We start from the raw sequence: 114676 nt of genomic DNA, 5'->3' as shown, positions 1-114676 counted from the left end.
GAAGGCGCGCCTCAGGCGGGCGCGCAGGTCCTTGATGCGCAGGTGGGAGGTGTCAATCACAAGGTCCGAGGCTGTGCGCACGGCCGCGAGGAGGGTGCGCTCGCGCGCGATGGTGTGGGCGAGGGACTCCCCCGGGGCGGCCAGGGGGTGGCGGCGGCGGTTCTCGTCGTAGCGACGCATGAGGACCTCGTCGGAGGTGTCGAGAAACACCACCGTGCAGGTGAACTCGTGGGCGCGGAGCTGGTCGATCGATTCGGCGAACTCGGTGAAGAGGCCCTGGCTGCGCAGGTCGCAGGTCACGGCGAGGTGGCGGCCCACGCCGGTGTTGATGCCCACGAGGTCGGCGAGGGTGAGGATCAGGCGCGGGGGCAGGTTGTCGATGCAGAAGTAGCCCATGTCCTCGAAGACGTGCAGGGCCTGCGTGCGGCCCGAGCCGCTCATGCCCGTGATCACGACGACGTCGGGCACGCGCTCGCGGTCCTCGGCGGCGCGCATCCGCTGGGTGTTCTGCGTGTTCTGGGTATTCGTCTGCATGGCCCCCCTCTCGTCCGCCTCTTATCAGGATAGCGCGAGACGGAGGCGGCGTAGGGCCGCACCCCGCGCTCACAACCAGATTTTTGAGTGCGCGAAAGTCGGGCACCCCTGCCGAGCAGCCCGTACTTCTCCGCAGCGTCTACGCAGGTCGCGAGAGGTCTCTTAAGGATGTCTCGAGAGGTCTCTTAAGGATGTCTCCCGTGACTTTCGCGCACCCGACGCACGTGACGCATGCAGAGGGTGCCTTGGACTACGCCCGCACGACCGAGATGCGCTTGCCCACGTGTGACCCGTCGGTGCGCTCGGCCTCGTCGACCATCGCAATCGCGAAGTCGGCATAGCTGATGACGGACTCGCCGCGCTCGTTGTTGGCGAGCTCCTCGCCGGCGAGCACGTACGAACCCGTGCGCTCCCCCTCTGCCTGGAAGTCGGCGGCCGGAGAAAGGTAGGTCCAGCGAACGTCAGAGCGCTTGCGCAGCTCGTCCAGGGACTTGCCCATGGCAGACGCAAGCGGCAGGAAGGACGCCGGGAAGTCCGCATTGTCCATCAGATGCCGGGTGTGCGCACGGTCGGTGTAGAGGCTCCCTGCGCCACCGACCACGAGCAGGCGGACGGGGGTGCCGGAGAGCACGTCGCACAGGTGCGCGAGCGAGGCGGAGTGCTGGGACAGCGTCTCCTCCTGCCAAGCGCCGAACGCGTCTACGACCACGTCGAAGTCGGCAAGGTCGGACGCCTCGAGATCAAAGAGGTCTTTTTGGATGACGGCGGTCGCCTCGGTCTTGCTCTCGGCTCGCACAACGGCGGTGACCTCGTGGCCGCGCGCCACCGCCTCGTGGACAACGAGCCGGCCGACCCTTCCGTTGGCGCTTACGACTGCAATCCTCATGTGCTTCTCCCCTCGCCGGGGGCTCCGAGCGGAGAGCCCCTTGCGTACTTGTCACGCTCATTCTCGTGCGTTAGCATTCCTTTTGAAAGTAAGCACTTTTAAGTACTGTAGATACTGTTTTGAAACCAAGGAGGTCACATGGCTGACAAGACCGAGCTGCCCGCCTGTCCCGTCGAGGTGACTCTCGCCTTGATATCGAATCGCTGGAAGGTCCTCATCCTGCGCGAGCTGCTCGGGGGAACCCTAAGGTTCAGCGAGCTCAAGCGCGGCGTGGGGAGCATCTCGCAGAAGGTGCTCACCCAGAACCTACGCTCCATGGAGTCCGACGGCCTGCTCACCCGCACCGTCTATCCGGAGGTTCCCCCACACGTGGAGTACGCGCTCACCGAGCGAGGACGCAGCCTCAAAGGCGTCCTCGACGCGCTGAGAGCGTGGGGCGAGAGCTACCAGCACGAGGTTGCGGGGGTATAGGGGCCAAGCACACACCGGGCGCAAAGATCCGAGAGTCGCGCCGCGGCGCCTTCCCTCTCCGCTTGCACGAGAGCGGGGCGCGGCGGCGCGCGCACGGCCCGCCGTCAGCCCTCGATCGCCGCCTTGAACCAGCTCGTGATGCTTGTCGGATGCGTGATGCCCGTGCCGGCGACCACGGCCCAGGCGCGCGCGTCAATCGCGAGCCGGGCGTCGACCGGAGTGTGGACGTGACCCTCGCAGACGATCGGGAAGTCGGGGAACTCCGACGCGGCGGCGCGCAGAATTGCCAGGTCGGGACCATCGTCAAGAGTGGTGTCAATCGCAGCTTTGTTGTGAGAGAGCGTCGTGGAGACCACATCGCAGCCGGCGGACACGCCGCGACGGATATCTTCGATCGTCATGCAGTCTGCCATGAGGAGGGCATCGGTCGAAGAGCGAAAGTCCACGACGGTCTCCTCGAAGGTACGGCCGTCGGGGCGGGCCCGGTCGGTGGCGTCAAGTGCCACCACATCGGCACCGGCGCTCGCACACGCGAGCGCATGGCGCAGGGTCGGCGTGATGTAGACGCCCTCATGCCCCTCCTTCCATAGCCCGATGACGGGGACCTCGACGCACCCCTTGATGGCCGCGATGTCGGCGAGGCCCTGACAGCGAATCGCCGCAGCGCCCCCCAACTCGCAGGCCCGCGCCATCTGGGCCATAGTCTCGGGGTGGCGCAGGGGCTCGCCCGGATACGCCTGGACGCTGACGATGAGCTTGCCCCTAAGAGACTCTACAAGCGGGCTGACGCGCATGTGATCACTCCTTCGACAACAGGGAGATCCCTGCTACAGGACATAGGCCGAGCGTGCGAAGTTCTCGGCAGCGCCGATAAGGGGCGCGGCGCCCGCAAGGGTGCCGCCCATAAGGGGGGTTTTGGCGACGGGGGGCATGGCCTGATCGACGAAGGAGGCGTGCAGGGCGTCCGACCAGTCCGATCCGCATTGGGCCACGGAGCCCGAGAGAATCACGCACGCCGGATCGAGCATGTTGCACATGCTGCCAAGAACCTCGCCGAGGGCATGGCCCGCGCGGGCCTGTGCGGCACGGGCGGCCTCGTCACCAGCGGCGGCGCGGCGATCGATCTCAGCCCCGTCTACTGGCGTGCCGTCCGGCAAGGTCTTCGTCCCGCCCCGTCGCACGTATTCGGAGACGATCCCGGGACCCGCGGCAACGGGTTCGAGATGACCCACGGCTCCGCAGGAGCACGGCACGCCAGACGCGGCCGGACAGCAGACGTGGCCGATGTGTCCGGCCTCGTCGTGCGCGCCAAGCATGACGTGGCCTCTCTCGACGAAGGCCCCGCCGACGCCGGTGCCCACGGCGACCACCAGGCAGCTCTGCGCATCTCGGCCCGCGCCCCAGCGCGCCTCGCCGAGCGCGTGGGCGTGAACGTCGTTGAGCACGCGACAGGGAAAGCCCGTCGCTGTCGTGACCTCGGAGGAGAGCGACGTGCCTCCCCAGCCGGGCATGAGGTCGTTCGCGAAGGTGATGTCTCCCGTGCGCGGGTTCACCACGCCGGCTGACGAGATGCCCACGCCCACGGGCCTCGCGCCCGCGTGACGGATGGCCGAGGCGACCCGCTCGATGACGACGGAGAGGACGTGCGCCCCTCCCCTCTCGGCCTCGGTCGGGACCTTCTCGACGCTCGAGATTCGAGGGGTGCCGTCTCCCAGGGTCACGATGCCGCAGGCGACCTTGGTACCGCCGATGTCGACGGCGACGATGGTCTGGCTCATGGCTTCCTCCTCACTCTTCCATGAGACCGCGGCCGTTGAAGTCCGCCAAGTCAACGTCTGACGAGAGGGCTCGCGCGCAGGCGCGGCCTGCGGAGTCACCCATATCAATGACGGTCTGCTGGATGCGCACGCTGGCCTGGACGAGAAAACTCGTGGAGATGCAGCGGCCCACCGTCAAAATATTGCGTATAACCTTATTGGTAAGGCAGCGATACGGGATTTCATAGTATTCACCTCGAGCGTACTTCTCCATATGAACAAGGCCCTTGGTCGCAGAGTGGACATCAATGTACCAAGTTCCTCGCGCCACCGCATCATCAAAACGAGCGCGGCCCACGTAATCGCTAACGTCGAGTATGTAGCTGCCTTGGATGCGCCAGCTCTCACGCACTCCTAGCATATTAGCCTCGCGTACCAAAAATGCGTGCTCAAAGCCCGGCATATAATGAACGAGAAACGCGGTCAGCCTGCGTATGCGACGTCGGCCCTCGGTGAGCGCCTCAGAGCGGGCGAGCGCAGACGTATTACGGTGCAGTTCCGGCAAATGGGGGCAATTGAACGCCATCACTCCCGGCTCTCCTGGCAGGGAGAAGCACTGATAGTAGACCAGGTCAGATTCTTCCAGCATCCCGTCGGCGACCCCCCTTCTGAACAGAGGCTCGAGTACAAAGCCCCTGCCCGCCACCATGGCAGACTCCCAGAAGTGACCATCCACGAGCGGAGAAAAGTCATCTCCTAGGGAGAGACAGTACGCACGGTAGGCATCAACGTCAATTCCCCCCATTTCGAAGCGCAGAGAGCAGATTTGGTTGTTGCCGGCATCGTCACCAGCCACGCAGGGAACTCCGGACATGCGAGAGAGAACTGCATCCCCGGTAGCATCTACAAACTGATGCGCCAGAATCGCACAGGGGCCCTCCACGGTCATGACCTCGACGGCCCTGATGCGACCTTCGCTTACATCGGCCCTAACAAGTGTGGCGTCGTAGAGAACCCGGCCACCGGCGTCGAGCAGCATGTCTTCCAGCGAGTCCGAGAGCGCTTCGGGCGTAAACCAAACATAACCCATGCGGTCTTTGCCTTCGCGCGTGATAAGACCATGCGTCTGAAGATGGCGTTCTAGCTCATCCAGATTGCGTAGATGCGGGCAACGCGAATCCATCATCGGAGAGACGAGGGCATGAGCAGGTGTACCGCCTAAGGAGCCGTAGCGTTCCACCACAAGCGTTTTGTTGCCTTCGCGCGCAGCACTGATGGCGACCGAAGAACCCGCCGTACCACCCCCTACAACCACGGTGTCCCAGGTCCCCAAAATCCGTACGCTGTTATGCGCAAATGTGTAGGTCTCCATACATCCCCTCTTCCTTCCTCGACACGTCACATGCCCAGAATTTCCCAGGCCCTTCTGACGCGGCCTTCGAAGTCATCGCGCATTGGTCTACTCCAGGTCATCTGGACTATGACATCCAAAAGAATCGGATGCAGCGCGCTACCCGTCCATTCCTTGGCGAATGCATGAGCCCCCACCTCACCCGCATGCTTCAGTCGGTGATGGCGCGCGGCCCATCGACCACGCATACGCACCTCAGGCACCATCTCTTCGGTTCTTCGATTGTGGGAGAACTCCACGAAGTGATAGAACTCATGCGCTAGATGAATCTCTACGAGTTCATCCAAGCTCATCTCAATCCCACAGGTAGCGAGAGCCTCCTGCTTGCGGGCTATCTCATCCAAGAAGAGATCCACATAACGCTCTTTTCCAGGACTTTTGCCAAAGACTGTAAGAGCTGCCAGGCGGACAGGAGAGCCCCCTCCGCTTGGCGATGATTTCACGTGTCGTACCTCCATGCCCGCACGTTGAAGCTCCACCGTAAGATTAAAGCCCCTCCAACGCATGGCCTCATTGCGACCAAGTGACAAGGCAGCACGAGCTACTGTCGCTATGTCAGACGGCTCGGCAGACGTCGTCGAGCGATCATTCAGCAGCTCGAGTACGCTGAGTGTTTCGTCAGTCGCATACGGAATACTGCGTATGTCAACGTTGCGCATGACTAGTCTCTAGCTGCAACGGCCACGATAGGCTGATTTTCTCCGGCAAATTCGAGCTCTAGCTCAGCAAGGCTCATGAGCTGCTCCTTATTAAGCACCCCTGAGAGATCGGAAAGTTTCTGCCCAAAGAAGAGGTATGTCTTGGGAAGCGTGGCCCCCGCATCGCTGTAGCGCGTCATGGAGTCTACGAATGACGAGAAGCCCTCAGAGAGCTCTTCCCTTGTGAAGACGCACACGCGAGCATCGTCCTTTTGCAGTCGGATAACACCCTCCTCGTCCACCACGCGAATGAGCTTCTTCTTGGATCGGACCAGACCAAAGAGGGCCTTTTTTTGAGCGGTGACCTGAAAAACGTGCCAGCGGCCCTCGGAAGCTACGCAGCTCACGGCCGAAACGTCCACTTCAGCCGCCTCGGCCACCAGGGCTGCAAGCTCAGTCTCAGAGCGTTTCTCTCCCACACGATCCTTGGTGCGCAACTCCGTGGCTCCCGTTGCTGTAGCGCGCAAAATACTTCTCTGCGCATCGATTTCCACGGTAATGTCTACGGTCTCAGCAGCAGCACCGGCACGTACTATAACCTCCGTGACGTCATGGCGAATCTTGCGAATGTCCGCGTCGGTGGGGTTGGAAACGTTTCGCTCGATTTGCTCACGCACTAGAGCCAGAGAGACGCCGATCGTGGATATATAAGGAGCATTGGCAGCAATACGATGCCGGATACCCATTTTGTCTCCGAGCGCCGGGGCCACCACGGAAGCCGACCCGCCACCGCCTATGAGATAGATGAGATTGGGATTGAGGTCGTAGTCGATAGTGAGGCTCCGTACGACCTCTGCCACCTTGCCCATGGCAATGTCCATAGCCTGCCGACAGAGGTCCTCGACAGAGCTGCCCAGAGACGAGGCTAAGGCCTGCCATGCCAACCGTGCCGCCTCTATATTTCCAGATGCATAGTCTCCTGACGGCACATAGCCCAAGATATTGGCAGCTCCCGCCAGCGTGAGGGCGTAAGACTCGCCGTTTCTGCAGGCTATCGCAGCATAGCTGGGTCTGTCCTCCTTGCGTGGAGCGATAAGCTTCACCCGAGGATCCACGATTTTCTCGACGGGGGTGAATACCTCATAATCCAGGTCGGCGATATGGGCTGAACGTGGCCCCACATCGCTCAGATGACCACCCTCAACCACGATCATGGATCCGCCCGCAACACCCAGCGTACGTACGTCAAGCGAAGTAAGGTAGAGCTTATGTCCACCTACCTCGGCGTTCTTAATCATGACCTTACCGTCCTTGATGGCCGAGATATCGGTGGATGTACCACCTGCCTCGAGGAAGATGCCGTCAGTTATCTTTTCGTACATGAGCGCGCCCGCCACGCCAGCGGCAAGACCTGAGAGCATGGTGAGAATGGGGCGTTTGCGAACTTCATCGATGGACATGACCCCGCCGTCGCAGCGCATAATCATGAGCGGCTTAGAGATGCCTGAGCCGCGCACAGCCGCCTCGGTCATGTCGGCCGTTTCCATCATCTTAGGGATGAGTGCCGCGTTAACGGCGGCCGTACGCGTACGGGAAGATAGCCCATAAAGTTGCGAAATCTCGTAACCGCCTGTGGCAATCATCCCACAGTCGTTGGCAACCTTGATAACCCGCAGTTCGTTGGTAGGATCGTCCACCGAGTAGCTCTCCGAGGCCACAATGACCTCGCAGCCGCGGGAGCGCAAGGTCTCGACCGCATGGTGAATGGCAGCGTCACTCATAGACGAGCTGTCAAGAAACTCGTGTTCTGTAGCAAGGTACTTCCCAGGCGCAAGCTCAATATTCCCCACCGTAGTTTCCCTACGGGAGCGTCCGGCCTCGGCGCCATGCCCCATGCCGATGATACCAACCTTGGCTACATCACCCTCAAGCAGGGCATTGGTGGCCTGAGTCGTGCCATGCGCAATGAAGATGACGTCATCGGGAGAGATACGATTTTTGGTGAGCACCTTCTCGATAGCTGTCACGATACCTGCGGCCACACCTTGCTCGGCATGGTGGGTAGTGGGTACCTTCTCTTTGGCAATGACCTCATAAGTCTCGTTGTCGACCACGACGGCGTCGGTGAAAGTTCCTCCAACATCTATACCAATTCTGACAGTTCTCTTACTCATGAATTGCCTTTCTGGGTTCTGAGCAAATGGGAACGGGGCACTAAAGCGCCCCGTTCCTCAACCGTTGACAACAAGACCTAGAACAGGGTGACGGCAGTGTATGCGAGGATACAAAACGCCATGACCATGGTATACGGCAGCGTGGACTTCAGGATGTCGTTTACGTCCACATTGGCATAGTCGGCCACAATAACGTTTTGTGTGTTAGTTGGATCAGCGACGCACTGGACAACGCTCGTGGAGCGCAGCGCCATGCCCACCGCAGCCGGAGACAACGTACCAGCAGCCACAAAGATGTTAGCAAGACCAGACCCTAGACCATACATGTTGAGGGGGCCACGATAGAGTGCCAAAGGCGAGAGAATCGTAAACAGCGCCACATAAACAAGGGGATTAGACGGAAGGATCAGAGAAATGATGGGCTGCATGAGCGCAGAGGTCTGCGGGGCGGCCACGCCGTTGAGTAGAATTCCTATGCCGACCATGAGACCTACGACTCCAGCGACGTCCTTGATGCCCTCAACCACCGAGCTCGAGAGTACCTGCATAGCCTGCTTCGGTTTTGTGATGAGAGCGGTAATCACGATGGTTGCGATGAGGGCGGTTTCAGCGTTCCACTTAAGGAAGAAGACGAGCACGATAGGGATAATGGGCATGATGAGCGCCACGGGGTTAACGCCTTTTGTGGTGGTGTCGTCAGATTTCATGGCCCAAGCGGCCGAGGTCGACTTGCCGCGCGTGTGGACCACAACGTAGACGACGGTCACCACGGCACAGACAATGCCCATGATTACCGATGTCGAGGTGATGACCCCCATGTCCATACCGATAGTATCAACATAAAGCTGATACTGCGACACGTTGAAGAGCAAGCCGATGTTGAGGCCAAACAAGATTAGACTTGCAGCGACTACAGGAGAGATGCCGGCGGAAAGAAACAGGGGTATAGCAATCTGGGAAACCATAATCACAGGGCCAGCCCCGCTCATGGCCGTGAAGATAAGTGCGATGGCCGCCGTGAGCACAAGCGCGATTGCCAAGGGTTTATCACCAGCAAGCTCTGCTGCCTTTCGAATGATGGCGTCTGAAATTCCCTCTTTCTGAACCACTTTGGCAAAGATGGCCCCGAAAATCGTGACCGTAATGGTGGTCGCAAGCTTGGCTGCGCCGGCGCTGATCACAAAGCCCATGATGGTTTTGGCGTCAGCGTCACTTGACGTGAACGGGACTCCGGCTACGACCGCAATCAGAATACCCATGACGGGCAACGCGAGAATTGCGGGCATCTTCTTGGTCATCATGAGCGCAACGCCCGCAATGAACACAGCGAGAATCAGGGCTACCTGCACAGTGGCCATGTCCCCTCCTTTACTGACAGGGTCCAATAGACTGCGGGACCCACCTAAACGACGCGGCCCAATCTAGCACCCATTCACCACTCTCCCTGTCCGCTTTGTCGTAAGCGGCATGGGGTGATACGGGATGACAATGAGCTACGCCACCCAGTGGCTTTTGCGTACCACTTGGTTGAATCTGCACAAAGCATGCCTTAGTATCTCTGTAGAGATAGTCCCTTTCTGAGAGATTGACTCTGCTATTTATCTGCATACTCTCTGAGTTAACGTGAGGATATACTCCGGTGAACGGTAGGAGAAGTGGTTATTAATACACAATTTATCCATATAATTACACGGTGGTGAAGAATTGCACCCATACGACGAACAGTATCTAAAAACAGCCGCAAACACGCTTGGGAAGGCTTTTGACTTTGCTGAAAAGCATCTTCCCGGGGGCGTGGCTCACTTCTACGACCTCTTCTGCACCTCAACCATCTCACGGACCTTTGATGGGCCCGATGCTTGCCCGCAGGTAAGCGACTCGGGCATCGAACTCGTACTTGCAGTCTGCGAGGGAGACGGCATCGAATCGCTTGAAACCATGCTCTCCTCGGAGAAACGCCTTCCCAAGGGCGTACGCGACCGAGCTCGATGGTGCGGGGAGGTTCTCGCTTTTCACCAGTGGATGACAGGAGCAAGCTTTCGAGCCATCTCGCTGTACCTGTCCGCAGACGATTTAATCAATCTATACACTCAAAATCAAACGGCTACTCCACGTGCGGCGTCACTTGCCCTAGAGGAGATCTATCTACACACGGTGGTGCCTACGCGCCTGAGCACTTTTCGTTCAGTGTCCGGACTCACCCAGGCGGCGCTTTCAGAGGCCTCGGGCGTCTCGCTACGCGCAATCCAGCAGTATGAGCAGCGCAAAAAAGACATCAACCGCGCCCATGCCCTCTCCGTCTGGCACTTGGCTCAAACGCTCGACTGCAAGGTCGAGGATCTGCTTGAGCCCTAGAGCCCATCACGCTCAGGCCTACTCCTGCGCACGGGAAGGCTACCAGGTATACTTTGATAAATTTGGCACTCACGAATGCGGGGCCGGGGCAGGCCCCGGCGACAGACGCTCATGAGCTCGGGGGCAGGGCACGGGCGAGGCGGCCGGAGCCCGCCACGGGGACCGGATTCGCGAGCGCCTCGCGCACCCACACGCCTACGACGCGCTCGGCTCTCCCGTCTCGGCCTCGCCCACGCGCAGCGCCTGCCAGACGGTGCTGGCCACCTCGGCGGGAATGCCGGGGGTGGCCGCGATCTGCTCCTCGCTCGCGGCGCGCAGGCGCTTGAGCGAGCCGAAGCGCCGCATGAGGGCGCGCTTGCGCTTGGGTCCCACGCCCTCCACCTCGTCGAGCACCGAGACCGTCATGGCCTTGTCGCGCAGCTCGCGGTGGAAGGTGATCGCGAAGCGGTGGGACTCGTCGCGGACCTGCTTGATGAGGTAGAGCGAGGGCGAGCCGGAGGGCAGCACGACCGGGGTCTCGTCCCAGGGAACGAAGACCTCCTCGTCTGCCTTGGCCAGGCCGCAGACGGGGATGTCCAGCCCCAGGGCGTCGAGCTGCTCGATCGCGGCCGTGAGCTGGGGCTTGCCGCCGTCCACGACGAGAAGGTCGGGCCTCGAGCCAAAGCGCTCGTCGGCCATGCGCTCGGGGGCGTAGCGCCGGCCCAGCACCTCGGACATGGAGACGAAGTCGTTGGCCTCGTCGAGCTCGGCGCGGATCTTGAAGCGGCGGTACTGGGACTTGTCCGGCCGCCCGTTGGTGAAGACGACCATGGAGGCCACCGTGAAGTGACCGTGCAAAGTCGAGATGTCGAAGCACTCGATGCGCATCGGGGGCGCGTCCAGGGCCAGCGCGCTCTCGAGCTGGAGCAGGGCCTTGTTGGTGCGCTCGTCCGCGTAGCCGGTGCGCACCATGTAGCGCATGAGGGCGTGGCGCGCATTGGTGGCGGCCATGTCGAGCAGGTGGCGCTTCTCGCCGCGCTGAGGTCGGTGCAGGCGCACGTTGTGGCCGCGCTTCTCGGCGAGCCAGGCGGCGATGACGTCGGCGTCGGCGAGCTCGACGTCCAGGTCCACCTCGGCCGGGACGTCGGCGGTCTCGTCGTAGTAGCGCTTGACGAAGCCGCCCGCGAGCTCCTCGGCCGAGACGTCGAGGCCCTTGTCGAGGATGAACTCAACGGAGCGCACCGTGCGGCCCTCGCGCACCACGAAGACGCAAGCCGCGCTGATGGTCTCCTCTCGGTAGAAGCCCACGAGGTCCAGGCTCACGTCCGAGGAGAACATGACCTCCTGCCTGTCGTCGAGGGCGGAGAGGCTGTCGAGGCGCGCCTTGAGCCGTCCCGCGCGCTCGAAGTCAAGCTCGGAGGCGGCGTCGTGCATCTGGTCGGCGAGCTCGCCCACAATGTCCGCGCGCTGCCCCTGGAGGAACCGCTCGACCTGGCGGACATGGCTCGCGTACTCGACCGTGTCGATCATGCCCGCGCAGACGCCAGGCCCGCGCCCCACGTGGTAGTCGAAGCACGGCCGGCAGCGCTCGGCGAGCACGATGTTGGCCACGGAGGCCTCACCGGGGTCCTTCTCGAGGATGCGGCGGGCGCGCTTCCACTCCGCGCAGGTGGAGATGCAGACGGGCACGACCTTGCGCAGGGTGTCGATGGTCTCGCGGGCGGCCTTGGCGTCGGTGTAGGGCCCGAAGTAGCGCGTGCCCTTGCGATGGCGCTCGCGCGTGTACTTGATGGCCGGGAAGACGTCGGACTCCGTGATGGCGATGTAGGGGTAGCTCTTGTCGTCCTTGAAGTCGACGTTGAAGTAGGGGTGGTACTGGGCGATGAGGTTGCGCTCCAGGACGAGCGCCTCGTGCTCGGAGCCCACGACCACGTAGTCGAAGGACGTGATCACCTGCATCATGAGCGGAATCTTCTCGCGGTCGTCCTGCAGGGTCACGTACTGGCGCATGCGGGAGCGCAGGTTCTTGGCCTTGCCCACGTAGACGACCTCGCCCTTGGCATCCTTCCAGAGGTAGCAGCCGGGGCTGGTGGGGACGAGGGCGACCTGGTCGGAGAGGGAGGGCTCCCCGCCTTGGGGCGCGGGGCCCTGGGGCACCTCGCTCACGGGCGATCGCCCTCGGGCAGGTAGCGCTTGAACTTGGAGACCTGGTGCAGGTAGTTCACGCGCGCCCAGAGGCGCTGGGAGATCGAGTCGGCATCCCAGCCCAGGGCGAAGCGCGCCGACCCGTTGGCGTAGGCGGCCAGGATGCGGTCCCTGAGCGCGCCGGCGGGCATGCAGCGGGCGATGACGCGCCGAGGGACCGCCACGTAGACCCAGTCGTCAGCGGGACGGGCGGGGGCGGGCCGGCGGCCGAGCACGACCTCCTCCACCTGCATGCGCGCGTAGTTGATCCCCGCGAGCAGCACGAGCCACGAGCTCCGACCGGGCCTCGTGTTCATCTCCAGGAAGCGAAAGCTCCCGTCGCGCTCGTCGTATTTGGCGTCGAAGCAGCCCATGCCGTGGTAGCCGACCTTCTTCATGAAGCGCGCCACGGCGGCGCAGACCTCGTCGTTGTGCTCGGGGACGATGGCCACGGCGTTTCCGATCGCCTCGGGGTGGTGGTCCTCCAGGCCCACGTGGCCGCAGACCATGAACACGGGGTCGGAGTCCCCGTCCGCGTAGGCGTAGACGGCGTACATGTGGGAGTCGCCGCCGGGGACGAACTCCTGGACGATGAGGCTCTCGTCGTAGCATGAGGCCCTGAGGGCGGCGTAGATGCGGCGGAGCTCCTCGGGCGTCCGAACGATGAAGACCTTCTTCTTGCCGGGAAACTCCGCGTAGTGGTAGGCCGCCGAGTTGGAGGGCTTGGCCACGAGCGGGTAGCGAAACCCCTCGTCGTCGACCTGAGCGGCAAGATCCGCGCAGTCCAGGTAGCGCGTCTTGGGGTAGGGCATGTCGATCTGGTCGCAGACGCGGTAGAAGTTCTCCTTCTGGGTGACGAAGTCGAGGACATCGAAGTCCACGACGGGCGTGTAGAACCACCGCTCGAGCTCGGGCTTGTGCTGCGAGACGATGCGGGCGTAGAAGTCTCCGCAGGTCACGAGGAAGCAGACGCGCCCGGAGGCGCAGAGCTCCTCGCCCAGCGCCTCGAGCGTGGCGAGAAGGACCTCCTCGCGGTCGATGCCGTCCACCACGCGGTACTCGGCGAAGCGGGTGCGCGAGATGGACTTGACGTCGAAGCTCGCGTAGATGAGGGAGCGGGCCTCGTAGGCCTCCCAGAAGGCGCGCACGTAGGCGTAGGCGGAGTAGTCCGCGCCCAGGATGACGGGCTGGAGCAGCCGGGGAAGCTGCTCGGGGGTGACGTTGTCTGGCCTCGTAGCCATGCTCGTGGGGACCTCTTTCATGACGAATCGCGGGGCCGCCCGCGCGGCGGCTCCTGCGTGCCTACTATAGCGTTTGGCGACGGGAGGGCGTCAGCGGCGGCGGGCCTCGAGCTCGCCGGCGAGCTCGGCGAGCGTGACGCCGTAGCGCTCGAGCGTGACCAGCAGATGGTAGGCCAGGTCGCCCGCCTCGTAGCGGATGTGGTCGTGGTCGTCGTCCTTGCAGGCCATGATGACCTCGCTGGCCTCCTCGGCGAGCTTCTTGAGCAGCTCGTCCTCGTTGCCTGCGAGCAGGCGCGCCGTGTAGGAGGCGTCCACGGGCGCCGTCCGACGGTCGTGGATGGTAGCGGCCAGCCCCTCCAGGGTCTCCCCTATCCTCGCGTCCTTCACGTCTGCGGTGCGCTCGCCCATGGGGCCTCCTCTATCGTGGGTCTACCTTGAAGCCGGACATATCGACGTTCTCGGTGTCCAGCGCGCGGAAGAAGCAGCTGCGATGCCCGGTGTGGCACGCCGGGCCCGGCGAGTCCACCTCCACGAGCAGCGTGTCCGCGTCGCAGTCCACGAGGACGCGGTGCACGTGCTGGACGTTTCCACTCGTGGCCCCCTTGTTCCACAGCTCCCGGCGGCTGCGGCTCCAGAACCACGTGGTTTTTGTGGAGAGGGTGAGCGCGAGAGACTCCTCGCTCATCCACGCGACCATGAGGACCTCGCCGGTCATTGCCTGCTGGACCACGGCGGGGACGAGGCCGCGCTCGTCGAAGCGTATGCGCGCGCCGTCCGGGGTGACGCTCTCGAGCCTCTCGCCCGCATAGGCGCGCGGCGCGTTGGTCTGGGCCATGTGATCCTCCTTGTCCGAGGTCTAGTACTTTACTACACTACAGTGCAACGGGAGCCGAGACGAGCCAACGTGCCGAGAAGGACACCGCGCGGCCGCCGGGAGCCCGGCCGGATGAGACCCACACGTGAGGAGAGCCATGACACCGATCGTCGACTGCCACACGCACACCCATTTCTCGGACGGGACGTCCACCTTCGAGGAGAACGTCCGCGCGGCTGCGGCCGCCGGCTGCGCGGTTCTCGTCTCGACCGACCACCTCACGCTGCCGGCAAGCATGGACCCCACCGGCGAGGCGCAGGTGGTCGAGAGCGACCTGGCCGCGCACCGGGCCGCGTTCGAGGAGGCCCGCGCGCTCGCCGGGCGGCTCGACGACGGCCCGGAGCTCGTCTACGGCTTCGAGTGCGACTGGTACGTCGGCTGCGAGCCCCTCGTCGAGCGCTGGAGCGCGGGAGCCGTCGTGCGCCTGGGGAGCGTCCACTGGATCGGCGACCCCGCGCGCGCCGGCGACGACGTCGGCTGGATCGACTATACGGCCGACCTCCACGTCTGGCGCGCCCTGGGCCCCGACGAGGTCTGGCGGCGCTACGCGGATGCGTGGTGCGCCGCCTGCGAGAGCCCCCTCGCCTTCGACAGCATGGCCCACCCCGATCTCGCGATGCGCTTCGCGCGCGAGGGTCTCACGCCCATGATCGACCTGGCGCCGCTCTGGGACCGGATGGTCTCGTGCGCGCGCGACACGGGCCGGCGCGTGGAGCTCTCCACGGCTGGCCTGCGCAAGAGCGTGGCCGACTACTACCCCACGCGCGGCCTTCTCGAGCGCTTCGCCGCCGCCGGTGTGCCGCTGACCGTAGGCTCCGACGCCCATTGCGCGCCCGACGTCTGCTGGGGCGTCGGCGAGGCCTACGCCCACGCCGCGCGCTGCGGCTATCGCTGCGTCGAGGTCCCCCACGCCGACGGCGACTGGGAGACGGTCGCACTCGCGTAGGGCGGGCGCTGGCGACGGCGGGACCCGTGCGGGGCGCTCGCGGCGCCTCTCGGTGATGCAAGGCCGCAGGGGGCCCGCACAGGATGGGCGACCGCGGCAAGCGGGACGCTCGCGGCGCTCTGACGGCGAGAATCGCGTGAAGCGCCCCGCGGAGGAGACGCGCCAGTACCCGACGGGGCACATGCGGCGCTTCTCGACACCAGAATGCCGCAAGCGCCTCGCGCAAGACACCTGGTCACGGCAGCGCGGGACACATGCGGCGACTCACGGGGGCAGGGGCCCGGGCAAACTGGGGACGAGACGCCGCGCTTACGAATCGGGAGCTGGGGCAGCCGCGAGGGCCCCCTCAGAAGTCCAGGCGCACGGGGATGCCCTGGCTCGCCAGGTACTCCTTGACCTGGCGAATCGTGAAGGTGCCAAAGTGAAAGACGCTCGCGGCCAGCACGGCGTCGGCCTCCCCCTCGCAGATGCCCTCGGCGAAGTGCTCGAGCGTGCCCACGCCGCCCGACGCGATCACGGGAATTGGCACGGCGCGCGCCACCGCGCGGGTGAGCGCGAGGTCGAAGCCGTCCTTGGTGCCGTCGCGGTCCATGCTCGTGAGCAGGATCTCGCCGGCGCCGCGCCGCGCGGCCTTCTGGGCCCAAGCCACGGCGTCCGCGCCCGTGGCCTCTCTTCCCCCTGCGAGATAGACCTCCCAGCGGTCCTGCCGGCCCACGCGCTTGGCGTCGATCGCGCAGACCACGGCCTGCGATCCGAAGGCCGCCGAGGCGCGCGCGAGGATCGAGGGGTCGCGCACGGCCGCCGAGTTGAGGCAGACCTTGTCGGCGCCGGCCGCGATCATCCGGCGGCAGGAAACCACGTCGCGGAAGCCTCCCCCGACCGCGTAGGGGATCCGCAGCTCCTCGGCCGCGTGCGAGGCCAGCCCGATCGTGGTGGCCCGCTCGTCGGAGGTGGCGGTGATGTCGAGAAACACCACCTCGTCGGCTCCCTCGGCATCGTAGCGGCGCGCGAGCTCGACCGGGTCGCCCGCGTCGACGAGGCCCACGAAGTTCACCCCCTTGACCACGCGCCCGTTCTTGACGTCGAGGCAGGGTATGACGCGCTTGGTCAGCATGACGGCTCCTCTCGTGAGCTCCGCGCGGCCGCGAGGGCGTCCCCCAGCGAGAGGGACCCCTCGTAGAGGGCCCGCCCGCAGATGACGCCCTCGATCACGCCCGGGCCGGCCGCGGCGAGGGCGCGGACGTCGCCCGCGTCCGTGACGCCGCCCGAGGCCACCACGGGAAAGCCCGCGACCTCGGCCACGTGGCGGTAGGCGTCGACGTCGACGCCGCAGCGCATGCCGTCGCGGGCGACGTCGGTGAAGACGAGGTGGCGGTAGCCCAGCCCGGCGAGGCGCGCCACGAGCTCGTCGGCGGCGAGGGACGCGTCCTCGCGCCATCCGTTGACCCACACCCGGCCGCCACGGGCGGCCACGTCGGCGACCACGAGGTCGCCGAAGCTGCGGGCCGCCTCAGCCGCGAAGGTCTCGCCGCGCACGAGCGCCGTTCCGATGGCCACGCGCCGCACGCCCAGGTCTGCCAGGCGCTCCACGGCGGCGAGGTCGCGCACCCCGCCTCCTGCGTCCACGGAGAGGCCGCGCACCGCGCAGACGTTGCGGATCGCGGCGGCGTTGGCCGCGCGCGCGGGCCCGTCCTCCTCGAGCGCGGCGGAGAGGTCCACCACGTGCACCCAGGTGGCGCCGCGCCGCGCGAAGTCGGCCGCCACGGCGGCCGGGTCGTCGGAGTAGACGTCCATCCTCGAGCGGTCGCCGCGCGCGAGGCGCACCACGCGGCCGCCCACGAGGTCTATGGCCGGGAAGACGATCATGGCCGCACCTCCCGCTCGCGCACGATGCCCGCGAAGTTGGAGAGGATCTTGAGACCCGCCGCCGAGGACTTCTCGGGGTGGAACTGGACGCCGTAGACGTTGTCTTCCCACACGGCCGAGGCAAAGCTCCGCGCGTAGTGGGTGCGCGCGGTCACGACGGCCGCACCCACGTCTCCCGCGAGCGCGAAGGAGTGGGTGAAGTAGACGTTGGCGCCCTCGGGCACGCCTTCGAAGAGCGGGCAGGCGCGCCCGTGCTCGGTGAGGTGAATCTGGTCCCAGCCCACGTGAGGGACCTTGAGGCGACCCGCGTCCAGGCGCGTGACGCTGCCCGGGAGGAGCCCCAGGCCACGGACCCACTCGGTGCCGGGGGAGCACTCGCTCCCCCGCTCGAAGATGAGGTGCAGCCCCAGGCAGATGCCCAGGAAGGGGACGCCCGCCCGCATGACGTCGAGAAGGGCCTCGTCCTGCCCCGAGGCGCGCACGTAGCCCATGGCGTCCTCGAAGCTGCCCACCCCCGGTAGGACCACGCCCGCGGCGGCGCGAATCCGTGCCGTGTCGTCCGTGACCTCGGCGGTGGCGCCGGCCTCGGCGAGGCCTCGGGCGACCGACAGGAGGTTGCCCTTGTGGTAGTCGACGACGACGATGCGACCGCCGTCCGCCATCACAGGCTCCCCTTGGTCGAGGGGACGTCGTCGACGCGCGGGTCGCTCTCGACGGCGACGCGCAGCGCACGGGCCGCGGCCTTGAAGGTGGCCTCGAGGATGTGATGTGCGTTCTTGCCGCAGACGAGCCGCAGGTGCAAGGTGATGCCAGCGTCACGTGCGAGCCCCACAAAGAACTCGTGGCCGAGCTCGGTGTCAAAGGTGCCGACCTTGGCGGGGCCTATCGGCACGTCCCAGAAGAGCTCCCCCCTTCCGGAGACGTCCACCGCCGCCAGGACGAGCGCCTCGTCGAGGGGGACCGCGGCGCTGCCAAAGCGGCGGATGCCGCGCTTGTCGCCCAGGGCCTGGGCGAGCGCCTGACCGCAGGCGATGCCCACGTCCTCCACGGTGTGGTGGTCGTCCACCCAGGTGTCGCCCTTCGCGCGCACCGTCAGGTCCACGAGCGAGTGGCGCGCCAGGGCGCTCAGCATGTGGTCGAAGAAGCCGACCCCGGTCGCCACGTCGGCGGTGCCCGTCCCGTCGAGATCAACCTGGACCCCGATGTCGGTCTCCGCGGTCGCGCGGACCACCTGTGCCGTCCTTGTCATGATTCCCCCCTCGTCAGTTCCGCGAGCGCGCCGAGAAGGGCGTCGTCCTCCTCGCGCGCGCCCACGGTCAGTCTCAGACAGTCGTTAAGCCCCGGCGCGTAGCTGAAGTCGCGCACCAGGATCGAGCGCTCGTCGCGCAGACGGCGGCGGATGACGCCCGCGCGGGCCATGCGCACGAGCACGAAGTTTCCCGCGCTCGGCCAGACCTTCACGCCCACCATGCGCGCGAGGCCCGCGGCCAGGCGCGCGCGCTCGGCCACGATGTCGGCGACCAGGCCACGAATCTGGTCGCGGCAGGCGAGGGAGGCCGCGGCCACGGCCTGGGCGAGGACGTCGACCGAGTAGATCTGGCGGATGGACGTGAGCACGTCGACCACGGCCGGGTCGGCCACGAGATAGCCGCAGCGCAGCCCGGCGAGCGCAAACGCCTTGGAGAGCGTGCGCAGAACCATGAGGCGGGGGTCGCCCGCGACCCAGGAGGCGAGGCTCGAGCCCTCGGGCGCAAACTCCACGTAGGCCTCGTCCACGAGCACGAGAGCGCCCGTCTCGTCGAGCAGGCGCCGCACGAGCGCGGGGTCAAAGAGGTCGCCCGTGGGGTTGTTGGGCGAGGTCACGATCACGAGGTCGGCCGCGCGCGCGGCGTCCACGAGCGAGTCCGCGTCCACCGAGAAGTCCTCGGCGTCACGCCAGACGTCCACGCAGGCCGTCTCGGTGATCGCGGCGAAGTTCTCGTACTCGGCGAAGTCCGGCGGGCAGTGGACGAGCGTGCGCCCCGGCCCGCCAAAGGCCAGAAGCAGGTTGTAGAGGATCTCGTCGCCGCCGTTGCCCACGATGAGCGAGGAGCGGCCCACGCCGTGCCAGGCCGCGAGGGCGTCCCTCAGGTCGTTGGCCAGGGGGTCCGGGTAGCGGTTGAGCGGCGTGGCGAGAAGCGCCTCGCGCACGGCGTCGCGCACGGGGGCGGGCACCTCGTGGGTGTTCTCGTTAGCCGAGAGGTTCACGCGGCAGGCCGAGAAGGCCGGGTCGTAGGGCGCCAGGCCCCTGAGCGCGGGGCGCACGCGGCCGCCGACGTCGGAGCGAGGGGCCATCAGGCCCTCCCCTCGCAGCCGGGCAGAGAGGCCTTCCCCGGCGCGTCGAGGTCGTGGGGCCAGGCCACGCGGTAAGCGTCCACGCAGGCGGCCGCGGGGTCGTCGTAGGAGTCCAGGCCCTGCTCGGCAAGCCTGCGGCGCAGCCCGACCGAGAGGGCGTGGGCCCACAGGCCCTCGGACTGGGCGAGCACCTGGACCGCGGGGGCGTCGGCGAGCAGGGCCTCGGGCGTGTAGCTGATCACGCTCGAGCGCTTCTGGAAGTCGGAGACGCCAAGGGGGCTCGAGAAGCGAGCCGTGCCGCCCGTGGGCAGCGTGTGGTTGGGGCCGGCCACGTAGTCGCCCAGGGGCTCGGAGCTCCAGGCGCCCACGAAGATGGCGCCGGCGTTTCTGACCTTGCCGAGGAGCGAGAAGGCGTCTGCGCAGTGGAGCTCGAGGTGCTCGGGGGCGATCTCGTTGACGGCCTCGACGGCGCGGGCGAGGTCGGGCGCGACCACGACGGCGCCGCAGTCCTCCAGGGAGGCGCGGGTGATCCTCTCGCGCGGGCTCTGGGAGACGAGCCAGCTCACGGCCTCCTCCACCAGGTCGCGCAGGTCGGGTGCGCAGGTCACGAGGAAGCAGTGGGCGAGCGGGTCGTGCTCGGCCTGGGCCATGAGGTCGGCGGCCACGACCACGGGGTCGGCCGTGGCGTCGGCGAGCACGCAGACCTCGGAGGGGCCGGCCACCATGTCGATGCCCACGTCGCCCGAGACGCGGCGCTTGGCGGCCGCCACGAAGGCGTTGCCGGGCCCCACGATCTTGTCGACGGGCGCGATCGACTCGGTGCCGTACGCGGCGGCGGCGATGGCCTGCGCGCCCCCCACGGCGTAGACCTCGTCGACGCCCGCGAGGGCCGCGGCGGCGAGCGTGTAGGCCGAGAGGGACCCGTCGGCCTGGGGCGGGGTGAGCATGACCACGCGCCCCACGCCCGCGACCTTGGCGGGCACCGTGTCCATGAGGACCGTCGAGGGGTACTGGGCCCGCCCGCCGGGCACGTAGACGGCCACCGAGGCCACCGGCGTGACCTGCATGCCGAGGATCGTGCCATCCGGTCGTGTGGTGAACCAGGACTGCGTGCGCTCCCGCTCGTGGAAGTCCAGGATCTGGTCGTAGGCGCGGTCGAGCGCGGACAGGAACTCGGGGTCCACCAGGTCCGCCGCGCCGGCGACAAGCTCGTCGGGCACGCGGAAGCTCTTGGGGCAGACACCGTCGAAGCGCAGGCAGAGCTCGCGCACGGCGGCGTCTCCCCGCGCGCGGACGTCGTCCACGATCTTCTCGGCGGCCTGGACGGCCTCGGCGGGCAGGGGCCCCGAGCGATTGAGGTCGGCCGCCGTGAGGCGACGGCCCCCCTCGAGCACGATCTCTCTCATGGTCTCACGCCTTTCTCCCTGACCTCGGCGAGACGCTCCGCGAGGTCGCGAATCCTCCTGTCGCAGCGATATGCCGCGGGCCCGGCGAAGAAGCGCGCCGTGCACTCCATGACGTCGTCCACGACCACGAGGTCGTTCTCGGCGAGCGTCGTGCCCGTGGCCGTGATGTCCACGATGCGGTCGGTCATGCCCACGATGGGGCCGAGCTCGATGTTGCCGTGGAGGTGCACGATGTCGACCTGCTGGCCGATGCCGTCATAGTAGCGCTGGGTGATGCGGGGGTACTTGGTGGCCACGCGCACGGTCCCCCGCCAGCGGTAGGCGTCCTCGGCGGCGCCCGCGCGGCCCGCAGGCTCTGCGACCACGAAGCGACAGCCGCCGTAGCCCAGGTCAACGAGCTGCAGGAGGTCAAGGCCGGCCTCTATGAGCGAGTCGCTCCCGCAGATGCCGCAGTCCGCGCCGCCGTGGCCCACGAAGGCCGGGGCGTCCTGGGCGCGCACGATGACGTACTCGACGTCGCCCGACGCCACGATCAGCTTGCGCCCGGGATGGGCGAGCTCCGCGGCGGGCAGGCCGGTGGCCGCCAGGACCCGCAGGGTGTCCTCGAACAGGGACCCCTTGGGGACCGCGATGCGCAGGGGCCGCTCGGCCAGGCGCACGCCCGGGGTGACCACGCCGGACTCTCCCGGCTCGCCGAGGACCTCCTGGAGCCGCTCGAGCGACAGGGCGAAGCCGCAGGCCGCCAGGCCGGGGCGGCCGAAGTTGCGCAGGACCACGTCGTAGCGGCCGCCCGAGGCGAGGCTCGCGGCGATGCCCTCCGCGTAGCCCTTGAAGATGATGCCCGTGTAGTAGTCGAACGAGTTGATGATCGAGAAGTCAAAGGACACGCGCCCGGCCTCGAAGAGGCCCGCGAGCTTTCCCACGAGGGCGGAGAGCTCGGCGGTGCCGCGGCCGTCCTCGGGGACGCCGGCCGCGGCGAGGAGCTCGTCCACTCGTCCGATGACGTCGACGCCGCCGGCCATGCGGCAGACCTCGGTGAGGGCCCGCGCCACGGCGGGCGCAAGGTCGGGCGTGGCGGCGGCGAGCTCGTCGAGGCCCACGAGGTCCGAGTCGTGCACGAGCGCGAGCGCGGCGTCCAGGAACTCGGACGTGGGGGCGCAGCAGTCGAGCAGCGCGGTCAGCGGCGTGACGGAGCCAAAGACGATCTTCCAGCCCGGCACCGCCAGGGTCTCCAGGACCTCGGCGAGCAGGAGCACGACCTCGACCTCCGAGGCGGTGCCGTCCGTGCCCACGAGCTCGACGCCGAGCTGCGTGAACTGACGGGGCTGGCCGCGCAGCGAGGGCTCCTCCCGCACGACCGGGGCGCTGTAGCGAAAGCGCGCGGGCAGTTCGTTCTCGCCGACGCGGCCGGCCACGAGGCGCGCGACGGGGAGCGTGAGGTCGGGGCGCAGGACGAGCAGACTGTCATCGGCGTCGAAAAGCTGGAACGGAGAGTCCCTGAGGGAGCTCCCGCGCTCCAGCGCCGCGCGGTCCTCGAGCAGCGGCGTCTCCACGGGCAGGTAGCCATGGGACGAGAAGCACGAGCGAACGGCGTCCGAGATGCGCTCGCGCGCGAGCGCCTCCTCGGGAAGGATGTCACGAAAGCCACGGGGCGTCTCTCCACTCACGTCTGGTCCTCTCCGGCCCGAGGGCCGAGCCGTCCTTCTCATGCGAGGTACTTTATCACAGTAAAGTTTATCACAGTAAAGTGCCCGGGGGCGGACAGGGGGCGCGCGTAAAGGAATCGTAACGAAGCGCGGCGGGAAGCGAGGCCGCACAGGTCAGGACTTCTCGACTGACAAAAACCCTCGACCCCTCTACCTGCGAGAATGCGGGACGCAGTTTGTCTGGGGGCGTTCCCGCGACTTTTGCGGCCGCACAAAGGCCGGCAGCGACGAGCGGGGGGCCGTCGACGCGCGGCAGGTGCCCAAAAGAAGCCGAACCGGCGGATGCCCGCGCGGCAGAGCCGTCCGACGCCTCTGGGCGACCGCTCGCCGAAGTCCTCATAAAATCAGAGTTCGAATCATAGGGCTCAAGCTGCCCCGTAAGGGGGTGGTCAGGGCGCGGTAAGAGGGACGTCGGGACCCACCTGCTATGCTCGGCCCCCAACCGACCCCAAGAAGGGAGCACGACATGGCACTGTACTGGCCGCAGGCACGCATGGCGCTCGAGTACGCCGAGTTCGAGAGGAGGGAGCAGGACTACCCCGCCCAGACGCTCGTCATCACGATGCGCGAGGACCAGGCTGACGACCCCGCGTTCGCCGAGGCGATGCGCTGCCTCGTGACGATGCGGGCCCTCTCCGAGACGAATCGCTCTTCCGAGCGCGCGGAGGGGCCAGAGGCAGGCGCGGGTGATAAAGGCTACTACGACCGCGCGGCCGAGGCCGAGTCTCTCTTCGAGAAGCTCTTCTGCGAGCGACAGGAGGACTCACCTCTCGAGGAGGGCATGCTCGAGGACGCTCTTCTGGAGCGGCTCGACTCCTGTGGGCGCATGAGAGCGGAGGGGACGTCGGAAGCGCCACTCGTCGTCAACAGCTTCGGGGAGGTGGTCATCTACCCATAGGGGCGGCAGCAGGAGAAGTGGCGACGGGAGGGGCGGCAATGGGATAGGGCACGCTCGCGAATCCGGGGCCGTGGCACATTTGACCCCCGTGCCAGGTGCCCCACCCCTGGATTCGTGAGCGAAACCGGTCGATACGTGCCATAGCCCCGGATTCGTGAGCACCGTGGGACGCGCCCCGCTCACTTCGGGCATCAGGCGACGCACATGCCGACGCACATGCCCCAAACCACGTGCTAGCGACGGGCAAGCCGGCGTCCCAGGCTGCGAATGAGAGACGCCTCGGGCATCTTGAGCAGCAGGGCTCCCCCGTAGGTCACGACCGCCGCCGGGACCCCCGCCAGACCGCAGTAGAGAATCGAGCGGACGGTGAGGCCCGTGCAGTCGCCCGCGAACGTGTTGAGCGCAAAGAGCGCCGCCGCGCCCACGAGCGCCCCCGCAACGCCCAGCGCCGCGATCTTGGCGACTGAGACGAGCATGGGGCCAAGCCCGAGGCTGCCCAGGTGCGCGCGGAGGCTCACGAACATGACCACGTCGAGGGTCAGGAAGAACAACGTCGACGAGAAGGCCACGAAGTTAAGACCGAAGGTCGTGGTGAGCGTCAGCAGGGCCGCCACCTGCACCACGGCGGCGATGGCGTTGGCCCAGGCGCACAGGGCCATCCGACGCATCGATGAGGCGACCTTCTGCAGGTACATGTAGACGGCGTAGAACGGCAGCGAAAGCGCGTAGACGGCGAGGTAGGACGCCGTCATGGTGAGGGCCTCGGGAGTGAACTTGCCCGCCGCCAGAACCGAGATCAGAGGCGTCGAGAAGACCGCGAGGTACAGCATGAACGGGATCATGAAGAAGAGGATCTGGCTCACGCCCGAGGAGACCCCGCGCCTGAACGCCGGGAGGTCCTCGCGCGCCCAGCTGTCCGAGAGCTCGGTGAACATGGCCGTGGTGATGGGCACCGTGAGGATCGAGTACGGCAGCGTGTACCACAGGCGCGCGTAGTAGGTAATCGAGGCTCCGGTGGCCACGACCGACAAAGACGCCGTGGACTGGACCGACTGGGTCACGAAGGAGGCGACCACGACCGCGAGCGAGGGGATGCCGATCTTGAGGGTCTCCTTGAGCAGAGGGTCGCGCAGGTCGATGTGGAGGCGCAGGCGGATCCCGTGCCGACGCATGGGCCCGATCTGCAGGAGGACCTGGATGGCCACGCCAAGCGGGTTGCCCAGAGCGAGGATGACCAGGGCGAGCTCGGGGCTCGAGGGCGCCAGAAAGGCATAGGCGAAGAAGGAGGCCGTGGTCACGAAGTTGTTGAAGATCGGGGCCGCCTGTCCCCAGAAGTAGTCGCGCTCGGCGTTGAGCACGCCCGAGAAGATCGAGGAGAGGGCGTAGAGCACGACCTCAATCACGAAGAAGCGAAAGAAGTAGACCGTGAGGTCGAAGTCGAAGTCGGAGGTGGCCGTGAACGACTGCGTGTAGACCACCTGGGCCGCGAACACGAAGCCCAGGACCGTCACCGCGCCCATGAACACGAGCACGATCGAGACGAGGTTGGAGGTGTAGGCGCTCGCCCCCTTGGTGCCCGCGCGCTTCCTGACGGACATGTAGACCGGCAGGAAGGCCGTGGTGAGCATGCCGGCCGCGACGAGCTCGTAAAGCTGGTTGGGCAGGTTGTTGGCAATGGAGTAGCAGCTCGCCATGACCGTGACGCCAATGGCGTATGCCTGGCCCCAGGTCCTGAAGAAGCCCGTGAGACGGCTCACGACCACCAGGACGCTCATGAGCGCCGCGCTGCGACCCACCTGCGCCTGGCGCAGGTCGGGGGTGTCCTCGTGAGGCTCGCTCTTCTCGCGCTCGGCCAGGGCGGCGTCGCCGGCAGAACCGGCCTTGCCGCGCATGTGCTTGGGCTGGTAGCTCACCTCGTGGTCTTCCTCTCACTCACAACACAGAGATTGTAATTTTGTCACCGAGGAGACAGAAGGCGCGTGCGCGAGCGCATTCCCCGCCTTTCCTTCACAGGCGGGCGCGCCGCCAGCCCGGATACCGCAACCTTCTCAGCGCCCGTCGCGCACGAGGTCGGAGAAGGAGGCACCGCAGAAGGCAGCGAGGTCGGCGGGGTCGAGCGCGAGCGAGAGCCCCCGTCGGCCCCCCGAGACGTGAATCAAGTCGAAGAGCTGGGCCGTCTCGTCTATGAGCGTGGGAAAGCGCTTCCTCATGCCCACCGGCGAGCAGCCCCCACGCACGTAGCCCGTCGTGGGCTCGAGGTCGCGCACGTGCATGAGCGAGAGGGACTTCTCGCCCGCCGCCACAGCCGCCTTCTTGAGGTCGAGCTCGTCGGCCACCGGGATGCAGCAGACCACGTGGCCCGCTTCCGGCGCCACGCAGACGAGCGTCTTGAACGAGGACGCGGGGTCCTCGCCGAGCGCCTGGGCCACGCGCAGGCCGAGCTCGCTCGAGTCGTCGCCCTCGTCGGCCTCGTAGGTCTCGAACGAGAAGTCCACCCCGGCGGCCTCGAGCTCGCGCATGGCGTTGGTCTTCTGCAGCTTCTCTCGGCGCGCCATCGGACTAGCTCGCCTGCCGCGCCCGGTCGCGCTCGAGGATCTGCGCCAGGAACTGGCCCGTGTAGCTCTGCGGCACCTGGGCGACCTTCTCGGGCGTCCCGTAGGCCACCACCGTGCCGCCGCCGTCGCCGCCCTCCGGGCCCATGTCCAAGATGCGGTCGGCCATCTTGATGACGTCGAGGTTGTGCTCGATCACCAGGACCGTGTTGCCCGCGTCCACGAGCTTCTCGAGAACGTCCACGAGCTGGCGGACGTCCTCGAAGTGCAGGCCCGTCGTGGGCTCGTCCAGGATGTAGAAGGTCTTGCCCGTCTGCTGGCGGTGCAGCTCCTTGGCGAGCTTCACGCGCTGGGCCTCGCCGCCGGACAGCGTGGTGGCCGGCTGGCCCAGGTGGATGTAGCCCAGGCCCACGTCGTAGAGGGTCTGCAGCTTGTTCTTGATGCGCGGGATGTTGGTGAAGAAGGCCAGCGCCTCGCGCACCGTCATGTCGAGCACATCCGAGATGGACTTGCCGTGGTAGAGCACCTCGAGCGTCTCTCGGTTGTAGCGCTTGCCGTGGCAGACCTCGCACGGGACGTAGACGTCCGGCAGGAAGTTCATCTCGATCTTAATCTGGCCGTCGCCCTTGCACGCCTCGCAGCGCCCGCCGGCCACGTTGAAGGAGAAGCGCCCCGGCGAGTAGCCGCGCGCACGGCTCTCGGGAAGTGAGGCGAACAGGGCCCGCAGGTCGTCCCACAGGCCGATGTAGGTGGCCGGGTTGGAGCGCGGCGTGCGGCCGATCGGGGACTGGTCGATGTCTATGACCTTGTCGATGAGGTCAACGCCCTCCAGCTTCTTGTACGGGCCCACGAGGCGCTTGGAGCGGTGCACCGCGTTGGTGAGCGCCGGGGCCAGTGTGTCCGTGACGAGCGAGCTCTTGCCCGATCCCGAGACGCCCGTGACCACCGTGAGGGTCCCCAGCTCGACCTTGGCCGTCACGCCCTTGAGGTTGTTGGCCGTGGCGCCCGTGACCTTGACGCACCCGCGCCGGGGGCGACGCCTTTTGGCGGGCAGCGCAATCTGGCGGCGGCCCGTGAGGTAGGCACCCGTGAGAGAGTCCGGGTCGGCGGCGATCTGGGCGGGCGTGCCCGCGGCGACCACCTTGCCGCCGAGCTCGCCGGCGCCCGGGCCCATGTCGATCACGTAGTCGGCCGCGCGGATGGTGTCCTCGTCGTGCTCGACCACGATGACGGTGTTGCCCTGGTCGCGCAGGTGCTTGAGGGTGTCTATCAGGCGGTTGTTGTCGCGCTGGTGCAGGCCGATCGAGGGCTCGTCCAGGATGTAGAGCACGCCCATGAGCCCGGCGCCGATCTGGGTGGCCAGGCGGATGCGCTGGGCCTCGCCGCCGGACAGCGTGGCCGCGGCGCGCGAGAGGGTGAGATAGTCCAGGCCCACGTTGACCATGAATCGCAGCCGGGCCACGATCTCCTTGACCACGGGGCCGGCGATGAAGCGCTGGCGGTCGGTGAGCTCGAGGGCCTCGAAGAACGCCAGGCAGTCGCGGCACGAGAGCTCGCAGACCTCCCAGATGTTCTTCTTGGCCACCGTGACGGCCAGGATCTCGGGCTTGAGGCGCGCCCCGTGGCAGGTCGAGCACGGGACCTCGCGGATGTACTTCTCCAGGTGGGTGCGCATGGTCTCCGACGTGGTCTCCTGGTACTTGTCGAAGAGGATCTTGCGCACGCCCGAGAACGTGGTGAGCCAGTGGGTGTTGCGCCCGTCGCGCGTGACGTAGTCCACGCGGATCTTGGTGGCGCCCAGGCCGTCGAGCAGGGTGGTCTGGGCCCTCTTGGGCAGGTCCTTCCACGGCGTCTGGTCGGAGACTCCCAGGTGGGCGCAGACGGCCGAGAGGATCTGCGGGTAGTAGTTGGAGTGGCCGAAGAGGCTCCCGAAGACGCCGTCGGCCACGGAGAGCGTCGGGTCCTCGATGAGGGCCTCGGCGTCCACGACCTTGCGAAAGCCCAGGCCGTCGCAGTCCGGGCAGGCACCGTAGGGGGCGTTGAACGAGAAGTCGCGCGGCTGGAGGTCGTCGATCGAGTGGCCGTGGACGGGGCAGGCCAACGCGAGCGAGTACTGGAGCAGCTCGCCGGGCATCCGCTCGGGGTCGTCGCGGTCGGGCAGGAGCCAGAAGCCCACCTTGCCCTGGGCGAGCTTGGTGGCCTGCTCGACGCCCTCGACGATGCGGCCGAGGGAGTTCTCGCGGATCACGATGCGGTCCACGACGACCTCGACCGTGTGCTTGAGCTTCTTCTCGAGCTTGATGTCCTCGTCGAGGTCGCGCACCTCGCCGTCCACGCGGACGCGCGAGAAGCCCTCGTGCCTGAGGTCCTCGAAGAGCTTGGCGTACTCGCCCTTGCGCCCCAGGACCACGGGGGCGAGCACGAGGGCGCGCCGGCCCTGGCCCGCGGCGAGGACCTTGTCGGCCACCTGGTCGGTGGTCTGGCGCTCGATGACGCGCCCGCACTCGGGACAGTGAGGCACGCCGACGCGGGCGTAAAGCAGGCGCAGGTAGTCGTAGATCTCCGTCACGGTGCCCACCGTGGAGCGGGGGTTTCTCGACGTGGTCTTCTGGTCGATCGAGACCGCCGGCGAGAGGCCGTCGATGGAGTCCAGGTCCGGCTTATCCATCTGGCCCAGGAACTGGCGCGCGTAGCTCGAGAGGCTCTCCACGTAGCGACGCTGCCCCTCCGCGTAGATGGTGTCGAACGCGAGGCTCGACTTGCCCGAGCCCGAGAGCCCCGTGATCACGACGAGCTTGTCGCGCGGGATGTCGACGTCTATGTCCTGCAGGTTGTGCTCGCGCGCGCCGCGGATGGCGATTGCGTTTTGAGCCATGTGCTCCTCCGTCTGACCTGAACGATTTTCACCACTCTCTAGTGTAGCCAAGCGGTAGCGATTGGTAGGCGAACGGCGGGCGGTTCACGGAAGGTGCAAACACGTGTACGGGTTTGTTGCGGGGCGGCAAGAGGAGGCTTCTCGGCGCGTCCCCGGCGGTCCCGGCACTTCTCGGTGGTCCCCGACACCTCTGACGCTTCTCGACGCCCCCAGCGCTCATGAATCCCGGGCCGTGGCACGTTGGGCCCCTCCTCCGGCTGCCACGGCCCTCGACTCCTGCGCGTGCAGCGAGAAATCGTGCCCCGGCGCCGCGTTCGTGAGCGAGTCGTGCGTGCGACGCGCGGCACCAGCCGGGACGCGGCCCTAGAGACCCCGAGTCTGCCAGGGCTGGAGTCGCGCCGCGGACGCAACGTTCATGCGCGCCTGCGCCGCCCCGGCGGCCACGTTCGGATCGCGCGCCTCGCAAGCGAGGCGCGCGATCGGACCCACGGCGTCTGCGGACAGACCCCCCAGGTAGTCCACGTCCACCCGCTCGATGGAACCCGAGAGGTAGCCGTATACGTTGACCTGAGCGATCAGGGCGTCGGGACCCACGAGCGCAAAGGCGAGCCAGAGGCCGAGCACCCCCACGAGCGCCGCGCGGAACAGGCGCGTCCGCGGCCGGAGCGCCTTGGCGACCGCGAGCGCGAGCAGAAACGCGATGGCCACCATGCCCCAGATCGTGAGCAGGCGCAGACGGGTGAGACCGTACTCCCCCACGTAGAGGCCCATGCGCCACGCGGCCGAGACGAGCATGACCGCCGTCGACCCCACGAGCGCGAGCTCGAGGGTGCAGATCACCCGTGAGCGCGTCGCATCCGCGCGCAACCAGATGCAGATGAGCACCACGGCGAGGTTTAGCGCGGCCACGCCCACGAGCTCGAAGAAGCCCGAGCGGGCGTACGCCGCGTAGCCTCCGACGAGCCCGAGCGCTCCCGGGCCCCCGAAGAGATACGAGGACTGCACGACAACAAAAGCCAGGTAGACCGCATCGAGAAGGACTAGCATCGTTCCCACGGACGCCACGGACGCCCGAGGTCCCCGCCACGTCGCGCCAGCCTCCGCCGGACGCGGTTGCGCGTGCAGGACCCCGAAGAGCAGCGAGAAGCACATCGGCAGGACGATGGCGAAGCGGCAGACGTCCATGACGCGCCCCGTCGCGTCGGCACCCAGAAGGACGTCGAGCGCGTCACCGACGAGGGCCCCGAAGGCGGCGTCAGCCGAGGCCAGAAGAGGCAGCGCCCAGGCGAGCACGACCAGGGCGCACAGGGCCCCCACGACGACGCTGCCGATCGCGCGCCAGCCTCCCCTTCCCCGCGCGGACACGACTTTTGCAAGGTCTCCCCAATGCGCGAACTGCGCGCGCACGAACGCGGCGACCCCACGCACGGGGCCGGACGCGCCGAGCACCTCACCCTCGGGATGTCCGCTCAGCAGCAGGTAGGTGAGCATGCAGGAGAGCGCGAGCACGGGGGCGTTGAGCGCGCGCACCCACTCGTCCGCCGTAAGCGCCGGCACGCAGGCGAGCCCGAGCGTCAGGGCGACGAGTGCGCGAGACCAGCGCGTCCAGCGCGCCCGCCGCGCCGCGAGCGCGAGGGCGCACCCCAGAAACCCCAGGACGCCTGCGCAGAGGGCGGCCCCGCCCGCAAGGCCGAACAGCGCCGAGAGGGCAAACGGCGAGACGGCCGCGCACCAGAACAGGGCCAGGAGGACGGAGCAGGCCAGGACCGCGACGTCCTGCCTCGTAGGTGCGGTCGCGCTTCGCGTTGGCAGCGGAGCGGGGGTCTTCTCCGTCGCTCCGCCCGCTCTCTTTTGGGCCGAAAAATCGGCAGGGTCGTACCAGGGGGGCGCCGGGCGTCCCCCGTTCGAGATCGAATGTGACATGTGCCTACTCCCCTTCTGACAGCTCGTCTTCGTCGGGCGCGTAGCGCAGGAGGTCGGCCGGCTGGCAGTCGAGCTCCCGGCAGATGGCGGCAAGGGTGGAGAAGCGCACGGCCCGTGCCTTGCCGGTCTTGAGGATGGACAGGTTGGCCACCGTGACCCCCACGCGCTCCGAGAGCTCGGTGAGCGTCATGCGCCTCTCGGCGAGGACGGCGTCAAGGCTGACGACGATCGCGCCCATTCCTACACCACCAGGTCGTTGTCGGACTTGAGGTCGGCCGCGCTGTCGGTGAGCAGGGACAGCGCGGCGGCAACCGTCGCGAGGGCCACACAGAACACGAGGGCGACGGAGAGCGACGCCACGACGGAGAAGCTCGCCTTGACGGCCCCGAGCGCAACGAGCGCGAGGCCCACGACCCACACCACGGCCGACGCGGCCGCGGCAACGCCCATGACGCGCAAGCGCCGGGCGTTCGCGACCACGAACGTCTCTCCCCGTCCAATCGCCGAGAAGAGCGCCCACGCCGCCGCGGCCACCACCATCAGAGGCGCCACGCCGCAGGCGAACAGGACGACGGAGCCCTGCGGCAGCTCGCCGGCCGCCTCCGCAGCGGGCATCACGCCCGCGGTCACCACGAGGCAGCCGGCGACCGAGCAGACGTCTAAGAGCTTGAGCATCCAGGACAGCGCACGATGAGACATGGGGGCTCCTTGGGTCGGGTGACCTTAGGATACCGCTCTTTTATCGTTTTTCAATATGTATCGTATTGTTTTTCGATATGTCCATAGCTGACCGACTTCCCTAGCCGTTCGGCGTAGCCCCCCTCGAGGGTACGTACACCCCTCCCTCACGGTACGTACGAACTTTCTAGATTGATGCGTTTATCAGCAAGCGCTCTACCTGCGGATTCTTCTTGCGCTACAACTTTAAAAATTGCAACTTCGTACGTACCCTGAGGGAAAGCGCACGTACCCTCTTTTGCTGCGAGGGCCTCAGCTCGCGGTCATGCGCTCATCATGAGCGTGCCCAGGCCGCTCCAGCAAGCGAGCGGTACCAGGTCCTGCGGCAGCGCATTTCGCCCGATGGTAGTCGTGCAGCGTCGTGGCATCGTCGGAGACGAGCATGTAGACGCCCGGCCTCCCCACGAAGGCGCGCGCCTCGGGCTCGAAGCTCGCGAAGCCCACGATCTTATCGTCCAGGCAGGCCACGAAGGTGCGCTCGAACCCGCGTCGGAGCTGAAAGGCGCGCATCTTCTCCGACGTGACGTTCTCGCGGCTCCACGCGTCGGGGACGAGCCCCTCGTACGTCTCGAACCAGGTCTGCACGTGCACGTCGACCTTCTCGTCGAGGTCCTCCGCGCGCATCGTGCGAATATCGAGCTGAGCCATGGTGGCCCTCCTCTCGTCGAAGGGGTCCTGTGGGGCCTCGGACAAGTATGCCCGACTCCTCCCTGTGTGCTCGGGTAGAATTGGGCCGTCACACACTCACGCCACCAGGCGTCAACGAGAGGACGGTCATGGACGAGCAAGAGCAGGAGAAGCTGCGCCAGGAGGTCGACGAGGCGCTGCACGGGCCCAAGCAGCCGAGCGCGCCGGTGAAGGAGCCTCAGAACTCCAAGTCGAACGTGCATCACGTCATAGGCGTCGTGTCGGGCAAGGGCGGCGTGGGCAAGTCTCTCGTCTGCGGCCTCCTCGCCGTCGAGCTCGCCCGTCGCGGGGCCAAGGTGGGCATCCTCGACGCCGACATCACCGGCCCCTCCATACCCAAGATGTTCGGCCTGTCCGGCGAGCACGCGCGCGCCATGGGCGAGCTGCTGCTGCCCAACCTGACCGCCGGCGGCCTCAAGATCATGAGCGCCAACCTCGTGCTCGAGCACGAGAGCGACCCGGTGCTCTGGCGCGGGCCCGTCGTGGCCGGCGCGATCAAGCAGTTCTGGGGCGACTGCGCCTGGGGCGAGCTCGACTACCTGCTCATTGACATGCCCCCGGGAACCGGCGACGTGGCGCTCACCGTCTTCCAGTCGCTGCCCGTGGAGGGCGTCGTCATCGTGAGCTCCCCGCAGGACCTCGTGCAGATGGTCGTGGGCAAGGCCGTGAACATGGCGAACATGATGAAGATGCCGGTCGTGGGCCTCGTCGAGAACATGGCCTACGTCACCTGCCCGGACTGCGGCGCGAGGATCGAGCCCTACGGTCCGAGCCGCCTGGCCCAGACCGCCGAGGCCTTCGAGGTGGAGGCCCTGGGCCAGCTACCCATCGACCCCGCTCTGTCCGCCGCCTGCGACGCGGGCACCCTCGAGCGCGATCTGCCCCGCGACCTTCTCCCGGACGCCGTGGACGCGGTCGTGCGCGTAGCCGAGTTCTACGACGCCCTCGGCACGGACCTCGCGTAGCGCGTGGGCGCACGGGCGAGAGGAACGTCGCGCTCGCGGCTGCGCGAGCAAGCGCTCGACACGGCTCTGGCCGTGGCCGTGGACGCCCGCTATGACGTTGCCGTGCTGGGCGCCGGGGCGGCCGGCCTCGCTGCCGCGATCGCGGCCGCCGAGGCCGGCGCCTCGGTCGTGGCGCTCGAGCGCGACTTGGAGTGCGGCCGCACGATCCTGGCCACCGGCAACGGGCGCTGCAACTTCTCCAACGCGGAGCTCTCGCCGGAGCGCTACAACGACCCCGCGTTCGTAAAGGCCGTCTGCGGCGAGCACTTTGGCGAGGACGTGCTCGCGTTCTTCAGGGGCTGCGGGCTGGCCTGGGCACAGGAGGACGAGCGGCTCTACCCCCTCTCGCGGCAGGCCACCTCCGTGCGCGACGTGCTTGTCGGCCGCGCGCGGCATGCGGGGGCCACGCTCGCCTGCGCGCGCGAGGTCACGGGGCTGGAGAAGGGCGACGATGGGAGCGCCTGGCGCGTGAGCTGGCGCGACGCCTCCGCTGGATTTGCGACGGGTACGCTCGATGCCCGCGCGGTCGTGCTCGCCTGCGGCGGCGGCCCCTCGCTCGCAGACGAGCTCGGCCTGGAGCGGGCGCCTTACGAGCCCGTGCTCTGCTCGCTTGCGTGTGACGCGATCGGGAACGCCAATCTGGCCGCCCTCGACGGCCGGCGCGCCCACGTGGTCGCCCGGCTCCTGCGCGACGGTCGCGTTCTGGCCCGCGAGAGGGGCGAGGTCCTCTTTCGCGCCTACGGGATCTCGGGCATCGTGACCTTCGACCTCTCGCGCGCGGCTCGTCCCGGCGACGTCGTCTCGCTCGACCTCACCTGCGGACTGGACGCCACCCGAGCACGCGAGCTCGTGGAGCGGGCCGGAGGCACGTCCGGCCTGCTCGACCCCAGAATCGCTGCCGCCCTGGGAGCCGCACCGTCCGAGCAGCTCGAGCGAGCCCGCGACCTGCGTTTTGTTGTACGCGGCCCGGCCGGACCCGAGCGCGCCCAGCTCACGCGCGGCGGGCTTCTCGTCAGCCAGTTTGATGCGACCACGCTCGAGGGCCACAAGGCACCGGGGCTCTTCGCCTGCGGCGAGTCCCTGAACGTCGACGGAGCCTGCGGCGGGTTCAACCTGGCCTGGGCCTGGAAGAGCGGCCTGGTCGCCGGCAGCGGGGCGGCCGCACGCGCCCAAGGAAAGGAAGGCCCATGCTCGAGGTGACCGGAGTCCGCGTTGCCCTCTCCGAGCTCGACGGAACCGACAAGCACGAGCGGTCAGCGTGCAAGCGCGCCCTGGCCAAGCGCCTGCGCGTGGGAGCAGACGAGCTTGCGGGCGTGGAGAGACGCCGGCGCTCGATCGACGCCCGCAAGCGCGGCAGCGTCCACCTCACCTTCACGCTACGCGCGGGGCTCGTGGGCGGTAAGGCGCACGAGCGAGACCTCCTGGGCAGACTCGCGCGCGCAAAGGCCGACCGCGGCGTCAGCCTGGTGGACGAGGACGAGAAGGCCTTCGACTTTCCCGCCCCCGTGGCCCGCGCGGTTGCGACGCGGCCCGTCGTGGTGGGGGCCGGGTGCGCCGGACTCTTCTGCGCCCTCTCGCTCGCCCGCGCGGGTCTGGCGCCCCTGCTCGTGGAGCGCGGCGACGACGCGGCCCGACGCGCGGAGGTCGTGGGGCAGCACAACCGAACCGGCGCGCTCGACGTGGAGAGCAACATCCAGTTCGGCGTGGGCGGCGCGGGGACCTTCTCGGACGGCAAGCTCCAGACCGGCACCAGGAGCCCCGCCCACCGGCTCATCCTGGAGACCTTCGTGGACGCGGGCGCCCCGTGCGAGATCCTCTGGGACGCCAAGCCCCACATAGGCTCCGACGTGCTGCCGCGCGTGGTGGACGACCTCGTGCGTCAGATCGAGGCGGCGGGCGGAGAGGTGCGCTGCCGCTGCCGCATGGTCGACCTGGACGTCTCGGGGGGTCGCCTGCGCGCGGTGACGCTCGCGCAGGAGGACGCGGGCGGGTGCGTGCGCGAGGAGCGCGTGGAGACTGACTGCGCGGTCCTGGCCTGCGGCCACTCCGCGCGCGACGTCTTCGAGCTCCTGCGCGACCGCAGGGTGGCCCTGGAGCGCAAGACCTTTGCGATGGGCGTGCGCATCGAGCACTCCCAGGCCGCAATCGACCGCGCCCTGTGGGGCCCCGCAGCCGGGAGCCCCGTCCTGGGGGCGGCCCCCTACAAGCTCTCCTGTCACCTGGACTCGGGACGCAGCGCGTTCTCGTTTTGCATGTGCCCCGGCGGCTACGTAGTCAGTGCCGCCAGCGAGGTCGGCGGCGTCTGTACGAACGGCATGAGCCTCTTCGGGCGCGACGGCGCCAACGCCAACGCGGGCCTTCTGGCCAACGTGTTCCCCACCGACCTGCCGGGAGACGACCCGCTTGCGGGAATCGAGCTGCAGCGGCGCTGCGAGCGCGCGGCCTTTGCGGCCGGCGGCGGCGCCTACGTGGCCCCCGCCCAGCTCGTGGGCGACTTCCTGCAGGGCGTGGCCTCAAGCGCGGCAGGGCGCGTGGAGCCCACCTATCCCAGGGGCGTCTCGTGGGGCGCCGTCGACGGGTGCCTGCCGGACTACGTGAGCAATACCCTGCGCGCGGCGATTCCGCAGATGGCCCACCACCTGCGCGGCTTCGACGCGGCAGACGCCGTGCTCACCGGAGTGGAGACGCGCTCGAGCTCGCCGGCGCGCGTGACGCGCGGCGAGGACGGCCAGAGCGTCGCCACGGCCGGGCTGTGGCCCGTGGGCGAGGGCGCGGGCTACGCGGGCGGGATCATGAGCGCCGCCACCGACGGCATCCTATGTGCCGAGAAGATCGTAGAGAGCCTCGCGCGGTAGGAGGGCGGACGTTCTTCTCGGCTGTTGACTCCTGGCTTTGGGTCTTCTCGGCTTCCGACCCTCGGCGGTCCCGTCCCCCTCCTGCCATGCGGCCATTTTTTATGTATGAGCCGAGTCGTACATAAAAAATGGCACGCAGCCTTCTCTTCTCGGCGACCTGCGCATTTGCAATTGATTTTCCTATTTATGTAGAATCCAGACGTACATAAATAGCGGGCGATTGTTGGGGGCTCTCTCATCGCCTCGGCACCGCTACGCGGAATTGGGGAGACACCTTGATGCCCAAGAGGCAAAAGAACCCTCCCCACCACCCGCCAACAGGCAAAACGTTTGGCGCGGAATGCGGGTCACGACCTTCATATCAAGAACTTGCCCCCATCGTAGGAGATGGGGGGCGGGGACCCGCAATCGAGAACCAGAGGGCGGGGCACGAAGCGCGACGGTGGATGCGACCCGCTACTTGTTGCGCACGACCTCCAGCAGGCGAGCCAGCTCCTCCTCCTGGTTCATGCCCGTGAGAAAGGCCACCCCGTTGATAGTGGGCACGTCGTAGGTCGTCTCGGTCCTGACCACGGGGATGTAGGCGTCCGCATCCTTCAGGGCCTCGTCGAGACCGGCGATCTCAACGGCCACGATCTGGGCCTCGACGCCTTCTGCCGCCAGCAGCTTCTCCACCTTGGTCGCGACCATCCCGGACGTCGCGACCCCAGAGCCGCATGCCACCACAATCTTCGCTGCCATCGTTACCTCCTGTACGTTCATTGGTCGAACCCCTACTGTACCCAAAACGCAGCGGACGCGGCCCCGCTCACGCGCCCTCGCCCCCATTGTCCCCTTTCCCTGCCAGAGCGGCCACCGGAGAGAAGCGGGACAGCATCTGGGAGAGGTCCACGTCAGGCAGAAGCGCCCGCACGAGCAGGGAGAGCGCCCCCGTGATGCGCGAGCGCTGCTCGGGCTCGAGGGATCCCAGCTTCTCGAGCATCGCGGGAACCGTGGTCTGCCAGTTCTCGCTGAGGTCCGCGAAGGTATCCTTCCCGCTCGCGTAGAGCACCGAGAAGAGCAGGTTCACGACCTCCTCGCGCTGGTCCGTGGGCATGTTCGAGACCCACTCGTTGAGGCCGCGATCGATGAAGACCGCGCCGCGGCCGAGGCCTTCCTCGCACACGAAGGCGCCCTTCTCCACGATCCACGAGAACGGGTCGTGCTGCATGATGCCCGTCATCGACGAGCCCACCACGGTGTAGCCCCCCTCGTGCTCGAAGAGCATCCCGATGAGCGAGGAGCGTGGGACCGTCTTGGAGACGAGGCGCGCGCGATCCTCCCACGTCGTGCCCGCGAAGGCCTCGTCCATGAAGCCGGGGCCGTCGTGCGAGAAGACGCGCGCGACGTGCGCGGCCAGCTCGTCCGAGCATCGAGACAGCGCGTAGACGGCGAGGTTGCCACCCTTGGAGTGGCCTCCGAGGAAGAGCTCCCCCTCCACGGTGGGCCCCACCTCCTCGAGGTAGGCCAGAGCCGCGCACTGGGAGGGAACCCCCGTCCTGAAGACCATGTTGAAGTCCTCCTTCCAGCCCACGATCGTGTTGTCGGTGCCCCGAAACGAGACGTAGGCGTCACCCGAGGGCAGACGCAGCGTCACGGCGGCGAACTGCTTTTCGGACTCGCCGTCGAAGTCCTCGACGTAGTCGCTGACCCTAAGGTCCCTAAAGCGAGGGCTCGCCACCGCGCAGGCCAGGAGCCGCACGAGTCCCGCGGGATCCCAGAAGCCCCGCGTCATCTGGTCGAACCAATCCGCGCGGAAGAGCTCGTGCAGGGGCATCCCCTCGTGGGTGCGGGCCGCGCGGGCCTCGTCGGGCAGGCGATAGTAGGACAGGCAGGAGAGCACGAGGCTGTCCACGTCCGTCAGGGGGCGCTCGGCGAATCCCTCGAACTCGTGGGCGAGATAGCCGAACAGGTTGTCGGCGCTCTCGTAGTCGGCGCCGGCAAAGTCGCCGAACCCATGCGTGAGATGATCGAGCAGGTTGCCCCGGTCCTTCTCGGTCCTCTTGTCCCTCTTTGTCACGAACCTTCTCCTCTCCCCCGCGCCTGCGGCGCGCCTAGTGCTTCTTTCTTGGTTTGTAGCGCCGACGCGTCGCATGGGCGCTGCCCTTGCGCGCGCCGGTCTTGAGCCGCGCGATGACCTCCTCGGCGCTCCCGCCCTCGACCTGCGTCTTGAGCTCGACGAGCTGGTCGCGGATGCGCGCGGCGGCCTCGTAGTCCATGTTCTCGGACGCAGCGGCCATCTCCTCCTCGAGGGCGTCTATGACCTGGTGCACCTCGTCGGACGGCAGCTTGGCGAGCTCCACGGCCACCTCGCGCGCGTCGGCCGCGACGTCGGTGTCCGACAGGCTCTCGAACGCGCCGTGGCTCCCGGTGCCATGACGGTCGCGCGTCTTACCCTCGAGCGTTCGGTCGGCGTCGGAGATGAACGACGCGACATCCGTGATCGACTTCTTGATGGTCCGCGGCACGATGCCGTGCTCCTGGTTGTAGGCCTCCTGGATCTGGCGGCGGCGCATGGTCTCGTCCATGGCCAGGCGCATGGAGTCGGTCACCGAATCTGCGTACATGATGACCTCGCCCTGGGCGTTTCTGGCCGCGCGCCCCATGGTCTGGATGAGGGAGCGGCGGTTGCGCAGGAACCCCTCCTTGTCCGCGTCCAGGACGGCCACGAGGGAGACCTCGGGGATGTCCAGGCCCTCGCGCAGAAGGTTGATGCCCACGAGCACGTCGATCTTGCCCTCGCGCAGGTCGCGGATGATGTCCACGCGATCGAGCGTGGCCGTGTCCGAGTGCATGTAGTTGACCTTGATGCCCGCGTCGAGCAGGTGGTCGGTGAGGTCCTCGGCCATGCGCTTGGTGAGCGTGGTCACGAGCACGCGCTCGCCTCGAGCCGTGCGCTCCCTGATGCGGTCGATGAGGTCGTCGATCTGCCCCTCGACGGGGCGAATCTCGATCTTGGGGTCGAGAAGCCCCGTGGGGCGGATGATCTGCTCGACCTCTTGCTGGGTGACGGACTCCTCGTAGTCGCCCGGGGTGGCCGAGACGTAGATGAACTGGGGGATGCGCGCCTCGAACTCGTCGTAGCGCAGGGGGCGGTTGTCGAGCGCCGAGGGCAGGCGAAAGCCATGGTCGACGAGGGTCACCTTGCGCGAGCGGTCTCCCTCGTGCATGCCACGGATCTGGGGCACCGTGACGTGGGACTCGTCGATGATGCAGAGCATGTCCTGGGGGAAGTAGTCGATGAGCGTATAGGGGGGCTCACCCGGCTTGCGCCCATCCATGTGGCGCGAGTAGTTCTCGATGCCGTTGCAGTAGCCCATGGTCTCGAGCATCTCGAGGTCGTAGCCCGTGCGCTGGGAGAGGCGCTCGGCCTCCAGGGGCATGTCGTTGGCCTTGAGCTCGGCCACGCGCGCCTCGAGCTCCTCGTTGATGGTGTGGATTGCGTGCGTGATCTTGGGGCGCTCCGTGACGTAGTGCGAGGCCGGCCAGATGGGGATGGCGTCGAACTCGCGTAGGACCTCGCCGGTGAGCGAGTCCACCTCGGCGATGAGCTCGACCTCGTCGCCGAAGAAGGAGATGCGCAGCGGGTTCTCCGCGTACGGGGGAAACACGTCCACGGTATCGCCGCGCACGCGGAAGGTGCCCCGGCCGAGGTCGTAGTCATTGCGGTCGTACTGGATCTCTATGAGGCTGTGGATGAGCTCATCGCGCTCAAGCGGGACCTTCTTGTCCACGCTGGGGGCCAGCCCCGCGTAGTCCTGGGGGCTGCCGATGCCATAGATGCAGCTGACCGACGCCACCACGATGACGTCCCTGCGAGACAGAAGGCTCGAGGTGGCCTGGTGGCGCAGCTTCTCCACCTCCTCGTTGATGGAGGAGTCCTTCTCGATGTAGGTGTCCGTCTGCGGGACGTAGGCCTCAGGCTGGTAGTAGTCGTAGTAGGAGACGAAGTAGACCACGGCGTTTTGGGGGAAGAGCTCGCGCATCTCGGAGGCCACCTGCGCGGCGAGGGTCTTGTTGGGCTCCATGATGAGCGTGGGGCGGTTGAGGCGCTCGATGGTCTTGGCCATGGTGAAGGTCTTGCCCGAGCCGGTGACGCCCATGAGCGTCTGGTAGCGCAGGCCCTCCTCTATGCCGTGGACGAGCTTGTCTATGGCCTGGGGCTGGTCGCCGGCGGGCTCGAAGGGCGAGACGACCCTGAGGGCCTCGGTGCCCTGCTCGACGCCGAAACGCACGAGCTCCGCGCCAAAGCGCTCCTGGTCCTGCGGTTCGGGCGTCGTGTGTGCGACGGGCATGCGCGCTCCTCCCTACGACGATGTGCGTGCCCTACAGTGTACCCCAAGACCTCGATACCAAACAGGTGTTCTATACTTGTTTCCGACGGGCTTCCCCGCGCGTCGACGAACGCCGTGTGTCCGGGACCTGAGATAGAATCAGGCCTGAAAACAAGAAGAGATAGGAGCGCGCGTGGCGCACCGCAAGAAATCGAAGATATCCCCCAGAGACGCCGCGGTCCTGAGCGCGGTCGTGGCCGTCTTCTGCCTGATCGTCACCTTCTCCTCGCGGGGCAACGTCCGCCTGTTCACGCAGGGGCTCGTGGCGTCCATCGCGGCCGGCGGGTGCGCCCTGCACTTTGGCACCCTGTGGCAACGGGAGGAAGGGGGCCGAAAGCAGGCGGCTGGTGCGACCGGAATCGTGACGCAGAAGGCGTCCGCCAGCCTGGACGGCCTCCTGCTGCGCAGCGACGACGTCATCTTGACCCTACGCGACCTCGTCTCGCACGGGCAGGAGGAGCCGAACGCCGACTACGGACTGCTGCCCGCCCTGCTCGTGCGCGCGGGCCTCATGGACTGGGAGGGCGCCCCCGCCGTGGGCACCAGCAGGCTCAGGCGAAACGGGCGCTGGTGGCTCGCCCCGCGCACGGCCACCGAGCTCACAGACGCCGACTACGACCGCCTGATCAGCATAGAGGCAGCCCTCAACGTGTACGAGGACCTCGCCTCGCGGCCCGCCTTGCCCCAGGGGGGCTCCGAGGGGAGCGTGGCCCAGATCCTCTCCACCGTGGCCGACCTCGAGCCCCTCGCCCACCCTGGCGAGCAGGCCCTCGGGTACTTCCCCGACAGCGCCGAGAAGGGCGGCGAGTGGGACTGCCGCGTGCGCTTCTCCAGCTTCGTCGAGAACGTCCCCACGCCGTTTCGCAGCGTCGCGGACTTCAGGGCCAACGTCGCGGCGGGGGCCCTCTACGTCGAGACGCTCGTGCCGCGTCCCTCCTGCCTGGCCCTTGCGGCCGTCCTTGACCCGCGCGGTCAGGCGCGCTTGGCGCGCGCCTACGCGCTGAGGACCGCACTGCTCCTGGGACGCGGAGCCCTCGCGTCCTCGAGCGCGCTCGCGCACGTCGTGGTCAACTGCCGAGAGAAGACCAACGCCGACGTGCTCCTCTCGCTCGACCTCACGCGCGAGGCCCTCGAGCGGCTGCGCGCGGCGTCGCGCGGGCCCCACGCCCTCGACGGGGGACTGCCCGCCGACCCCGCCCTTCGCTGGGCTGCCGCCGAGGACGGCTGGCTCACCGGCGTCGAGCCCTTCTGCCTTCTGGACGACGAGGCCCTCAACCCGCCCGAGCGCCATCGCGAGGTCGAGCTCGATGACTCCCCCTGCCCGGACCCCCTCGCGCGCGCCACAGGCGCGCGCGAGATGAGCGACCTCGGCATCATGGAGAAGGCCGGGCGCGTAAGCTCCTGGAACGCCCTCGTCGTCGAGCTCGGCGACACGACCCAGGGCGCGGTCTCCCGGCTCGTCGGCCTGCGAGACCGCACGGCAGACCTCTCGGTGGCCGAGGCGTGCACGCGCACGAGCCGGGCGCTCGTGGACGGCACCCTCGACGTCACCAACAAGCCGGCGCTCGCCAAGCTCTTCGTGGACGGCGGCACCCTGGGCGCGGCCGCGCGCCACGTCCGAGAGGTACTCGACACGACCCCCGCCCCCGACGAGCTGGAGGCGGCCCTGGGCGCGCTCGACCTTGCCCTCTCCCCCATCACGCAGATGGGCCTCTACCTCGACGACCACGACTCGGTCTACCGCTACTTCAACTCGGTCTCCGAGCGCATCTCCTACAACCGCACCTGCGACGACCAGGGGCGTCGGGTACGACTCGTTCCCGACGAGTACTACGGCGCCCACTCGATCGCGGCGCGCGGCCTCAGCGTGCTCAACCGAGCGGACGAGGCGCTCGCCCACACCGACGAGCTCATGCGCGTGGCGCCCATGACGCCCGACGCCGCGCTTGCCAAGGTGCGCTGCCTTGAGGACCAGTCGCGCATCTTCGAGGCCGTTGACCTGCTCAAGGGGGCCATTGAACGCTCCTCGACGGCGCGCGACATGGCCATCTGCTTCTATCGCCTCGCGTACATGGAGTGGAAGCTCGGCAGGAGCGACCTCGCCGTGGCCTGCTACCAACGCTCGCTCACGCTGCACGCGGAGATGGCGGAGCAGACGCGCCGCGAACTCGCGGACATGCTCGAGGCGGACCGGAACCTCAGGGTCCTCGCCGACGACCAGGTCCTCCCCACCCTCGAGGCGGGGGGCATTCCCACGGGCGACCTCGGCCAGATCAGGCAGCGAACCCTTGACGCGCTCATCGCCTGCACGGACGCCGAGGTCTTCTCGGTGGCGCGGCCCCTCACGGGCGCGCTGCTTGACATCGGTCGCGACGACGTTCTCGTGGACGTCTACCACTCGCTCGCCCGCCCCCAGCGCTAGCTCGGACGCGGGTCCGGGCCGCGGGGCAAAGCCGGCTGGGCCGGCCACGCCGTCAGGCCCTACGCCGTCGCAGCTACCGCGATGCCCGCTGGGTAGCTCCGCTGGTAGCCCTCGTAGGCCAGGCGAACCCGCTCGAGGTAGGCGCGGGTCTCGGCGTACTCGATGCCGTCCGGAATGGAGCCGCCGCTTAAGATCCAGCCCTGGACGGACCCGAGGCCCGCGTTGTAGGCCGCCACGATCTCGTCGAGGGAGGAGAGCTGCCCCTGGAGATAGCCCAGGTAGGCGCAACCGTACTCGATGTTGGTCTCGGCGTTTGTGAGGTCTGCCGGATCGTAGGCCCCCGGATCCACGAGGCCCATCTCGGCGAGGTCGCGCGCGGTCTGGGGCATGAGCTGCATGAGGCCCACGGCGCCCGCCGAGGAGAGCGCCTCCGCGTCCCAGCTGGACTCGCACTTGATGACCGCGCAGGTCAGCGCGGGATCCACGCCATGGCGCTCGGAGGCCGCGACGATTGCCTCGGCATGCTCGACCGGATAGAAGACCGGGCGCAGAAGCGTCGTGGAGAACGTCGCGAGCGTCCCGCACACGGCGAGCGTCAGGACGAGCGCAGCCACGGGCAACACACGAAACCACCGCCAGAGGCGGACGGGGCGCGCGACGCGCCCCCGAGTGCGCCTACGACCAGCCATGCGTGTTCCACCAGCTGCGCACCGCCGTCATGAGGTCCTTCTCGTCCCCCGCGTTCTCAAGCACGCGGTCGGCATGGGCCCGTAGGTAGTCGTCGGTGGGCTGGGAGGCGCGACGCCGGTCGAAGTCGGCCGCGTCCATGCCGCGACCAGAGGCGCGCTCGCGACGCACCTCGACGGGGCAGGTCACGACGAGGATCTCGTCGGCGAGGTCGAACAGGGGCTCCATGCGGTCGAGCAGGGGGACCTCCACGACGCACACGGCCGGCTTGGACAGGGCGCAGCACTCGCCCGCGAGCGTGCGGACGAGCGCGCCCTTGATGTAGGGGAGCTCGATTGCCTCCAGAAGCGCCGTTGACGCAGCGTCGGAGAAGGCCCTGCGGGCGAGAAGCGCGCGGTCGAGCGCCCCGGTCCGCGCGTCCACGAGGTCGTCGCCAAAGGCGGCGGACACCTCGGCGAGACAGGCCGAGCCCGGCTCGAGGACGGCCCGCGAGATCTGGTCGAGGTCGACGCGCCAGGCTCCCAGGCGCTCGAGCTCGCGGGCGACGGTTGACTTGCCCGAGGCGATGCCCCCGGCGAGAAAGACGGTGTACACGGGTTACCCCTTGCTGCGGTTGAGATTCGTTTAGAGGCTTTTCTCATCATCGCACACGCAAGCGCCCGCCCTGCGCGGGGCGGGCGGTAAACGCGCTTTCTCCAGGGAGCCGGCAGACGCCACGCCGTTCGCTACGCGCGCCGAACGAGCCCCTCCTCCACGCGCCAGTCCTCGCAGCCGCTGAGCCAGCGCCGCTCGCGCTCGTCGTGGGTGACCCAGAAGACGCTCCTTCCGGCCAGAAGCGGAGCCACGTACGCCATGGTCCGCTCGACCGTGGCCTCGTCCATTCCCCTGAGGGGCTCGTCGAGGAAGAGCGCGTCCGCGTCCGCGAGCACGCAGCGCAGAAGGGCCACGCGACGACGCTGGCCCCCGGAGAGCTCGCGGACGGGACGCGCGTCCACGGTCAGGCCCACCGACTCCAGCGCCTGACGCTCGCGCGCCAGAAACGAGGCCTTCTGGTCACCGCGCAGGTGGGCGTGGGGCAGGCGCACGTTGGCCGTGGCCGTGAGGTTGTCGCAGAGGCGATCCTCCTGGAAGGTCGCCGCCAGGCGCGCGCCGCGAGGGCGCGCCACCGAGCCCGCGTCGGGTGCCTCGAGCCCCAGGAGCAGGCGCAGGAGCGTGGTCTTGCCCGCGCCCGAGGGGCCGCAGATCACGTGCGCGCGACCTCCCGTAAACGTCGCGGACGCCCCGGCGAGCACGCAGACGCTCCCGTAGGCCTTGCCGACGCCCACGAGCGCGAAGTCCGCGCCCTTGTCGGCGCTCATGGCCGTGCCTCCCAGCGCGCGACGAGCGCGTCGAGCCCGCGGGTCACGAGCGCCTCGATCCCTACCGAGAGGAGCACGACGGCTGCGGTCCACGCGAAGAGGTCCGGCGTGGCCAGGTAGACCTTGGCGTCGTAGAGGTGCTCGCCGATCGAGAGGTCCGGCAGGCCGATGACCTCGGCCGCAATGCCAGACTTCCAGGAGAGGCCCAGGGCGAGCGAGAGCGCCGCGCGCAGGTACGGCAGGACCTGCGCCGCGTACACGAACCTCACGCGCGCTCGTCCGCTCACGCCAAAGACGTCGGCCATCTCCAGGAGCTGGGGGTCGGTCTGGCGGATGCCCTCGAGCACGTTGGTATAGACGATGGGAAACGCCATCAGGAAGGAGATGATGACGGAGAGCTCGCGCGACGAGACCCACAGCAGCACCAGGATCACGAATGAGGCGACGGGGGCCGCCTTCACCGCGCCCACGACCGGAGCCAGAAGGGCCCGCACGGCCCGCACGCGGCTCGCGAGCGCCGCGCATGCCACGCCCGCCGCCACAGCCGCCAGAAACCCCGCGGCGATGCGGAGGAGCGAGAGGGCTACCGAGTCCCAGAACTCGCGAGTCCCCATGAGCTCGACGAGGCGCCCCGCGACCTCGAGGGGTCCCACGAGGATGATGCGCGATCCGATGACCCTGCTCGCGAGCCCCCAGACCACGAGCCAGAAGGCCACGCTCGCAAGCCGCTCGCCCCAGGGTCCCCGGAGAGCGGCCGGATGACGCTTGCCTCTGGCGTCCGTGCCCGGCGTCAAGGCGGGCCCTACGCGCCGTAGTAGAAGTCGTCGCCCGGCAGCGCCCCGCCCACGGCGTCGGCGTTCTGGTCGGACAGGACCGCAAGATAGCCGGAGAGCCGCTCCTTCATGTCGCTCCCGGTGACGCACACGATGTTGCACTCCGGCAGGGCCTTGGCCGCCACGGCCTCCGGCACGATATCGTAGTCGCCCACGAGCTTGGCCGCGTCGGCGACGTTATTGTTCACGAACTCGACCGACTCCGCGTAGTGGCCGAGAAACGCGTCAACCGCCGCGGGGTTCTCGTCGGCAAACGCCGAGCGCACGAGGGCGACGCCCGTGATGAGCGAACTCTGCTCGTCGCCAGACTGGACCGCGTCCCATTCCTTGTTGAGGTCGATGGCCACGCGAATCTGATCGTTTTGCATCTGGGCGGTGGTCACGAAGGGCTGCGGCAGCATCGCGATGCCACTCGGGTCCTCGGCGAGCGCGGCAACGCACTCGGCGTGCTCGCTCTTCCACTCCACCTGGACGTCCGTGCCCAGCTCAAGGCCATTCTTCTTCAGGATGTAGGAGAGCGCGTACTCGGGCGTGGCCCCCTTGCCACTGGCGTAGAGGGTCTTGCCCGCGAGGTCTGCCACCGTGGACACCGCGTCACCCTGCTCGCAGAGGTACAAGACGCCCAGCGTGTTGATCGCGATGACGCGCACGCCACCCTCGGTCTTGTTGTAGAGCACGGAGGCGAGGTTGGCCGGCACGGCCGCAACGTCGACCTCCTCCTTGGCGATGAGGGGGGCGACCTCGTCGACCGAGGACACGATCTGGAAGGTGTAGTCGTTGTCGGCCAGGTTGCCGGCGTCCGCCTCGCTCATGAAGCGCACGAGCCCCATGGCCGTGGGGCCCTTGAGAGCTGAGGTGCGCACCAAGACGGGCGCGGCCTCCTGCGTCGTCGACATCTGGTCGTCAGTCGCGGCCGTCTGGTCGGGCTGCTCGGCGGTGCCGCCGCAGGCCGCGAGCGCCAAGGCGGACGCGCCGGCGCCGACCAGCTTGAGAAACTCTCTTCTTCCGATCAAGGTAAGGTCCCCTCTTCGCTACGTGGACGTGCGACTCACGATACTACTAGAGTCGCACGTCCAACGCGAAGGGAGTCTGCGGAAGGGCTGGGGCTACGACTTGACCTCGAACTTGGTGTGGCACTTCGGGCAGCTCACACGCAGCGTCCCCTTGCCACGTGGCACGCGAACGCGTTGCCCGCACGAGGAGCACTTTGCGTGCTTGTAGCCCTTAACCTCGGCAAAGGCCGCCTTGGGGTTCTGGACCCACGGACGCACGGGTCCGAGCAGCCTGAGAAACGAGGCGTTCTCCCTCGAGCGGGCGCCCAGGTTCTTGGACTGGATGCGAAACATCGAGTAGACGAGCAGGGCGAGCGCGACCCAGCCGAGCCAGCTCGTTCGCACAAAGAAGTTCACGATCACGAGGACCGCCGCCACGTCCACGGAGAAACGCGCGAGATCGTCGGGCCCCTGTCTTCCTTGGAGCCAATCCACTGCCTTGCGCTGCCAGTCCCCAGATGCCATGACACGTTCCCTTCCACTGAGTGAGTCAATTTGGTTGTTCTACCCAATCCGTCCTAGAGAATTCGCGAAAGGGCCTCGGCTCTGCTGCAGTTTGGACCTTCGACACACGTTTTGCGATTCCGAGATGCAGTTTGCCCTTTCGACGCGCACCTCTTTTCTCGCTGCCCAAATATATCATATATAAAATTAATTATCTGAAGATGGGACTCAGCGAAGGGCCAGCCCAGAGCAGTGCGATAAAACCTGAAATGAATAATCCGAGGGGCCAGCCAAGGCGCGACCCCTGGGGGCGCGTGTCGAAAGCCCAAACCGCAGAAGCGGGCGCAGAAACGTGTACCGAAGGCCCAAACTGCAGCAAACGAGCCCGTCCTCAGCCAGAGGACGGGCTCGAAGCCGTGCATCCTAAGTCTCGGCGAGCCGCAGGGCATGCGCCCCTACGCGCGGCCCTCGCCCATGAGATAGGCGCGGCAGAGCTTCTCGGTCTGGACGAGCGCGTCCACGTGGCAGCGCTCGCGGCCGTGGGAGCTAAGGCACGCCATGCCAAAGGCCCCGCTCGCGAGGTCGTTGGTGTGCGTGTAGGCGGCGTTGGCGTCCGTGGAGTAGTGAAAGCAGACCTGGGTGTTCCACTTGCCCTCGTCGCAGGCAGTCGTGGCGCAGGCGATCAGCGTGTTGGTGAGGCCCCAGTCGTAGGGGCCCTTGGCGTCGGCGGCGATGATGCCCACGTTATGCTCGTCGGCGTCGTAGTCCGGCCCGATGAGCGTGATGTCGAGGGCCACGTACTCCGAGACGTCGGCGGGCACCCAGACACCACCGTGGCCGATCTCCTCGTAGATGGGAAACGCGAAGAGGGTGTCGTAGACGGGCTTCTCGCCCGTGGTCGCGAGCCAACGCAGAACGTCGAGCAGCACGGAGACGGCCGCCTTGTCGTCGATGTGGCGGCTGACCAGGTAGCCGTTGTCGAACTCCTCGAAGTGGGGGTCGATGCCCACGATGGCTCCCTCGCTCACGCCGAGGGCACGCGCGTCCGCCGGGCAGCTCACGTCACCGATAATCGAGACGGACATGGTGTCCTCGGTCCGCTCGTCGGTCTTGGCCTCGGCCCAGACGTGCACCGAGTGGTGGTTGCAGACGACCTGGCCGGACACCGTGCGGCCGTCGCGGCAGTGGATGAGGCAGGTCTCGCCCTCGATGCTGTGGTAGTTGATTCCGCCGAGCTGGCGAACGCGCAGGGTGCCGTCGTCGTTGAAGCCGCGCACGATGAGCCCGATGGTGTCCAGGTGGGCCCCCACGCAGACGGTCTTGGAGCCGTCGCGCCCGGCGACGCGCACGTAGGCGGTCTGCTTGCGGTCGACGGTCATCTCATAGCCCATCTCGGCGAGGACCTCGTGCAGCCACTCGTGAATCTCGGGGTAGTAGCCCACAGGGCTCTCGATCTCGACGCATTCGTGAAGCGTCCGAACCAGGCGCTCGGGATCTATCTCGTAGCTCATTGCCACTCCTTCGTCCTCATTCATACCGTTCGCCCTCCCCTACGCCGTCTGTGGCCGTGCGTAGAGGCCGACCAGCGCCTGCAGCATGTCGACCATGGACTCGAGCTCGCGCACGGGCACGAACTCCCGCACGCCATGGGCGTTGTAGTAGCACGCCGAGAGGTTCGCGCAGGCGAAGCCCCTGAAGGAGAGCTGGGAGCCGTCGGTGCCGCCGCGCATGGGGATGCAGGTCATCTCCTGCCCGATCGCGGCGTAGGCGGAGCGCGCGTTCTCGATCAGATGGGCGTTCTCGGGGAGGCAGACCACGTCGGCGAGGTTGCGGTACTGATCGTGAATCTCGATTGAGAGGACGTCAGTGCCAAACTGGGCGTTCACGAGTTGGACTGCGTCGCGCAGAATCTGGGCGCGGCGTTCCATCTGCGCCTGGTCGTGGTCGCGGATGATGTAGTCGGCGCTCGCCTCCTCGCAGCTGCCCTCCATGCGCTCGAGGTAGAAGAAGCCGTCGTAGCCCTCGGTGAACTCGGGGCGCTCCGCGGGGGGGACCAGCTGGTGGAAGCGCATGATGGCCTCGGAGGCGTTGATCATCGTAGCCTTGGCCGTGCCCGTGTGGACCGAGAGCCCACGGGCGCGCACGTGGGCCTCGGCGGCGTTGAACGTCTCGTAGCAGAACTCGCCGAGCGGGCCGCCGTCGATGGTGTAGCCGAAGGTCGCGCCGAACTCGTCGAGGTCGAGCAGGGCCGCCCCGTGGCCGATCTCCTCGTCCGGGACGAAGGCGAAGGCCAGGCGGGGGTGCGGCAGGGCCGGGTCGGCCTTGAGGCGGGCGAGCAGGGAGACGCACATGGCGTCGCCGGCCTTGTCGTCTCCGCCCAAAAGCGAGGTTCCGTCTGCCGTCACGAGCTCGGTGCCCGCCAGGTGCTCGAGCTGCGGGTTCGTGGCGGGGCTGATGACGACGGGGCGTCCGTCGCGACCCTGGCCGATGACGAACTCCCCTCCCTCGTAGCGACGTATGAGCGGGTGCACGGGGTCGCCCCAGCTCTGCCACGCCGTGTCGATGTGGCAGCAGAACCCGAGGGTGGGCAGCTCCACGCAGCCCTCGCTCGCGGGCCAGTGGGCCGTGACATAGGCGTGCTCGTCCACCTTTACGTCAGGGGCGCCCAGCTCGCGCAGGTCATCGGCAATGACCTCGGCAATCTTGAACTGGGACTCGGTCGACGGGACGTGGTCCGCCGTCAGGGGGTCGGACTGCGAGGCAACCGCGCAATAGCGCACGAATCGATCAACAACGTCGGACATGGCTCCTGCTTTCTCCCGCTCGCGCGGGGTCGCTGTTATCTGCCTCGATTATGCGCCGCCCGCATGAGCCGCGAGAAATCTGACCCCCGCTCGTAAAGAACACCCGTGAGGACCTACGACGACGGGGCCTCCTCGGCCTCGGCAAGGGCGCGGGCCATGACGGGCTCGCGCTCCTCGTCCGTGAGGTCCTCGTCGTAGAGATGGCAGGCGCACTGGTGGCCGCCGGTGACCTCGCGCATCTGGGGCACGCGCTCGCTGCAGACCCTCATGCAGCGCGGGCAGCGCGTGTGGAACACGCAGCCCGTGGGCGGGTTGGTGGGGCTAGGGACGTCGCCCTCGAGGATCTTCTTGTCCTGGATGCGCTCGTGACGAATCTGCGGGATGACGGCGAGCAGCGCCTGCGTGTAGGGATGCAGGGGATTATCGAAGAGCTCCTCCTTACCCGCAAGCTCCATCGTGTGACCAAGGTACATGACCATGACCGTGTCGGCGATATGCTTGACGACGGAGAGGTCGTGGCTGATGAAGATGTACGACAGGCCGAGCGAGTCCTGGAGCTCCTCGAGCAGGTTGATGACCTTGGCCTGGACCGAGACGTCGAGCGCCGAGACGGGCTCGTCGCAGACCACGACCTCGGGCTCGAGCACGATGGCGCGCGCGATGCCGATGCGCTGGCGCTGGCCGCCCGAGAACTCGTGCGGGTAGCGATACTTGAACGCAAGGTCCAGCCCCACGGCACCCATGATCTCTTCCACGCGGGCATCGCGCTCGGCGCGGGTCTGGTAGGTGCCCGCGATGTCGATCGGCTCGGCGATGATGTCGGCCACAGTCATGCGCGGGTTGAGCGAGGAGTACGGGTCCTGGAAGATGAGCTTCATCTTCTGGCGGGCGCGCGTGAGGGCCTCGCCGGAGAGCTTGGTGAAGTCCTCGCCGTCGAGAAGGACCGTGCCCTCGGTGGGCTCGGTCAGCCGCAGGACGCACTTGCCCGTGGTGGACTTGCCGCAGCCGGACTCCCCCACGATGGCGAAGGTCTCGCCGCGGTGCACGGTGAACGAGGCGTCCTCGAGCGCGTGGACCTGGGCCGCCGCCTTGCCAAAGAGGCCCTTCTTGACCGGATAGCGCTTGGTGAGGTGCTCGACCTCCAGGACGGCGTCACCCATGTCTGCCTTCTTGCCCATCGGCTACTCCCCCCACTTCGTCTGGTCGAACATCCAGCAGGCCACGGTGTGGTTCTCGTCGCCGTCGAGCGCGGCCACGCTCGGGCACTCTTGGCGGCACACGTCTCTGGCGTACGGGCACCTGGGGTGGAAGGGGCAGCCATGGGGCAGCTCGTCGAGCATGGGAACGTTGCCGGGAATGGCAAAGAGCTTGTCCACGACGTCATCCATCGACGGGATCGAGTTGATGAGGCCGATGGAATACGGGTGCTTGGGGTTGGTGAACAGCTCGGAGGCCGTGGTGTACTCGACGAGGTGACCGGCGTACATGACGGCCACCCAGTCGGCCATCTCGGACACGACGCCCATGTCATGCGTGATGAGCATGACGGCGGTGCCCAGCTCCGCGCGCATGCGGTCGATGAGCTGCAGGATCTGCGCCTGGATCGTGACGTCAAGGGCCGTGGTGGGCTCGTCGCAGATGAGCAGCGACGGCTGGCAGGCCAGGGCCATGGCGATCATCACGCGCTGGCGCATGCCGCCGGAGAGCTCGTGCGGGTAGCTCCTGAAGACCTTCTCGGGGGCGGGGATGCCCACGAGGCGAATCATCTCGAGGGCGCGCTCGTCAGCCTCTTTCTTGTCCATCTGGGGGTTGTGGACGAGGATGCCCTCGCGAATCTGCCGACCGGCGCGCATGACCGGATTGAGGGAGGTCATGGGCTCCTGGAAGATCATGCCGATCTTGCTGCCGCGATAGGCGCGCATCTCGTCGCGGGAGAGCTGGGCGAGGTCGGTCCCCTCCAACCTGATCGAGCCCCCCACGATCTTGGCGGGCGGCTGGGGCAGAAGGCCCATGATCGACAGGGCCGTCATGGACTTGCCGCAGCCGGACTCGCCGACCACGGCCAGGGTCTCGCCCGTGCGCATCACGAAGGAGAGGCTGCGGATGGCGGGCAGCTCCCCGTCCTCGGTGAACAGGGTCACGGAGAGGTCATCGACGTCGAGAAGGACCTCTGAGCGTCCCGCGGCCTCGAGCTCGTGCTCGGTGATCTTCTCGGCGACGGTGCGCAGCTCGGCGTTGACCGAGACGTTCGTTTCAGACATGGGTCCCCCTTCCTAGGAGCGCATCTTGGGATCGAGGGCGTCGCGCAGCGCGTCGCCCAGGAGGTTAAACGCCATGACCGTGATGATGATGGCGATGCCGGGGATGACGCTGTAGTACGTGCTCGACTGTATGTAGGGCTGGCTGGCCGAGATCATCTGCCCCCAGCTCGCCATCGGCGGCTGGACACCCAGACCCAGAAAGGACAGAGAGGCCTCGGACAGGATCGCCGACGGGATGCCCAGGGTGGAGGTCACGATGAGCGTGGAGACGCAATTGGGCAGCAGGTGCTTCATGATGATGCGCCAGCTCTTGCCACCCGAGAGGATGCAGCTCTGGATGTACTCGGAGCCCTTGAGGCGCATGACGTCGCCGCGCACGAGGCGCGCCGTGGAGGTCCACATGAGCAGGCCCAGAGCCACGTAGAGGTTGATGAGGCCCGGTCCCAGGGCGAACATGACGACGATCGCAAAGAGCAGGAACGGGAAGCTCGAGAAGACCTGGATTACGAAGGAGATCACCGCGTCCACCTTGCCGCCAAAGTAGCCCGCGGCGACGCCGGCGAGAAACCCGATGACGAGCGCGATGGCCTGGGAGACCACCCCGACCGAGAGGGACACTCTGCAGCCGTAGATGACGCGCGAGAGGATGTCGCGGCCGAACTCGTCGGTACCAAAGGCGTGGGCCGCCGAGGGGGCCTTGAGCATGTTGGTGAGCTCCTGGGCGTCCGGGTCATAGGGTGCGAGCAGCGGGGCGCAGAGCGCCACGAGGACGAGAGCGACCACCGCGACCAGGCAGAACACGCCAAGCTTGTTCTTCTTGAAGATGTTCCAGCTCACGGCCCAGTAGCTCGACGCCCGCTTCTTGCCCGAGGCGTCCGGATCCCCGTCGGGCGCCTGGGGAATCTGGGCCTCGCTCGCACGCCCCGCGACCTGCTCGGCGCTCTGGACCTTGCGATCGCGCCTGTCGCTCGTAAAGAGTGCCATTACGCAGCCGCCTCCTCTCCCAGTCGGATGCGCGGGTCGGCGACGGCGTACAGGATGTCGACGATGAGATAGACCACGACGCAAATGATGGCGATGTACATAACGCCACCCTCAATGAGGGGCAGGTCACGGGCATTGATGGCGTCGAGCAGGAGCTTGCCCATGCCCGGCATGCCAAAGATCGACTCGATGAGGATGGAGCCCGTGAAGATGTCACCGAGCTGGGTGCCCGCGATCGTGATGATGGGAATGAGGGCGTTGCGCAGACCGTGCCTCAAGATAACGGCCCACTTTCGGATGCCCTTGGCCTCCGCCGTGCGCATGAAGTCCTGCGAGAGGACCTCGATCATGCTCGTGCGCGTGACGCGGGCGATGGAGGCGGCGTAGCGCACGCCGAGCGCGATGACAGGGAGTACGAAGGCCTGCCAGGTCTTTATACCCGAGAGCGGGAACCACTTGAGCGTGAGGGCGAAGATGATCTGGAGGATGACCGCTACCCAGAAGACCGGCGCGGAGATGCCCAGGATCGAGAGGGACATGAGCGTGCGATCGAGGGCCCGACCGTGGTTGACCGCCGATACGATGCCCACGACCAGGCCGGAGGCGAGCGCGAGCAGGTAGGCGAGGCCGGCCAGCCTGACGGTGGTGCCCAGGGCGTTGACGATGAGGTCGATGACCGGCTTGCGCTGGGCGTACGAGGTTCCGAAGTCACCGCGCAGCATGTTGGTGAGCCAGGTGAAGAACTGCTCGATGACGGGCTTGTTAAGGCCCATCTGCTCGCGGACCCGCTCGATGGTGGCGTCATCGGCCATGTCACCCACCATGATGCGCACCGGGTCTCCCGGCACGATGTTCAGCACGAAGAACGTGATGGCCGAGATGGCAAGGACGACGCCCACGGCCAGCAGGATCCTCTTGATGAGATAGTCTCTCACCACCCGCTCCTTCCTGTTCGCACGGACGATGCGGAGCCTCTCGCTGCGCCGCCCGCTTCAAGAGCGGGCGTCTCGGCACGAAGCTTCGCGCCGAGACGCCCGCGAGGTCCCCTGGAGGATGCTACGCCGTGGTGTAGCTCTCGTCGGTGGTGTCGATGTCAAGATCGAACATGTGATAGATGAGGTTGCCGACCTTGGCGTTCTTGACGTAGGGCTTGGCCACGAAGGAGTTCTTGGGCCAGAACAGGGGGACCGTCGCAAAGTCGGTGCGCGTGACGAGGTTGTCGGCCTCCATGTAGAGCTGCTTGCGCTCGTCGGGATCCTGCGAGCGCCGCGCGCGGCTCACAAGGTCGTCGAACTCGGAGTTGTCATAGAAGGAGGACTTGCCGGCGGCATTGGTGCTGTAGAAGTACGTGTAGAGGTGGTTGTCCGCGTCCGCGTAGAGGGGGAACCATGCGAGGGCCGTGATCTGGAGGTTGCCGTCGGCCCAGTCCGAGGCCCAGACGCCATTGTCCTCGGTCTGAAGGGAGAGCTCGACGCCAATCTCGCTCCAGTAGCTCTGAATGACGGTCATGTACTTCTCGTAGACGCCAGCGCGAATCTTGGCCTCGAGCTTGAGCCCGGAGACGCCGGCCTCGGCGAGAAGCTCCTTGGCGCGCTCGGGGTCGTAGGGCAGCTCGGCCGAGGAGTCGTAGCCCGGGGTCTGCGGGGCGAGCCAGCCCGTGGCGGCAACGCCGGCACCGTTGAGCACGGTGTCGATGAGCTCCTGGCGGTTGACGGCGAGCGAGAGCGCCTGGCGCACACGGACGTCCTCGAGGCCCATCCCCTCCTTGAGGTTCAGGTTCACGAAGTGCACGCCGAGCGTGTCGTAGAGGGTGATCTGGTCGGCAACCTCGGTGTCGGCCTGATACTGGGCGATCTGGTCGGCCGCGAGGTCGCACCAGTCGATGTCGCCGTTCTTGTAGGCCATCAGCTTGGTGTTGTTGTCGTCATAGAAGATGTAGTCGAGCTCGTCGAGGGCGGGCTCGCCATCATGGTAGTCGGCGAACTTCTCCATGACGACCTCGGTGGTGTCGTCGTTGGAGACGATCTTGTACTTGCCGGTGCCCACGCAGTTGGTGCCCCAGCCCCACTGATCGCCCGCCTCCTCGCAGGCCTTCTGCGGGAAGATCTGGGCGTAGTTGATGCCCAGGTTGTTCACGAAGGTGACCATGGGTTCGGAGAGCACGAAGGTGAAGTGGGTGTCGTCCTCCACGGTGAGACCCTCGAGCTCGGTTGCCGTGCCGGCCAGCATCTCAGGGGCACCCTTGATCAGATCGTACATGTAGGTGGACTTGGCGGCCGTGGAGGGGGTGAACATGCGCTCGAAGGTGAATTTGACGTCGGAGGCCGTGAGCGTGGAGCCGTCGTGGCACAAGATGTTGTCCTTAAGCGTGCAGTGCAGCGTCACGCCGTCGTCCTCGAACGTGGGAATCTCGGTGAGCAGGCAGGTCACGAGCTCGTTGTCCTCGGTCCAGCGCAGGGGCGCCTCGAAGACGGAGTCCGCGATGGACGAGGATCCGGAGTTCGTGGACTTCTGCATGTCCAGGCCCAGCTTGGCGTTGGTCTGGCCGAAGCGCAGAATCTTCTTCTTGGCTCCCCCGTCCGTGGTGGAGCCGCCGTCCGAGCCTCCGCAGCCCGCGAGGGTCGCCGCAGACGCACTGGCGCCTGTCAGAGCGGCACCCTTAAGGAAGCTGCGACGAGTCATGGTGTTTGCCATTGGTCGTACCTTTCTCTTCTGCCTCTGCGCGCTGCCTACGGCATGCGCCAAAGGATGCGAGGCCCCCTTTGCGGGGCCCCTGGCTTCTGCTTCATTATCAATGGTGACGTCAAGGTGCGCGCAAGGATTAAACCGCAGTTTACATTGGGGCAGGCGCCCCCTGTGCAAGGCCCGCACGCCGGCGCGCACCCCTGGATACGTTCAAGCTGCTCATGAATCCGGGGCTGGAGCACGCGCAAGCCGGGTTCGCTCACGAATGGGGAGCTGGGAGCAGCGCACATGAGGCCCGTTCGTGCCACAGGCCTCAATTCGTGAGCGTCCTCCGCGAACGGCCACGCTGACGCGCCGTCTCGCGCGCCTCCCCGCACATAAGAAGCGGGGCCGCCTCAGGCGACCCCGCTCGCACACGAACCTAAGGACCGAGAAGCTACTCCTCGACGGGAGCCTCTTCCTCGGACTCCTCCTCGGCCGGCTTGTCCTCCTCGGGCAGCGGCTTGACCTCGACCTCGACGCCCAGCGTCTCGGCGGCAGCCTTCATGGAGAGGGAGATGCGGCGGCGGTCGAGGTCGATCTCCATGACCTTCACCTGGACGGTGTCACCCACGGCGCAGACCTGCGACGGCACGTCAACGTGCTGCTTGGCCATCTCGGAGATGTGGACCAGGCCCTCCACGCCCTCGCCCAGGTCGACGAACGCACCAAAGGTGACGAGCTTGGTGACGGTGCCCTCGACGATGGCGTCGACCGGGTACTTCCGAACGAGAGAGCGCCAGGGGTCCTCGGTGGTCTGCTTGAGGCCGAGCGAGATGCGCTCGCGGTTGAGGTCGACGTCGAGCACCTGGACCTCGACCTCCTGGCCGACCTTGACGACCTCAGAGGGGTGGTTGACGTGGTTCCAGGAGAGCTCGGAGATGTGGACCAGGCCGTCGATGCCGCCGAGGTCGACGAAGGCGCCGAAGTCGACGATCGAGGAGACGGTGCCCTTGAGGCGCATGCCGACCTTGAGCTTGGAGAGAATGTCCTGGCGCTCGGCCTTGCGAGCCTCCTCGAGCACGACGCGGCGAGAAAGGACGACGTTGTTGCGGTTGCGGTCCATCTCGATGACGCGGGCCTCGATGCGCGTACCCATGTAGGCGTTGAGGTCCTTCACGCGGCGCAGGTCAACGAGAGAGGCGGGCAGAAAGCCGCGCAGGCCGATATCAAGGATCAGGCCGCCCTTGACGACCTCGATGACCTCACCCTCGACGGTCTCTCCAGAGTTGAACTTCTCCTCGACGGCGTTCCAAGCGCGCTCGTACTCGGCACGCTTCTTGGACAGGACGAGACGGCCCTCCTTGTCCTCCTTCTGGAGCACGAGCGCCTCGAGCTTGTCGCCCAGGGCAACAACGTCGGCGGGGTTGACGTCCTTGCGAATGGAGAGCTCGCGAGAAGGAATGACGCCCTCGGACTTGTAGCCGATGTCAAGCAGGACCTCATCGTGCTCGATCTTGACGACGGTGCCGGTGACAAGATCTCCCTCATCGAAGTCGGTGACGGTGTCATCGATGAGGCTGTTCATCTCCTCGTCGGATATGTCATCCAGCGCAAAGACGGACGAGTTCTGAATCTCACTCAAAGGTGGACCCCTTTCGAAAACGGGGCCCCGGTCGTCATGGTCGCTGCCTGCAGTGCCGTGAATCGTGGCGTCTACGTGGAAACTTGCATGCTCTCGGGGACCGACAGATACGTTTGTGCGGGCCCTGTACCCACACATGAACTAGATTAGCCTTTCTCACATGGGTTTTTCAAGCACGAGGTTTGGGTATTTACTATTTTCCGCAGAAGGACGAGCCACGAAGGGGTTCCCATGATACGTGCGGTGCTCTTCGATCTCGACGACACGCTCCTCAGCCTCAATCTGGCGGGGTTCATCGCGCGCTACGTGGCGGGAGCCTCGCGCCTTCTGGCGAGCGCGGCACGCGTGAGCGCCGTCTCGCTCGGCGTACCCTACGCCAGGAGCTTTTTGGCGCTCGAGCGCGCGGGGCGCACCGACGCCGTGACCAATGAGAAGCTCTTTAACCAAACCTTCTACGAGGCCACGGGAATCCCCCTGTCAGACCCCGTCATCCGCGACCTCATCGACTGCTACGAGCGCGAGGTCGTGCCCGGCTTCTCCGACGGCATCGTGCGGGCGCGGCCCCAGCGGGGAAACCGCGAGGCCGTCGAGGCGACCTGGTCGGCGGGCCTCGTCTGCGGGCTGGCAACCAACCCGACCTTCTCGCTTGCCTGCGACCGGGCGCGCATGGGCTGGGCCGGACTCTACGAGGAGGACTTCGCCGCCATATCCACGTTCTCGAACTCTACGCGCTGCAAGCCGTGCGCCCGCTACTACCAGGAGTTCGCGGACCGCCTGGGAGTGCGCGTGGAGGAGTGCCTCATGGTGGGCAACGACGCCACCCGCGACTTCGCGCGTCCTGACTGCGGGCTCAGGACCGCCTACGTGGGGCACGGCCGCCCCGGTCGTGCCGTCTGGCACGGGACGATCTGCGAGCTCGCAGGCGCCCTGCCGGACCTCGTGGCCCGCCTCAATGAGCGGGACGCAAGGCGCTGATCTGGCCACCGGCCGCCGCGACGCCAGCCACGCCGCCAGCCACGCACTCCACCAAAAATCGAGTGCGTAGAAGTCCGAGTCTCTTTCTCTGAATTGTCAGCTTTTACAAACGTCTTCCCGCGTTTTCCCTGATGGGTTACGAACGGTTGTCAGACCTTTCCTGACTTCTACGCACTCGCGGAAGCGGAGCCAGAACGAGGCGGCCGAGAAGACACCCGTCGGGGCCGGGGCGCGCCGCTCGCCGAGTGCGCGGCGTCTGAGGCACGCGAGGTGAGGGTAAGGAGCTCCTCACCACGAGAGGGGGTCCATGGAACCGACCATCTGCGGCGCCTCGGCCTTTGCCTGGTGGAGGACGCCACCGCTCATACGCACGCTCGCCACGAGGGGGTGGACCGACGTACCCGAGCTGGGCTCTTCTGCCGAGAAGGCCCTTGAGGCGCATGTCGCATGCGTGCGCGAGCTCCCCTTCTGGCGCGCCGTGGCCTCGGTGACGGGCCGACCCTGCGAGGACGCCTCCGCCTATGCGGTGCTCAACAGCTCGCCGTCACTCTCCTTGTGCACGGACGTCCCCGTCGACATGCTCTACACCACACGAGACAATCGCCGCCGAGCGGCGGTTGTACACCCACACGTGTGGTCACGGGAGTTGCCGGCCGGCTCGCTCGTGAAGGTGCACGATGCCCTGGCCGTGACCTCGCCCGCGTTCACGCTGCTGCTGATTGCTGCCACCCTCAGCCTTCCCCGCCTCGTCATGGCAGTCTCTGAGCTTGCGGGGTCGTTTGCGGTGTACGAGCCACCCGAACCAATCCGCAGGCTGCTCGAGGAGATGCAGGCGAGAGGCGAGCTTCCCGACTTTGGCTCGTGGAGGCCCGCCTTTGACAGGGCGGGACGACTCTCCGACGTCTGGTCGAGACCCGCCCTCGTCACCTGTGACCGGCTGGGCGCGCTCGTGGAGTCAGGTTCTTGCCGGGGCGTACGGGGGCGCGGGCGCCTCGCCGAGGCCGTTCGCCTCGCCGTTGCGGGAGCGGCCTCACCCTTTGAGGTGCAGACGGGCATGCTTCTGGGCTGGGACGAGGCCCGCGGCGGCGAAGGATACGGGGGCTTCTCGCACAACCGTCGCGTTGCCCTAAGCGATCCTGCCAGACGTCTGGCGAGAAGGAGCTGCTGCTACTGCGACCTGTACTGGGAAAAACAGGAAGGGCGCGACGCGCTCGACCTCGAGTGCAAGAGCGCGCTGCACCACAACAACGAGACAAGTTACCTCTCCGACGCCGATCGCGCGGCCGCGCTGCAGCTCATGGATACCGAAGTGGTCGAGGCGACCTATGGCCAGCTCGCCGACGAGCGGCGCTTCGATGCGCTCTCCCACCTCGTGGCGCGCAAGCTTGCCGTGAGCCCGCCCGTGCGGACGGCCGAGTTTCTCGCCGCACGTCGGAGGCTCCGCAAGGACGTCTTCATCGACTGGCGGGCGCTTCTCGCCGCGTCCCCGCGCGCATAGCTCCTAGCCCCTGGGGTCTCCGGCAGCGTCCACGCGGGTCGCCCTTTCACGAGTGCGTAGATGTCAGGAAAGGTCCGACAACCGTTCGTAACCCATCAGGGAAAACGCGAGGAAAAGTCCGTAAAAGTCAACATTTTTGCAAAAAACAGGTGGACTTCTACGCACTCGACCGAAGGCGGGACGGAACCGGGGCGCGATGGTCGGCGGAGATGGGGAGGAGCCGGGGCTAGCGCAGGGAAACGAGCCGGTAACCCGCCGCCTCCAAGGCCGCGCGCAGGAGATCCTCATTGATCGGGGGCTTGGAGCGTATGCGGGCTTGGCCGCCTGCGAGCTCGACCGTAGCCCAGGTTCCCTCGACGCCGTTGAGCACGTTGGTGACGTTGGACACGCAGTGCTCGCAGGTCATGCCCCCCACCTCGAGGACTGCCTCGTAGGGATAGTGCGAGGGATCGATGTCGGACACGCTTACGGAAGCCGCATCCGCGCTCGTGCGGCCGGAGTCCTTGACCGCACCGCTGCAGCAGTCGCGTGTGCCGCGGGCCGTACCTATAGCACGCCGGACCCCTAGGGCCACAGCAGCGATGACGAGGACGATAAGGACGATGTCGAACGGACTCATGGGACCCCTCCCCGCAGAGTAAACTGGTACTTACTATACCTCTACGGGGTACGGCTGCGGGCCTTTCTTCGCCAAGCGAACGCTCTTATCTGCTGTGCCGCGCACGCGCACCCCCTGTGAACTGGGCAGACGCAGGCGTGAAGACCGGTCTTCTCGTCATGTCGAGCCGAATAGCGTGCACTCGGTGGGCGAGCCATCTTGGCAAAAAGAGAGCGCCCACAAGGCGGCCGCCCCGCGAGAGAGCGGGGCGGCCAGAGGAAGGAGGATAGGTGCAGAGGTTCCTACACCCAGAAGAGCATCGTGTTGTAGGTGGGCACGGGCCAATAGTCGGTGCCGCAGAACTCCTCCATCGCGTCGACAGCCGCGCGCAGGCGCTCCATGGCGGGCAGGACCGCGCCACGATAGGCGTCGCACTCCCGCTGCGGGTCCTCGATCGCCCTCGTCTCGGCGTTTCTGCCGTCGAGGTCATCGGTCGCGGCGCAGATCGCGTTGATGCCCTCGGTGAGCTTGGAGGTAAGGGCGCGCTCGGCGGTGGCGTCGATGCCGATCTCGGCCTTGGTGGCCACGGAGGTGGCCAGGTCACCGGAGTATTCGGACAGGGCGGGCACATACAGGTGACGCGCCATGTAGACCATCGTGTTCGCTTCGATGTTGATGAGCTTGGCGTACTGTTCGGCCTTGGAGATGTAGCGCGCGCGGAGCTCGGCCTCGTTGAGGACGTGGTACTTCTCGTAGAACGCCACGTTCTTGGGGTCGATCAGAGACGGGAGCGCGTCGGGCGTGGACTTGAGGTTGGGCAGCCCGCGCCGTACAGCCTCGGCCTCCCACTCGTCGGAGTAGCCGTTACCCTCGAAGATAACGCGCTGGTGGGCGCGCAGGGTCTCCTTGACCCACGCAAGCGCGGCGGCGGCAAAGTCCTCGCCCTCCTTGCCAGCGAGCGCGGTGGCAAAGGCGTCGCACTGCTCGGCCACGGCCGTGTCGAGGACCACGTTGGGATCGGAGAGGTTCTGCTGCGAGCCGCACATGCGGAACTCGAACTTATTGCCCGTGAAGGCGAAGGGCGAGGTGCGGTTGCGGTCGGTGTTGTCCTGTAGGACGTCGGGCAGGGCCGGAACGCCGAGGTCCATGTGAAGCAGGGCATGGGAGACCGTGGGCTCATCGTTAATCAGGGCCTCGACGATGCTGTCGAGCTCGTCACCCAGGAAGACCGAGATGATCGCCGGGGGGGCCTCGTTGGCGCCCAGGCGGTGATCGTTTCCAGCCGAGGCGACGGACTGGCGCAGGAGGTCGGCATGCATGTCGACGGCGGCCACGAGCGCGGCGAGAAACACGAGGAACTGGAGGTTCTCACTGGGCTCGGCACCGGGCTCGAGCAGGTTCTTGTCGTCGGCGCACAGAGACCAGTTGTTATGCTTGCCAGAACCGTTGACGTACTCGAAGGGCTTCTCGTGCTCGAGGCAGGCGAGGCCGTGGTGGGTGGCCAGGAGCTTGAGCTTCTCCATGGTGAGGAGGTTGTCGTCAATGGCGAGCGAGCCCTGCTCGAAGATCGGGGCGAGCTCGTGCTGGGACGGGGCGACCTCATTGTGCTTGGTCTTGGCCGGCACGCCAAGCTTCCAGAGCTCGGCGTCGACCTCCTTCATGAAGGCGTTGACCGTAGGACGGATGGCGCCGAAGTAGTGCTCCTCGAGCTCCTGGCCCTTGGCGGGCTCGCAGCCGAAGAGCGTGCGACCCGTGAGAACGAGGTCTGGGCGGGCCTGGTAGTCGGCCTCCTTGATAAGGAAGTACTCCTGCTCCGGGCCGATGGTGGTCGAGACCTTGGTGACATCGTGCCCGAAGAGGGTAAGCACGCGTTTAGCCTGCGTCTCGAGGGCCACCTGCGCGCGCAGGAGCGGGGTCTTCTTGTCGAGGGCCTCACCGGTGTAGGAGATGAAGGCGGTGGGGATGCAGAGGACCTCGTCCTTGATGAAGGCGGGGCTCGTGGGGTCCCAGGCGGTGTAGCCGCGGGCCTCGAAGGTGGCGCGTAGGCCACCCGAGGGGAAGCTCGAGGCATCGGGCTCGCCCTGGACGAGTTCCTTGCCGGAGAAGGTCATGAGGACGCTGCCGTCACCCTTGGGGGTGATGAAGCTGTCGTGCTTCTCGGAGGTGATGCCCGTGAGCGGCTGGAACCAGTGCGCGAAGTGCGTCGCGCCCTTCTCGAGCGCCCAGTCCTTCATGGCGTGGGCGACCTCGTTGGCGATGTCGAGGTCGAGCGGCTCGCCCTCCTTCATGACCCTCATGAGCGCCCTGTAGGTCGGCTTGGGAAGCCGGTCCTGCAATACCGCCTCCGTACAGAGCAGGCTGCCGTACTCCTCAGTGACCTTGTTCTTGCCCATGTGCGCCTCTTTCCTGTGAGCGTGGCGTGCTTGGCTTACGCTCGACTACTGTACGCGGCCATTGTTACACGCCAATTAAGGCAGCATGAAGCTCGCAAAGACACTACGTTGCAGTCGCGTGGATTGTGGGCGGGCGGTCCGGGGGCGGGTCTGCGGCCCTCACCCGCTACAATCGGGTGAGCAACAACCGAGAGGAGACGCATGCCAGACACCACGGACGCCAACGGGCGCCGCACCATAGCCGTCATAGACGGGAACTCCCTCATGCACCGCGCGTTCCACGCGATTCGCCAGCCCATGAGCGCGCCGGACGGACGGTCGACCAACGCTCTGTTCGGGTTCTTCAACATGTTCATCAAGATGGTGGACAGCTTCAGGCCTGACGGCGTCATCTGCGCCTTCGACAAGGGCAAGCCGCTCGTGCGCATGGAGATGATGCCCTGCTACAAGGCGCAGCGCCCGTCGATGGACCCGGACCTGCACGAGCAGTTCCCCATGGTCAAGGAGCTCCTGGGCGTGCTTGACGTGCCCGTCTGCGAGCTCGAGGGCTGGGAGGGCGACGACATCCTGGGCACCCTCGCGCTCAGGGGCGAGAAGGCCGGCTACGACATGCTGCTCTTCACCGGCGACCGCGACATCTACCAGCTCTCCACCGAGCACGTGCGCGTGGTCTCCACCAAGAAGGGCGTCAGCGAGGTCTCGATCATGGACCCAACGAGCGTGGAGGACCTCTACCACGGCATCACCCCCGCGCTCGTGCCTGACTTCTATGGCCTCAAGGGGGACTCCTCGGACAACATCCCGGGCGTGCCGGGCATCGGCCCCAAGAAGGCCGCCGCGCTCATCTGCCAATATGGCTCGCTCGACGAGGTCATCGCCCATGCCGACGAGGTCAGGGGCAAGATGGGCGAGAATCTGCGGGCCCACGTGGGCGACGCGCTGCTCTCGCGCACGATCGCCACGATTCGCACGGACGCCCCCCTTGACCTCGAGCTCTCCGACGCGCGCTTCCCCACGTTCGACCCCGCCAAGGTCGCTCAGGCCTTCTCGGCGCTGGGCTTCACGGGCATGACGAGCCGCCTCGTGAGGCTCGCGGGCCCCGAGGCCGCGGCGGCCTTTAAAAGCGCCGCCAGCGCTGAGGCCCCCGCAAGGGGCACCGCGCTCGAGGCGCCCCTTGCGGGCGAGGACGCCGAGCGCGCCCTCGACGAGGCCCTCGCGGCCGACGCGTGGATCGGCTGCGCCGCCGACGACGACCGGGCCGACGGATCGCTCTTCGGGCTCTCCCACACGCTGTGGGTCTGCGTCGGCGACCAGCTCCTCAGGTTCGAGGGCGACGCGGCCGACGCGGCCACGGCGCGCCTCTTTCGCGGGGGGCACATGGCGTCGGGCGACGTCAAGGCGCTCCTGCACGTGATCTGCCCCGCCGACTCCTCGCTGCCCGCTCGCTTGGAGGCCTCCGAGGTCGACGCAACGCGCATCTTCGACGTGGCCGTCGCGGCCTACCTGCTCGACTCCGAGCGCGCCTCCCTTGGCATGGAAGAGCTCGCCGAGGGCTACCTCACCGAGCCGCTGCCTTCCCCCACCGAGGAGATCCCGCGCGCGGCCGTTGAGGCCCTGGTTGCCCGCAGGCTCGTGGAGCCCCTCCGCACGCGGCTGGAGGCCGACGGCTCGAGGGAGCTCTTCGAGGACATGGAGATGCCTCTTCTGCCCGTGCTCGCCCAAATGGAGCGGGAGGGCCTGGCCGTGGACCCGAGCGTGCTCGCCTCCCAGTCCGCCGAACTCGGGGTCGAGATCCACGCCATGGTCGAGCGCATCTACGCGGTCGTCGGCGAGAAGTTCAACCTCGACTCCCCGCAGCAGCTCAGCCATGTCCTGTTTGACGTGCTCGGGCTTCCCACCTTTGGGCTCAAGCGCACGAAGCGCGGATTCTACTCGACCAACGCCAAGGTCCTCGCGGACCTCGCCGCCGAGCACGACGTCGTGCGGGAGGTGCTCGAGTACCGCGAGCGCACCAAGATCAAGTCGACCTACCTCGACGCCCTGCCCGCCCTCGTGGCGCACGACGGCCGCATCCACACGACCCTCAACCAGACCGTGACGGCCACCGGGCGCCTCTCGAGCTCCGACCCCAACCTGCAGAACATCCCTACCCGCTCCGAGCTGGGGCACCGCGTGCGCCAGGCGTTCGGGGTCGGCGAGGGCAGCGTGTTTCTCGCCTGCGACTACTCGCAGATCGAGCTGCGCCTGCTCGCTCACCTCTCTGAGGACGAGCACCTGATCGCGGCGTTTCGCGAGGGGGCGGACTTCCACGCCGCCACGGCCGCACGCGTCTTTGGCGTGCCGGTCGAGGAGGTCACGCCCGGCCTGCGCAGCCGCGCCAAGGCCGTCAACTTTGGCATCGTCTACGGGCAGCAGGCGTTTGGCCTGGCCACGTCCCTCAAGATTCCTCGCGCGGAGGCGCAGGACATGATCGACCGCTACTTCGAGGCCTATCCCGGCGTGCGCGCGTTTCTGGATGAGTCGGTGCGCCTGGCGCACGAGCGCGGGTACGCCGTGACCCTCTACGGGCGCAAGCGCCATATCAAGGAGTTCAGGCAGTCCAACCGCCAGCTCGTGGCCTTTGGGGAGCGCACGGCCATGAACCACCCGATGCAGGGCACCGCCGCCGACATCATTAAGATCGCCATGATCCGCGTGGAGGGGCGCTTGCGCGAGGAGCACCTCTCCTCCAAGCTCGTCCTGCAGATCCACGACGAGCTGGACTTCGAGGTCCCCACCGACGAGATCGAGACGGTCTCCGCGCTCGTGAAGGAGACGATGGAGGGCGTGGTCGAGCTCAGGGTCCCCCTGATCGCCGAGGTCAGCTACGGTGCCAACTGGGCGGAGGCGAAGTAGGTGGCGGAACCCCTGCACGTCACCGTCTTCACCGACGGCTCCTCGCGCGGAAACCCCGGCCCCGGCGGCTACGGGGCCGTGCTGCGCTACACGGACCCCGCCGGCGCGGCGCACGAGCGCGAGCTCTCGGCGGGCTACGCGCGTACCACCAACAACCGCATGGAGCTCATGGGCGTCATAGCCGCTCTCGAAGCGCTCACGCGGCCCTGCGAGGTCGAGGTCCACACCGACTCCCAGTACGTCTGCCATGCCTTCACCCAGCACTGGATCGTGGGCTGGCAGAAGCGGGGCTGGAAGACGGCGAACAAGCAGCCGGTCAAGAACGTCGACCTCTGGAGGCGCCTGCTGGCCGCAATGGGGCCCCACGAGGTGAGCTGGCACTGGGTCAAGGGCCACGCCGGACACGCCGACAACGAGCGCTGCGACCAGCTTGCCACGAGCGCGGCCGACAACTACCCCTTCCATGAGGACGCCGGCTTCGAGGGATAGGGGTTCGCGTCACGGATAAGCACCAGCTCAAAGGCCTCGTCAAGAGCATTTGACGGGGTCTTCTCTGTAATGGAAAGCACCTTTGATGGTAGGCTGGGCCAACCCATGACAGCCTGTGAGTCGCAAGGGGCCACGCCAGGAGCAAGGAGAGCAGATGGAGCTGGGCCACAACATCAAGGGGCAGCGGGCGGGGCTGGGACTGTCCCAGGACGACCTCGCCGCACAAGTCTACGTCTCCCGGCAAACGATCAGCAGCTGGGAGAATGACAAGACCTACCCCGACGTCCAGAGCCTGCTTCTACTCTCCGAGACCTTTGGAGTGGCAGTCGACGCCCTCATCAAAGGAGACATGGAAGCCATGGAGAAGACCGTATCAAGAGACGCCCGGCACGTCACCCACCTTACCGCAGCCATGATCTTTTTGCTGATCGCGGCCTTTGTCGCCCTGATGTGGGCGGGCTGGCAGGAGCTCGACGGCTGGGGGACCCATACGATCCCCACATTCGTGCTCGCAGGAGTGCTGTGGGTAGGAGCGATGGTGGCCGCAGTCCTCATCGAGCGCATCAAGAAGGAATACGACGTGGAGACATACCGGGAGATCCTCGCCTTCGTGGAGGGCCGCGAGATCGACCGCAGCGCCCGCCCGGCACCAAGCCGCCTGAGCCGGCCCCTGCGCGTCGTGCTCGTGGCCGCCGGTGCCGCAATCGTGGGCTTCTCCCTGGCCTACGGTGCCATGGCCCTCGCGGAGATGCTCGGCCGCTAGGGCTTCTCGTCGCGTCCTGGCCCTCTCTCGGACGCCCACCTCCACGATTGGGGCAAGTTCTTGATGTTCTCCTCGCCTTAGGCGCGGTTCAGCTGGGGAAACGTTAACGAGCGATTGCGCTCTGCGGCGATTTTCTCGCAATTGCATCAAGAACATGCCCCAATCGTGGGGGGGGGTCGCTACGCCTACAGCACGTGGACGTCGTCGGGGCCAAAGGCCACGAACGCCTCGTCGCCCACCTCGTAGACCTTGTGGTTCTTGGGGTTGAAGTCGGTGATCTTGACGAGGGTCTGGCCCACTGTCACCTGGTAGTTCTGGTAGTTGCCCATGAAGCGGGAGAGCGTCACGCGGCACGGCAGGGTCCCGGCATCAGCGAGGCGCGCGGCCTCGGGGCGCAGGACGAGCACGCAGGCGTCGCCCACGGCAAGGTGGCCGACGTTGGCGACCTCCACCGCATGCCCCTCGATCGTGGCCACGCTAGACGCACCGTCCTTCTGGGAGAGCGACCCCCTCAGGAAGTTGGACTCGCCGATGAAGTCGGCGACGAACTCGTCGACGGGACGGTAGTAGATCGTGTGCGGGTCGCCTATCTGGGCCACCACGCCCTTCTTCATGATGATGATGTTGTCGGAGAGCGCCATGGCCTCGGACTGGTCGTGCGTGACGTAGACGGCCGTGATGCCGGCCTCCTGCTGGATGCGGCGAATCTCGTTTCTCATGTCCACGCGCAGCTTGGCGTCGAGGTTGGAGAGCGGCTCGTCGAAGAGGAGCACGCCCGGCTCCAGGACCAGCGCGCGGGCGAGGGCGACGCGCTGCTGCTGGCCGCCGGAGAGCTGGTTGGTCATGCGGTCCTCCATGCCCTGGAGCCCCACGAGGTCGAGGATGCCGTGGACCTGCTCGGCAATCTGCTCCTTGGGGAGCTTGCGGAGCTTGAGGCCGTAGGCCACGTTGTCGAAGATGTTGTAGTGGGGCAGCAGGGCGTAGCTCTGAAAGACCATGGCGGTGTCGCGCTTGTTGGGCGTGAGCTCGTTTATGGGCTCGTCGCCGAGGTAGATCTCGCCCTCGTTAGGGCTCTCGAAGCCGGCGATCATGCGCAGGATCGTGGTCTTGCCGCAGCCAGACGGTCCGAGCAGCGTCACGAACTCGCCGGGGGCTATGTCGATGCTGGCGTCGTGGACCGCGTAGAAGTCCTGCTTGGTCTTGGGGTCCTGATAGATCTTGGAGACGTGCTCCAGGCGGACGCCCTTCTTCTCCTTGGACATGCTAGGCCTCCTCGGTCTGCTTGCTGGTACCAAAGTGCTTGATGGCAAGGTTCATGAGGAGAACCGAGCCGTACGTGATGACGATGAGAATCGAGGCGAAGGCGCACGCGATGCCATAGGAGCCCTTCTCGGCGAACTCGTTGATCTGAACCGTGATGAGGAAGAACTGCGGCGTCACGAGCAGAATGATCGCCGAGATAGCCGTGATCGAGCGCACGAAGGCAGTCACCAGCCCGGAGAGGAAGGAGTCCTTGATGAGCGGCAGCGTGACCGTGCGAAAGACCGTGAGCGAGTCCGCGCCCATGTCGTAGGCGGACTCCTCGATCGACTTGTCGATCTGACGCAGGGCGCTGATGCCGCTGCGGGTTCCCGTGGGCAGCGAGCGCACGATGAACACGATCACGAGAATGGCCGCCGAGCCGTAGAGTCCCTGGAGAAGGCCCGTGCGAAAGACGCCCGCCGCGAAGCCGCGAATGTAGCCGACGCCCAGGACCGTGCCGGGCACGGCCATAGCGAGCATGGAGACAGCCTCTATGAAGCCCTTGGAGCGAAAGCTCCGCTTGACCACCAGATACGAGATGATCATCGAGAGCAGCGCCGTGATGGGGGCGGCTATGAGCGACAAGACGAAGGAGTCGCGGAAGGCCTCGAGTCCATGGTACTTGGTGAAGACCTGCACGAACCACTTCGTCGTCAGCGTGAAGTCGTAGCCCCAGGTCTTGAAAAGCGCCCCGAAGGGCACGCAGACGTACATCACCACGACGAAGAGCGCCAGCGCGGAGCACAGAAGGGTGAGCGGCAGGGTGACCGAGCGGTCGGTGATGAGCATGCGCGCGCGGCTCGCCTTGCCCGAGAGCGTGGCCGTGCTCTTGGCCTCGAGCACGTACTTCTGCACCACGAACATGACGAGCGTGATGGACAGAAGTACGACGGCCATCGCGGCGGCGCCCTGCTTGTCGTAGGCGCCCGTGATCTGCAGGTAGATCGTCGTGGCGAGCGTGTCATAGGAGCCGCCGATGATCATCGGGTTGGCGAAGTCGGCGATCGACTCGATGAAGGTGACGAGAAACGCGTTGCCCAGGCCCGGCAGCACAAGCGGCAGGGTCACGCTCGTGAAGACCTTCCAGCGCGAGGCCCCCATGTCGCGCGCGGCCTCCTCGAGCGAGGGGTCGATGTTCTTGAGCAGGCCCTTGAGCATCATGTAGCAGACCGGGAAGAACGTGAGGGTCTGAACGAGGAAGATGCCCCAGAAGCCGTAGACGTTGTTGTCGTAGATCCCCAGGGCGTAGCGGGTGATGATGCCAGCCTTGCCAAAGAGCATGATCACCGACAGGGACAAGACGAACGGCGGCGAGACGACCGGCAGCATGGAGACGACCTTGAACAGGCCGCTCATGAAGCGGGTCTTGAGGCGCACGTAGACCTCGACGTAGGCGAAGAGCAGCCCCACGAGCGCCGACGAGATGCCCACGAGAAAGCCCACCGCAAGCGTATTGGTGATGGCCGTCGTGAACGTGTGCATCTGGAAGACGCGCTCGAAGACGGACAGGCTCGGGCCCTGGTCGGTGACGAAGCTGTCCACCAAAAGGATGGCGAGCGGGTAGAGGATGAACAGCGTGAGAAACGCGATGAGCACCACGATCGTGGTGACCATGATGGGATCGCCCATGAGCTTCTTGCGATCGAGGGCGGCGCCTTGGTCTTGGGCCATGAGCACGCTCCTTTCCGAATGCGATCAGAAGGGCCGCCGGCGGCGCAGAGGGCACCAACGGGCTTCGCAAGAAGACGCCGGGAGGACTGAGGTCCCCCGGCGCCTGTCTTGTTGACTAAGCAGAGGCGGCTACTCTGTCTGGAAGCGGTCGTCTCCGCCGCCCAGGGCGTTCATGACCTCCTCGACGTAGGTCGAGGTGTGCTCCTTGGCGTCCTCGAAGTCGTAGTCCATGACGTTGTTGGGATCGAGGCCGAACTCGGTGGCCACCTCGGGCTGCTCGGCATCGTCGATGACCAGGAACTGGTAGGAGCCGTTCTGGGCGGCCAGCTCAACGCACTCCGGGGACAGGGCGTACTCGACCCAGAGCTTGGCCGCGCTGTCGTGCTTGGCGCCCTTGAAGATGGCGGTGGCGCCGACCTCGCAGGACGTGCCCGACGACGGCACGACCAGACCTATGTTCTCGTAGCCCCCATCGACTATCTGGTAGATGCCGTCATGCAGGAAGCCCAGGCCGATCGTGCACTCGGCGGTGCCGATGTTCTTGGACGGGCCGGAGCCGGACTTGGTGTAGACCGCGATGTTCTTATCGAGGTCGACGAGGTACTGGATGCCCGCGTCGTGGCCGTACTTCTGGATGGCCGTGTTGATGATGAGCTTGGCCGTACCGGCGGTGTTGTAGTTGGACGACCAGATGAGGCCCTTGTACTTCTCGTCGGTGAGGTCGGCGAAGTCCTCGGGGGCGTCGAGGTTGAGGCGAGAGAGCTCGTCCTTGTTGACCATGATGCCGAGGAGGCCGGTGTAGACGCCGTACCAGTTGCCGTCGGCGTCACGGTACTTGGGATCGAGGATATGACTCGCGTTGGCGGCGTCGTAGGGCTCAAGCAGGCCGGCGAGGGCGACCTCGTTGTACGGGTCGGTGGTGCCGCCGAACCAGACGTCGCCGGAGGGGTTGCCGTTCTCCTCCTCGACCTTGGCCTGGACCTCACCGGTGGAGAGGCGCTGGTACTGGGTGTCGATGCCGTAGAGCTCCTGGAAGTGCTCGCAGGCCGCGGCGAGGTACTCCTCCTCGCAGGAGCCGTAGACGACGAGCGTGCCGTCCTCCTTGGCCGCGCTCACGAGCTCCTCGGACGCGCCAACCTTGTCGGTCGAGGCGTCGCTGGTTCCGGAGCCGCCAGTCGTGGACTCGCCACCGCCGCAGGCGGCGAGACCGAGGCCGGCCGCAGCGGCGACTCCGGCAGACAGGAAGTTCCTACGGGAGAGATTCGACATGAAGTTTCCTTTCCTAGTGTTCGTTCCCGCGTGCGCGAGAGCTCTTCCCTGCTCACGGTTTTAACCTATCGAGGGCTTGCGTGCGGGGAGTTTCGACGAGCGGTCGCGGGGGACGGGGGCAGCGTGGCCCGCCTGGGGCGGACCACGAGTCGCACTATACCAAAAGGAACATCATGGCGGCGGGGGGCTAGCTTTTGGGGGGGTCACTTCCTGGGGGTCACTTCTTGAAGGCGGCCACGATCTCGGTGACGCCGTTGAAGACGAGCCCACAGCCGGCAATCGCGAACATGACGCCCACGAAGGCGAACGGCGCGCCCATCACGACGAAGCCGAAGACGATCGTGAGAACGGCCATGAGCGTCGCCGCCGCGGTCGGAGCGCCCAAGGCGGCGACGGCGCGCGCCTCGACGAGGTCCCCGATGCCCGTGAACAGGATGAAGACCCCGATGAGAACCACGAGCCAGCTCACGAACATCGCCGGCCACGTCCACAGGATTGCGCCGAAGACGAGCTCGATGAGGCCGATGAGGAGGTCCGCCTGGGAGGCCTGGTCGCGGGCGCGCGCGTAGCCGATGAGTGTCATCACGCCCGCGATCGCGAGAACGCCCCCGAACAGGCTCGTCGCGAACAGGGCGACGCCCGTGGGGTTGGAGAACAGGAAGAAGCCGATGACCAAGGACGCGATGCCCGTGAGGACCATGGTCGTCTTGGTGCGCTGGAGAGAGTTCTTCATGGATGCCACCTTAGAAAGAGGCGCGTAGCACGCCTTTGTTTACCTTTCTGCATCTCTACCCGTTTCAGGTTTGTCTCACACGCACAAAGAGGCGCACCTGCGGGCGCGTTGCGCTACCCTAGGGACGCATCACCCGAGGGACGCGCCCTCTGGGCCCCCAACCGCGAGGAGAATCAATGCCCGCGCTCATCACGCATCACATCTTCGGCGAGGACGTCGCCTCGACCCTTCCGCATGGCGTGGTCGCGGGAGAGGAGGAGCTCCTCGCGTTTCTGCTGGGAAACCAGGGGGTCGACCCCTTCTTCGCGCGCTTCTCGACGCTTCCGCACGTGGCACGCGCCTGCCACCGACTTGCCTCCCGGATGCGCTCCGGTCACGTCTTGCACGCGTTTTTGACCCTGCGCGACGGCGTGGGCCGCCTGCCGAGCGACGACGAGCGCATCGGGCGGGCCTTCGCTCTCGGCGTGATGGGCCACTACGCCCTGGACCGCGCGACGCACCCCTTCGTCTCCTCTCAGCAGCGAGACCTCGTCATGGCCGACCCCTCGCTCGCCGCCTCCGCGCACGAGGTCCGCGCCCTCATCGAGAGCGACCTCGACACCTGGCTCTTGTGGGAGAAGCGCGCAGCAAGCGTCGAGGAGCGCCCCGCGGCCACGAGCCTCATGCGCACGGCGCGCGTGGAGCGCGTGGGCGGCGCCCTTCTCTCGCAGGTCGCCCTTGCGGTCTTTGGCCTGTCCGTGGGCGCTGGGGAGTACGCGGAGGCCGTCCGCGACTATGAGCAGCTCTACACCTCGATCGAGGGGGCAGGCTCGCCGCGCGCGCGGGCAACGGTCGGCCTTGCGCGCCTCGGTCATGCGGGCGCGTGCCCCGTTGTCGTTGCCCATCGGGCGTGCCATGAGCCCGCAAGCGCGGCGGCCAACCTCGAGCGGCGGCCCTGGAGAGACGTCGTCACGGACACGGTGCGTCATGACAGCTTCGCGGACCTCTTCGAGGAGGCTCGCCTTGCCTACCCCGCCCTCGCCGAGACCCTCGTGCGCGGAGACGAGGGGCGCCTGAGGCAGCTCGTGGGCGGCCTGGACTACGAGGGCCGCCACGTCGTCGACGACTAGGGACGGCGGGGCAGTAGGTGTGCTCTTGTCGCCTTCCCCTCTTTCCCTCCCCTTGCCTCCTCCCCTAGGATTGGGGCAAGTTTTTGATGCATAGACTCCCGTTTGGGGGGCACTTCACGCATTTTTCTCGCAAACCCCCCGTTGGCGAGAAAACCGCGGTGCAGGAGCATCAAAAAAGTGCCCCAATCCTCATGGGGGCCACAGGGCGACCGCGCGAGGTGCGCTGCCGCGGCGCTGCGAGGGTACGTACACCCTTCCCTAGGGTACCTACGCAGCTGCAATTTTTAAAACCAGGCCTTCGGAGAGAGGCCGCAGGTAGGGCGCTTGGCGAGAAGAGCATCAACCTAGCAATCGTGTACGCACCCTGAGAGGGGGGGTGTACGTACCCTGGAAGCCGGACCGGGGCCGGGGGGAGGGAGGTCGAGACAGGACGGGGCCATGGCTCACAGCCAGACGAGGGGCTCTCCGTCGTCCTCTGCCGAACCGTCCCCGTCATCGGGCACTGGCTCCCTGCGTACCCCGGTGGACTCCTCGAGCCAGGGTCGTCTCTCGGACACTGCGCGTCCGAGAGAGCAGGCCCTGCCGTCCACCATCCAGACGAGCTCCGAGCTCGCGATCTCGGGGTCGGGCTTGTCGGCAGGGGGGCGCACGTCAGAGCCCCAGCTCGCGGGCCACCTCGTCGGCGCAGGCCAGGGCGTCGGCCATAGCCGTGACCACGAGGCTCGAGCCGTTGCGGGCGTCGCCCGCAACGTAGAGTGGGGTCGGGCCGGACGCGAGCGCGCGGTGCGAGGACGCAGCGACCATCTGCGGAAGCGGGCGGCCCCGCTCCGGGAGGCGCGCACCCAGGGCCTCGACGACGGCGCGCTCGGGTCCGGTGAAGCCACAGGCGATAAGCACGAGCTGCGCAGGAATCGTGCACTCGCTCCCCGCGACGCGCTCGGGGCGCCCCGAGGACCAGTCGAGGTCGCAGACGAGGAGCTCGCGCACGCCGCCCTTTTCGTCTAGGCGCACCTCGAGCGTGTCAACGCCCCAGGCGCGGCACTCCTCTCCCATGAGGTCTATGGCCTCGACCTGACCGTAGTCGGTCTTCTTGACCTCGGGCCACTCGGGCCAGCCGTTGGCGGGCGCGCGGCGCTCCGGCGGGCAGGCCATAAACTCGAACTGGCGCACCGAGCGAGCGCCCTGGCGCACGGCGGTACCGAGGCAGTCGTTGCCCGTGTCGCCGCCGCCGATCACGACCACGTCCCGGCCGTGGGCGTCAATCTCGGGCGCGCCACCGTCGAGCAGGGCGCGCGTGGCGCTCGTGAGATAATCCACGGCGTAGACCACCCCTCCCGCGGAGATGCCCTCGTCGTATCCCCCGGCCGTGAGGCCGCGGGCCACGCGGGCGCCCGCCGCCAGGACCACGGCGGCGAAGTCGCGCGCGAGGCCGGCGGCCACCTCGGAGTCGGTGGCGTCGGTGCCCAGACGAAACTCGACTCCGAGCTCCTCCATGAGGGCGACGCGCCGGTCGACCACGGACTTGTCGAGCTTCATGTTGGGGATGCCGTACATGAGCAGGCCGCCGGCGCGGTCGGCGCGCTCGATCACGCTCACGCGGGCACCACGGCGGGCGAGCTCCCAGGCGAGCGCGAGGCCCGCCGGGCCCGACCCCACCACGGCGACGCCCGGGGCGTCGGCGGCGGCCGGCGCGAAGCGGCGCGGCCCGCCGTGCGCCCACTCCCAGTCGGAGATCGCGCGCTCGTTGTCGTGGATCGTTTCGGCCTCGTCGTCGCGTCCCAGGTTGCATGCCGCCTCGCAGGGTGCGGGGCAGACGCGGCTCGTGAACTCGGGGATGGGCAAGGTCAGCGCCAGCCGGTCGGAGGCCTCCTGCCACAGGCCCCGATAGACGAGGTCGTTCCACTCTGGGATGAGGTTGTGCAGCGGGCAGCCCGAGGGGCGCGCGCGGCCAAAGCTCACACCGGTCTGGCAGAAGGCGACGCCGCACATCATGCAGCGGCTCGCCTGGACGCGCTGGTCGTCGGCCGGAAGCGGCACGGCGATCTCGTCGTAGTCGCCGATGCGCTCCTGGGCCGGGCGCACGTCGTGGGCGCGGCGCTCGTGCACGAGATAGGCTCCTGGCTTTCCCATGGCTATCGTTCCTCCTTCATCGCGTCGAAGGCGTACTGAAGGGCGTCCTCGTGGCTCTCGCCGCGCTCCTGCGCGTCCGCCACAAAGCCCAGGACGCGCTCGTAGTCGCGGGGGATGACCTTCACGAACCGGCCCCTCAGGGCCTCGAACTGATAGAGCATCTTGATGCCGCGGGGGCTGGCGGTGCGCCGCACGTGCTCCTCGATGAGCGCATGGACCTGTGCGAGCTCTGCGTCGGTGGGGTCCTCGAGCTCGACCATCTCCTGGTTGCAGTGGGAGGCGAGCGTGCCCAGGCGGTCGTAGACGAAGGCCACCCCTCCCGACATGCCGGCCGCAAAGTTGGGACCCACCTCGCCCAGGACGAGCGCCACGCCACCGGTCATGTACTCGCAGCCGTGGTTGCCCACGCCCTCCACCACGACGGTGGCACCGGAGTTGCGCACGGCGAAGCGCTGGCCCGCGAGGCCGTTCACGAAGCCGCGTCCGCCCGTGGCGCCGTAGAAGGCCACGTTGCCAATCGCGACGTTCTCGTCGAACTTGTACGTGGCGCCCGCCGGCGGCCGCACGGACAAGACGCCGCCGGAGAGACCCTTGCCAAAGTAGTCGTTGGCGTCCCCGCGAATGTTGAGCGTGACCCCCGCCGGCAGGAAGGCACCGAAGCTCTGGCCGCCCGAGCCGTCGCAGTCCACGGTGATCGAGCCCTCGGGCAGGCCCTCGGGGTGCGCGGAGGTGAGCGTGCTGCCCAGGAGCGTGCCCACGCAGCGGTTCACGTTGTCGATGTCCGCGTGGAAGCGCAGGGGCGCGAGGTGGGCGCGGGCATCGGCCGTGTAGGGGATGAGCAGCGTGGCGTCGAGCGTGCGGTCGAGCTCGAGGTCGGGCGCCATCGAGGGCAGGAAGTGACGGCCCTCGGCGCCGGGTATGCTGCGGCCGTACTCGTTGGTCGCGAGCGCGAGCACGTCGGCGAGATCGACGAGGTTGGCCTTCCAGTTCTCCTCGCCGCCCGCCTCGACCTGGCGCAGGCAGTCGGAGCGGCCGACCATCTCGTCGACTGTGCGAAAGCCCAGGCCCGCCATGATCTGGCGCAGGTCCTCGGCCACGAAGGTCATGAAGTTGACCACGTCCTCGGGGCGGCCCGAGAAGCGCCCGCGCAGGGTGCAGTTCTGTGTGGCGATGCCCGCCGGGCAGGTGTCCTGCTGGCAGTCGCGCTGCATGAGGCAGCCGCAGGCGATGAGCGGCATCGTGGCGAAGCCGAACTCCTCCGCGCCGAGAAGGGCCGCGATGGCCACGTCTCGCCCGCTCAGGAGCTTGCCGTCGGTCTCCACGACCACGCGCGAGCGCAGACCGTTTCTCAGCAGGGTCTGCTGCGTCTCGGCGAGGCCGATCTCGAACGGGATGCCCGCGTGGTAGATGGAGTCGCGCGGCGCGGCCCCCGTGCCGCCGTTGTGACCGGAGATGGTGATCTTGTCGGCGCCGCCCTTGGCCACGCCGGTGGCGATGGTGCCCACGCCCGCCAGCGCGCACAGCTTCACCGAGACGCGTGCCTTGGGGTTGGCGTTCTTGAGGTCGAAGATGAGCTCGGCCAGGTCCTCGATCGAGTAGATGTCGTGGTGGGGCGGGGGCGAGATGAGGCCCACGCCGGGCGTGGACTGGCGCACCTCGGCGATCCAGGGGTAGACCTTCTTGCCGGGCAGGTGGCCGCCCTCGCCGGGCTTGGCCCCCTGCGCCATCTTTATCTGGACCTCTATCGCGCTGCAGAGGTAGCGGCTCGTGACGCCAAAGCGTCCGGACGCAACCTGCTTGATGGCCGACAGGACCGAGTCGCCGTTTTTGCGCGGGACCTCGCGAGAGGGGTCCTCGCCGCCCTCGCCGGTGTTGGAGCGGCCGTGCAGGCGATTCATGGCAGCGGCCAGGCACTCGTGCTGCTCGCGGCTGATCGAGCCATAGCTCATGGCGCCGGTGTTGAAGCGCCGCACGATGGCCGAGGCGGGCTCGACCTCGTCGAGCGGCACCGCGGCGCCGGTGGGCACGAAGTCCATGAGGTCACGCAGGGTGACGACGCGACCGGGTCGGTGGACCCAGGCGCTGTACTCGCGGAAGAGGTCGAAGTCCCCCTCCCGGCAGGCGCGCCGCAGGAGGTAGACGGTTTGGGGCTCGATGAGGTGGTCCTCGCCGCCCAGGGGTCTCCACTTGGTGAGGCCGAGCGAGGGGAGCTGGTCGGGCGCGGGGCTCTTGGCCAGGGCGAGCGCGGCGTCGTAGCGTGCGTTCTCCTCGCGCTCGAGGTCGTCGACCGTGAGGCCGCCGATGCGCGTGGCGGTGTTGGTGAAGCAGCGCTCCACGAGCTCTTCGGCGAGCCCCAGGATCTCGAAGATCTGCGCGGAGTGGTAGCCCTGCATCGTGGAGATGCCCATCTTGGACATGATCGCCTGGATGCCGCCCGTGACCGCGCGGTCGTAGTTGGCCTGGGCGTCGGGCGCGCTGAGGTCGAGCTCGCCGCGCTCGCAGAGGTCGGCGATGCAGTCGTGGGCCATGTAGGGGTAGATGGCGCTCGCCGAGTAGCCCACGAGGCAGGCGAAGTCGTGGGCGCAGATGGCGTCGCCGGCCTCCACCACGAGGTCCGCGCTCGTGCGCAGCCCGCAGCGAAGCAGGTGGTTGTGGACGCAGCCGAGGGCCAGAAGCGATGGGATGGGCACCTCGCCCTCGCCCGCGCGGTCGGAGATGATCACGATGTTGACGCCGGCGCGCACGCTCTTCTCGGCCTGGGCGGCGATGCCCGTGAGGGCGGCCGCGAGGGCGTGGGGGCCGCCGTCCCTGCGATAGGTCGCCGAGATGCGCGCGGACTTAAAGCCCGTGCGGTCGATGTGGCAGATGCGCTCGAAGGCGTCGCGGGTGAGCAGCGGCCCCTCGAGGCGCACGAGGCGGCAGGAGTCGCGGCAGTCCTCGAGGAGGTTGCCGTGGTTGCCCAGGTAGAGCACCGAGCTCGTGACGAGGCTCTCGCGCAGGGCGTCGATGGGAGGGTTGGTGACCTGGGCGAAGAGCTGCTGGAAGTAGTCGAAGAAGGAGCGCGTCTTGTGCGAGAGGCAGGCGAGAGGGACGTCGGTGCCCATCGAGGCGAGCGGAACCCTGGCCTGGGCCGCCATGGGGCGGATGGCCTCGTCCACGTCGTCGAAGTGGTAGCCGAGCTTGGCCATGCGCCGGGAGAGGGGCACCTGGGCGTCGCGCTCGGGCGAGGCGGAGACGGGCGCGGGGGCGAGCTCGCCCACGGAGAGGGTCTCGTCGCCGACCCAGTCTCGATAGGGCTTCTCGACGGCCAGGCGGTCGCGCAGCTCGTCGTTCCAGATGACGCGCCCGGCCGCGGGGTCGACCTCGAGCATCTCGCCCGGGCCGAGGCAACCGGTGCGCAGGACGTCGTCGGGCTCCACGTCGAGGGTGCCCACCTCGGAGGAGAGGATCAGGCGGTCGTCGCGGGTGACGTAGTAGCGCGCGGGGCGCAGGCCGTTTCGGTCGAGGGCCGCGCCCACCTTGACGCCGTCGGTGAAGACGATCGCCGCCGGGCCATCCCAGGGCTCCATGAGCATGGACTGGTAGCAGTCGTAGGAGCGGCGCTTCTCGGACAGGGCCGGGTTGTGGTCCCAAGGCTCCGGGAGCATGAGGGTCACCGCACGGTCGAGGGGCCGGCCGTTCATGGTCAGGAACTCGAGGACGTTGTCGAGGATCGCGGAGTCCGACCCCTCGCGGTTGATAATCGGCATCACGCGCTCGAGGTCGGCGCCCAGGGTCGGCGAGTAGAGGCGCGCCTCGCGCGCGCGAATCCAGCTCACGTTCCCGCGCAGGGTGTTGATCTCGCCGTTGTGGATGATGTAGCGATTGGGGTGGGCGCGCTCCCAGGAGGGCGTCGTGTTGGTCGAGTAGCGCGAGTGGACGAGGGCGAAGGAGGTCTCCACCGCGGCGTCGTTGAGGTCGAGGAAGAAGCCGCGCATCTGGGTGGCCACCAGCATGCCCTTGTAGACGATCGTGCGCGCCGACATGCTGCAGACGTAGAAGATCTTGCCCGTGAGCGCGGTCTCGCTCTCGGCCGCGCGCTCGATGGTGCGGCGGCAGACGTAGAGCTTGCGCTCGAAGGCCATGCCGGCCTCCACGCCCCCGGGCCGGCCGAGGAAGGCCTGGAGGATCGTGGGCATGCAGGCACGTGCGGTCGAGCCCAAATCGCGCCCGTTGACGGGGACCTCGCGCCAGAACAGCAGGGGCACGCCGCAGGCGGCGCAGCCCTCCTCGAAGACGCGACGAGCGGCCTGGACGGCGGACGCGTCGTCGTGCGGGAAAAAGAGCATGGCCACGCCGTAGTCGCCCTCGTCAGGAAGCAGCTGGCCCTCCCTTTGCGCCTGCTTGCGGAAGAAGCGGTGCGGGACCTGGAAGAGCACGCCCGCGCCGTCGCCGGTGTTGCGCTCGAGACCCTTGCCCCCGCGGTGCTCGAGGTTCAGCAGGACCGAGAGCGCGTCATCGAGCGTCTGGTGGCTACGCTGGCCCCTGAGGTGCGCAATCGCGCCGATGCCGCAGGCGTCGTGCTCGTACTCCTCACGGTACAGGCCGCGCGCGCATGTGGGACCCTGGCTCTTCTCGATCATGACTCTCCCCTCTCAGACACATTGGGAGAAGTCTATGACCTCGCGCGGCGGGGCGCGAGAATCGTGACCAAGTTGCCACAAGCTCTTTTCTCGGTCGCCACGAGTTCGAAACGTTTTCGCGAGGCTTTCGATACAAGGATGAGGACCAGCGTGCGGCCCAGAAAATGGAGCGCGCCACCTGAAAAGACCAGATGGTGCGCTCCATAAAGATAAGACCCAAAAATATGTCCTATTTTTACCTTAGGGCAAATGCGGCTCTTCGCTACTCCTTGATCCTGTGATAAAGACCCAACAAGGCAATCCCGGAAAGTGCCAAAACTTCAGATCCAAGAGTCATGGAGGCATCTCCCATCTTCGGAAGATTCTTACTCTTCTTCTGGGACGTCGCCAGCTTCGGGGCCTGCGCCACGGTCACGGTCTGGGCCGGGTCGTCGGGGTCCTCCTCGTGGGTGGCCACGACGCCGTCGGCGTCATAGGCCCTTTCGAAAACGACCAGGGTGCGGCCATCGTAGCCGGCCGGGACCTCGAAGGTGACCTCGACGGTGCCGTCGGCCTGGGCGGGGGTGAACGTGACCTCGCCGGTGATGCCGATGCGCTCGCCGTCCGGGGAGCTCACCAGCTCGCCCTTGAGCGTGTACTCGACCCCGGGGGTCAGCCCCTCGTAGGCCACGGTGTCGACTACCGTGCCGCTGCGGGCGTCAAGCGTCTTGTCCCCGTCGGACTGGTCGGCGGCGGACGTCGCCAGCTTCGGGGCCTGCGCCACGGTCACGGTCAAATATACCGCAGCGCCTCCCACGTGCGCGAAGCCCCGAGCGGCGCGGCCACTTTTCAGCAACCGGGAAGCATCATCGACCTTTGATGTCCGCGCGCGGCGTTCAAGGCAGACTTCAGGTTTGCCCCATAGGCTAGCGAGAAGGAGAGGGGGTTGTCATGTTCCAGATGGTGTTCCAGCGACACGAACTCAAGTATCTGCTTGACGACGCGCAGCGCCATCGGCTCGAGGCCCTCGTGTCCCGTCACATGCAACCCGACGCCTACGGGCCTTCAACGGTCTGCAACCTCTACTACGACACGCCCAGCCTTCTGCTCGGGCGCCGCTCCATCGCCCGCCCTACGTACAAGGAGAAGATCAGGGTTCGCAGCTATGGGGTGAGCGACGGCGCAAGCCCCGTCTTCGTGGAGCTCAAGAAGAAGTTCAGGGGCGTGACGTACAAGCGCAGGGTCTCGCTGCTCCCCGCTCAGGCTGCGTCGCTTCTCGCCGGACAGGGCCCGCTCGACACCCAGATCGAGCGCGAGATCGACTTCGCCGCACGCCGCTACGAGGATCTGGCGCCTCGCGCCTTCATCGGCTACGACCGAAACGCGTTCTTCTCGCCCGAGGACAGCAACTTTCGCATGACCTTTGACGAGAGCCTTCGCGTGCGGTGGGACTGGCTCTCGCTTGCCGCCGGTGATGACGGTGATCCGCTCCTCGAAGAGGGGCTCACGGTCCTTGAGGTCAAGTGCCTCGGGGGAATGCCCCTGTGGCTCGTTGGGTTCTTCTCGGCAGAGGGGCTCCACAAGGTTGGGTGGTCCAAGTACGGCACCGCCTGCAAGGTTCGCATGGGCATGGTGCCCGCACAAGGATAGGAGACGTCCATGACTGAATCGCTCTTCTCGACCACGACCACCACAGACAGCGTCGAGCTTCTGCCCCTCATCATCTGCATTCTAGTGGCGGTTCTCCTGGGCCTCGCCCTCGCGGGCGTCTACTGCGTGCGCAACCGACACACCAGGAGCTTCGTGGTGACGCTCGCCGTGCTGCCGGCCATCGTCTGCGCCGTGATTGCGCTGGTCAACGGCAACGTGGGCAACCGGCGTCGCCGTGGCGGGCACCTTCTCGCTCATGCGCTTCAGGAGCGTCCCCGGCTCGGCGCGCGACATCGGCTTCGTGTTCCTGGCCATGTGTGTGGGCCTGGCCTGCGGCATGGGCTACCTTGTCGTGGGCGCCATCACCACGATACTCCTTGGCGGAATCTACCTCATCTACCAGCTCTCCGGCTTCGGATCCGGCAACGGTCCCCTGCTTGACCGCGCCATCCACATCTCGATTCCCGAGGACCTCGACTACACCTCCCTGTTCGACGACATCTTCGAGCGCTATCTGAGCGAGCGCGAGCTGGCGAGCGTGTCCACCGCGAACATGGGCAGCGTCTTCAAGCTCGTCTACAACGTCCGCCTGGCCAGCAACATCTCTGAAAAGGCACTCATCGACGAGATCCGCTGCGCCCACCGGCAACACGACCGGCACCGCCCCCACCGGAGACATGGGCACCAGGGGCGGCGGCATGGGTGGCACGGGCGGCGGAATGGACGAGAACGACGACACCGCATGGGTCCTCATCAGCGGAGGCGCCACCACGGTCAACGCCGGGGGCGACGGCGTGGACTCGAACGGCGACCTCACGATCACCGGGGGCCAGACCTACGTCAGCGGGCCCACGGACGCGGCCAACGGGGCCCTTGACTACGAGGGCACGGGGACGATCTCGGGCGGCGTGCTCGTCGCCGCAGGGTCCGCGGGCATGGCGCAGAACATGGGCTCGGACTCCACGCAGGCCTCGCTGCTGGTTGCGGCGACCGGCGACGCGGGCGACACGATCACGCTCGCGGACTCCTCGGGCACGGTGCTCGCGTCCTTCTCGCCCGCCACGTCCTATCAGTGCGCGGTCATCAGCGCGCCGGACATCGAGGTCGGCCAGACCTACACGCTGACCAGCGGGTCCACGACGACCGAGGTCACGCCCGACAGCGTCGTGTACAGCTCGGCGGACGCAGCCGCCGGTGGCATGGGGATGGGCGGCGGCATGCAGGGTGGCACCCAGATGGATGGCACCATGCCTGACGCGGACGGCCAGGCGCCCACCGGAACCACGGCCGCGCAGACGTCCACCACGGCCTAGACTCTCTCCTCACGTATCTTGCGCCGAGCTGCGCGGGCCTACTCCAGGTAGCGCCCGCGCAGCTCGGCGAGGTCGGCGTCGTCCAGGCCGAGCGCCTCGTGCAGGTAGCCGTCGAGACTCCCGAAGGCGCGCTTGACCCCGGCCACGGCCGCGCGGATGAAGCGCGGGTTCGCGGCGCTGCGCTCGTCGGACTCGACGTCGGTGTAGAGGTTGGTGGCCAGGTAGTCGTCCTCCATCGCGTCCATGGGGACGCCCAGGGCCTGCTCGACGAGCATGCTCGCCATGCCGCAGCGGTCGCGCCCCACGTGGCAGTGCCACAGGAGCGCCCCGTCCGTGGTCTCGAGCAGGCGGCGCATGAGCGCCCGATAGCTGGCGACCCCGGACTCGCCGAGCAGGATGCGCGGGTACATCGTCTCCATGAAGAGCGCGGGGTCCGCGTCGGAGGAGTGTACCTTCTCGAGGCGGGCACGGGCGGCGACGTCCTGCGAGATGCCCTCGATGGCGTCCTTGAGCACGTCGGCGTGCAGGTAGCTCACGTGCGGCATGCGGTCCATGGGATCGGGCAGCTCGGCCAGCTCGTCGTCGCCGCGCAGGTCGACCACGGCGCGCAGGTGGTCCTCCTCGAGCAGGCGGTCGATGTCGGAGGAGGTGGCAAAGAAGAGGGCACCCGAGCGCAGCAGCAGGCCCGGTCGCACGTAGCGACCGTCCACCGTCTCGAGCCCCCCGAGGTCGCGCGTGTTGGGCAGCCCCTTGAAGTCGATGCGTCCGTGGTGGGGCCTTTTGGTGTGCTCCTGCATGTATCACTCCCTTGTCCTGCATCTTATTGAGACACAGTCTAGCCTGTCGGGGGCCTGGGGGGGCGCAGCAGCACCGCTACTCCCCCCTCGGGGGCTCTCCCGTCGCGAGGATGCGGTCGAGACCCGCCTCGTCGAGCACGGTGACACCCAGCGCGCGGGCCCGCTCGAGCTTGGAGCCGGCCGCCTCGCCAGCCACCACGAAGCTCGTCTTCTTGGAGACCGAGCCTGCGACCTTGGCGCCAAGCTCCTTCAGGGCCGCGCCGGCGGAGGAGCGCGTGTGGGACTGCAGGGTGCCGGTGAGCACGAACGTGAGGCCCGCGAGGGTCTGCGGGCGCACCGGCGCCGTGAGCTCCTGCTCGAGCGAGACCCCCGCCTCGCGCAGCCGCTCCACCACGGCCACGTTCTCCGGCACCGAGAAGAACGCGCGCACGCTGGCCGCGATCTTGGGACCGATGCCGCCGACCTGAGCGATGTCCTCCTCGGTGGCCGCCTGGAGCGCCTGTAGCGACCCGAAGCGCCCGGCGAGCGTGGCCGCCACGTTGGCGCCCACGTGGCGGATGCCCAGGCCAAAGAGCACGCGCGCGAGGCCGCGACCGCGCGACTCGTCGATCTGCGCCATGATCTTCCTGGCGATCACCTTGCCCACCACGATGTCGTCTCCGTCCATGGACTGGCGGTCCATGGAGACCTCGGCCAGGGACTTCTCGGTGAGGCTGTCGTAGAAGTCCGCCACATCAGACAGCAGGCCCTGCGCGACCATGCGCGAGACGATCTCGTCGCCCAGGCCGTCGATGTCCATGGCGTTGCGGCTGCCCCAGTGGATGAGGCGCTCGGCGGCCTGGGCCGGGCAGTCGATGGAGACGCAGCGGAAGGCCACCTCCCCCTCCTCGCGCATGACGGGGCTTCCGCAGGAGGGGCAGAGCTCGGGCATCTCGAACTCCTCGGAGCCCTCCGGCCGCAGTTCCAGCACGGGTCCCACGACCTCGGGAATCACGTCTCCCGCCTTGTGGACCACGATCGTGTCGCCGGCGCGGACGTTCTTGCGGCGAATCTCATCGATGTTGTGGAGCGTCGCGCGCGCGATCGTGGAGCCGGCCACGACCACGGGATCGAACTCGGCGACGGGCGTGAGGACGCCCGTGCGCCCCACCTGGATGCGAATCTGGCGCAGGACGGTGCGCTTCTCCTCGGGGGGGAACTTGAACGCGATGGCCCAGCGCGGCGCGCGCGCGGTGAAGCCGAGCGCCTCCTGGCTGGCAAGCGAGTCCACCTTCACGACCACGCCGTCGATGTCGTAGTCGAGCTCGTCGCGCTGGGCGAGGGCGCGCTCGCAGAACTCGTGGACCTCGCGGGCGCTCGTGCAGCGGCAGGCGTGCGGGTTCACCGAGAAGCCGCAGTCCGTGAGCCACTGCAAAAACTCCGCCTGGGTGCGCACGTCGAGCGGGGACTCGTCGGCGACGGCGTAGAGGAAGGTCTCGAGGTCGCGATGAGACGTGACCTTGGGGTCCTTCTGGCGAAGGCTGCCGGCGGCCGCGTTTCTGGGGTTCGCGAACGGCTCGCGACCAGCAGCGTCCGCGCCCTCGTTCAGGCGCACGAAGCTGTGCTTGGGCATGTAGACCTCGCCACGCACCTCGATCGTGTGCCCCAGGCCGCCGGAGTCCACGTGCGCGAGGCCCGCAGGCGCGAGCGCGTGCGGGACGTCTGCGATCGTGAGGACGTTGGCCGTGACGTTCTCTCCGGTCGTGCCGTCCCCGCGCGTGGCGGCGCGCACGAACTGGGCGTCTCGATACGTGAGGGCCACGCCGAGGCCGTCGATCTTGAGCTCGCAGGTATAGGCGACCGGGTGCTGGGGCGTGGCGCCCAGGGCCTCGTCGGTGCGGGAGAGCCACTCGTCGAGCTCGGGCAGGTCCATCGCGTCGTCCATTGAGTACATGCGCGCGGCGTGTCGCACGGGCTCGAACTGCTCTGAGACGTAGCCCCCGACGCGCTGCGTGTACGAATCGGGAGAGACGAGCTCGGGATGAGCCGCCTCGAGGGCGAGGAGCTCCTGGAGCAGACGGTCGAACTCCGCGTCGGTCACAGCGGGGTCGTCGAGCGCGTAGTAGCGATAGGCGTAGGTGTTGAGCAGCCGGTTGAGCTCCGCCGCGCGCGCACGCGGGGGCGTCGCGCCCTTCTCGTCTGCCATGGGGCCCTCCTTGGATCGTGATTCTCGGCCTCACATGGTAGCTCATTGGCCGGCAGAGCCGCCGGTCCGCCCCGGCCCTACAGAGCCGTCTGGCGGCGAGTGCGTAGAAGTCGCTGCAAACTTCGACAACCGTTCATATCGCACCAGGGAAGACTCTGGGATATGAGCGCGTCTATCGGAAACTGACGCCGACTTCTACGCACTCGGCACCGAGCGAGGCGGCGGTGGCCCGGAATCCGACCGCTTCCCTACTCCTCCCCCACGCTCCGTCGCAGCCCCTTGAGTTCGGAGCGATGGCGCTTGTCGGCGAGACGGTGGCGCTTCTGGGTGCGGGAGACCTTCGTCTTGTGACGGACCTGCGGCGGAATGGCGCGCTCCTCGAAGATTGCGCGGAGCTTCTGCAGGCAGAGCTGTCGGTTGCGATACTGGCTGCGCGACTCGCGCGAGACGACCGCGATACCCGTGGGCCGATGCACCATGCGCACGGCCGAGTCGGCGGTGTTGACGCCCTGCCCGCCCGGCCCCGTCGCGTGGAAGGCCTGCACGTCGCACGCACGCACGAGCTCGCCGAGCGGCGTCCGTGCGAGGCGGGCGTAGTCGGTGTATGTCAGGTTCGTCTCATTCATGGTGTCATGGTAGCTCAGTGGGCGGCTACGATCTCAGATCGCCCGCCCAGCGATGCGCCTCGTCGGAGGTTCTCAGAGCGCACCGTCTCGCCATCTTGTGTCGTCTCCCGTAAGACGCGAGCTTAGAGAGGTGCTACCTAGGGTACGTACACCCCACCTGAGCATACCTACATAGCTGCAGGCTTTAAAGAAAGGTCGCCTTTGGGAATCACCAGGTAGGATGCTTGGCGAAAAGAACATCAGTCTAAAAATTGCATATGCACCCTCGAAAAAGCCCGCCCGGGGCCTGTGAGGGGCCCCGGGCGGGCGGCCAATCCGGTGACGCGCGCCTACGCGACGACGGTCGCCTCGTAGTCGGCGTCCTTCACGGCCTTGACGAGCGCGTCATCAGACACGGCATCGGTCGCCTCGAGGGTCGCGCTGCCCGAGTCTAGGTCAACGGACACCTCGCTCACGCCGGGAACGGACTCCAGCGCCTTCGTCACGTGCATCACGCAGTGCTGGCACGTCATGCCCCCCACCTTGAGCGCCTTCTTCATGGTCTCTTCCTTTCTCTTGTCCTCATTGTCCTCAGTACTGGTCGCGGTCGCCTCGACGGGCGGCGTTACCGTCGTGCCCGCATCCAGGGCGGCCCGAGCGCTCGGCCTCCACGTCCTCAGGCGCAGGGCGTTGGAGACCACGAAAACGGACGAGAGGCCCATCGCCGCCGCGGCGATCATGGGGTTCAGCGTGATGCCCCAGGGGCTCAGCACGCCCGCGGCGACCGGGATGCAGATGACGTTGTAGAACAGGGCCCAGAACAGGTTCTGCTTGATGTTTCTCATCGTGGCCCGCGAGAGCTCCATCGCCGTGGCCACGTCGGCCGGGTCGGAGTGCATGAGCACCACGTCGGCCGAGCTGATGGCCACGTCGGTGCCGGCGCCGATCGCGATGCCCACGTTGGCGCGCGCCAGGGCCGGGGCGTCGTTGATGCCGTCGCCGACCATGGCGACCTGGTGGCCCTGCTCCTGGAGCATGCGAACGCGCTCCTCCTTCTGGTCGGGCAGCACCCCGGCGACGACCTCGTCGACGCCCACCTGGCGCGCCACCGCGCGGGCGGTGCGCTCCTGATCGCCGGTCAGAAGAATCGTGGTCGCGCCCAGGGCGTGCAGGCGCGCCACGGCCTCGGCGCTCGTGGGCTTGACCGCGTCGGCCACGGCCACCATGCCCAGGGCGTGCCCGTCCGCCGAGAGGAACAGCGGCGTCTTACCCTCGTCGGCAAGGCAGGCCGACCGCTCGGCGAGCGCGCCCAGGTCCACGCCGTGCGACTCCATGAGGCGGGCGTTGCCGGCCAGCACGGCCGCGCCGTCGACCGTGGCCGCGAGGCCGCCGCCCGGGATCTGCTCGAAGCCCGAGACGTCCGTGCCCGCATCCGCTCCCGCGTGGCTCTTGTCGGCGTAGGCGCAGATGGCAGCCGCAAGCGGATGCTCGCTCTTGCGCTCCAGCGCCGCGGCCACGCGCACGAGCTCGCTCTCAAAGACACCGGGCGCGACGAGCACGTCGGTCACGCTGGGCGAGCCCTGGGTGACGGTGCCCGTCTTGTCGAGCACGACGGCGTCCACGTCGCAGGCGCCCTCGAGCGCCTCGGCGGACTTGATCAGGATGCCGTTGGCGGCCCCGCGCCCGGTTCCCACCATGATGGCCGTGGGCGTGGCCAGGCCGAGCGCGCACGGGCAGCTGATCACGAGGATCGAGATGGCGTGGGTCAGGGCCGCCGAGAAGTCGCCCGTCAGGACCATCCAGACCACGAGCGTGACGGCGGCGAGCGCGATGACCACCGGCACGAACACGCCGGAGATCTTGTCGGCGAGCCGCTCGATGGGCGCCTTTGAGCTTGTGGCCTCGTCGACGAGGCGGATGATGCCCGCCAGGGTCGTGTCGTCGCCCACGGCGCGCGCCTCCATGGCGAACCAGCCGCGCGTAGAGACGGTCGCCCCGGTCACGCGGTCGCCCACGGCAAGCTCGCGGGGGACCGGTTCGCCGGTAATCGCGGACTCGTCCACAGCGGCCGAGCCCTCGACCACGACGCCGTCCACCGGAATCGACTCACCGGAGCGCACGACCACGCGCTCGCCCAAGGACACGTCCTCGGTGGGCACGCTCACCTCGGCCCCGTCGCGCACGACGGTGGCCATCTTGGGCGCGAGGTCCATGAGCGAGGTGATGGCGTCGGTCGTGCGACCCTTGGCGCGGGCCTCGAAGAACTTACCGAGCGTGATGAGGGTCAAGATCATGCCGGCGGAGTCAAAGTAGAGGTCGTGCGCCGCCGAGTGGAGCCCGGTCATGTCGGAGGCGCCGACGGCCCACGCCATGCGATAGACCCCCACCACGCTGTAGACGGCCGCGGCGGCCGACCCCAGGGCGATGAGAGAGTCCATGTTGGGAGAGCCGTGCACGAGCGCCTTGAAGCCCGTGACGAAGTAGTGACGGTTGACCACGAGTATGGGCACGCAGAGAAGAAGCTGCGTGAGGCCCGCGGCCATCATGTTCTCCATGCCGCCCAGGCCGGGCACGTCCGGCCAGCCGAACATCGGACCCATGGCCAGGTAGAACAGGGGCACCGAGAAGACCGCCGAGACGATCAGCTGGCGGCGCTTCTCGGCTATAAGCCGCTCGGCAGCGGCTCCCGGCTTCTCCTGCGCCTCGGCGGCATGCCCCGGCGCTGCCTTCACGCGCCGACGCGCCCCGTAGCCGGCCCTATCGATGGCGGACACCACGGCCTCGGCGGTCTGGGGGGTGCCGTCGTAGTCCAGCTCCATCGAGTTCTTGAGCAGGTTGACGTTCGCCTCGATGACGCCGGGGACACCCGAGGCGGCCTTCTGCACGTGCGCCGAGCACGACGCGCAGGTCATTCCCTCTATGTCAAACGTTTCCCTCATGGTCTTCCCTTCCCCTTGCGCGAGCGGCCTGGGTGCGAGCCGTCCTACATGAACTTCTTGAAGAGCCGCATGACCTCGTCGACCACCTCGGTGTCACCCTCCTGGATGCGCTCGACGACGCAGGTCTCCAGGTGGTCCTGCATAATCTCGCGCGAGATGGCCTTGACGGCGCTCTGGACGGCAGCCAGCTGCGTGAGGACGTCTCCGCAGTAGCGGTCATCCTCGACCATCGCCTTGACGCCGTTCAGCTGGCCGACCGCACGATTGATGCGGCAGGAGACGTCGCGCTTGAGCTCCGCGGTGCGCGGGGTGTTCTTGTCGCGCGCGTGGCACGTTTGCGTGTCCTCTGCAGGCATCACGCCCCCTTTCTTCCCTAGATACCCTCTGCGGGTATCTGATACGAACGACAATATACCCATTGGGGGTATCTGTCAATGATACTTTCGCCGGAATCATACGACCGTCGCCGGAGGCATCGCGCTTCAGGCTACTCGACGGTATCGGGCTCGACTGGCCCTTCTTGCTCCAGGGAGGGCGCCTCGGAGAACTTCTCGCGCATGGTCGGGTTCTTCCAGGTGAGCTTGCGGATGGTGAGAGCCTCGGCCTTGTCGTTGGCAAGGCGCAGCTGGTTCTCGGAGGAGGTCAGGTTGTCCTTGACCTTCTGCAGATGAGTGATGGTCTTGTCTATCTCGTCTATGGCCGTCTGGAACTTGCGGCTCGCCGTCTCGTAGTTCTTCCCGAACTTGTCCTTAAAGTCGGTGAGGGCATCCTCGAAGTGCGTGATGTCAAGGTTCTGCTGGCGTATCTCGGCGAGCTCGCGCCGGTACCCCACGGTGTTCAGCGCGGCGTTTCTCAGGAGCGTGATCAAGGGGATGAAGAACTGCGGGCGGATGACGTACATCTTCTCGTACTCGTAGGACACGTCCACGATTCCCGCGTTGTAGAGGTCGCTGTCAGGCTCGAGCAGGGAGACAAGCACGGCGTACTCGCAGCCCTTGTTGCGACGGTCCTGGTCGAGCTTCTTGAAGAAGTCCGCGTTCTTGTGGCGGTTCGCCGCGGCCGAGGAGTCGTCCTCGTTCTTCATCTCAAACATGATGGAGACGACCTCAACGGCGTCCGGGGTCTTCTCGCGAAAGACGTAGTCCCCCTTGCTGCCGCCCACGACCTCGTTGTCCTTGTGGAACTCCGCGTCGCGGAAGCCGAGCGAGCGCCAGCGGTTGAACTCCTGCTCGCAGTGCTGCTCGAGGGTCTCGCCAATGAGCTTGGTGGACAGGCGCGAGCGCTGGTTGCGCAGGCGCTCGATCTCGTCCTCGCGCTCGCGGATGGTCTGGTCCTTGAAGGCGGCCTGCTCGAGGAGGCGCTGCTTGAGGGAGGCCTCGACCTGCTCGCGTTCCAGACGCGCGGCCTCTACCTGGCCCTCGAGGGTTGCGATGCGCTGGCCCTGCTCGCCGGTGGCCTCGCTCACGGCAAGAGCCTTCTCGGTCCCAAAGGAGGACTCGCGCGCCTTGAGGCGAGCCTCGAGCTCCAATGCGTGGCTCTCGCTCGCGGAGAGTCGCTCCTGGAGCTGGCGCTCGACCTCGGCACGGGCGAGCTCGGCGGCGTCCTTGCCACGCGCGACCTGGGCCGTGAGGTCGGCTATCTGGGCGTCCTTCTGCGCGGCGAGCGTCGTGGCCTGGGCATGGGCGCCTGCCACCGCGGCCTCGACCGCGCTCGCGCGCTCCTGCTCCGCGATTCGCTCCTGCCGCGCGATCTCCCTCTGGAACTCCGCGTCGCGCACCTGTCGCACGATCTGTCCGTACTCCGAGTCGTCGACCTGGAAGACCTCGCCGCAGTGCGGACACCTAATCTCACCCATGTAAGAACCCCCGTCTTCGAATTCCCTTCTCACAAGGGTACCCGCAGCGGCGGACAGAAATGGTCGCGAAGGGAGGAGAGGAAGATGCCGAAGGGTCTCGCCGCCCACGGCCCCTTCACGATTGGGGAACAACCTTGATGCAAAGGCGTACTTTGGAGCAACTTTCTCGAGAGGGCCGCAGCGTTTTCCCAGTTGAGCTGCACCAAGAAGGCCCCCGACATCAAAAAGGCGCCCCAATCCGCACGAGAGGGCGAACTGGGGCGGAGAGGGCGAACTGGGACGAGAGGTTCCGGGCGGAGACGAGAAGCCGGTACTATGCGCAGTACTTCTTCACAGTCGCGATCATTGCCTCCGGCGTTGTCTGCGCCATGATGTCGGCCGAGGCCTCGTCATCGATAAAGATGCCGAGAAAGGCCTGAAGAACCGCGACCTGGCTCTCCTCATGAGCCATAACCCCAAGGTTGACGATGAGCTGAGCGTTCACGAGGCCCGTATCCGCCATGCCATCAAACTCAAGGGGATGACTCGGCTTGACTATGGCGATGTAGGGCCTGAGGAGGTGAATCGGGTCGACGTGCGGCAGGGCAACGGAGATCGCGGTGCACTCAAGGCCGGTGGGATAGTCCTTCTCGCGTTCCAGGATGGCCTCGAGCCACGTCTCTTTGACGTAGCCTGCAGACTTGAGCCTCTCGGCAAGACGGCGGAAGAAGTCGAGGCGGTCATCTGCCTCAAAGTCAAGGAGCACGAGATCGGGCTTGAGAAGATCGACATCTATGGTAGACATGTCAGCTACCTCCTTGTTTTTGTGGTGACTGGAATGATGCACGGAAGTGACAGGGTCTAGGCCGCATTTTCCCCGTCGTTGGAGAAGACCCTGATCACCGAGGCAAAGTCCTCGACAAGGCGATCGTAGGCGGCCATGGTCATGTCATGCCAGTAGACGTTCGCGTCAGAGTTCGTCGACTTGAAGCTCGCGATGACGTCTTGCGCCGCCTCGCCGGCGTACTTGGCCCCGTAGGTGTAGTAGTTGATCTTGCGGATTCCCGCGTCGATGGCACGACGATAGTCGCCGTCCGAGACGCCCGAGCCGCCGTGCATGACCAGCGGAACGTGGGCGCGCTTGCGAATCTGCTCCAGGACGTCGAAGCTCAGGTGCGGCTCCCCCTTGTAGATGCCGTGCACCGTGCCGAAGGAGCAGGCCAGTATGTCGAGGCCAGTGTCTCTGATGAAATCAGCCGCCTGGTCGGGATTGGTGTAGATGGCCTCGGAGACGTGATCGTTCTCATGTCCCACGCCGTTCTCGCGAGTTCCCATGCTGCCGAGCTCGCACTCGAGGCCGCAGTCGAAGCCCTGGCACATCGCGGCCGCGCGTTGGGAGTTCTCGACGTTGACCTCGTAGGGCTCCATCGAGCCGTCGTACATGGCTCCCGTGAAGCCCATCTCGAGCGCGCGACGCATGTAGCCGAGATGCTCGCAGTGGTCAAGGTGTACGCAGACCAGCGCGCTGGACCGCTCGGCGAGGGCGACCATGGTAGGGCCGATGACGTCAAGGGGCACGAAGGGGTCATGGCCCTCGGCGTGCGCGAGAATCACAGGCTGTCCCGCTTGCTCGGCGGCGTCAAGTGCCGCCCGCACGGCCTCAAGGCTGGGCACATTAAACGACGCAATGGCCATGTTGTTCTGCTCGGCAATGGCGCAGATATCGCGAAGATTAACAATCATGAGTCATTCCTTCCTTTTGTCCGATATGAGGAGCTCAGCGAGCGTCAGCGGCGGCCACGTCCAACTCATCAAGCGTGACCTGGCCGTAGCGATGAAATACGGCGACCGCCTCGTCAATTTGCCCCTGCGTCATCTCGGCCATGGGAAGTCCCGTGGAAAGGGCCACCTGGATGGTTTTGCAGGCCTCTTCAAGGTAGACGCAGGCAAAAAGAGCCTGTCGGAGATCACGCCCCACGGCGATGACCCCGTGGTGCTTCAGAACGACGGCAAGGCGGTCTCCTATTGCCCGCACGGCCTCGACTCCCATGGAGAGGCTGCCGGGGTCCCCGTAGGGGGCCACGCTCACGGGGCCTTCAGTGGCGTTTGCCATGGTCGAGAGATTACACGGAATCTCGTCCATGACTAGGCCGAGCCCGGTTGCGTAGGGTTGGTGCGTATGAATTACCGCATTTACGTCAGGTCTGTGCGCAAAGATGTAGAGCAGCGCCTCGGTGTCTACGGACGCCTTGCGCGTCCCCTCGATGAGATTTCCCTCGAGGTCGACGACGAGCATGTCATCGACGCTCATCTGGTCATAGACCATGCCCGATGGGGTGACGACGATCTCGCCCGTAGGCATGCGCCAACTGAGATTTCCACCAGACAGCGCTATGAGGCCGTAGCCATCCATTTTAAGTGCCGCATCAAGCATCTGCTGCTTCTCGTTCTCGAACATAAGGCTATTCTCCAACCTTTCTTTTGAGTGTGTCGCCTCTCCCCGAGAGCACCGCCCAAAGGACGCGGCGGCGGCTTTGCACCTTGGACTGATGGCGACCATAGCCGTAGGCCTTCACGTACTCCTCGTTATTACGGCGCGCATGCGCCTTGAGGGTGTCAGGGTGAATCTGATATTCGAGGTCTCTGATACGCTTAAACAGTTCGTCACCATCTTCAAAGGACTTGGTGGAGAGCCAGAATCTTCCGTGCAGGGCATTGTGATTTCCTACGCGCAGATACATCTTCCCCGAGGAGGGGTACTCCCTCACCCGGAACTCGTCCAGCTCAGAAAGGCTGTAGCTTTGCTCTCTGCCAAAGAGCTCGAAGGATATCGTCGCGTCATCGAGAGTGACCGCATGCGCATAGCAACGCGCGACGAACGTGTTCCAAGCCTGATAGAGTGCGGCCGCACCAAAGACGGCGAAGAATCCGCCCATGCCAAAAGCGTTGATGAGCATAAGCCACACGCACGCCACAAGGATGAGTAGGCTGAACGTCCCTTCTCCTATCACCTCAATCGTGAAGTATGGCTCTCGATACGTGTATGTTTTGGTCTGCATGTCCAGCCTCCGAAGGTGGGGCTCGCACCGCACTCGATACGAGCCCCACGGATAGGGTCAGCCGTTCTCGATGGGGCGATGGCTACTCCTGCTGCTCCTCCTGGGCGGCGTGGAGCTCAGCGGCCTCCTTGAGAATGCGCCTGCGGTTCCAGATGGCCATGACCAGGGCAATGGCGGCGGTAATGAGGATACCGAAGATCCCAAAGACGCCAGCGAGGCGGGTGATGGCCCACGTGAGAGGGTTGGCGCCGTCGCAGATCGAGGAGATCTGAGTGGCCCCTCCCATGTCGAACTGCACGTTCATGGCAGCCTGGGTGATAAGCGGTGCAAGGTCGGTGGCAATGTAAAGGCCCACGGTGAGGACGATAATGCCGATAATGATGCCGCGGAAGCCGTTGTTGTGGACAACGGGGGTGATCAGCACGAACATCCAGGGGATAACCGCAAGGTCGGCGAACGGCAGGACCGTGTTGCCGGGCAAGATCACCGCGAGGAAGATGCAGAGCGGCACGAGCACGAAGGAGATGGTCAGCGTAACGGGGTGACCGACGCCCACGGCAGAGTCGAGGCCGATGTAGATCTTGCCACGATCGGAGAAGCGCTTCTCGATGAACTCGGAGGCGGCGTCGGAGACGGGGAGCAGGCCCTCCATTAGCAGAGCGGCCATACGCGGGATAAGGACGAGCACCGCACCGAGCGAGACAGCCAGCGTGAGAACTCCGGTAACGTCATAGCCAGCAAGAATACCGATGACAATGCCAATAACGGTGCCCACGATCATGGGCTCTCCAAAGATTCCGAACTTCTCCTGAAGGGTGTCGGTGCTGATGTTGATGTCGCGGAATCCTGGAATCTTATCAAAGACCCAGTTGAAGAGCATGGCGATGGGGGCATACGCAGTCGTAAAGCCATGAGGCAGAGAGATGCCCGGCATGCCCAGCGACTCCTCGACCAGCGGGGCCGTATAGTCTCCCAAGACCATGATGATAACCATGTTGATGACGGCGGCGATAATGCCAAAGGTCATGTTGTCGGTAACGATAGCAACAAGGGCACCCGTGAAGGCGAAGTGCCAGTAGTCCCAGATGTCAACGTCAACGGTTTGGGTCGTATTGGAGAGCAGCATGACGATGTTCACGATGAGGCCCAGCGGAATAATAACAAGACCGACGGTCGAGCCCATGGCAATGGCAGCGGCAGCGGGCCAGCCGACGTCGATTGTGGTCAGAGAAAGACCGAAGCGGGCGACCATGTCGGAGACGGCGGGCGCCAGCGTGGTACCCAGAAGACTGTTGATGACAAGGTTCAGCCCGATGAAGCCGATGCCGACCGTCAAACCCGCACGGAGGCTTTTGCCAAAGCCGGCCCCGAGTGCGCAGCCAAGGATCGTCAGGATAATCGGCATCATGACAGAAACGCCCAAGCCCTGGATGAACGAGAAGAAGCCAAGGATCGCGTCCATATGCCCTTCCTTTCGCGTGTTGAGGAACAACAAGTTAGTAAATGATATTTATTTTATTTCGATTCTGACTGAGCCCGGCGCGCCCCGCGGTTAGCGTGCCGGAGTATCGCTGAGTGAAACGCTTGGGCTATTCTTCCATGAGACGCAGAATCTCAGCGTTGGGCACGTCGAGACCCCTCCCCGTGAGATAGGGGATGCCGTTCACGTAGGGGCACTTAAGACCGTGTGGCGCCATCGTCGTAGCTACGAGAAAGTCGTAGTTTTCCGACTGCGCGGGAGTTTCGGCGATCTTGAATTGGGTGATCTCGTAGCGACCCTTGTAGCCGGCGTCATCAAGCATCTTCTCCACCTTCTTGCGAACGGCGGTAGAGGTGCAGATCCCCGATCCGCAAGCGAACATGATGCGCTTCTTCTTGCTGGTTACCATGACTCACACTCCTTTTCTTGCACGACAGGTCGTGCATCGACGTAGGGTCCTCACCCCCTTGTGGGTCCTACTCACCTATCACAATCACGCGGACGCGACGGGTGCGCTCGCGCGTGCGGTCATAGTCCACGAAGAAGATGCTCGCGAGGCCGTTCATCTGAAGCTCTCCCGAGGCGACCTCAAAGGCCTGGCTCCCCCCGATGAGGGTGGAACGAAGATGGGCGTCCCCGTTCCAGAGCATCGTGCGATCAAGGTTGGGCAGCCAGGACTCTGGGTTGGGCCAGGATTCGACCTCCTTGAAGTGGTCAACGCCAGGGTAGCGATAGGTGCCCCAATCATGCTGCTCGGGAAAGATGCGCTCGAGACCCCCGTTGAGGTCCGCCTGCAGAAACGTGTCTCCGTCGGGGGTGTGGTCGTGATCATACTCCTCGGAGAAGAGCGCGCAGGTGGTGTGGCACGAGATGACCACGGCGACGCCCTCCTGCACGCCGCTCGCCTTTACGATATCTGCGACGTCCGCCGTTATGTCAACGTACGTTGGCTTTCCCGCAAGCGTGTCAACACTGAGCTGGTCCTTGTATACGCTCACGGCTAGTCCTCCCTGCAGAAGTCGGCGCGGGCGCGGTCGAGCGCCGAGAACATCTCCTCGAGCGTGGCCAGAGGATCATCCGCCGCGACGATGCCAGAGGTGCCCCCCGTCCCGTCCGCGCCGTATCTGATGGCGTCATAGACGTTCTCCCCGCTGTGGATGCCCGCCGCCTGAAGCACGAGCGTGGACGGCGAGACCGACTTCACCGCCTCGGTGGAGGCGCGCATGTAGTCCTCCCCCGCCACCTTGCCGGTGCCGATGAGGCTGGTGAGCTCGCAGACCATCACGTCGGGCTCGAGTTGGGCGATGGCCCGGCTCTCCTCGACGGAGTCCGCGCACACCACCGTGAGGATTCCCATCTCATGGGCACGCGCGATCGTCGAGGCAAGCTCGTGGAGGGTGCTCGGATTCTCCGCATGATTCAGGAAGGTCGCCCTCACCCCCGCTGAGGCCAGGGCCTCGGGGAGCACGTGGCCCATGCCGCGACCCGGCACGAGGCTCTCCATGTACTGCGCGCAAGGCACGAGGTGGGGGCACGACTCGATGATGTGGGGCAGGTCGATGAGCTGGGCCGTAAAGAGGCAGTCGAGGTCATAGTGCTCGCTGAGCTCATCTGCCCTTTGGGCAAGTCGATAGATGTCCTCGCCAAAAAGGTAGGACTTAGGATTAACTACGAAGAATGGCCTTCTGAGCTTGTATCTGTCCATGAATCCCCTCTCTCGTGCCGGAGCACGTTCCCCGGATGCCTGTTTTCCTAGCTTGTTCATCCGTTGCTAAACAAGTTACTTGTCTATTCTCAATGATACAAGATAGAGAATGTCAAGATTCCGTGAACGGTAGGCAGAGGTCTTTGGGTGGTATTCGAGTTGTGTCATAAGAGGGGCCAGCACGCTTTTTTGCGCACCGGCCCCTGGGCCACCTCAGATTGAGAGCAAGAGGGCAACAAGAATGTCGCACGTGACTAGCTAGACTGATAGGCCGTTCCCACGATGGACTGACCCGGCTTGAGCCACGTGTTGCTCCATTCGATGGGGGTATCGTCCTCCAGGCGAATGTTTTGCTCAAGCAAGAGCACCGCAGCCGACTCGTCGCACCCCAGCAGCTCACCGTGCTCTCTGCCCGCCACGAGCGCCTGATAGCGCATGTTGGAGTATTGGATCTTCCTCTTCGAGTACTTCTGAACGGCATCGAAGAGCGGCACCTCGGTGAAGTCCACCGTATCGATACCCGGGCACTCCCTGAGGTTGGTCCAGCTTTCCTGGCAGATCACCGGCTCGCCCTCGACGCTGCGCACCCTCCTCATGAACATGACGCCGTCGCCCGGCTGAAGCATGAGCTCGATGGCGACATCGGCGGGCGCGGCCACCACACGTTTGTCAATGACATGCGTGACAAAGGGCTTGCCCTGCATGCGCAGCGACTCGGCAAACGAGATGGGCCTCACGCCGGCGGCATGCGAGATGCCGGGCTCGGCCACGAAGGTTCCCTTACCATGCAGCTGAACGAGCCTCCCCTCGTCCACGAGCGTGCTTATTGCTCTACGCACGGTTCCTCGTGAGAGGTCGTACTTTTTCATGAGCCCATGCTCAGAGGGAATCTTGGTTCCAATGCACCATTCCTTGGAGTAGATCTTCTCGCGGAGTATGTCTGCGAGCTGCAGGAAAAGTGCCTCGGCTGCCTCGGGGACCTCATGGGGCTCCCCTGCCAAACGTCTCGTTGCCACGCCGTCGCCCTAACTCTTGAAGCGGTAATTAATCTGAATGAATATACATGATGAAGACAAGTTGCTTGAGACCTCCGCACAATCGCCACGTGAGCGAGAGTCAAGGGTGACGCGCACAAAAAACGGGCCCCCCGCGAAAGCGAGGGGCCCGAGTCGCCGAGATGCCTGCCGACTGCGGAGCTACGATCTCTGGCTCGTGCTGGTACTGCTGCCGGAAGAGCCGGAGCCGGGGGTGCTGTTCTGCTGGCGCTGCTGCATCTCCTCGTAGAGACGCTGGAGGTCCTCGAGCGAGACGCCGTTGTCCGTGGTGGTGTCACCGGAGTCGGCCCCCGAGTCGGAGTTCTGCTGCTCCTGCTGGAGCGCCTCGTCGGAGCCCAATGTCACCTGGAAGATCTTCTGCTCACTGCCGCGCACGACCGTCACGGTGACGGTGTCGCCGATGCTGTGCGAGCGCACGGCGAGAATCGCGCCGTCCGCCGAGGTGACCTCGGTGTCGCCGATGCCGATAATGACGTCGCCAACCTCGATGCCCGCCTCGTCGGCGGGGCTGCCAGAGGTGACGTCGGCCACGTAGGCGCCGTAGTTCACGGAGAGGTTGTTCGTCTCGGCGTTGCGCGAGTTCACCGTCGCCATGGACAGACCGATGTAGGCGTGCGTGACGGTCTGACCGGAGATGATCGTGTCGGCAATCTGAGTGGCGTAGTCGCCCGGAATCGCGAAGCCGATACCAGCGAAGCTCTCGGTGTCAGACGAGTAGAGCGTGCAGATGCCTACGAGCTTGCCCTCGGAGTCCACGAGCGCGCCGCCCGAGTTGCCGGGGTTGATCGAGGCGTCGACCTGGATCAGGTTGGTGTAGAGGGTGTTGCCCGAGGACCCCTCCAGAAGTGTGTTGCGATAGAGCGCCGACACGATGCCCGCCGAGACGGAGTTCTCGAGCCCGAACGGGCTGCCCACGGACATGACCCAGTCCCCCACCTGAAGGTCAGAGGAGTCGCCGACCTCGACGGGAGTCACGGAGTCGCCCTCCAGGTCGACCTTGATCACCGCGACGTCACTCGAGGCGTCGGAGCCCACGAGGGTGGCGTCGTAGCTCTTGCCGTCGATCGTGACGGTAATCTCGGTGGCATCCTCGATGACGTGGTAATTGGTAATGATATCGCCATTGGAGTCGTAGACGACGCCCGACCCCATGCCCGATCCGTCGGCGTAGGTGCAATAGACCGAGACCACCGATGGCAGCGCCTTGGCGGCCACGGCGTTGGCGACCGTGGTGTCCTCGGCGGACGGGTCTATCGTGATCTGCTGGGTGGTACCGGTCGTGGTCTGCGTGGAGGTGGGTCCCACCACGCCCGTGGCCAAAAGCACGCCCGTGAGCGCGCCGGCCCCGACGATGCCCCCGATGAGGCCGACCACGACGGCCTTAACGCCCGCACGAGGCTTCTTCTCGTGATGGGGCCCCTGGGAGGCGGAGGGAGCCGAAGCGGTGCCCACCGTCGCGCCGGGGATAGGTGGGGTGGAAACGGTGGGTGTGACCTGCTCGGGGTTCTGCGGCGTCGGGGTGCCGCTCGCGTATTCGTTCATGCACTGCCTTCTCTCTCCTGCCGCGCGCACGTGAGCGCGGCAGCAGCCCATTGTTGGTCACGAATGTACCCGTGATGAGGGGAGGCAGACGGGAGAGTCTGCAAGAGCATCCAGACGGCACGACCCTTTTGCGTTTCTGAAAGCCCGGTAAGGGAGGGCCGGCGTTTGAGCCCCCGGGGCGCCCTTCTCGGGGCGGGCCGAAGCGCCCTTCTCACGATTGGGGCGCACTTTTGATGCAAAAGGCCCAGAGAGGCGTTCGAGCTCCTCTCAGCCCTACGTTTTCCCAGCTCAGAGACCTGGCGAGAAGAGCCTGTGGGCGCGAGGACCTCCTTCACATCAAAAAGGCGCCCCAACCCGCGACGGGAGAGGCTAGGACGGAGAGAAGCGGGACAGAAAGAGTCGAGACGAGAAGGGACTGGAGGCAGGACGGAGGCCTCCGCGTGACGAGAAGGGGCCGTCAGAGAACCTCGCACACCCTCCCGCCCTCGACGTGCAGCAGGCGCGTGCACGTGCGGGCGAGCAGCGTCGCGTCGTGGCTCACGAGCACGAGTGCCCCCGGGAAGGCGGCGAGCGCGCGCTCGAGTGCCTCGGCCGAGTGGAGGTCAAGGTGGTTGGTAGGCTCGTCCATGACGAGCACGCTCACCCCGGAGCGCGCCTTGAGCGCGAGCATGAGCTTGCGCAGCTCGCCGGGACTGGGCTCCCCGCCCGCCTCGAGCGTGGCCCTCAGTCTCTTGGGATCGGTGTTGAGCTGTGCCACGAGGGAGAGGGCGCGGCCGAGCTCACTGTCCGAGAGGCACATTGCCTGCTCGAGGACCCCGCGCTTCTCGTCCATGCCGAGCTCCTGCGCCATGACGAGCGCGGGGACGTCAGCGTCTAGATGCGCGACCAGGTGTCTGAGAAGCGTCGACTTTCCGGCACCGTTGGGTCCCTCGATTCCCACGTGGTCGATGTTGCCGAGAGCCAGGCTGGGAACGTGCAGAATCTGCCCGTCGGGCCCACAGGGGATGTCTTCCTCGTCGAGGCGGGCCAGGACCTTACGCGGATGCGCACGGGCATCGAACCACAGGTCTCCGTCGTAGCGTTTCTCCACATGGGCCTGCGCGAGCCGCTCCCGCGCATCCCCGACGCGCGCGTCCATGCGGGCCGCCAGGCGCGCGGCCACGCCATCCTTTCCCGTGTAGACCGCAAGACTGCGTCGCCCCCTCCCGTCACTGTCGTGCTTGTCGAGCCCGCGCGCTGAGAGCCGAGCAGCCGTTTTGAGCGCGAGGCGCGCCCTCTGCTTGTGCTCTGTCGAGAGGCGCGTGACCTCGCGGCGGGCGTCTCTGCGCGCTCGAGCGCCCTCGGCGCGCTCGAGCGCGGCCTGAGCCGTTGCCTTGGTGTAGCCGCCCGGGCGCAGGACAGCCCCAGCCCCCTCGAAGCACAGGCAGCGCTCGGCGAGCGCGTCGAGGAGCTCTCGGTCATGGCTTACGAGTAGCCCCACGCCCGAGAAGTCGGCGCACGCCCGCGCGAGCGCGCGGCGACAGGCGCTGTCCACGTGGTTGGTGGGCTCATCGAGCACGAGGACGTCAGGATGCTGCCAGAGGGCTACGGCCACCTGGAGCTTCTTGCGCTCGCCGACGCTGAGCTCGTCGTAGCGCCAGGCCATGTCGTCCGTGAGGGCAAGGGAGCGCCGCAACTCTCGGGCGAGCGAGCCGAAGTCGCAGGCGAAGTCCTCGAGCCGCTCGGGCACCTTGGAGGCCTCCTGTGCGCAGAAGACGCAGAGGGGGTGATCGACGGGGCCCCTCACGGTCCCCGCGCCAGGAGCGAGCTCTTGGCAGCACAGCCTCCCGAGCGTGGACTTGCCGCAGCCGTTGTCCCCCACGACACCGGTCCAGCCGGCAGGAAGGAAGACGCTGAGGCGATCGAGCACGGGCTCGACCTGGCCCGGATAGGTGTATGTGATGCCCGAGAGCGTCAAGGGTGAGGAAAAGGGCATGGGCGACCTCCACAAAAGGCCGCGCGACGCGCGCTACAGGATGCGAGAAAGGCGTGGGCGGAAGAGCGCTGATGCGCAAAGAGGCCTCTCGACGTCGCACGGCAGACAAAGGGGCACACAGGCCCCTGGGCACGTGCTGAGGTGACGTCGCTAGTTGCGCACGATCTTCTCTCCCTTGTGGACGGCTGCATCCGTGCATGCGCCGCGGAACTGGAACGGCACCCATCCTAGCACGGTTGCCCCTGCTCGCCTAGATGCGGAACAGGTACCCCACGCCGCGGATGGTGACGATGTGGGAGGCCACCTGCGGGCCCACCTTGGAGCGCACGCGGCGGATGTGGACGTCCACGGTGCGGGTGCCGCCGCAGTACTCGAAGCCCCAGACGCGATGCAGCAGGGTCTCGCGCGAGTAGGCGCGCGAGGGGTGCGTGACCAGAAAGCTCAGCAGCGAGTACTCCATGAGCGTGAGGTCGACGGGCTCGTCGTCGATGTAGACCTGGTAGGTGGCCAGGTTGATCGTCATGTTGTCCACCGTGACGATGTCGGCCGGGGCGCTCTCCTCGCCGGGCCACAGAAGCAGGGTGCAGCGCACCTCGAACTCGGAGACGCTGGCCGTGGAGAGGATGAAGTCGTTCTTGCCCTGGGTGGGCATCCGAAGCGTGGGGAGCTTGTCAAGGTCCTGCACGAGCAGCACCGGGATGAAGCCGTTCTCGGCGACGAAGGCGTCGACGGCGTTCAGGATTTCCTTGCCCATGCCCTCCGCGTCAAGGATCACCAGGTCAAACTCATGACCCGAGGATACGGCCTGCGAGAAGGTCTCCTGATTGGCAAGCGCAATGGAGACGTCAATCGCATGGGAGAGGTCTCGCATGCGATCGTGCAGCCGCGTCGTGGCCGAAATGAGCAGGATGTTCTTATGATGCATCCTCGCGCCTCCCGAGTATAGAAGCAGAAGTTTGAAAAAGATTAGCACAGCGCCCCCGTTTAAAGGGGGCGCGCGCGTAATTTTGCAAATGCGCCGCAGCTCACCATCCGGCCCAAAGCGGCGCGTAACCAGATGGAAACCCCTGGGCGTCCTTCGCGGCCTACTTGATGCTGCCGAGAAACTCGGCGGTGCGCGCGTTGGTCGGGTGATCGAAGACCTGCCCGGGAAGGCCCTGCTCCACGACCACGCCGTCCTCCATGAACACGACGCGGTCGGCCACCTCTCGCGCGAAGCCCATCTCGTGCGTGACCACGATCATGGTCATGCCGGACTTCTCGGCGAGGTCACGTATGACGTCGAGGACGCCGCGAACAAGCTCGGGGTCAAGGGCGCTCGTAGGCTCGTCGAAGAGCAGCACCTGGGGGTGCATGGCCACGGCACGTGCGATGGCCACGCGCTGCTGCTGGCCGCCGGAGAGCTGGGCCGGTTTGAAGTCGGCACGGTCGTCCAGGCCCACGGCCGTGAGCTGGCGCAGGGCCTCAGCCTCGGCTTCGGCCTTGCCCTTCTTGAGGACCTTGGTCTGGCCTATCATGACGTTGCCCTTGGCCGAGAGGTGCGGGAAGAGGTTGAAGCTCTGGAAGACCATGCCCACGTCGCGGCGCAGCTTGTTGACGTCCGTCGCGGACCTGCCGGTGATCTCGGCGTCCTCAATCAGGATGTGACCGGCGCTCGGCGTCTCGAGCAGGTTCACGCAGCGCAGCATCGTGGACTTGCCGGAGCCCGAGGGCCCCAGGACCACGACGACCTCGCCGGGCCAGACGTTGAGGTTCACGTCCTTCAGGACAAGCGTCTCGTCGAAGCTCTTGTTGAGGTGCTCGATGCGCACGATCGGGTGCTCGCCGGGCGCGAAGTGATGCCTCGTGAGGCCCTGGTCCGTCGCGTAGGCCCTCTGCGCGGCCTCGTCAGCCGAGGGCGCGGGGGCGGCCTGTGTCGTGTCGGCGCGACGGTTCTTCTTAGCGGCCATCCGCGATCTCCTTCGTCTGGGCTGCAGGCTCGTCGGGAAGCTGGGCGCGCTTGCGGGGACGCGGGCCTCCTCCACGCTCGGAGCGGGCGATATTGTTCTCGACGATGCCGACGACCTTGATGAGCGGCAGCGTCACGATCAGGTAGAAGATGCCGGCTGCGACGTACGGGGTGATGTTGCCCGTGACGGTGGTCAGGTTCTTGGAGAACATCATGAGCTCCATGACGCCGACCGAGGACAGAAGCGAGGTGTCCTTGAACGAGGTGATGAAGTCGCTCGTGACCGTGGGGATCACGCGGCGGACGGTCTGCGGCAGGATGATCGAGAACATCGTCTGCACGCGGCTCATGCCCAGAGACGAGGCCGCCTCGTACTGCCCCTGCGGTATGGACTCGATGCCCGCACGAAAGATCTCGGCGAGGTAGGCCGAGGAGTTTATCGCCATCACGACGATGCCGAGCAGGTTGTTGTTGATGTTGATGCCCATCATGGGCAGACCAAAGAACGCGATGTAGATCTGGAGGAACAGTGGCGTGCCGCGCAGGACGTTGATGTAGGTTATGGCAATGGCGCGCACGACGCGATGACGCGAGATCTTGAGCATGGCAAACAGCAGCCCGAGCGCGATGGCGAACGGGTAGGCCGCCACGACGATGCCTATGCACAGAATCCAGCCGGGAAACAGCGACGAGAAGGACGTGACCAGGAGCTGCGGCTTCAAGAACATGCCCAGAAACTGGTTGGAGTTCCACGCCTGGACCCATGCCTGGCCGTCGAGCCAGTTGACGATCTGCTGCAGCGGGGTGTTGGCGATGATGCCGATGGCATCGGAGTCCGCAAGCGCATGTGTGCCGTCGGCCGCGACGTAAGAACCCGAGACGGCGTAGTCGCCGCCGGCGGCGGGGAACTGCGCCCCCGTGATCTCGAGCCGCACGAGCAGCCCGGCGCCGACGGGCTCCGAGAAGCTCACCGTGGCCTGGGTGCCCGCAGCCTCGACCGTGGTGTCGACGTTGGCGCGGCTGAGGCCGTCGAGGACCGTGACGCGCGTCGTGGACCCGTCGAAGCTCGACCCCTCCGGCAGCGTGAGCGTGACCTGGGTGACCTCCTCGCCCTCCTCGACGGTGCCCTCCCAGGTGAGGCGCGTGTCCATGCCGCCGATGACGCCGGACCCGCCGTCCTCGTTGGGACGCGCGGTGGCCTTGTCGGTGGTCAGGGCCTCGGCCACCTGCGGGGCGACAAGGGCCTGGCCCGCCAGCGCGACCACGAGCGCCACGAGGAGGGTCGCGAGAGCGTGCCTCGTCGACCGGTGATGCGAAAGCTCCATGTGTGAGCCTGCCTTTCTAACGGGGCGCGGGATCCCCCTGGGGGGACCCCGCTCACGCGCTCGCTCTGGGGGCTCGGACTAGATCTCGGAGCCGAACCACTTGGTCTCGATCTGGGCCATCGTGCCGTCGGACTGCATGTCGGCGAGGGCCTGGCTGATGGCCTTGGTCAGGCCGGGATTGTCCTTGGAGACGGCGATGCCGTACTGCTCGCCGGTGGGAATCTCCTCGGCGACCTTAAGGTCCGAGAAGGACTGGGAGAGCATGTTGGTGGCGACGGGCAGGTCGACGACCATGGCGTTGTAGCGCCCCGTCTGCACGCCCATGAGGCCGGCGGTCACGTCGGCCAGCGGCACGACGGTGGCGTTGGGCAGGTTCTCCCTGATCCAGGCCTCGCCGGTGTTGCCCGCCTGGCAGGTGATCCGCATGCCGTCGGCGTTGAGGCTCTCCTCGGTGGCATCAGAGGAGGCGAGCGTGATGAGGGCCTGGTTGGAGGCGAGGTAGGGGTCGCTGAAGTCGACCGACTCGAGGCGCTCGTCGGTGATCGTCATGGCGGTGACGGCCACGTCGGCCTTGCCGCCCTGCTTGATCATGGGCACGATGGTGTCGAACTGCTGGCTGGGGAGAAACTCGCACGTAAGGCCCAGGCGGCTGGCGACCTCGTTGGCCATGTCGACGTCGAAGCCCACGGTGTTGCCGTCGCCGTCGATGTACTCGAACGGGGCGAAGCCGAGCTCGGCGACCACGGTCAGCTTGCCGTCCTGGACGAGCGTGTAGCTGGCCTCGGAGGAGGAGTCGTCGGTCGAGGCGTCACTCGAGGAGCCGCTGCCGCCGCAGGCGGCGAGGCCGACGACGAGGGCCGCCGAGGCGGCGACTGCGGCGATCTTTGAGACGAGCTTGTTCATGCGTGTTCCCTTCGTTTACGGGCTTTCTCTGGGACAGGCGACCCCATCCCCTGCTTTCTAGTTAGAGCTCCGCGCCGAACCACTTGACCTCGAGGGTGGAGATCGTGCCGTCTGCCTCGAGGTCGGTCAGCGCGTCGTTCAGGGCGGCCGTGAGGCCGGGGTTGTCCTTGGAGACCACGATGCCGTACTGCTCGCCCGTGGGAATCTCAAGGGATACCTGGCAGTCCGTGAAGGAGTTGGTGCAGAGGTACTGCATGACCGGCAGGTCCGCCACGGCCGCGTCATACCGGCCCGTGGAGACGCCCGTGACCGCGGCCACCGGGTCGTCGAGGGACACGATCTGCGCCTGGGGCAGGTTCTCCTCGACCCAGGAGGCACCCGTCGTGCCGGATTGGACGGCGATCGTGACGCTCGCGTCGTTGAGCGCGTCCTCGTCGGTCTTGTCGGAGCCGACGCGGGTCACGAGGCCCTGGTTGGAGTCGATGTAGGGATCGGTGAAGTCGATCTCCTGCTTGCGGTTGTCGGTGATCGTGAAGTTGGAGACGCCCACGTCCGCCTTTCCGCCCTGCTTGATGAGGGGGATGATGCTGTCAAACTTCATGGCGGGCAGATACTCGCACGTGAGGCCGAGGCGCTCGGCGAGCGCGTCCATGAGGTCGACCTCGAAGCCCTGGGCCTCGGCCGTGGACTCGTTGACAAAGTCGAAGGGCGGGTTGGCAAGGTCCGAGGCAACGACGAGCTTTCCGTCCTCGACGAGCGTGTAGCCCGCGGCGTTCGCTTCGTCCGTAGTGGAGGTGGTGCTGGTCCGCCCTCCCCCACTGCATCCCGCGAGCGCTGCGGTGAGCGCGCAGACGACAACGAGGCCGCCTGCGATCCGGCTGGAGAGCTTCATGATGGGTTTCCTTCCCCAAATGCTTCGGCGCGTGGTCACGCCCTTTCCGACGGAGGCACGAGGTCTTCCCCGTGTCAGGGCTCACGCCCCGTCCGTCGCCTTCAAGCAGTTTGGTTCAAGAGCCCTTTAGGAATCGAGAGGACAGCGTTTCTTAACACGATTGACATGAAGCTTCTCGTATTACGTACACAGATGAATATAATTACCCCTAAAACACGATAAAATGTATATTTTAGCGAGAAATATGTTTACTAGTGACAGAATATTCACGCTTGACCGCTCATCATGCATAATGATGAACCTCCTGGCGCGCGCAACGTCGTGCGGCGTGGACCGCCGCTGCGAGGAAGCGCGCTTTGAGCGAGCTTCCTCGCAGAGGTCTCAGGCATATCCCCGAGCGGACCCGGTGCGACAGCGGTCTCAGAATCCTCCAAAGCCCGTCGCGTCTGGCGGACAAATTTATTTGTCCGCCAGACGCGACGGTCGCACGCCCTAGCCCTAGTGCCCTGTCCCTAGTAACCTCCGTAGTAATGGATGCGCTCCCAGTCGGTCACGGCCGTACAGTACTCGTACCACTCCTGGCGCTTCTCGTGCACCAGGTAGTCAAAGATATGGTCGCCCAGGACCTCGCGCATGAACGAGGACGCCTCGAAGCAGTCGACCGCCTCGCCGAGGGTGCGCGGCAGGCGCTCGATGCCCTGAGAGGCCAGCTCGCCGTCGGAGAGGTTGAAGGTGTCGCACGTGGCCTCGGCGGGCAGGGGCAGGCCGTCCTCGATGCCCTTGAGGCCGGCCGCGATGGTGACGGCGAGAGCCAGGTACGGATTGGCAGTGGGATCGGGGCTGCGCAGCTCGACGCGAGTGGAGATGTGCTTGCCCGGCTTGTGCGTGGGAATGCGCACGAGCGCCGAGCGGTTCTTGCGGCCCCACGTGGCGTGGTTGGGAACCTCGCCGGTGGAGATGAAGCGCTTGTAGGAGTTGACCGTCGGATTGGTGACGAGCGTGAACTCCGGCGCGTGGGCGAGGATGCCCGCGACGTAGTGCTGACCGAGGTCGGACAGGTGCGCCTCGTGGTAGTCCTTGGGCGCCCAGAAGAGGTTCTCGCCGTCGTGATCGAGCAAAGACTCGTAGAGGAACATCGCCGAGCCGGGAGCCGTGGTGATGGGCTTGGGCATGAACGAGGCATACATGCCCTGGCTGGAGGCCTCTTGCTTAATCACGAGCCGCGCCGTCATGATGTTGTCCGCGCAGCTCACGGCCTCGCTGAAGCGAAGCTCCACGCCGTTTTGCGAGGGCCCCGCGGCATGATAGGAGTACTGCACCGGGATGGACATCTTCTCGAGCATGAGTGAGGTCTGGCGACGCAGGTCGTTGGCCGTGTCCATGGGCGTGAGGTCGAAGTAGCCGGCGTTGTCCAGGGGGACCGGGTTGCGGTCGTTGTCGAAGTAGAAGTACTCGATCTTGGGCCCCACGTTGGGCACGAAGCCCCGCTCCTGCGCCTGGTCGAAGACGTTGAGCAGGCAGCGGCGCGGATCGCCCTCGAAGGGCTCGCGCGACGGGGTGTAGACGTCGCAGAAGACGCGCGCGACGCCGGACTCCGTGGGGCGCCACGGCAGAAGGGCGAAGGTGTCGGGGTCCGGGAAGGCCAGCATGTCGGACTCCTCCAGGGAGGCGAAGCCGTCGACGGACGAGCCGTCGAAGCCGATGCCCTCCTCGAAGGCCTCCTCGAGCTCCTCGGGAGAGATGGCAAAGGACTTGAGGTTACCGAGCACGTCGGTGAACCACAGGCGGACGAAGCGGATGTTGCGCTCCTCGACGGTGCGCAGGACAAAGTCGACGTCATTCTTGCTGCTCATACAAGCTCCTCCCCGGGGTGCCGGATCGGCGTTCATCTTAGTCCCCGATAGAGTCGCACACCTGTGTTTCACGCCTGTTTCGACCGGCCAGACGCACACGAAAATCGACAGACGGCGCAGATGCCGAGAAGACGCTACTTCTTCTTGGCGGAGAGGGCCGCGTCCGCATGGCGCAGCATGTTCTCGGCCGCGCTGCAGGGAGCTCCCGTTTCGTAGGCGCTGCAGCTGGACGCGCTGCCGCAGTCCGAACAGCCGTCCTTGTTGGACCTGATCAGATAGCGAACGCACAGGGCCACTGCCGCTGCCACGACGGCGAGTATGACGATATCAAATGGGGTCATGCCGGCCTCTCCCCTCAGAGAAGACGAAACTTCGGTGTTAACTAAGGTCAACTATACCCATGTGCGGCATACTGTACCTGCCAGGCAGTCAATGCCGCACAAAGTTCTTATCGAGAAGGGACGTGTCTCAATGAACGACGACCAGACCATGCAGCTCGTCATCGTCCGCCACGGCGAGTCGGAGTGGAACAAGCTCAACCTCTTCACCGGATGGACCGACGTTGACCTCACCGACACCGGCCGCGAGGAGGCCCATGCCGGCGGCAAGGCGCTCAGGGAGGCCGGCTACGATTTCGACGTCTGCTACACCTCGCTGCTCAAGCGCGCCGTTCACACGCTGAACTGCGTCCTCGACGAGCTCGACCGCAACTGGCTCCCCGTCCACAAGGCGTGGCAGCTCAACGAGCGCCACTACGGCGCCCTCCAGGGCCTCAACAAGGCCGACGCCGCCGCCGAGCACGGCGAGGACCAGGTCAAGATCTGGCGACGCTCCTTCGACGTCCAGCCGCCCGCCCTCACGCCCGGCGACGAGCGCGACCCGCACGTACTCGAGATGTTCCGCGACGTGCCCCCCCAGGACCTCCCCTACACCGAGTGCCTGAAGGACACCATCGCCCGCGCGTGGCCATACTTCGAGAGCCAGATCAAGCCGCAGCTCGAGGTCGGCAAGCGCGTGCTCATCGCCGCCCACGGCAACAGCCTGCGCGCCCTTGTCATGCAGTTCGAGAAGCTCACGCCCGACCAGATCCTCGAGGTCAACATCCCGACCGGCGTGCCGTGCTCCTACACGTTCGACAAGGACTGGAACATCATCGACAAGCACTACATCGGCGACCCCGCCGCCATCGAGGCCAAGATCAGCGCCGTGGCCAACCAGGGCAAGGCCAAGAAGTAGTTCGGACCGCGGATGTTGCTGCAGCGCCTCTCGCGTTCGAGTGCGCGCAATTCAGGATCGAACTATCCCCCCCCAACAGGGAAAACGCGGCGAGAAGATCTCTCTTCTCGCCGCGCCTTTTTGGGAAAAGCGTGCGCTCGACCCGCAGCCGAGCCCTTGCCCCTATGCCTCGACGAGGGTCTTCGCGGCCGCCTTGAGGGCCGCCTGGGCGTCGTCGTCGGGAGCCTCGAAGGCCGTGACCGTGGCGACCACGTTCACGCTCGCCGCGTCCGCGTTCTCCTTCCAGTTGACCATCCAGTCGCCGTCAGCCCATGCGTAGCTGCCAAAGAGCACGACGGGACGGCCCCCGAGCACCTCCTTGCAGGCGTCCCAGACCGGCTCGAACTCCTCCGACTCGAGCTCCTCGTCGCCCATGGCCGGGCACCCGAAGGCCAAAGCGTCATACGAGGAGACCTCGCCGGCCGAGAAGTCCGCCACGCCCACGAGCTTGGGCGTGCCGCCTGCCTCGGTGACGCCCGCCTCAAAGGCTTGGGCCATCTCCTCGGTGTTCCCGGTCCCGGTCCAATAGACGATCGCGACGCTCTTGCCCATGAGAATCCTCCTTGTTCTTCTGTCGCGGCGGTCGCCGCGACTACGCCATTCCCATCCGAAGGAGCTCCCCCATGGGTGCCCCCTCGGCGTAGAGCCGTTTGCAGAGACGCTCGTGGCGCCCGAGCTCGTCGAAGCGACGACGGGCCCGCACGGGGTCTCCGTACACCTTCCAGCGCCCACACGCGACGGCGCCGCGCCCTCCATCAGCCATGAAGCCGGCGACGTCGGCAACCGGATAGCCCAAGATGAGCCCCACCTCGTGCGGGAAGGGCCCGCGCCCCGCGTAGTAGGCGCGCAGACGCCGCACGAGGTCCGAGACGAGCCGGGCCGCGTGGGCGGTCGGAAGACCGCAGCTCGCCATGAGCGCGCGGGCGGCCTCGTCGTCGAGGAGCCCTGCCACCTGGGCGGGGCGCCACGCGAGCAGCATGGGGCCTCCCTCGCGCTCGGCGAGCCACACGATGCGCACCCCGTAGGCCTTGGTGCGCTTCGCATAGGCGACAAGCAGCCTGCCCGAGAGGAGGCGCGCGGCGCGGGCATCGGGGGCCGCACCATGCGAGCGGGGCCTGAAGCCAAAGAGGGCCGCGGGCTTCTCGCCCACCAGCACGAGACCTGCCTGCCGCACGAGGCAGTCGACGAACTCGGCCTCGAGGGCGTCCTCGAGGGTTCCCGCTCCCTGCAGGCCGGCCAGGCAGACCTCAATCCCCTTTCCCATCGCGCCTCCTTCCCTTGAGTTACCACTCGCTAACTTGTGGTCTGGAGAAGAGTACACCATAGAAAACTTATCGTCTAGGGAGAAACGAGCCGGGCGATCGGACGAGTTCTGATGCGCTGGCGCGAGGGCGAAAGCGCACCCATCGCAAGGGTCGGGGCAACGAAATTTTGGAGGGCAAAGCGCGACGCACAAAGGCGCCACCTGCCTAGAGGGGGTTGGCAGGTGGCGCAAAGATTGCCATTTGCAGCGGGGAGAGGGTCCGCCGCTCAGGCTGGGTTAAACATGTCCCGTGCCCTTGCGAGCACGTTTAAGAGAATAGGTAAAGGAAGGCTAACTTTCAATGTAAACCTTGTCTAACACAGTCTCTCCATAATTCCGAGTTGAGTGGTGGTATTTAAAACAAGCGCCCGAAACGAAGTCGAATCGGGCGAGCCGTATCGGGCGTCCTACCCCAGGGCGACGTCGAGCACCATCATGATGACGAAGCCGCCAATGAAGCCGAGAGTGCCCACGTTCGAGTGCTCGCCGAGGTGCGACTCGGGGATGAGCTCCTCGACCACCACGTAGATCATGGCTCCTCCCGCAAAGGCCAGGAGCCAGGGCATGAACGACGTGATCTGCTTGCTCACGAGCACCACGAGGATGCCGAAGATGGGCTCGACGATCCCGGACAGGCTCCCCATGACGAAGGCCTTGCCGCGGCTCATCCCCTCGCGGGCGAGCGGCAGGGAGACGGCCGCGCCCTCGGGGAAGTTCTGCAGGCCGATGCCGATGGCCAGCGCGAAGGCCATGCCCAGGTAGGAGCTGGCGGCGGCCCCCGTGGCCTGGGCCGCCATCGCGAAGAGCAGCCCCACCGACATGCCCTCGGGAATGTTGTGCAGCGTCACGGCCGAGACGAGCAGGGTCGTGCGCTTCCAGCTCGTGCGGATGCCCTCGGGCTCGTCCGCCTCGGGGTGCAGGTGCGGCAGGATCGAGTCGAGCACCATGAGGAAGGCCACGCCCAGCAAGAACCCGCCGCCCGCCGGGATCCAGCCGGGAACGCCCTGGGCCTCGGCCTGCTCTATCGCGGGGTCGAGCAGGGACCACATGCTCGCCGCCACCATGACGCCGGCGGCGAACCCCAGGAAGATGTGGTGCGTGAGGTCGCGGTCGGACTTGAAGAAGAACACGACCGCAGCCCCGGCGGTCGTCATGAGCCACGTGAAGCCACAGCCGAGCGCCGCCCACGCGAGCGCCTGGAGGACGTTTGCATCAAACATACGCATGCCTTTCATGTGCCGTTTTAATGGCTCAAGAGTATAGCATGCGTGAAAGGGGCCCCAGGGAGCGACCCGCGAAACGCCCGCCCGCCTACGGGCGCGCGGCGCGCCAGGCGGAGGGCGACAGGCCCTCCTCGCGTTCGAAGGCCACGGTGAAGCTCGACGTGCGCGGGTATCCCACGGCGTGCGCCACCTCGGCCACGCCCAGGCTGCGCACCGCGAGGAGTTCCTTGGACCGTGCGATGCGGGCGCTCCGGACAAAGGACCCCACGCTCTGCCCCGTCGCGCACTGAAACGTCGCGCACAGGCGCGTGCGGCTCGTGAGCAGGTCGTGGGCGAGCACGTCCAGGGTGAGCGGCTCGCTCAGGTGCAGGGTGACGTAGTTCTTGACGCCGCGCACGACGAGCGCCCGCTCGTGCGTGCCCGCCGCCCGCTCGGCGCGCTCGCACTCCTCGCGCCAGGCCAGCACGCCAAGGAGGGCGCGATCGACCTGCGCGTCGAGTGTGCGCCCGCGCGCGAGCCTCCCCCCGAAGAGCGGCATGACGGCGTCTATCGACGAGCCCACGGACGAGGCGCACCCGTCCGCGCAGACCAGTCCGGGCTCTTCGACGAGCGCGCGGGCCGCACGCCGCTCGTGCGCGTCCAGGCGATTGAGGCGCGAAGGGAGAAACACGACCGAGGAGGAGTCGTGGCGCGAGCCGGCGCGCAGCCACGTGGTGGTCTCGCCGCTCCTCTGGCCGAAGACCGCCAGGCACCGCGGCGCACCCACGACCTTCTCGACCGGGGCGACGGGACACAGGGCGAGGCTGTCGGCTGACAGGGAGCTGATGCACAGGCTGTCGACGCCCCTCTCGTACAGGGGCAGGTCGCGGCGCACGAGAATCCGGTGCGCCTCGACCACGCAGTCCTTTCCGAGCCGGTAGACGCACATCGAGGCGCGCGCCGCGTCGCTGTCGACCTGGCCCACGAGGGCCTCCCCGCAGGGGGCGAGCTCGATGCCGAACTGCTCGACCTGGGGCAGATAGAGCGTCTCAAGATCCGTGAGCGTCTCTGTGTACCGCATGGTTGCGCGCGCGACGCCTTTCGTTTCGAATTCGTCCCGTTGGGACGCCGGCCTGGCTCCCCCCGCTCGTCCCCATGATAAGTTAGGGGATGGTAACTAACAAGCCAAAGGAGGACCCATGGCAAAAGAACCGCCGGAGGGGCGGGGCGCCTCGAGCTCCCCGAACGGGCGGAGCGCCATCGCTCAGCTGCTCGCCTTCTCGGGCAGGAGACGCGTGCTCACCTATCTGGGCTGCGCCCTCTCGGCCGTCTCCATGCTCGTGAGCTTTGTCCCCTACGTCTGCATCTGGCTCGTGGCACGCGACCTCATCGCCGTCGCTCCCCGCTGGGAGGAGGCGACGAGCATCGCCGGATACGGCTGGGTGGCGCTGGGCTTCTCGGCCCTCTCGATCGTCATCTACTTCGGGGCGCTCATGTGCACGCACCTCTCGGCGTTTCGCTGCGCCTCGAACATGCGCAAGGCAGCGACCGAGCACCTCATGCACACCTCGCTCGGCTACTTCGACAGC

Annotated in this window: 100 protein-coding genes and 1 pseudogene (2 of these 101 only partly in view); 19 read left to right on the top strand and 82 right to left on the bottom strand. The window is 66.5% G+C overall.

The window, feature by feature from the left end:
• Positions 1 to 534, bottom strand: the 5' portion of a protein-coding gene (gene rapZ, locus INP52_RS03560) for an RNase adapter RapZ (protein ID WP_228478405.1). It extends 411 nt beyond the left edge of the window; the window shows 534 of its 945 coding nt (coding positions 1-534); its start codon is at positions 532 to 534; its stop codon lies off the left edge, out of view.
• A gap of 250 nt (positions 535 to 784) precedes the next feature.
• Positions 785 to 1420, bottom strand: coding sequence for an NAD(P)-dependent oxidoreductase (locus tag INP52_RS03555; RefSeq protein ID WP_194372468.1), 636 nt, complete (start codon positions 1418 to 1420; stop codon positions 785 to 787).
• 138 nt (positions 1421 to 1558) lie between these two features.
• Here INP52_RS03555 and INP52_RS03550 point away from each other — a divergent pair, with 138 nt between their 5' ends.
• Positions 1559 to 1891: a winged helix-turn-helix transcriptional regulator gene (locus INP52_RS03550; RefSeq protein WP_194372466.1), complete on the top strand. Its 333-nt coding sequence runs from the start codon at positions 1559 to 1561 to the stop codon at positions 1889 to 1891.
• Positions 1892 to 1995: 104 nt separating this feature from the next.
• Here INP52_RS03550 and INP52_RS03545 read toward each other — a convergent pair whose 3' ends face one another.
• From INP52_RS03545 to INP52_RS03520, 6 genes are all read right to left on the bottom strand, one after another.
• Positions 1996 to 2685, bottom strand: coding sequence for an N-acetylmannosamine-6-phosphate 2-epimerase (locus tag INP52_RS03545; protein WP_194372464.1), 690 nt, complete (start codon positions 2683 to 2685; stop codon positions 1996 to 1998).
• A gap of 33 nt (positions 2686 to 2718) precedes the next feature.
• Entirely contained in the window at positions 2719 to 3669 is a 951-nt protein-coding gene (locus INP52_RS03540) for an ROK family protein (protein WP_194372462.1), read from the bottom strand.
• A gap of 10 nt (positions 3670 to 3679) precedes the next feature.
• The gene (locus INP52_RS03535) at positions 3680 to 5020 is read right to left on the bottom strand and encodes an FAD-dependent oxidoreductase (RefSeq protein WP_194372460.1); all 1341 of its coding nucleotides are present in this window, start codon (positions 5018 to 5020) and stop codon (positions 3680 to 3682) included.
• A 26-nt stretch (positions 5021 to 5046) separates the two neighbouring features.
• Positions 5047 to 5718 carry a hypothetical protein gene (locus INP52_RS03530; protein WP_194372458.1) on the bottom strand — a complete coding sequence of 224 codons (672 nt, stop codon included), beginning with the start codon at positions 5716 to 5718 and terminating at the stop codon, positions 5047 to 5049.
• A gap of 2 nt (positions 5719 to 5720) precedes the next feature.
• Entirely contained in the window at positions 5721 to 7871 is a 2151-nt protein-coding gene (locus INP52_RS03525; RefSeq protein ID WP_194372456.1) for a hydantoinase/oxoprolinase family protein, read from the bottom strand.
• Between the two features lie 77 nt (positions 7872 to 7948).
• Complete coding sequence (locus INP52_RS03520; RefSeq protein ID WP_194372454.1) at positions 7949 to 9229, bottom strand: transporter; 1281 nt, start codon at positions 9227 to 9229, stop codon at positions 7949 to 7951.
• A 346-nt stretch (positions 9230 to 9575) separates the two neighbouring features.
• On the opposite strand from INP52_RS03520, the gene INP52_RS03515 reads away from it, so the two are divergent.
• A complete protein-coding gene (locus tag INP52_RS03515) occupies positions 9576 to 10226 on the top strand; it encodes a helix-turn-helix domain-containing protein (protein WP_194372452.1) in 651 nt (216 codons plus the stop codon).
• 195 nt (positions 10227 to 10421) lie between these two features.
• Here the strand turns inward: INP52_RS03515 and uvrC are convergent, their stop codons facing one another.
• The 4 genes from uvrC to hisI form a co-directional block, all read right to left on the bottom strand.
• A complete protein-coding gene (uvrC, locus tag INP52_RS03510; protein WP_194372450.1) occupies positions 10422 to 12371 on the bottom strand; it encodes an excinuclease ABC subunit UvrC in 1950 nt (649 codons plus the stop codon).
• Entirely contained in the window at positions 12368 to 13630 is a 1263-nt protein-coding gene (locus tag INP52_RS03505) for a carboxylate--amine ligase (protein WP_194372448.1), read from the bottom strand. The genes uvrC and INP52_RS03505 overlap by 4 nt, the downstream gene beginning before the upstream one ends.
• 90 nt (positions 13631 to 13720) lie before the next feature.
• A complete protein-coding gene (gene hisE, locus INP52_RS03500) occupies positions 13721 to 14038 on the bottom strand; it encodes a phosphoribosyl-ATP diphosphatase (RefSeq protein WP_194372446.1) in 318 nt (105 codons plus the stop codon).
• A 10-nt stretch (positions 14039 to 14048) separates the two neighbouring features.
• On the bottom strand, positions 14049 to 14465 hold the full coding sequence (gene hisI, locus INP52_RS03495; protein ID WP_194372444.1) for a phosphoribosyl-AMP cyclohydrolase: 417 nt from the start codon (positions 14463 to 14465) through the stop codon (positions 14049 to 14051).
• Positions 14466 to 14601: 136 nt separating this feature from the next.
• Here hisI and INP52_RS03490 point away from each other — a divergent pair, with 136 nt between their 5' ends.
• On the top strand, positions 14602 to 15450 hold the full coding sequence (locus INP52_RS03490) for a PHP domain-containing protein (RefSeq protein WP_194372442.1): 849 nt from the start codon (positions 14602 to 14604) through the stop codon (positions 15448 to 15450).
• Between the two features lie 346 nt (positions 15451 to 15796).
• Here the strand turns inward: INP52_RS03490 and hisF are convergent, their stop codons facing one another.
• The 7 genes from hisF to hisG are packed head-to-tail and all read right to left on the bottom strand — an operon-like array spanning position 15797 to position 22723.
• The gene (hisF, locus tag INP52_RS03485) at positions 15797 to 16564 is read right to left on the bottom strand and encodes an imidazole glycerol phosphate synthase subunit HisF (RefSeq protein ID WP_194372440.1); all 768 of its coding nucleotides are present in this window, start codon (positions 16562 to 16564) and stop codon (positions 15797 to 15799) included.
• A complete protein-coding gene (locus tag INP52_RS03480) occupies positions 16558 to 17316 on the bottom strand; it encodes a 1-(5-phosphoribosyl)-5-[(5-phosphoribosylamino)methylideneamino]imidazole-4-carboxamide isomerase (protein WP_194372438.1) in 759 nt (252 codons plus the stop codon). Before INP52_RS03480 ends, hisF begins: the two co-directional genes overlap by 7 nt.
• Positions 17313 to 17978 (bottom strand): imidazole glycerol phosphate synthase subunit HisH, encoded by a 666-nt coding sequence (gene hisH / locus INP52_RS03475; protein ID WP_194372436.1) that lies wholly within the window; start codon positions 17976 to 17978, stop codon positions 17313 to 17315. The genes INP52_RS03480 and hisH overlap by 4 nt, the downstream gene beginning before the upstream one ends.
• Entirely contained in the window at positions 17978 to 18565 is a 588-nt protein-coding gene (gene hisB / locus INP52_RS03470; protein WP_194372434.1) for an imidazoleglycerol-phosphate dehydratase HisB, read from the bottom strand. Before hisB ends, hisH begins: the two co-directional genes overlap by 1 nt.
• Positions 18562 to 19650 carry a histidinol-phosphate transaminase gene (gene hisC / locus INP52_RS03465; protein ID WP_194372433.1) on the bottom strand — a complete coding sequence of 363 codons (1089 nt, stop codon included), beginning with the start codon at positions 19648 to 19650 and terminating at the stop codon, positions 18562 to 18564. Before hisC ends, hisB begins: the two co-directional genes overlap by 4 nt.
• On the bottom strand, positions 19650 to 21056 hold the full coding sequence (gene hisD, locus INP52_RS03460) for a histidinol dehydrogenase (RefSeq protein ID WP_194372431.1): 1407 nt from the start codon (positions 21054 to 21056) through the stop codon (positions 19650 to 19652). Before hisD ends, hisC begins: the two co-directional genes overlap by 1 nt.
• Complete coding sequence (hisG, locus tag INP52_RS03455) at positions 21053 to 22723, bottom strand: ATP phosphoribosyltransferase (RefSeq protein WP_194372429.1); 1671 nt, start codon at positions 22721 to 22723, stop codon at positions 21053 to 21055. The genes hisD and hisG overlap by 4 nt, the downstream gene beginning before the upstream one ends.
• A 505-nt stretch (positions 22724 to 23228) precedes the next feature.
• On the opposite strand from hisG, the gene INP52_RS03450 reads away from it, so the two are divergent.
• Positions 23229 to 23660, top strand: a complete 432-nt coding sequence (locus INP52_RS03450) for a hypothetical protein (protein WP_194372421.1) — start codon at positions 23229 to 23231, stop codon at positions 23658 to 23660.
• A gap of 233 nt (positions 23661 to 23893) precedes the next feature.
• On the opposite strand, the gene murJ is transcribed toward INP52_RS03450, so the two are convergent.
• From murJ to INP52_RS03415, 7 genes are all read right to left on the bottom strand, one after another.
• On the bottom strand, positions 23894 to 25573 hold the full coding sequence (gene murJ / locus INP52_RS03445) for a murein biosynthesis integral membrane protein MurJ (protein ID WP_228478404.1): 1680 nt from the start codon (positions 25571 to 25573) through the stop codon (positions 23894 to 23896).
• Between the two features lie 135 nt (positions 25574 to 25708).
• Positions 25709 to 26215, bottom strand: a complete 507-nt coding sequence (ybaK, locus tag INP52_RS03440) for a Cys-tRNA(Pro) deacylase (protein WP_194372419.1) — start codon at positions 26213 to 26215, stop codon at positions 25709 to 25711.
• 4 nt (positions 26216 to 26219) lie between these two features.
• Positions 26220 to 29087 (bottom strand): excinuclease ABC subunit UvrA, encoded by a 2868-nt coding sequence (gene uvrA, locus INP52_RS03435; RefSeq protein WP_194372417.1) that lies wholly within the window; start codon positions 29085 to 29087, stop codon positions 26220 to 26222.
• Between the two features lie 363 nt (positions 29088 to 29450).
• The gene (locus tag INP52_RS03430; protein ID WP_194372415.1) at positions 29451 to 31010 is read right to left on the bottom strand and encodes a DUF4153 domain-containing protein; all 1560 of its coding nucleotides are present in this window, start codon (positions 31008 to 31010) and stop codon (positions 29451 to 29453) included.
• A 4-nt stretch (positions 31011 to 31014) separates the two neighbouring features.
• A complete protein-coding gene (locus INP52_RS03425; RefSeq protein ID WP_194372413.1) occupies positions 31015 to 31248 on the bottom strand; it encodes a helix-turn-helix domain-containing protein in 234 nt (77 codons plus the stop codon).
• 2 nt (positions 31249 to 31250) lie between these two features.
• Positions 31251 to 31709 carry a DUF2975 domain-containing protein gene (locus INP52_RS03420; RefSeq protein WP_194372411.1) on the bottom strand — a complete coding sequence of 153 codons (459 nt, stop codon included), beginning with the start codon at positions 31707 to 31709 and terminating at the stop codon, positions 31251 to 31253.
• Positions 31710 to 32000: 291 nt separating this feature from the next.
• Positions 32001 to 32396: a hypothetical protein gene (locus INP52_RS03415; RefSeq protein WP_194372409.1), complete on the bottom strand. Its 396-nt coding sequence runs from the start codon at positions 32394 to 32396 to the stop codon at positions 32001 to 32003.
• Between the two features lie 128 nt (positions 32397 to 32524).
• Here INP52_RS03415 and INP52_RS03410 point away from each other — a divergent pair, with 128 nt between their 5' ends.
• Genes INP52_RS03410 through INP52_RS03400 form a run of 3 tightly spaced genes read left to right on the top strand, consistent with a single transcriptional unit; the run spans position 32525 to position 36294 of the window.
• Positions 32525 to 33400: an Mrp/NBP35 family ATP-binding protein gene (locus tag INP52_RS03410; RefSeq protein WP_194372407.1), complete on the top strand. Its 876-nt coding sequence runs from the start codon at positions 32525 to 32527 to the stop codon at positions 33398 to 33400.
• A 3-nt stretch (positions 33401 to 33403) separates the two neighbouring features.
• The gene (locus tag INP52_RS03405; RefSeq protein WP_194372406.1) at positions 33404 to 34639 is read left to right on the top strand and encodes an NAD(P)/FAD-dependent oxidoreductase; all 1236 of its coding nucleotides are present in this window, start codon (positions 33404 to 33406) and stop codon (positions 34637 to 34639) included.
• Positions 34627 to 36294: an NAD(P)/FAD-dependent oxidoreductase gene (locus tag INP52_RS03400; RefSeq protein ID WP_194372405.1), complete on the top strand. Its 1668-nt coding sequence runs from the start codon at positions 34627 to 34629 to the stop codon at positions 36292 to 36294. Before INP52_RS03405 ends, INP52_RS03400 begins: the two co-directional genes overlap by 13 nt.
• 456 nt (positions 36295 to 36750) lie before the next feature.
• Here INP52_RS03400 and INP52_RS03395 read toward each other — a convergent pair whose 3' ends face one another.
• The 3 genes from INP52_RS03395 to uvrB all read right to left on the bottom strand — a co-directional run bounded on the left by INP52_RS03395 (position 36751) and on the right by uvrB (position 40628).
• The gene (locus INP52_RS03395; protein ID WP_194372404.1) at positions 36751 to 37035 is read right to left on the bottom strand and encodes a PTS sugar transporter subunit IIB; all 285 of its coding nucleotides are present in this window, start codon (positions 37033 to 37035) and stop codon (positions 36751 to 36753) included.
• A 67-nt stretch (positions 37036 to 37102) separates the two neighbouring features.
• Positions 37103 to 38353: a DUF2974 domain-containing protein gene (locus INP52_RS03390; protein ID WP_194372403.1), complete on the bottom strand. Its 1251-nt coding sequence runs from the start codon at positions 38351 to 38353 to the stop codon at positions 37103 to 37105.
• Between the two features lie 34 nt (positions 38354 to 38387).
• Positions 38388 to 40628, bottom strand: coding sequence for an excinuclease ABC subunit UvrB (uvrB, locus tag INP52_RS03385; protein ID WP_194372402.1), 2241 nt, complete (start codon positions 40626 to 40628; stop codon positions 38388 to 38390).
• Between the two features lie 172 nt (positions 40629 to 40800).
• Here uvrB and INP52_RS03380 point away from each other — a divergent pair, with 172 nt between their 5' ends.
• Positions 40801 to 43089, top strand: a complete 2289-nt coding sequence (locus INP52_RS03380; protein WP_194372401.1) for a tetratricopeptide repeat protein — start codon at positions 40801 to 40803, stop codon at positions 43087 to 43089.
• Between the two features lie 59 nt (positions 43090 to 43148).
• On the opposite strand, the gene INP52_RS03375 is transcribed toward INP52_RS03380, so the two are convergent.
• The 14 genes from INP52_RS03375 to rpsA all read right to left on the bottom strand — a co-directional run bounded on the left by INP52_RS03375 (position 43149) and on the right by rpsA (position 57821).
• Positions 43149 to 43778, bottom strand: a complete 630-nt coding sequence (locus INP52_RS03375) for a lytic transglycosylase domain-containing protein (RefSeq protein WP_194372400.1) — start codon at positions 43776 to 43778, stop codon at positions 43149 to 43151.
• Positions 43765 to 44370 (bottom strand): dephospho-CoA kinase, encoded by a 606-nt coding sequence (gene coaE, locus INP52_RS03370; RefSeq protein WP_194372398.1) that lies wholly within the window; start codon positions 44368 to 44370, stop codon positions 43765 to 43767. Before coaE ends, INP52_RS03375 begins: the two co-directional genes overlap by 14 nt.
• 131 nt (positions 44371 to 44501) lie before the next feature.
• Entirely contained in the window at positions 44502 to 45134 is a 633-nt protein-coding gene (locus INP52_RS03365) for an ATP-binding cassette domain-containing protein (protein WP_194372396.1), read from the bottom strand.
• Positions 45131 to 45850 (bottom strand): ABC transporter permease, encoded by a 720-nt coding sequence (locus INP52_RS03360; RefSeq protein WP_228478403.1) that lies wholly within the window; start codon positions 45848 to 45850, stop codon positions 45131 to 45133. Before INP52_RS03360 ends, INP52_RS03365 begins: the two co-directional genes overlap by 4 nt.
• A gap of 86 nt (positions 45851 to 45936) precedes the next feature.
• Entirely contained in the window at positions 45937 to 46980 is a 1044-nt protein-coding gene (locus INP52_RS03355; RefSeq protein WP_228478402.1) for an ABC transporter substrate-binding protein, read from the bottom strand.
• Positions 46981 to 47073: 93 nt separating this feature from the next.
• On the bottom strand, positions 47074 to 47484 hold the full coding sequence (locus tag INP52_RS03350; RefSeq protein ID WP_194372394.1) for a zinc ribbon domain-containing protein: 411 nt from the start codon (positions 47482 to 47484) through the stop codon (positions 47074 to 47076).
• 434 nt (positions 47485 to 47918) lie between these two features.
• Positions 47919 to 48974: a zinc-binding metallopeptidase family protein gene (locus INP52_RS03345; RefSeq protein WP_194372392.1), complete on the bottom strand. Its 1056-nt coding sequence runs from the start codon at positions 48972 to 48974 to the stop codon at positions 47919 to 47921.
• 39 nt (positions 48975 to 49013) lie between these two features.
• The gene (pepT, locus tag INP52_RS03340) at positions 49014 to 50267 is read right to left on the bottom strand and encodes a peptidase T (RefSeq protein ID WP_194372391.1); all 1254 of its coding nucleotides are present in this window, start codon (positions 50265 to 50267) and stop codon (positions 49014 to 49016) included.
• A 113-nt stretch (positions 50268 to 50380) separates the two neighbouring features.
• A complete protein-coding gene (locus tag INP52_RS03335) occupies positions 50381 to 51445 on the bottom strand; it encodes an ABC transporter ATP-binding protein (RefSeq protein ID WP_194372389.1) in 1065 nt (354 codons plus the stop codon).
• Positions 51446 to 51448: 3 nt separating this feature from the next.
• A complete protein-coding gene (locus INP52_RS03330) occupies positions 51449 to 52528 on the bottom strand; it encodes an ABC transporter ATP-binding protein (protein WP_194372386.1) in 1080 nt (359 codons plus the stop codon).
• 12 nt (positions 52529 to 52540) lie between these two features.
• A complete protein-coding gene (locus tag INP52_RS03325; protein ID WP_194372384.1) occupies positions 52541 to 53512 on the bottom strand; it encodes an ABC transporter permease in 972 nt (323 codons plus the stop codon).
• Positions 53512 to 54447, bottom strand: coding sequence for an ABC transporter permease (locus INP52_RS03320; protein WP_194372382.1), 936 nt, complete (start codon positions 54445 to 54447; stop codon positions 53512 to 53514). The genes INP52_RS03325 and INP52_RS03320 overlap by 1 nt, the downstream gene beginning before the upstream one ends.
• Positions 54448 to 54568: 121 nt before the next feature.
• Positions 54569 to 56206, bottom strand: coding sequence for an ABC transporter substrate-binding protein (locus INP52_RS03315; RefSeq protein WP_194372380.1), 1638 nt, complete (start codon positions 56204 to 56206; stop codon positions 54569 to 54571).
• A 427-nt stretch (positions 56207 to 56633) separates the two neighbouring features.
• Positions 56634 to 57821, bottom strand: a complete 1188-nt coding sequence (rpsA, locus tag INP52_RS03310) for a 30S ribosomal protein S1 (protein WP_194372378.1) — start codon at positions 57819 to 57821, stop codon at positions 56634 to 56636.
• Between the two features lie 231 nt (positions 57822 to 58052).
• Here rpsA and INP52_RS03305 point away from each other — a divergent pair, with 231 nt between their 5' ends.
• Complete coding sequence (locus INP52_RS03305; RefSeq protein WP_194372376.1) at positions 58053 to 58796, top strand: HAD family hydrolase; 744 nt, start codon at positions 58053 to 58055, stop codon at positions 58794 to 58796.
• Positions 58797 to 59103: 307 nt separating this feature from the next.
• Positions 59104 to 60294, top strand: a complete 1191-nt coding sequence (locus INP52_RS03300) for a hypothetical protein (protein ID WP_194372374.1) — start codon at positions 59104 to 59106, stop codon at positions 60292 to 60294.
• A 226-nt stretch (positions 60295 to 60520) separates the two neighbouring features.
• Here the strand turns inward: INP52_RS03300 and INP52_RS03295 are convergent, their stop codons facing one another.
• A complete protein-coding gene (locus INP52_RS03295; protein WP_194372372.1) occupies positions 60521 to 60913 on the bottom strand; it encodes a heavy-metal-associated domain-containing protein in 393 nt (130 codons plus the stop codon).
• 281 nt (positions 60914 to 61194) lie between these two features.
• Positions 61195 to 63285 (bottom strand): glutamine synthetase III family protein, encoded by a 2091-nt coding sequence (locus tag INP52_RS03290; protein WP_194372370.1) that lies wholly within the window; start codon positions 63283 to 63285, stop codon positions 61195 to 61197.
• 201 nt (positions 63286 to 63486) lie between these two features.
• Here INP52_RS03290 and polA point away from each other — a divergent pair, with 201 nt between their 5' ends.
• The 3 genes from polA to INP52_RS03275 all read left to right on the top strand — a co-directional run bounded on the left by polA (position 63487) and on the right by INP52_RS03275 (position 67432).
• Entirely contained in the window at positions 63487 to 66180 is a 2694-nt protein-coding gene (gene polA / locus INP52_RS03285) for a DNA polymerase I (RefSeq protein WP_194372369.1), read from the top strand.
• Positions 66181 to 66669, top strand: a complete 489-nt coding sequence (gene rnhA / locus INP52_RS03280; RefSeq protein WP_228478401.1) for a ribonuclease HI — start codon at positions 66181 to 66183, stop codon at positions 66667 to 66669.
• 154 nt (positions 66670 to 66823) lie between these two features.
• Positions 66824 to 67432: a helix-turn-helix domain-containing protein gene (locus INP52_RS03275; protein ID WP_194372368.1), complete on the top strand. Its 609-nt coding sequence runs from the start codon at positions 66824 to 66826 to the stop codon at positions 67430 to 67432.
• Positions 67433 to 67617: 185 nt separating this feature from the next.
• Here the strand turns inward: INP52_RS03275 and INP52_RS03270 are convergent, their stop codons facing one another.
• From INP52_RS03270 to INP52_RS03255, 4 genes are all read right to left on the bottom strand, one after another.
• The gene (locus INP52_RS03270; RefSeq protein ID WP_194372367.1) at positions 67618 to 68694 is read right to left on the bottom strand and encodes an ABC transporter ATP-binding protein; all 1077 of its coding nucleotides are present in this window, start codon (positions 68692 to 68694) and stop codon (positions 67618 to 67620) included.
• Position 68695: 1 nt separating this feature from the next.
• Entirely contained in the window at positions 68696 to 70405 is a 1710-nt protein-coding gene (locus tag INP52_RS03265; RefSeq protein WP_194372366.1) for an ABC transporter permease, read from the bottom strand.
• Between the two features lie 129 nt (positions 70406 to 70534).
• A complete protein-coding gene (locus tag INP52_RS03260) occupies positions 70535 to 71674 on the bottom strand; it encodes an ABC transporter substrate-binding protein (RefSeq protein WP_194372365.1) in 1140 nt (379 codons plus the stop codon).
• A gap of 217 nt (positions 71675 to 71891) precedes the next feature.
• Entirely contained in the window at positions 71892 to 72407 is a 516-nt protein-coding gene (locus INP52_RS03255) for an HdeD family acid-resistance protein (RefSeq protein ID WP_194372364.1), read from the bottom strand.
• Positions 72408 to 72583: 176 nt separating this feature from the next.
• Between INP52_RS03255 and INP52_RS03250 the strand changes: the two genes are divergently transcribed.
• Complete coding sequence (locus INP52_RS03250) at positions 72584 to 73516, top strand: zinc dependent phospholipase C family protein (RefSeq protein WP_194372363.1); 933 nt, start codon at positions 72584 to 72586, stop codon at positions 73514 to 73516.
• Between the two features lie 443 nt (positions 73517 to 73959).
• On the opposite strand, the gene INP52_RS03245 is transcribed toward INP52_RS03250, so the two are convergent.
• The 4 genes from INP52_RS03245 to INP52_RS03230 all read right to left on the bottom strand — a co-directional run bounded on the left by INP52_RS03245 (position 73960) and on the right by INP52_RS03230 (position 81037).
• Complete coding sequence (locus tag INP52_RS03245; protein WP_194372361.1) at positions 73960 to 74166, bottom strand: hypothetical protein; 207 nt, start codon at positions 74164 to 74166, stop codon at positions 73960 to 73962.
• Position 74167: 1 nt separating this feature from the next.
• Positions 74168 to 75646: a glutamate synthase subunit beta gene (locus tag INP52_RS03240; protein WP_194372360.1), complete on the bottom strand. Its 1479-nt coding sequence runs from the start codon at positions 75644 to 75646 to the stop codon at positions 74168 to 74170.
• Positions 75647 to 75648: 2 nt separating this feature from the next.
• On the bottom strand, positions 75649 to 80268 hold the full coding sequence (gltB, locus tag INP52_RS03235; RefSeq protein ID WP_194372359.1) for a glutamate synthase large subunit: 4620 nt from the start codon (positions 80266 to 80268) through the stop codon (positions 75649 to 75651).
• 262 nt (positions 80269 to 80530) lie between these two features.
• Complete coding sequence (locus INP52_RS03230; RefSeq protein WP_194372358.1) at positions 80531 to 81037, bottom strand: VaFE repeat-containing surface-anchored protein; 507 nt, start codon at positions 81035 to 81037, stop codon at positions 80531 to 80533.
• A 161-nt stretch (positions 81038 to 81198) separates the two neighbouring features.
• On the opposite strand from INP52_RS03230, the gene INP52_RS03225 reads away from it, so the two are divergent.
• A complete protein-coding gene (locus INP52_RS03225) occupies positions 81199 to 81897 on the top strand; it encodes a polyphosphate polymerase domain-containing protein (protein WP_194372357.1) in 699 nt (232 codons plus the stop codon).
• A gap of 81 nt (positions 81898 to 81978) precedes the next feature.
• Here INP52_RS03225 and INP52_RS09895 read toward each other — a convergent pair whose 3' ends face one another.
• Positions 81979 to 82212 carry a hypothetical protein gene (locus tag INP52_RS09895; RefSeq protein WP_228478400.1) on the bottom strand — a complete coding sequence of 78 codons (234 nt, stop codon included), beginning with the start codon at positions 82210 to 82212 and terminating at the stop codon, positions 81979 to 81981.
• Here INP52_RS09895 and INP52_RS10125 point away from each other — a divergent pair.
• Together INP52_RS10125 and INP52_RS03215 are read left to right on the top strand one after the other, a co-directional pair.
• Positions 82154 to 82774, top strand: coding sequence for a hypothetical protein (locus INP52_RS10125; RefSeq protein ID WP_408647689.1), 621 nt, complete (start codon positions 82154 to 82156; stop codon positions 82772 to 82774). The two genes, INP52_RS09895 and INP52_RS10125, sit on opposite strands and share 59 nt — an antisense overlap.
• On the top strand, positions 82692 to 83210 hold the full coding sequence (locus INP52_RS03215) for a hypothetical protein (RefSeq protein WP_194372356.1): 519 nt from the start codon (positions 82692 to 82694) through the stop codon (positions 83208 to 83210). The genes INP52_RS10125 and INP52_RS03215 overlap by 83 nt, the downstream gene beginning before the upstream one ends.
• Positions 83211 to 83248: 38 nt before the next feature.
• Here the strand turns inward: INP52_RS03215 and INP52_RS03210 are convergent, their stop codons facing one another.
• The 24 genes and pseudogenes from INP52_RS03210 to INP52_RS03095 form a co-directional block, all read right to left on the bottom strand.
• Positions 83249 to 84007: a tyrosine-protein phosphatase gene (locus INP52_RS03210; protein ID WP_194372354.1), complete on the bottom strand. Its 759-nt coding sequence runs from the start codon at positions 84005 to 84007 to the stop codon at positions 83249 to 83251.
• A 76-nt stretch (positions 84008 to 84083) separates the two neighbouring features.
• Entirely contained in the window at positions 84084 to 86192 is a 2109-nt protein-coding gene (gene ligA / locus INP52_RS03205) for an NAD-dependent DNA ligase LigA (RefSeq protein ID WP_194372352.1), read from the bottom strand.
• Between the two features lie 248 nt (positions 86193 to 86440).
• Positions 86441 to 86722 (bottom strand): annotated as a pseudogene (locus INP52_RS03200) (peptide chain release factor-like protein); the annotation flags it as partial.
• 425 nt (positions 86723 to 87147) lie between these two features.
• Positions 87148 to 89736 carry a heavy metal translocating P-type ATPase gene (locus INP52_RS03195; protein ID WP_194372348.1) on the bottom strand — a complete coding sequence of 863 codons (2589 nt, stop codon included), beginning with the start codon at positions 89734 to 89736 and terminating at the stop codon, positions 87148 to 87150.
• A gap of 44 nt (positions 89737 to 89780) precedes the next feature.
• Positions 89781 to 90092: a metal-sensing transcriptional repressor gene (locus tag INP52_RS03190; RefSeq protein WP_194372347.1), complete on the bottom strand. Its 312-nt coding sequence runs from the start codon at positions 90090 to 90092 to the stop codon at positions 89781 to 89783.
• Between the two features lie 131 nt (positions 90093 to 90223).
• Positions 90224 to 91591, bottom strand: a complete 1368-nt coding sequence (locus INP52_RS03185) for a DUF2130 domain-containing protein (RefSeq protein WP_194372345.1) — start codon at positions 91589 to 91591, stop codon at positions 90224 to 90226.
• Positions 91592 to 91904: 313 nt separating this feature from the next.
• Entirely contained in the window at positions 91905 to 92375 is a 471-nt protein-coding gene (locus INP52_RS03180) for a PTS sugar transporter subunit IIA (protein ID WP_194372343.1), read from the bottom strand.
• Between the two features lie 56 nt (positions 92376 to 92431).
• The gene (locus INP52_RS03175; protein WP_194372340.1) at positions 92432 to 93313 is read right to left on the bottom strand and encodes a class II fructose-bisphosphate aldolase; all 882 of its coding nucleotides are present in this window, start codon (positions 93311 to 93313) and stop codon (positions 92432 to 92434) included.
• 34 nt (positions 93314 to 93347) lie between these two features.
• A complete protein-coding gene (locus tag INP52_RS03170) occupies positions 93348 to 94028 on the bottom strand; it encodes a class II aldolase/adducin family protein (protein WP_194372338.1) in 681 nt (226 codons plus the stop codon).
• Between the two features lie 4 nt (positions 94029 to 94032).
• Entirely contained in the window at positions 94033 to 94629 is a 597-nt protein-coding gene (locus INP52_RS03165) for a hypothetical protein (RefSeq protein WP_194372336.1), read from the bottom strand.
• Between the two features lie 82 nt (positions 94630 to 94711).
• Complete coding sequence (locus tag INP52_RS03160; protein ID WP_194372335.1) at positions 94712 to 96091, bottom strand: PTS galactitol transporter subunit IIC; 1380 nt, start codon at positions 96089 to 96091, stop codon at positions 94712 to 94714.
• 127 nt (positions 96092 to 96218) lie between these two features.
• Positions 96219 to 96518 carry a PTS sugar transporter subunit IIB gene (locus tag INP52_RS03155; protein ID WP_194372334.1) on the bottom strand — a complete coding sequence of 100 codons (300 nt, stop codon included), beginning with the start codon at positions 96516 to 96518 and terminating at the stop codon, positions 96219 to 96221.
• 67 nt (positions 96519 to 96585) lie between these two features.
• Entirely contained in the window at positions 96586 to 97107 is a 522-nt protein-coding gene (locus tag INP52_RS03150) for a YjbQ family protein (protein WP_194372333.1), read from the bottom strand.
• Positions 97108 to 97109: 2 nt separating this feature from the next.
• Entirely contained in the window at positions 97110 to 97814 is a 705-nt protein-coding gene (locus tag INP52_RS03145) for a triose-phosphate isomerase (protein WP_194372332.1), read from the bottom strand.
• Positions 97815 to 98068: 254 nt separating this feature from the next.
• Positions 98069 to 98830 (bottom strand): GntR family transcriptional regulator, encoded by a 762-nt coding sequence (locus INP52_RS03140; protein WP_228478398.1) that lies wholly within the window; start codon positions 98828 to 98830, stop codon positions 98069 to 98071.
• Between the two features lie 180 nt (positions 98831 to 99010).
• The gene (locus tag INP52_RS03135) at positions 99011 to 100411 is read right to left on the bottom strand and encodes a S1C family serine protease (protein ID WP_194372331.1); all 1401 of its coding nucleotides are present in this window, start codon (positions 100409 to 100411) and stop codon (positions 99011 to 99013) included.
• Between the two features lie 457 nt (positions 100412 to 100868).
• The gene (locus INP52_RS03130) at positions 100869 to 102386 is read right to left on the bottom strand and encodes an ATP-binding cassette domain-containing protein (protein ID WP_194372330.1); all 1518 of its coding nucleotides are present in this window, start codon (positions 102384 to 102386) and stop codon (positions 100869 to 100871) included.
• 250 nt (positions 102387 to 102636) lie between these two features.
• A complete protein-coding gene (locus INP52_RS03125; RefSeq protein ID WP_194372328.1) occupies positions 102637 to 103311 on the bottom strand; it encodes a response regulator transcription factor in 675 nt (224 codons plus the stop codon).
• A 160-nt stretch (positions 103312 to 103471) separates the two neighbouring features.
• Entirely contained in the window at positions 103472 to 104335 is an 864-nt protein-coding gene (locus tag INP52_RS03120) for an amino acid ABC transporter ATP-binding protein (RefSeq protein WP_269747174.1), read from the bottom strand.
• Complete coding sequence (locus INP52_RS03115) at positions 104325 to 105659, bottom strand: amino acid ABC transporter permease (RefSeq protein ID WP_194372326.1); 1335 nt, start codon at positions 105657 to 105659, stop codon at positions 104325 to 104327. The genes INP52_RS03120 and INP52_RS03115 overlap by 11 nt, the downstream gene beginning before the upstream one ends.
• Positions 105660 to 105737: 78 nt before the next feature.
• A complete protein-coding gene (locus tag INP52_RS03110) occupies positions 105738 to 106562 on the bottom strand; it encodes an ABC transporter substrate-binding protein (protein WP_194372324.1) in 825 nt (274 codons plus the stop codon).
• Between the two features lie 61 nt (positions 106563 to 106623).
• Positions 106624 to 107454: an ABC transporter substrate-binding protein gene (locus INP52_RS03105; RefSeq protein ID WP_194372322.1), complete on the bottom strand. Its 831-nt coding sequence runs from the start codon at positions 107452 to 107454 to the stop codon at positions 106624 to 106626.
• Positions 107455 to 107966: 512 nt separating this feature from the next.
• On the bottom strand, positions 107967 to 109307 hold the full coding sequence (locus INP52_RS03100) for a glutamine synthetase family protein (protein WP_194372320.1): 1341 nt from the start codon (positions 109305 to 109307) through the stop codon (positions 107967 to 107969).
• Between the two features lie 134 nt (positions 109308 to 109441).
• Positions 109442 to 109648: a FeoB-associated Cys-rich membrane protein gene (locus tag INP52_RS03095; protein ID WP_194372318.1), complete on the bottom strand. Its 207-nt coding sequence runs from the start codon at positions 109646 to 109648 to the stop codon at positions 109442 to 109444.
• A 130-nt stretch (positions 109649 to 109778) separates the two neighbouring features.
• Here INP52_RS03095 and gpmA point away from each other — a divergent pair, with 130 nt between their 5' ends.
• Positions 109779 to 110543, top strand: coding sequence for a 2,3-diphosphoglycerate-dependent phosphoglycerate mutase (gene gpmA / locus INP52_RS03090; protein WP_194372316.1), 765 nt, complete (start codon positions 109779 to 109781; stop codon positions 110541 to 110543).
• Between the two features lie 162 nt (positions 110544 to 110705).
• Here gpmA and INP52_RS03085 read toward each other — a convergent pair whose 3' ends face one another.
• The 4 genes from INP52_RS03085 to INP52_RS03070 all read right to left on the bottom strand — a co-directional run bounded on the left by INP52_RS03085 (position 110706) and on the right by INP52_RS03070 (position 114168).
• A complete protein-coding gene (locus tag INP52_RS03085; RefSeq protein WP_194372314.1) occupies positions 110706 to 111134 on the bottom strand; it encodes a flavodoxin in 429 nt (142 codons plus the stop codon).
• A 40-nt stretch (positions 111135 to 111174) separates the two neighbouring features.
• Complete coding sequence (locus tag INP52_RS03080; protein WP_194372312.1) at positions 111175 to 111846, bottom strand: DUF3793 family protein; 672 nt, start codon at positions 111844 to 111846, stop codon at positions 111175 to 111177.
• Positions 111847 to 112292: 446 nt separating this feature from the next.
• Positions 112293 to 113105: a ZIP family metal transporter gene (locus tag INP52_RS03075; protein WP_194372310.1), complete on the bottom strand. Its 813-nt coding sequence runs from the start codon at positions 113103 to 113105 to the stop codon at positions 112293 to 112295.
• A 91-nt stretch (positions 113106 to 113196) separates the two neighbouring features.
• Positions 113197 to 114168 (bottom strand): helix-turn-helix transcriptional regulator, encoded by a 972-nt coding sequence (locus tag INP52_RS03070; RefSeq protein WP_194372307.1) that lies wholly within the window; start codon positions 114166 to 114168, stop codon positions 113197 to 113199.
• A gap of 118 nt (positions 114169 to 114286) precedes the next feature.
• Between INP52_RS03070 and INP52_RS03065 the strand changes: the two genes are divergently transcribed.
• A protein-coding gene (locus INP52_RS03065; protein ID WP_194372305.1) for an ABC transporter ATP-binding protein crosses the window boundary here: on the top strand, positions 114287 to 114676 show its 5' end (the start). 1458 nt of this gene lie beyond the right edge of the window; 390 of the gene's 1848 nt are visible here — the first part of the coding sequence; its start codon is at positions 114287 to 114289; the stop codon falls past the right edge of the window.

Origin of the sequence: Thermophilibacter immobilis, from assembly GCF_015277515.1 — a bacterium.
GTDB classification, from domain to species: domain Bacteria; phylum Actinomycetota; class Coriobacteriia; order Coriobacteriales; family Atopobiaceae; genus Thermophilibacter; species Thermophilibacter immobilis.
Note: the sequence above shows the minus strand (reverse complement) of the source record. Positions and strands in the feature narration are given on the sequence as shown.

Excerpts from the sequence above, each read along its gene's own strand:
- INP52_RS03330 (WP_194372386.1), bottom strand. The coding sequence starts at position 52,528 with ATGTCTGAAACGAACGTCTCGGTCAACGCCGAGCTGCGCACCGTCGCC.
- INP52_RS03410 (WP_194372407.1), top strand. The coding sequence starts at position 32,525 with ATGGACGAGCAAGAGCAGGAGAAGCTGCGCCAGGAGGTCGACGAGGCG.
- INP52_RS03540 (WP_194372462.1), bottom strand. The coding sequence starts at position 3,669 with ATGAGCCAGACCATCGTCGCCGTCGACATCGGCGGTACCAAGGTCGCC.
- INP52_RS03145 (WP_194372332.1), bottom strand. The coding sequence starts at position 97,814 with ATGGACAGATACAAGCTCAGAAGGCCATTCTTCGTAGTTAATCCTAAG.
- INP52_RS03165 (WP_194372336.1), bottom strand. The coding sequence starts at position 94,629 with ATGCAGACCAAAACATACACGTATCGAGAGCCATACTTCACGATTGAG.
- gpmA (WP_194372316.1), top strand. The coding sequence starts at position 109,779 with ATGAACGACGACCAGACCATGCAGCTCGTCATCGTCCGCCACGGCGAG.
- uvrA (WP_194372417.1), bottom strand. The coding sequence starts at position 29,087 with ATGGCTCAAAACGCAATCGCCATCCGCGGCGCGCGCGAGCACAACCTG.
- INP52_RS03400 (WP_194372405.1), top strand. The coding sequence starts at position 34,627 with ATGCTCGAGGTGACCGGAGTCCGCGTTGCCCTCTCCGAGCTCGACGGA.
- INP52_RS03075 (WP_194372310.1), bottom strand. The coding sequence starts at position 113,105 with ATGTTTGATGCAAACGTCCTCCAGGCGCTCGCGTGGGCGGCGCTCGGC.
- INP52_RS03295 (WP_194372372.1), bottom strand. The coding sequence starts at position 60,913 with ATGAGTCCGTTCGACATCGTCCTTATCGTCCTCGTCATCGCTGCTGTG.
- hisC (WP_194372433.1), bottom strand. The coding sequence starts at position 19,650 with ATGGCCCCTCGCTCCGACGTCGGCGGCCGCGTGCGCCCCGCGCTCAGG.
- INP52_RS03110 (WP_194372324.1), bottom strand. The coding sequence starts at position 106,562 with ATGAACAAGCTCGTCTCAAAGATCGCCGCAGTCGCCGCCTCGGCGGCC.
- INP52_RS03315 (WP_194372380.1), bottom strand. The coding sequence starts at position 56,206 with ATGGCAAACACCATGACTCGTCGCAGCTTCCTTAAGGGTGCCGCTCTG.
- INP52_RS03105 (WP_194372322.1), bottom strand. The coding sequence starts at position 107,454 with ATGAAGCTCTCCAGCCGGATCGCAGGCGGCCTCGTTGTCGTCTGCGCG.
- INP52_RS03160 (WP_194372335.1), bottom strand. The coding sequence starts at position 96,091 with ATGGACGCGATCCTTGGCTTCTTCTCGTTCATCCAGGGCTTGGGCGTT.
- INP52_RS03210 (WP_194372354.1), bottom strand. The coding sequence starts at position 84,007 with ATGCAGGAGCACACCAAAAGGCCCCACCACGGACGCATCGACTTCAAG.
- INP52_RS03265 (WP_194372366.1), bottom strand. The coding sequence starts at position 70,405 with ATGGCCCAAGACCAAGGCGCCGCCCTCGATCGCAAGAAGCTCATGGGC.
- hisH (WP_194372436.1), bottom strand. The coding sequence starts at position 17,978 with ATGGCGGACGGCGGTCGCATCGTCGTCGTCGACTACCACAAGGGCAAC.
- INP52_RS03085 (WP_194372314.1), bottom strand. The coding sequence starts at position 111,134 with ATGGGCAAGAGCGTCGCGATCGTCTATTGGACCGGGACCGGGAACACC.
- INP52_RS03115 (WP_194372326.1), bottom strand. The coding sequence starts at position 105,659 with ATGGAGCTTTCGCATCACCGGTCGACGAGGCACGCTCTCGCGACCCTC.
- INP52_RS03100 (WP_194372320.1), bottom strand. The coding sequence starts at position 109,307 with ATGAGCAGCAAGAATGACGTCGACTTTGTCCTGCGCACCGTCGAGGAG.
- pepT (WP_194372391.1), bottom strand. The coding sequence starts at position 50,267 with ATGTCCGACGTTGTTGATCGATTCGTGCGCTATTGCGCGGTTGCCTCG.
- INP52_RS03095 (WP_194372318.1), bottom strand. The coding sequence starts at position 109,648 with ATGACCCCATTTGATATCGTCATACTCGCCGTCGTGGCAGCGGCAGTG.
- INP52_RS03125 (WP_194372328.1), bottom strand. The coding sequence starts at position 103,311 with ATGCATCATAAGAACATCCTGCTCATTTCGGCCACGACGCGGCTGCAC.
- INP52_RS03345 (WP_194372392.1), bottom strand. The coding sequence starts at position 48,974 with ATGAGCTACGAGATAGATCCCGAGCGCCTGGTTCGGACGCTTCACGAA.
- INP52_RS03350 (WP_194372394.1), bottom strand. The coding sequence starts at position 47,484 with ATGGCATCTGGGGACTGGCAGCGCAAGGCAGTGGATTGGCTCCAAGGA.
- ligA (WP_194372352.1), bottom strand. The coding sequence starts at position 86,192 with ATGGCAGACGAGAAGGGCGCGACGCCCCCGCGTGCGCGCGCGGCGGAG.
- INP52_RS03545 (WP_194372464.1), bottom strand. The coding sequence starts at position 2,685 with ATGCGCGTCAGCCCGCTTGTAGAGTCTCTTAGGGGCAAGCTCATCGTC.
- INP52_RS03225 (WP_194372357.1), top strand. The coding sequence starts at position 81,199 with ATGTTCCAGATGGTGTTCCAGCGACACGAACTCAAGTATCTGCTTGAC.
- hisF (WP_194372440.1), bottom strand. The coding sequence starts at position 16,564 with ATGCTGACCAAGCGCGTCATACCCTGCCTCGACGTCAAGAACGGGCGC.
- INP52_RS03130 (WP_194372330.1), bottom strand. The coding sequence starts at position 102,386 with ATGCCCTTTTCCTCACCCTTGACGCTCTCGGGCATCACATACACCTAT.
- INP52_RS03135 (WP_194372331.1), bottom strand. The coding sequence starts at position 100,411 with ATGAACGAATACGCGAGCGGCACCCCGACGCCGCAGAACCCCGAGCAG.
- INP52_RS03170 (WP_194372338.1), bottom strand. The coding sequence starts at position 94,028 with ATGTTCGAGAACGAGAAGCAGCAGATGCTTGATGCGGCACTTAAAATG.
- INP52_RS03080 (WP_194372312.1), bottom strand. The coding sequence starts at position 111,846 with ATGGGAAAGGGGATTGAGGTCTGCCTGGCCGGCCTGCAGGGAGCGGGA.
- INP52_RS03195 (WP_194372348.1), bottom strand. The coding sequence starts at position 89,736 with ATGAGGGAAACGTTTGACATAGAGGGAATGACCTGCGCGTCGTGCTCG.
- INP52_RS03185 (WP_194372345.1), bottom strand. The coding sequence starts at position 91,591 with ATGGGTGAGATTAGGTGTCCGCACTGCGGCGAGGTCTTCCAGGTCGAC.
- INP52_RS03290 (WP_194372370.1), bottom strand. The coding sequence starts at position 63,285 with ATGGGCAAGAACAAGGTCACTGAGGAGTACGGCAGCCTGCTCTGTACG.
- hisB (WP_194372434.1), bottom strand. The coding sequence starts at position 18,565 with ATGACAAGGACGGCACAGGTGGTCCGCGCGACCGCGGAGACCGACATC.
- INP52_RS03365 (WP_194372396.1), bottom strand. The coding sequence starts at position 45,134 with ATGAGCGCCGACAAGGGCGCGGACTTCGCGCTCGTGGGCGTCGGCAAG.
- INP52_RS03490 (WP_194372442.1), top strand. The coding sequence starts at position 14,602 with ATGACACCGATCGTCGACTGCCACACGCACACCCATTTCTCGGACGGG.
- INP52_RS03180 (WP_194372343.1), bottom strand. The coding sequence starts at position 92,375 with ATGTCTACCATAGATGTCGATCTTCTCAAGCCCGATCTCGTGCTCCTT.
- INP52_RS03375 (WP_194372400.1), bottom strand. The coding sequence starts at position 43,778 with ATGGCTGGTCGTAGGCGCACTCGGGGGCGCGTCGCGCGCCCCGTCCGC.
- INP52_RS03325 (WP_194372384.1), bottom strand. The coding sequence starts at position 53,512 with ATGGCACTCTTTACGAGCGACAGGCGCGATCGCAAGGTCCAGAGCGCC.
- INP52_RS03250 (WP_194372363.1), top strand. The coding sequence starts at position 72,584 with ATGCCCGCGCTCATCACGCATCACATCTTCGGCGAGGACGTCGCCTCG.
- INP52_RS03240 (WP_194372360.1), bottom strand. The coding sequence starts at position 75,646 with ATGGGAAAGCCAGGAGCCTATCTCGTGCACGAGCGCCGCGCCCACGAC.
- INP52_RS03270 (WP_194372367.1), bottom strand. The coding sequence starts at position 68,694 with ATGTCCAAGGAGAAGAAGGGCGTCCGCCTGGAGCACGTCTCCAAGATC.
- INP52_RS03175 (WP_194372340.1), bottom strand. The coding sequence starts at position 93,313 with ATGATTGTTAATCTTCGCGATATCTGCGCCATTGCCGAGCAGAACAAC.
- INP52_RS03255 (WP_194372364.1), bottom strand. The coding sequence starts at position 72,407 with ATGAAGAACTCTCTCCAGCGCACCAAGACGACCATGGTCCTCACGGGC.
- INP52_RS03530 (WP_194372458.1), bottom strand. The coding sequence starts at position 5,718 with ATGCGCAACGTTGACATACGCAGTATTCCGTATGCGACTGACGAAACA.
- INP52_RS03420 (WP_194372411.1), bottom strand. The coding sequence starts at position 31,709 with ATGTCTCATCGTGCGCTGTCCTGGATGCTCAAGCTCTTAGACGTCTGC.
- INP52_RS03520 (WP_194372454.1), bottom strand. The coding sequence starts at position 9,229 with ATGGCCACTGTGCAGGTAGCCCTGATTCTCGCTGTGTTCATTGCGGGC.
- INP52_RS03550 (WP_194372466.1), top strand. The coding sequence starts at position 1,559 with ATGGCTGACAAGACCGAGCTGCCCGCCTGTCCCGTCGAGGTGACTCTC.
- hisI (WP_194372444.1), bottom strand. The coding sequence starts at position 14,465 with ATGGCCCAGACCAACGCGCCGCGCGCCTATGCGGGCGAGAGGCTCGAG.
- INP52_RS03395 (WP_194372404.1), bottom strand. The coding sequence starts at position 37,035 with ATGGCAGCGAAGATTGTGGTGGCATGCGGCTCTGGGGTCGCGACGTCC.
- INP52_RS03535 (WP_194372460.1), bottom strand. The coding sequence starts at position 5,020 with ATGGAGACCTACACATTTGCGCATAACAGCGTACGGATTTTGGGGACC.
- INP52_RS03450 (WP_194372421.1), top strand. The coding sequence starts at position 23,229 with ATGGCACTGTACTGGCCGCAGGCACGCATGGCGCTCGAGTACGCCGAG.
- INP52_RS03260 (WP_194372365.1), bottom strand. The coding sequence starts at position 71,674 with ATGTCGAATCTCTCCCGTAGGAACTTCCTGTCTGCCGGAGTCGCCGCT.
- INP52_RS03305 (WP_194372376.1), top strand. The coding sequence starts at position 58,053 with ATGATACGTGCGGTGCTCTTCGATCTCGACGACACGCTCCTCAGCCTC.
- INP52_RS03415 (WP_194372409.1), bottom strand. The coding sequence starts at position 32,396 with ATGGCTCAGCTCGATATTCGCACGATGCGCGCGGAGGACCTCGACGAG.
- hisD (WP_194372431.1), bottom strand. The coding sequence starts at position 21,056 with ATGAGAGAGATCGTGCTCGAGGGGGGCCGTCGCCTCACGGCGGCCGAC.
- gltB (WP_194372359.1), bottom strand. The coding sequence starts at position 80,268 with ATGATCGAGAAGAGCCAGGGTCCCACATGCGCGCGCGGCCTGTACCGT.
- polA (WP_194372369.1), top strand. The coding sequence starts at position 63,487 with ATGCCAGACACCACGGACGCCAACGGGCGCCGCACCATAGCCGTCATA.
- INP52_RS03300 (WP_194372374.1), top strand. The coding sequence starts at position 59,104 with ATGGAACCGACCATCTGCGGCGCCTCGGCCTTTGCCTGGTGGAGGACG.
- INP52_RS03425 (WP_194372413.1), bottom strand. The coding sequence starts at position 31,248 with ATGGGCGCGATCGTCGTCAGCCTTGACGCCGTCCTCGCCGAGAGGCGC.
- INP52_RS03505 (WP_194372448.1), bottom strand. The coding sequence starts at position 13,630 with ATGGCTACGAGGCCAGACAACGTCACCCCCGAGCAGCTTCCCCGGCTG.
- INP52_RS03480 (WP_194372438.1), bottom strand. The coding sequence starts at position 17,316 with ATGATCGTCTTCCCGGCCATAGACCTCGTGGGCGGCCGCGTGGTGCGC.
- INP52_RS03190 (WP_194372347.1), bottom strand. The coding sequence starts at position 90,092 with ATGCCTGCAGAGGACACGCAAACGTGCCACGCGCGCGACAAGAACACC.
- INP52_RS03275 (WP_194372368.1), top strand. The coding sequence starts at position 66,824 with ATGGAGCTGGGCCACAACATCAAGGGGCAGCGGGCGGGGCTGGGACTG.
- INP52_RS03525 (WP_194372456.1), bottom strand. The coding sequence starts at position 7,871 with ATGAGTAAGAGAACTGTCAGAATTGGTATAGATGTTGGAGGAACTTTC.
- hisE (WP_194372446.1), bottom strand. The coding sequence starts at position 14,038 with ATGGGCGAGCGCACCGCAGACGTGAAGGACGCGAGGATAGGGGAGACC.
- INP52_RS03555 (WP_194372468.1), bottom strand. The coding sequence starts at position 1,420 with ATGAGGATTGCAGTCGTAAGCGCCAACGGAAGGGTCGGCCGGCTCGTT.
- ybaK (WP_194372419.1), bottom strand. The coding sequence starts at position 26,215 with ATGGCGCGCCGAGAGAAGCTGCAGAAGACCAACGCCATGCGCGAGCTC.
- INP52_RS10125 (WP_408647689.1), top strand. The coding sequence starts at position 82,154 with ATGCGCTTCAGGAGCGTCCCCGGCTCGGCGCGCGACATCGGCTTCGTG.
- INP52_RS03155 (WP_194372334.1), bottom strand. The coding sequence starts at position 96,518 with ATGGTAACCAGCAAGAAGAAGCGCATCATGTTCGCTTGCGGATCGGGG.
- uvrB (WP_194372402.1), bottom strand. The coding sequence starts at position 40,628 with ATGCCCGTCGCACACACGACGCCCGAACCGCAGGACCAGGAGCGCTTT.
- INP52_RS03120 (WP_269747174.1), bottom strand. The coding sequence starts at position 104,335 with ATGGCCGCTAAGAAGAACCGTCGCGCCGACACGACACAGGCCGCCCCC.
- INP52_RS09895 (WP_228478400.1), bottom strand. The coding sequence starts at position 82,212 with ATGGCCAGGAACACGAAGCCGATGTCGCGCGCCGAGCCGGGGACGCTC.
- INP52_RS03335 (WP_194372389.1), bottom strand. The coding sequence starts at position 51,445 with ATGGGCAAGAAGGCAGACATGGGTGACGCCGTCCTGGAGGTCGAGCAC.
- INP52_RS03430 (WP_194372415.1), bottom strand. The coding sequence starts at position 31,010 with ATGTCACATTCGATCTCGAACGGGGGACGCCCGGCGCCCCCCTGGTAC.
- INP52_RS03070 (WP_194372307.1), bottom strand. The coding sequence starts at position 114,168 with ATGCGGTACACAGAGACGCTCACGGATCTTGAGACGCTCTATCTGCCC.